Below are 110,812 nucleotides of genomic sequence, written 5' to 3'. Positions count from 1 at the left end.
TGCCAGCACCGCTCAGGGACCGGTACCGCATCGTCAAGGTTCCCTCTCCTCGCCTGGTCGACCTGCCGGTGTTGGCCGGCAACGTGATGCGCGAGATGGCTTCCGAGTCCGGGGAGGAAGCCTTCGCTCAGGCACTGGCTGCCGATGAGCTCGACGTCATCGCGCGCGCGTGGACCAAGGTGGGGTTCAGCATACGGAAGCTGCAGGCCATCGTGTCCGCAACGCTTGAGACCCGCAATCAAATGGCAGTGAGGCATTGATGTGGAGCGACGAAGCGAGAGCGCTGAAGCTAAAGCACGACGTCGAACTTTATCTGCGCGGTAGGATGCCGGAAGCGACTGACCTGAAACAAGCCCCCTTGATCGACGAGTGGCTTGTTCACATCGACGACCGATCGGCCGGGATCGTTGGTCTCGTTGAGGAAAAACGGCATCGGACCACCAGGCTAATCTGGTTGGATCGCAACTACAAATGGGCCCGCACCGAAGACGCACTCTACTGCCTTGCCACGCCAACAAACAAGTTTCCCGAGGATACGCGAGACCTTTTGGATGATCTCTAATCCTGTTCCACCCGAAGTCCTGGAGCGATTGCTCGGGGGCTTCAGTCTGGCGCGCAACCTCGCGAAACGAGATCGATATGCGCCTGCCGCAGTTCGAGTTCGCCCACTGGACCTTCCTGCCGAACCCAACCGGCCGAACCATGCGACTGTCCGGCCGCTTGGTGGGATCCGACCTCGAAGTTTGGACGACACTGCAGGTGCGATGGATCGATCCGGATCTGCGTTGGGCGCTCTGTTCCGATGCGTTTTATTGGCTGTGAGCCCGCTTTGCTGCTCAAGAAACAGGGCTTGCCGGCAGCCGCTTGTCGCAATCTGCCAACATCTGTTCGGTCAGCAGTCCTAAAACATGAGTCACATCAACTACATAGGCTTCGAATGTTGGCAGCTCGCGACAGGATGTTCATCGCTCGAAAACGGACGTCTATTACTCGCACTACTGCTCACGGGCTGAGCAGTAGACGCTGCTTCAGTCGTCGAAAGTCGAGCTCCAAACTTTTTTATCGAGGTCGACCATTCGCCTTGCAGGTCGAGGTGCGCATCCTTGCGACTGCCAGTGCCGAGGCGAACAGGGATAGCGATCGGCCAGGGTTCGCGCCTTTCGCTCTGTGGGTTACTGGTCCCTGGTATTTTTGGATGACGCAAGTTCATGCGACGATCGGATTTCTACATCGAACGCGCCCGCGAGCTCTGCCTCGCTGCCCGCATTGATCCAGACTCGCGCGTCGGCGAGGGACGCGGCAAACCCGCTTGGTGCTTGTACAGGGACGCCGCGCGCAAGAAGCATCTCGCCCGCGTGGCCAATTCCGCCGCAAGCGAAATCGCAAGCCTGCGTCCGCAGGACGCCTTCTTTCGAAATGCGCCGATGAAGTTTTTCGGCCCGCACGAGGAGGCGACCGTGGCGCAGATGCGCAACTGCAGCCCACGCGCGAACTTACAGTTCATTCGGCATCGTGACCAAAGCATGCAGATCTCGGCGAGCCAAGAACGCTGGCGACAATCCGGGAGGTACAGATGCCTAACAGGGTTCCCGGCCGCCATCCCCGTTTTCAACAGTCGGGCACCGGAAGTCTTCGGACGAGCCAGATGGTCCGCAGTTGCCGTTATCCAAGGCAGCATTCAATGTTGGCGCACCAAGCAGAGCTTACTGGCGCAACCGCCAGAAGTCATCGAAAGGCCGAGTGTTTGTTAACACGTGGCGTAGGTAGCCCCAGCATGGTGAAATGAAGATGAAGATCAGAGTCGGAAATGATGAGACGAAAGCGGAGCTCACTCGCGCGCTGGAAGCGGTGAACGGAAAAGCAGTCAGCTTTACCGTCACCAGCGAGATGGTCATTGCGGAGCTGGTTCTTCGGGCCGAGAAGTACCCGGATAAACACGAAATTCCCAGCCGTGATCGCCCGGGTGCGAAGCTGATCTTCCGGCCGGCAGGCCCGGCGGTGAACGCCTATCGCTTCAAAGCGATTTCGACTGAGATCGAGCTCACTCGTGGTGGCTCAGGCTGGTACTTGACTGGTGCCAGGCGCGCTCCAGTATATCCGCGAGCCGGCGAGCGCTTCCGGATTTCGATCACCGATAGGGCCTTGTATAACGCCATCAGGCGTATACTGGTCGCATTCGGCACTTATACTTTGTCGCCTGCCACCCTGGCGGAGGCCGCCAAGCAGCGCACCCTCAAGAATGATGTCTGAGCTTCAATCAACGGAACAGCCACAGCGTGCGGCTGCGAAAGACGCGCGTACGCGGGATGGTCGAGCGACGCTCGCGACTACCGCTCGACCGGCTTCGACGGATCTTGGTTGCTCTATCTCAACACCAACAGGTGCTCAAGCTGTTGCCGGAAGACCGCTTCCGGCAGCTGCTACAGTCTCGGCGCCGGATCAAGCTTCTCAGTCCGTTTTCGGTGTCAAGGGGAGACCAGACGCGAGGCGTCTTTCTCGTACCATACGGCCATGGTTGCGACCTGCACCGTCGCAATTGCACCCTTTCCGATAATATTTGGACAACTTCATCGAGCATGCCAGACATTGATAAGCGTCGCTCAATCCGCTTAAGCGGCCAGGGCCGGTGCGAGTTCTCTCGGAAGTCCAAACCAGGCCCATGGGCAAAAGACAGGACCGAGCAGACGCACCGCAATTGCGTCCACCTAGGACCATGCGGAGTGGAAAAGCTACTTCCCCGTCCACGCTGGCTTGCGCTTCTCGCCGAACGCCTTCAGCCCTTCCTTGGCATCCTCGGTCATCGCGAGCAGCGCGATCTGGCTTTCGGTGTAGGCGATGCTCTCGTCGAACGACATCGAGGCGATGGCGCGCATGGCATATTTGCCGCGACGAATTGCGGTCGGGGACTTGTCGACGATGCGGCCGATCAGCCAGTCGACCTTGGCATCGAGCTCGGCGGTGGGCACCACATAGTTGAGCAGGCCCGCAGCCTGCGCCGCTTTCGCGTCGAACGGCTCGCCGGTGAGCGCCCATTCGTTGACGAGGCGCGGCGGCGCGATGCCCCCCAAAAGGCTCAGCACCTGCATCGGGAACACGCCGACCTTGACCTCCGGCAGGCCGAAGATGACGTGATCGGCCGCGATCGCCATGTCGGTCATGCACAACAGGCCCATGCCGCCGGCCAGGCAGACGCCACCGACCCGCGCAATCGCCGGCTTCGTCGCGTTCTGCGACAACCGCAGCAGATCCGCATAGTCGACATTCGGCTTGGAATGATCCATCGCAAACGCGGCGCCGGAATTCTGCAAGTCGGCGCCGGCGCAGAACGCCTTATCGCCTGCGCCCGTCAGCACGATGACGCGGACGTCCTTGTCGTCATGCGCATCGCGATAGCCTTTGGTGATGCCGGCAATGACCTCGCCATTGAGCGCATTGCGCTTCTCCGGCCGGTTGATGGTGATCCAGAACGCCTGCCCACGCTTTTCGGTGATGACGCTTGTGGTGTCGGTCATGACGTCGCTTCCTTGCTCCCGTTTGCTGCCATTTGCGGCAGCCCGGGCGGCAGGTGCAAGGGCAATTTGCGGCGAGGCCTCGCTTTAGCGTCTCGACACAAATTGGCAGGCAATCAAAGCGCGAGCGCGCCTCAGACAGCGACCGCTTTCCTGATCCAGACCTTGTTGTCGTGGAATGCAGCGCCGCCGATCGGCGCGATCGTATCCGCACCCGTCAACATGTTGATGCCGCGGCCGCCGATATGATTCTTGTTGGGATGAACGGACTCCGCAATCAGCACGCCGCGCCGTACGCCCTCGAACAGCATGGCAGTCAGCGTGGTCTCGCCGCGGCTGTTGCCGAGCGTCACGGCATTGCCGTCGGCGATGTCGAGCGCGGCCGCATCCAGCGGATGGATCATTACGCTCGCCCTGCCTTCGCGCGCCTGCGAGGACGGCGTCTCGTTGAAGGTGGTGTTGAGGAAGCTGCGCGAGGGACTGGTCGCGAGCCGAAATGGATGGGCTTGATCGGTATGCTCGATCACCGCCCAATGGTCCGGCAACGACGGCATCTTGTCGAAATCGCCCATCGTCTGGCCGAACGGCGGATGCGCCCAATCGGCTTTGAAGTGGAATTTCCTGTCCGCATGGGCAAAGCCGTCGAGATAATGCGAGGTGCGGAAGTCCGGCTGCAGGTCGCGCCAGATATCGGCTTCGAGGCCGCCGATGTCGCCGTGGTTGCTGAGCTTCAGCGTCGCGTCGATCAATTCGCGCGGCGTCATCTCGAAGCCCGGATGCTTCGCGCCAAGCCGCGGCGCCAGCGCCTGCAACACCTGGTGGTTGGAACGGCATTCGCCGGGCGGGTCGATCAGCTTCGGCCCGACCGAAATGTGTTGGTGGCCGCCGCCGTAATAGAGATCGTCATGCTCCATGAACATGGTCGCCGGCAGGACGATGTCGGCCATCTCGGCCGTCTCGGTCATGAACTGCTCGTGCACCGCCACGAACAGATCCTCGCGCGCAAACCCCTGACGCACCAGCGCCTGCTCCGGCGCCACCGTCATCGGGTTGGTGTTCTGGATCAGCATCGCCTTGACCGGTCCCTTGCCGAGCAGGGCCTCGGCATCGCCGGTGAGGATGCGGCCGACCTGCGACTGGTCGAGCGCCCGTGTGGTCTTATCGATCGCGTCGTGGCCCTCGATGAGGGATTCATTGAAGTGCCACAGCGCGTAATTGTTGAAGAAGGCGCCACCGCCTTCATACTGCCAGGCGCCGGTCACCGCGGGAACGCAGAGCGCCGCGTGCATTTGCGTGGCGCCGTTGCGCGAGCGGGTGAAGCCGTAGCCGAGCCGGAAGAAGGTCCGCTTGGTCTCGCCCACCAGTTTCGCAAAGGCCTCGATCTCCGACACCGGCACGCCGCAGATCGCGGACGCCCACTCCGGCGTGCGCGTCTTCAGATGCGCCTCGAGCTCATCGGGGCAGTCCGTGTACTTGTCCATATAGGCGCGGTCGGCGTAGCCATCGCGGAACAGGACATGCATCACGCCGCAGGCAAAGGCGCCATCGGTGCCGGGCCGCAGGATGATCTTGATGTCAGCCTGCTTCATGGTCTCGTTGTCGTAGATGTCGACGGCGGCAATCTTGGCGCCGCGCTCCTTGCGCGCACGGGCAGCATGCGTCATCACGTTGACCTGCGTGTTGACCGGGTTGGTGCCCCAGATCACCACGAGGTCGGAGAGCGCCATCTCGCGCGGATCGACGCCGGCAATCCTGCCGGTGCCGATCGCGAACCCGATGCGCCCGACATTAGCGCAGATGGTCTGATAGAAGCGCGAATATTTCTTCACATGCGTGAGGCGATTGAGGCCGTCGCGCATCACCAGCCCCATCGTGCCGGCGTAGTAATAGGGCCAGATCGATTCCGCGCCGTACTCGCGCTCAGCCTGATTGAAGCGATCCGCGATCTCGTCCAGCGCCTCGTCCCAGGAGATCCGCGCGAACTGCCCGGAGCCCTTCGGCCCAATGCGGCGCATCGGATACATCAGCCGCTCGGGGTGATGGATGCGCTCGGCATAACGGGCGACCTTGGCGCAGACGACGCCAGCCGTATAAGTCTGCTTTTTCGAACCGCGGACGCGGCCGATGCTGCGGCCCTCGACCACCTCGATATCGAGCGCGCAGGCCGACGGGCAGTCATGCGGGCAGGTCGAGTGGCGGATTTCGATCTTGGCGTGCTGGTTCATGTCGAAATTCGTAACACCAAAATACCGGGCAGCCGAGGGCATTTATCCGGCAATGCCCATGCGATTTGCTCAAATCGCGCGCCCGCGGTTCCTGCCGCGCCTGCGAAATGAGGTGCGGCCACACCGAAAACGGCCAGATATTCCGCGCCCAATCGGCTTTGTGAGGCGTCGACAGTCCGCATCTCCTGCCGCTAGAGTGCCGGCCAACAAAAACGACATCAGGGAGGTGGGCGTGATGGCCCGAAGATTGATGCTGCCACTCGCCGGCCTGCTGGCCGCCTTCTCCGCAGCCCCCTCCCTCGCACAAGATTATCCCAACCATGCGGTCCGGATCGTGGTGCCCTTCGGCGCCGGCGGGCCAGCGGACGTCGCGGCCCGGCTGATCGGCAACGTGTTCCAGGAGAGCTTTGGCCAGCCTTTCGTGGTCGAGAACCGCACCGGCGCGGGCGGCGTCATCGGCACGGTCGAAGCGGCGAAGTCGCCGGCTGACGGCTACACGCTGCTGATGATGTCCAACACCCAGACCGCGAACGAATCGCTACTGACACCGGACAAGCGCAAATACGAGCTGATGCGCGACCTCGCGCCGATCGCGCCGGTGAACTATTCCGATCTCGTCATCGTGGTGAACCCGCAAGTTCCGGCGAAGACGCTGCAAGAATTCATCGCGCTCGCCAAGTCGCAGCCAGGCAAGCTGAACTACGCCTCCTCCGGCCAGGGCACGCCCTATCACATGGCGGGCGAGCTGTTCAAAGCCATGGCCGGCATCGACGTCGTCCACGTCCCCTACCGCAACAGCGGCGAGGCGCGCAGCGGCGTGATCGGCGGACAGGTGCAGATGATGATCGACGCCGTGCCGGCGATGGCGCCGAATATCGGCGAGAACCAGGTCCGCGCGCTCGCGACCACCGGCAAGCAACGCTCTGCGGTGCTGCCGAACGTGCCGACCGCGATCGAGGCCGGCGTAGCAGGCTATGAGGCAACGATCTGGCTCGGCCTGATGGCACCGGCCGGTACGCCGAAGCCTGTTATCGACAAGCTCAATGCCGCCGTGAACGCAATGGTGAAGCGGCCTGATATCGTCAAACTCTGGTCCGAGCAGGGCGCCGTACCCATGTCAATGACACCGCAGGAGTTCGACAAGTTCCTGCGCGGCGACATCGAGAAATGGGCCGACGTCGTCAAGAAGTTCGACAAGTCCTGAGGTCGCAGAGCAGTAATGCCCACCATTCAATTCCAGCTCAACGGCGCGGCGGCGGCCGTGGATGCCGACCCGGATCAGACGCTGCTCGACGTGCTGCGCGGCCGGCTCGGCGTCACCGGTCCGCATTTCGGCTGCGGGGCCGGTGAATGCGGCGCCTGTTACGTCATGGTCGGCGACCGCGCGATGGCCTCCTGCGACATGCCGATGTGGTCGGTTGCCGACAAGGACGTCATCACGGTGGAAGGCCTCGGTACGGCGGAGCAACCGCATCCGCTGCAACGCGCCTTCATCTCCGAGCAGGCGATGCAATGCGGCTACTGCGTCTCGGGGATCCTGATCAGCGCGGCGGCACTGCTGAAGCGCAATCCGTCGCCGACTGAGGCCGAGGTCAGAGCTGCGCTCGATCGCAATCTGTGCCGCTGCGGATCGCATAACCGCATGGTGCGCGCGGTCCTGCGCGCGGCAGCGGAGACGGCGACGTCATGAGTGCGCCGTCCCCTGTCCCGAAACTGCCGGTTAGCCTGGCGGCCAATCCAAAGCTGTCGTCCTGGGTGCGGTTCAGCGGCGAAGGCGGTGTCGCAATTTCGCCCGGAAAGGTCGAGATCGGCCAGGGCATCGTCACGGCGCTGGCGCAGATCGCCGCGGACGAGCTCGACGTCGATATCGGCAGGATCGAGCTGATCCGCGCCTCGACGGCGGCCAGCCCGAACGAGGGTGTCACCTCGGGCAGCCTCTCGGTCCAGCAATCCGGCCGCGCGCTGCGACACGTCTGCGCCGAGGTGCGCCAGCGCTTCCTCGCAGCCGCATCAGAGCGTCTCGGCGTCGATGCGTCGCTGCTCGGTGTCGATGACGGCACGATCTCGGGGCCCGGCAATGTCAGGACCAGCTATTGGGAGCTGGCTGGTGACGTCTCGCTCGACCAAGACGCCACCGCGGGCGCGGTGGCGAAGCCCGCCGCCACACGCGGTGTCGCCGGACATTCGGTCCAACGGGTCGACATTCCCGACAAGGTGTTTGCGCGATCGCGCTTCATTCACGATTGTGCACTGCCGGGCCTGGCGCACGGTCGCATGCTGCGGCCGGACATCTCGGGCGCCAGACTGATCGCGCTCGACGAGAGGGCTGCGCGCGCCGTTCCCGGCCTCGTCGCGATCGTCCGCGACGGCGGCTTTGCCGGCGTGGTTGCCGATAGCGAGGCTGCGGCGGAAGCCGCACTGAAAGCCTTGCGCAAGGGCGCAACATGGTCGGCCGGCGAGCTGTTGCCCGACGAAGACGATCTCGCAGGCTTTCTGAAGAGACAGCCGGTCGAAACCACCGTCATCGACACCAGAGCAGCGGCAACGACGAAGAGAGCTGCGCGCACCCTTCGCCAGCAGTACACCCGTCCCTACATCGCACACGCCTCGATCGCGCCATCTTGCGCCATGGCGCGATGGGACGGCGATCGTATCCGTGTCTGGACACACAGCCAGGGCGTCTATCTGCTGCGCGCCGATCTTGCGATCGTGCTCGAGCTGCCGGCCGAAAACATCGTCGTCGAGCATATGGAGGGGGCCGGCTGCTATGGGCACAATGCGGCCGACGACGTCGCACTCGATGCAGCGCTGCTGGCGAAAGCAACCGGCGGCCTTCCGGTCCGGGTGCAGTGGTCGCGGCATGACGAGATGTCTCACGCGCCGTTCGGTGCGGCGATGGCCGTCGAGATCGAGGCCGATCTCGATGCGGACAACGAGATCATCGGCTGGCGCCATGCGATCTGGAGCAACGGGCATGCGGCGCGGCCAGGTCGCGCAGCGCAACCCGCGCTGCTTGCCGCGAGCGAGATCGCGAACCCCTACCCGCGCATGATCTCGACGAATCCGCCGGCCGCCAATGGCGGCGGCGGCGACCGCAACTCCGTTCCGCTCTATGATCTCCCGGCGTGGACCATCACGAGCCACCGGCTGCTGACGATGCCGGTGCGCACGTCGGCGTTGCGGACCCTGGGCGCGCAAGGCAACGTGTTCGCGATCGAGTCCTTGCTCGATGAGATCGCCGCCTTGCGCGGCGAGGACCCGATCGCGTTTCGCCTTCGACATCTCCGCGATGAACGTGCCAGCGACGTCATCCGCGCCGCGGCACGACGCGCGCAGTGGAAACCTCAGAAACAGTCCGGCACCGGCCACGGCGTCGGCTTCGCCCGCTACAAGAACACGGGCGCCTATTGCGCCGCGATCGCCGAGATCGAAGGCACCGACGATATTCGCGTCCGGCGGTTGACGCTTGCAGTCGACGTCGGCGAGGCCATCAATCCGGACGGCGTCATCAACCAGATCGAAGGCGGTGCGATCCAGGCCACGAGCTGGGTGCTGAAGGAACGCGTCCGCTTCGACCGGACGCGCATCACCTCAACGTCATGGACGGACTATCCGATCCTGACTTTCAACGAGGTGCCGGCGGTGGATGTCGAAGTGATCCAGCGGCCGGAGATCGAGCCGGTCGGCGCCGGCGAAGCGGCGCACGGCCCAGTGACGGCGGCAATCGGGAACGCGCTGTTCGATTGCCTCGGCGTGCGCGTGCGCAACCTGCCGATCACGCGCGACAAGATCATCGCAGCCATGGAGCTTGCATCGTGACGACAGTGACCATTTTGAGCGGCGGTGCGGCGCAAGGCCTGGTGCGCGGCCTCGGCGAGCCCTTCAAGACGCGGACCGGATTCGGCATCGACGGCGAGTTCGGCGCGGTCGGTTTCATGGCCGACAAGCTGCGCGCCAGCACGCCGGCGGATCTCGTGATCCTGACGCAGGCGCTCCTTGCGAAGCTCGCCGCGGAGAAGCTCGTCGTCCCCTCCTCGATCGCAGATATCGGCCGGGTCGAGACCGCTCTGGCGGTCCGTAACCGCGATCCGAAAGTCACGGTGAAGACTGAGGCCGATCTCCGCGAGGTGCTGCGATCCGCGGATGCCATCTACGTTCCGGACACCAAGGCCTCGACCGCGGGACAGCATGTCGCAAGAGTGCTGGATCAGCTTGGCATCGCCTATGAGGTCGCATCGCGTCTCAAGATCTTTCCGAACGGAACGACCGCGATGCGGGAACTGGCGTCGTCCACCGCCGCACGGCCGATCGGATGCACGCAGGCGACCGAGATCATCGCGACCGACGGCATCGCGCTGTCAGGATCGCTGCCGCCGGGCTGCGAGCTCGTGACGATGTACACGGCCGGCGTGACCGCGCGGGCCGCACATCCGACAGAAGCGGCCGCGCTGATCGCTCTGCTGACCGGCGCAGACCGGAAGGAGCTGCGCCGGAGCATGGGCTTTACCGGCTAGGTGCCGACGGCCGCCCTATTTGTGCAACTGGGTGAGACCGGTCGGCGGACCATCGACCGCGGTCCAGCCGCCGTCGACGAACAGCGTGCTGCCGCTGACATAGCTCGCGGCATCCGAAGCGAGATAGGCGACGGCGGTAGCGACCTCGTCGGCACTGCTCCAGCGGTTGAACACGGTATGGCCGGCGTAGAGATTGTAGATGTCGGGCCGCTGCTTGAACGGGCCGGTCAGCGCGGTCTCCGCAATGCTCGGCGCGATCGCGTTGACGCGGACGCCAGCGTGGCCGACCTCTGAAGCAAAGCCCTTCACCAGGAGGCCGATGGCCGCCTTGGTCGAGCCGTAGACGCCAAGGCCCGGCTCGATGGTCACCGCGCGCACCGAGGAGCAAGCGATGATGCTGCCGCCCTTCTGCTTGACCATGATGCGGCCGAAGGCCTGGAAGAACCAGACCGTGCCCTTGACGTTGAGGTTAAGGACGCGGTCGAGATCCTCCTCGGTGTAGTCGAGGATGGGCTTGCGGATGTTGAGCCCGGGCGTCGTCACGGCGATGTCGAGCCGCGAGAACTTCTGCATGACGATCCTGGCGAGCGCATTGACGTCCGCAGCGCTCGCGGCGTCGCAGCTGGCTGCTTCCGCCCAGCCGCCCTTGTCGCGAATGCCGGCTGCCGTCGCTTCCGCTGCATCAAGCACGCGATCGGCGCAGACGACACGGGCGCCAAGCCCGGCCAGCGCCTCGGCCGACGATTTGCCGATACCCGATGCGGCGCCGAGCACCACGGCCGTCTTGCCGCTGAGATCGAAGAGCTTGCGATAGTCAGTCACGGGCAGATTCTCCTGTTGCTGCTATCCCTTGTAGCCCATCAGCAGGCGGGGCAGCCACAGCGAGAACGCGGGGACATAGGTCACGAACATCAGAGCTGCAATCAGCGCGGCGTAGAAAGGCAGGATGGTGCGCATCACCGCGCCCACCGAGATGCCGCCAATGGCGCAGCCCACGAACTGCGTCGTTCCGACCGGCGGCGTATTCAGCCCCAGCGCGCAGTTGATCAGCATCAGCATGCCGAACTGCACCGGGTCCATGCCCGCCTTCATCGCGATCGGCAGGAAGATCGGGGTGCAGATCAGGATGGTCGCCGCCATGTCCATGAACGTGCCGAGCACGAACAGGATGACGTTGATGAGCAGGAAGATGACCCAGGGTTGCGAGGACACCTTGCTCATCAAGTCGCCGGCAAAGTCGGCCACCTCGTAGAGTCCCATCAAATACTGGAACATGGTGGAGACGCCGATCAGCAGCAGCACCACGCCCGTCGTCTTCACGGCCTTGGCGGCAGCCCGCAGGAAGTTCGGCAAGGTCATGGTGCGGTAGATGAAGAAGGTCAGCAGGATCGTGTAGGTGACCGCGACGGCTGCGGATTCAGTTGCCGTGAAGACGCCGGACAGGATGCCCGCCAGGATGATGCCGACGATCAGCAGGCCGGGCAGCGCGGCCGCGAACGAGCGGAACACCTCGGCCCAGCCCGGGAACTTGCCGGCCGGATAGCCGCGCTTCACCGCGACCGCGTAGGCGGCAACCAGCATGCACACCATCAGCACGAGCGCCGGCAGGAGGCCGGCCGCGATCAGCGCGCCGATCGAGACCTTGCCGCCAGCGGCGAGGGCATAGATGATCATGTTGTGGCTGGTCGGCATGAGCGCGCCCACCAGTGAAGCGTGGGTGGTGACGTTGACGGCGTAGTCGGTGTCGAACCCTTCCTTCTTCATCATCGGGATCATCACCGCGCCCATCGCCGACACGTCGGCCACGGGCGAGCCGGAGACGCCGCCGAACAGCGTGCAGGCGACCACGTTCGACATGCCGAGCCCGCCGCGGATGTGTCCGACGAGGTTCTTGGCAAGCTGCACGATCTTGTCGGCGACCCCGCCATGCAGCATCAGCTCACCGCTGAAGACGAAGAACGGGATGGCGAGGAAGGAGAAGATGTTCATCCCCGACATCATCTGCTGAAAGATGACGGCGACCGGCAGGCCTTCGTAGAGGATGGTGCAAATCGCCGAGAGGCCGATCGCAAAGGCGACGGGTACGCCGAGGATCAGGAAGCCGAAGAAGGTTGCGCCGAGAATGATCAGTTCCATGAGGGGACGACCTCTTCGCCGCGCAGGAGCGCAATGATGTGCTCGATTGAAAAGGAGACGATCAGGACGCCGGAGGTGATCAGCGGGACGTAGCGGATAACCTCGGGGAGCCCGAGATTGGGGATCTTCACGGTTCCGACCGACGCTCCGAGAATCCAACCGTTGTAGGCCATCGCAATGCCGAACACGGCCACCAGAACGTGGATCACGAGCTCGATCTTCTCTCGCAGATGATCCGGAAGCATCACCAGCAAACTGTCCATGCCGATGTGTCCGGCGTCGCGAACGCCGACGGCGGCGCCGATCAGCGTGACATAGAGGATGAGGACCAGCGCAAGGTTCTCCGTCCAGGTCGGGCTGGAATTGAGCACGTAACGTCCGAACACCTGGTAGAACACGATGGTGACGATGATGAGCAGGCCGGTCACGGACAGATACATGCCGAGGCGAGCAACGACGGCATTGATCCGCGACAGCAAGCCGGTCGACGGTCGGCCGGTTACCTCCTGCTCGTGGCTTGCGACATGTGGGTCTGTCATCGGCGTCTCCTTGCGCGTCCCCTTCGCGAGGGTCCGGCGCCCGCCTCGCGGCGACGCCGGACCCGACGCGGTGGTCTTACTTCGTGTCCTGGATCCGCTTGACGAGGCCCTTCAGCTTTTCGTCACCTGCGAACTTGTCGTACACCGGCTTCATCGCGTCGACGAATTCCGCCTTGTTGGCGATCGTGACGACCTGAACGCCGGCGGCCTCGACGGTCTTGCGCGAGGCCTGCTCACGCTCGTCCCAGAGCTTGCGCATGACGGGCACCGATTCCTTGGCCGCCTTGCGGACCATCGCCTGATCCTCCTTGCTCAAGGTGTCCCAGACCGTCTTGGACATCACGAGAACTTCGGGCGCCAGCGAGTGCTCGGTGACGTTGTAGAACTTGGCGGCCTCGAAGTGACGCGAAGACTCGTAGGACGGCCAGTTGTTCTCGGCGGCGTCCACGAGGCCCGTCTTGAGCGCGGTGTAGACTTCGCCATAAGGCATCGGCGTCGGATTGGCACCGAGGCTCTGGATCATGCCGACCCAGAGGTCGGACTGCTGGACACGGATCTTCAGGCCCTTGAGGTCGGCGAGCGACTTGACCGGCGCCTTGACGGTGTAGATGGACCGGGCGCCGCTGTCGTAATAGGCAAGGCCGATGAGGCCCGCGGGCGCCATAGACGCTAGGATTTCATCGCCGATCGGTCCGTCAAGGACGGTGCGCATGTGCTGGGTGTCGCGGAAGACGAAGGGCAGGCACAACGCGATGGTTTCAGGCACGAAGTTGTTCAACGGCGATGCGTTGATCCGCATCATGTCGAGGGCGCCGATCTTCAGCTGCTCGATGGTGTCCTTTTCGGAGCCCAGGGCTCCATTGGGAAACACCTTCACGCCGAGCTTGCCGCCGCTCGCCGTCGCGAGCTGCTTGCCCATGAATTTGACGGCCTCAACGGTCGGATAATCGGCGGGGTGGATGTCGGCCGAACGGAAATCGCGTGCGGTCGCCAGCGGCGCTGAGACTGCCAGTACGGCGGCTGCGATGATACCGGTGAGTGTCTTCATCTGGGGCTTCCTCCTGAGTTGATTATGTTGTCGTTGGGCCGATGCTGCAGGCCGCCTTGGGTCGCTCCACTTCAGGTGTAAAGTCAAGCGTTACAAACGCACCACCTTGGTAGGATTGCGCGGCGGAGTCGAGCGGATTTGACTGGTGGATGATCACGGCGAGGGAAGGTGCGAGCTTCATCGCGCCCCCTCCGGCGGGGACTTGCGCGGCAGGTGCCGGCTTCCCTTTAAATCCCGCCTCGCCGTCGGCCAATGCCGGACGCGAGGTGACGATGCTCGTCATATCCATAGACGTTCCTCTGGTCCTAGAATCGACCGCTATTGGTTGCGGCTTGGAGGTGCAGACGTGACGGTCGCCCCATCCTTGTGCGGTGCGCGCTGATCAGCGCGATGTCGCCAACGTCGTCCCTAGGGCGGGCGGCATTCTGAGTCCAAGCCAAATCCAGCATCGATCAATGCTGGAGTTGCATCGATCGATCATGCATCACTTCGAGCGCGCGATCGGCGAGTGGCCTCGTTTTTCCGAAATCGCCTGCACCGGGCCGTTACTTGACGCCACAGGTAGAGCCCGCCCAAGATGCGCCGAAACGGAACATCGCGAGGAAATGCCCATGCCGCGGAAACTGATCGATATTTCCGTACCGCTCGGAAACGACGTGACGGCCGATCCGCCGGGCAATCACCCGACGATCCAGTATATTGATCACGAGCAGGGCCTGCCGCGCATGCTGCAGTTCTTCGACGGCCTCAAGGCGGAGGATTTGCCGGATGGCCAGGGCTGGGCGGTCGAGCAGGTCTCGCTGTCCACCCACAACGGCACGCATCTCGACGCGCCCTGGCACTTCCACCCGACCATGAATCGCGGCGAGCGGTCATGGACCATCGACGAGGTGCCGCTCGAATGGTGCCTTCAGCCCGGCGTGAAGCTCGACTTCCGGCACCTGCCCGACGGCTACGTGGTGACCGCCGACGATGTCGAGAAGGAGCTGAACCGGATCGGGCACACGCTGTCGCCGCTGGAGATCGTGGTCGTCAACACCAGCGCCGGCGCCAAATTCGGCCAGGCCGACTACGTCAACTCCGGCTGCGGCATGGGCTATGAGGCCACCATGTACCTGCTCGAACGCGGCGTGCGGCTGACCGGCACCGACGGCTGGAGCTGGGACGCACCGTTCGTCTACACCGCGAAGAAATATGCAGAAACAAAAGATGCCGGCCTGATCTGGGAAGGTCACAAGGCGGGACGGCACATCGGCTATTGCCATCTCGAGAAGCTGCACAATCTCGACAAGCTGCCTTCGACCGGATTCACGGTCTCATGCTTCCCGGTGAAGATCGAGCGAGCGTCCGCGGGCTGGACCCGCGCGGTCGCCATCGTCGACAATCAGGCCTGAGGCCTCACTCACCGTCGAGGCCGCTCTCGGCGAGGTCGCGTAGCGCATCGATGTCCAGCACGACGATGGCGCCGTGCTCGAGGCGAACCCAGTTGCGGCCGGCCCAGGCGCGCAATTGCTTGTTGATGCTCTCGCGCGTCATCCCCACCATCTCGCTGATCTCCTGCTGCGTGATGGCGAGCGTGCCGCTGCCGGAGTCGAGCTTGCGCTCTTCGGTGAGACCGAGCAGCGCGCTTGCAAGCCGGCCCGGCAGATTTTGCAGAATCACCTGCTCGACCTGCTGGCTGGTCCAGCGCAGGCGCGCGCAGAGCAGTTCGATGAACTTCATCGCCAGCGCCGGCTGGCTCTTCACGAACGGCAGGAAGTCGCGGCGGTCGATGATGTAGAGCTCGCAATTGGTGTTGGCGGTCGCGTCGGCCGAGCGCGGTGCACCGTCGAGAACCGCGATCTCGCCAAAGATTTCTCCGGGACCGATCAGATTGAGAATCGCGTTCCGGCCGTCGGGCGACGAAGAGGAAATCTTCACTGTTCCCGTGATCACCGCGAACAAATTGTTGCCGGGATCGCCCTTGGCGGCGATCGTCGCACCGCGCTTCACCGTGGTGTGCTTGGCGTAACGGCAGAGCTGATCGAGCGCCTCTGGCTCCAGATCAGCAAAGATCGGGTGCTTGCGCAGGACCGATAATTTGTTGCCCGCAGCTTGTCGGGGGTCGCCGGTCTTGTCCTGAGGCACGCCGCTGGGCTCCTAAGACTGCGAGGCACTGGAGTTCCTGCGTAGTCAACGTTAGCCGGCTTTTCAACCGGAAAGCATGCGGGCGGTTTGAGCCAATGCGGCGAAAATGCCGCGGTCGGGCACGGGGGCGGCATCCGAAGGATGAGCCAATGCGTCCCGGTCGATGCAGAGTTGCAGCTCTGGCCCGCCGCATTGCGTTGAGGCGCTGCCGAACAGGCCACGAACTGGCCGTAGAAGCCTCCGCGGCAAGCGCGATAAAACGCGATTGTGATCTCAGAACCGTCAGTGCCTGGCGTCCGAATCGGGCCGACCTGCGCTGGTTTGCCGGTCTGCCCATGCCAAAGCCCCGGCGAATGTGACAAAAACGACCACGACAGCCATCGTCACCAGCAGTGCGTCAGTCGGCATGATGCCCTCCCCTGTTGTTTGGGGCATTATTGACGGCGCACGACCGCCGTCATTGATTGGGATCAAAATTGGCGAGCGCCGGATCAGGCCGCAGCTAAGGCCTCGACTTTCGCCGGATCGAGCAGGCTGATGCCGCCTTGAACGATCTCGATCACCCCATGTCGCTCCAGCTTGGTGAAGGTGCGACTGACGGTTTCGATGGTCAGGCCGAGATAGTCGGCGATGTCCTGACGACTCATTGGCAGCTGAACTGTGTCCGACGCCCCCTTAAGCGAAAATAGCCGCTCGCGCCAGCCGAGCAGAAACGTCGCGACTTTCTCGTCCGCCGAGCGGCGGCCAAGCAGGACCATGTGGTCGCGCGCCTGGCTCAACTCGCGAATCGCCAGCTCGTTGATCCGCCTGAGGAGATGCGGCCGGCTCTCGATGAAACGGCCGAAGGGCGCCTTCGCGAACTGGCACACTGTGGCGCCACCGATCGCGTCGGCCGAAAAATTGTGGCGGCCGGAAATATTCATCCCCAGGAAATCGCCCGGCAGCGCGAACCCCACGATCTGCCGCCTGCCGTCGGGCAGCAGCTTGTAGAGCCGCATGACGCCGTCGAGGAGATTGTAGAACGAGGTCGTGATGTCCTCCTCGGAAAACACGGTCTCCCCCGAGCCGAATTGGACGCGACGCCCAAGGTGCTCGAATTCCCGCAGCTCCGCCGGGTCCAGCGACGAACACGCCGCGAAGTCGCGGACCGCACAATCGCTACAGAAATGCCCGTTCGGCTCGATCGTCACCACGGAAGCCTTCATCCATCGCTCCAAGCGCCGGCCGCCCCCGCATCAGGCCGGGTCCGCCGCGCCGGCTGCATTTTACTGCACTGCGCCAAAGCCAGTTGACCCAGATCAATTTTGGCGGACATCCCCGTCTTATTCTGCCTCCAGAGTTCGACGGGATCGCTTTCCATGCTGCTGCAAACCGCGCTGCGTCACAGCCTGATTGGGCTGCTCCTGATCACGCCAGCGCTGTCAGCCCCGTCCGCCGAACAGCGCGGCAAGGCCTTCGCGCGGGCCAATTGCGCGCGATGCCATGCGATCGATCGGGTCTCCAGGAGCCCGCTGAAGATCGCGCCGCCGTTGCGTATGCTGCACTATCACTATCCAATCGAAGCCCTCGCGGAGGCGTTGGCCGAAGGCATCTCGACCGGCCATCCCGGCATGCCCGCCTTCGAGCTCAATCCGGACCAGATCCACGATCTCCTGGCCTACCTGAAGACGCTGGAATAGACGCCATCACACCGCCTGCACCGTCCAGCCGATCAGCTCCCTGGCAATCCGGTAGAAGGCCGCATCGAACGCCGCGACCGCTGCGGCCGGTTCGACCTTGTCGAGCTTCTCGCTGGCCTCGATGAGCCGCGAAGCAACCACCTTGCCGTTCTTGTCGACGATCCGCGCCGACAGCCCGATCTCGACCCGCGTCTCGCCCTCGGTGGCGATCCGGAAGCGCCTGATGTCGATCAGAAGCTGGTAGTCCGCCTGCCCGAGATCGCTCGTGCGCAGCGGCGCGTGGGCGATGTCGTAATTCTCAAAACTGTCGATCAGCCGCGCCTGGACCAGCTTCGGAATGCTGTCCGCCCAGAGGAATTCCGCAAAGCCCGGATTGTCGCCGCTGGGCGCAAACAGCATGCGCTGGGTCTGGAGCATCGCAACCGCGGTCGGCTCGGGAATCGCCAGTGACGCCGTAAGCGTCTTGCCGGCCGGCCCAAGATTCTGCGGCGAGCGCAGGTCGTAGGTGATCTTCTGGGCCGGCGTCCCGCCGCCGGTCATCTTTTCCAGGCCTGCCAGAATACCGTCGATCTTGCCGGTGTTGCGTGCGAGCCCATCGGAGAACGTCTTCAAGTTAGCGATGGTATCTTTCAGCGGCCTGGAATTGTCCTCCAGCACGGTATCGACCCGTCGCAGCGCATCGCGCGCAGCCTGCGTCATGCTCTGGCCTGCACCGGCCTCTGCGATCAGGGTCACGGGCTCGCCGGCCTTGGCAACGATCACGCCGCCCTCCAGCGTCACCACGGGCACGCCCGTCAGCCCCTGGAAATCGAGCCCGACCTTGGTGTCGGTACGCACGGGTGTCGTCGAGGTAACCGAGATCGTCGCATTGACGAAACGCGGATTGTCCGGCGCGAGCCCAAGCTGGGTCACCTCACCGACCCGGATGCCATTGAACAACACGCCGGCGCCGACAAGGAGCCCCGGCACCGGTCCCTGGAATTGCACATGATAGTTCGCGCGCGGCCCGATGCCGCCCGTGTTGTTCAGCCAATAGACGAAGCCGAACACCGCGACGATCGCGGCCAGCACGAAACTGCCGATCAGCACGTAGGGAGCGCGGGTTTCCATGTCTCATCTCATCTCGTGTTGCAGCATCTGCGAGCGCTTGCCGTGGAAATAGGCGCGCACCCAGGGATGCTCGGATTGCAGCAATTCGCGCATCGGGCCGATCGCCACGATCTTGCCGTCGGCGAGCGCGGCGACGCGGTCGCAGACCGTGGTGAGGCTCGCGAGGTCATGGGTGACCATGAACACGGTGAGGCCCAGGGTCTTCTGTAGCGTCCCGATCAGGGCGTCGAAATCGCCGGCGGCGATCGGGTCGAGACCGGAGGTCGGCTCATCCAGGAACAGGATCGGCGGATCGAGCGCGAGTGCGCGCGCCAGCGCCACGCGCTTGGTCATGCCGCCCGAGAGCTCCGATGGATATTTGTCGGCGTCCTGCGCCCGGAGCCCGACCATCTCGAGCTTGGCAATCGCGATCTCGTCCATCAGCTCCTGCGACAGCACCAGATTTTCGCGGAGCGGAAACTGCACGTTCTGACGGACCGTCAGCGAGGAGAACAGCGCACCTTGCTGGAACAGGATGCCCCACGTCGTGGCCGCGCCTTCGCTGCGACCACCGATCGGCTGTCCCATGACATCGATGCTCCCGCTCTGGCGCGGGATGAGGCCGATGATGGTGCGCATCAGCACCGACTTGCCGCCGCCAGACGCACCCACCAGCCCGAGGATCTCGCCCCGACGGACGTCGAGCGACAAATGGTCGAGCACGGTCTGGCGGCCGAAGCCGACCACGAGGTCGCGAACGCGGATCGCGAACTCCTCTTGCGATTGCTCCATCGTCACATTCCGATCGAAGCGAAGAAGATCGCGAACAGGCCGTCGAGCACAATCACCAGGAAGATCGACTTCACCACCGACGTCGTGGTCTGCCGTCCCAGCGACTCGGCACTGCCCTTCACGCGCAGCCCCTCGCTACAGGCGACAATCCCGATCACCAGCGCCATGAAGGGCGCCTTCAGGATGCCGACCTCGAAATGGGTGACGGAGATGGCCTCATGCAGCCGCGCGATGTAGATCGCCGGCGCCATGTCGCCATAGAATTGCGCGACCAGTCCTCCGCCATAGAGCGCCGCGATCGATCCGATGAACGCCAGGATCGGCAGGGCAATGACCAGGGCCGCAACGCGCGGCAGTATCAGGACATGGACGGGATCAAGCCCCATGGTCGAGAGCGCATCGATCTCCTCGCGCATCTTCATCGAGCCGAGCTCGGCGGTGTACGCGCTCCCCGAACGTCCCGCGACCATGATCGCGACGATCAGCACACCCAGCTCGCGCAGCACCAGGATGCCGACCATGTCGACAGTGTAGGACTCCGCACCGAACCTGCGAAAATGAAAGAACCCCTGCTGGGCGATGATTGCACCGATCAGGAAGGTAATGAGAACGACAATCGGAATGGCCTGCCAGCCGATCCGATAGAGCTGATAGACAAGCGATGTCAGCCGCAGCGAGCGCGGCCGGCGCAGCACGCCGATTATGGCGATGAACAATGCGCCCAGCATTTGAAGAAAGATCGTGACGTCTTCGCGCGCGCCAACCGTGGATTTGCCGAGATCGCCGAGCCTGAGCAGAACCGGGTTTGGCACGGCTGCAGGCGCCGGGCTGTGGCGGTTGACCTGACGTACCTCCTCCATCAGTCCACTGAAGTGATCGGCGACACCGACGAATTCTGCCGATCTGCCCGAAGATGCGGCCCTGCGCGACAACTTCTCCAGGACCCAGGCTCCGAGCGTGTCGAGCGCGCTGACGCCGGACATGTCCAGCGTCACGGCGCTGGATCGATCGACATCCGCTCCAACCGATCGGGACAGCGTTTCGAGCGCCGACACGTTGGCTGCCGTCCACGGCCCTTCCGGGCGCAATTCCAGTACATCGCCGGAGGGCGTTGCCAGCAGCAGCGGTTCGGAGTTCACGCTTTCACCTCGTCGGAACAACCGGTCCCCATTCAGCCGGCATTTTTAGGCCAGCATGTGGCGGCCGGTTTGACCTGTCTCAAGACCAGGACCGCGCGCCATCCCTTGACGCAAATCAAGCGCGCCGGGTCGGCGGGCCCTAGGGTCGTTTCCATTCAAGGGAGTCTCAAATCCATGTTCAACAGCGACAGGATGAGCGAAGAACTGCGAGCGCTGAAGGTTGACGTCACGCGTCTGCTGAGCACCGCAGGCGAAGAGATGTTCGACAGCTCGAGAGACCGGGCCGACGCGCTGGCTGATCAGATCAAGACTGCGCTTGCCGAACTCGGCGAGACCGTCAGTGACGAGCAGGAACAGCTTCAGGATCTCATTGCGGATCGCCCGATCACGTCGCTCGCCTCGGCCTTCGCGCTCGGCGTGGTCGTCGGCTTCATGCTGAGGAGACACTAGGTGAATACGGAAAATATCGTTAGACATCTGCGCGTGCTGTGGCGTACCGACAGGATCATCGCGGACATCAGGCTGCGCCATCTGCTGATGGGTCTCGGCCTGCGTGCCTTTGCGGCTCTGATCGCGGCATTCGGGCTGCTGATGCTGGAGCTGTCCGCCTATTTCGCGCTGGTCCAGATCTGGAGCGCCATCGCGGCGGCTGCCATTCTCGGTGCCGTCAATTTCCTCATCGCGGGAGTTCTCTTTGTCATCGCCGGCCGCCCGCCGTCCGGCCGGGACATTGAGCTCGCCAATGAAATTCACGACGCATCCATCGAAGCCTTACAGCTCGAGGCGCGGGCGCTCCAGGCCCAGGTGTCAGGCGCAGTCCATCATCCGCTCAGCACGGTCGCGCCGGTGCTGGTACCGCTGATCGCGATCATTGTGAAGAACCTTCGGAAGACGGCCAAAGAGACGGCAGCTTCGTCCGAAGCACCCGCGTAATAGCGGCGCTCAGAGCTTGAGCCGGACGTCGCAGATGTCAGGCTCGGCCGGATCCGGCTTCACCTCGAAGCCAAGCTGCCGGCACATCTCGAGCATCACGGTGTTCTCCTGGAGCACGTCGCCCGATATGGTCTTCAGCCCTTCCGACCTCGCATAGTCGATGATCAATTGCATCAAGGTCCAACCGAGGCCCCTGCCCTTGAGATCAGACCGCAGCAGGATCGCATATTCGCCGCTCTCATAGACCGAATCCGAATGGAGCCGGACCACGCCGACCATCTCGTTGGTGGCTTCGTCGAATGCAATGAAGGCCATCGCGCGCGCATAGTCGAGCTGAGTCAGGCGCGCGATGAACTCGTGGGTGAACTCCTTCATCGGCGCGAAGAAGCGCAGGCGAAGGTCGTGCGCCGTGACGTGACGCAGAAAGTCGTGGATGGTTGGCTCGTCCTCGGGGCGTAGGGGCCTCACGAAGATGCGCCAATCGTCCTTGAGCGCCAGGCGGCGCTCCCATTGCGAGGGATAGGCGCGAACGGCGAAATTGGCCGGGCCGGAGCCGGCGAATTTGCGCTGCGGCGGCCCCACCGCGACACGGGCATCGACCGCGGTCACGCCGGTCTCGTCCGCGAGCAAAGGGTTGATGTCGAACTCACGGATCTCGGGAATGTCGGCGGCCATCTGGGCGAGCTTGACCAACACCATCGCGACGGCGTCCTGCTCGACCGCGGGTACGTCCCGATAGGCATTCAGCAGCCGTGACACGCGCGTGCGGCCGATCAGGTCGCGGGCGAGCTGCAGATCGAGCGGCGGAAGCGCCAGTGCCTTGTCGTTGATGATCTCGACCGCCGTCCCACCCCGGCCGAAGACGACGACGGTGCCAAAGGTGGGATCGCCGGCAAGTCCCAGGATCAGCTCGCGCGCCTTCGCCTTCACGACCATCGCCTGCACGATAACGCCCTCGATGCGGGCTTCGGGCCGCAGCTGCCTCGCCCGCGCGAGAATGTCGGAGGCGGCCGCGCGCACGGCCTCCGGCGTGGTCAGGTTGAGGACGACGCCGCCGACGTCCGATTTGTGGGTGATGTCGCGGGACAAGATCTTCAGCACGACGGTGGCGCCTTGCGCGAATATCTCCGTCGCGCAAGCCACCGCCTGCACGACATCCGCCGCGGCATAGGTCGGCACCATCGCGATGTCGTAGGCTTCGAGCAACCGCTTGATCTCGACAGGCTCGAGCCATTTGCGGCCATCTGCGATCGCAGCGGCGACAATCTGCCGGGCTGCCCTGGCATCGGGCACGAACGTTTCGGGCATCGCGGGGGGAACCTGGCTCAGCTCCTCCACCACTTCGCGATGCCTCACGAGATGCATGAAGCCGCGCACCGCATCGTCTTCGGTCGGGTAGTTTGGGATACCGGCGTCGGAAAGCGCCTGAATGATGCTCTGATCGGCTCCGACCCAGGCGGCCAGCACGGGCTTTGCCCATCGGCCGAGCTCCTTGCGATATCTTCCAACACGCTCCGTCACGGTCGCCGCGATGTCGGCCGCGGGTGCGATCGCGGTCTGCACGTTGAGAACCAGGACGGCATCGTTATCAGGATCGGCGAGCAGCACCTCCAGCGCCGCCGCGTAGCGGGATGCATCGGCATCACCGACGATGTCGACGGGGTTTGCACCGGACCAGGTCGGCGGCAGCACTGCATCGAGGTTCTTGCGCGTCTCAGCCGAGATGGACGCCGGGATTCCACCAAGCTCCGCCAAGCGATCCACGGCCAGGACGCCGATGCCGCCGCCATTGGTGAGGATGGCGAGACGCTTTCCTGTCGGCGATTCGACGCGACCGAGCGTCTCGGCACAATCGAACAGCTCGCGCAGATCGGAGACCCGCAGGACGCCCGCACGGCGGAACGCGGCGTCATAGACGGCGTCGGCGCCGGCGAGTGCGCCCGTATGGGTCGCAGCCGCTTTGGCACCCTGCGCCATGCGGCCGGACTTCACCACGACGACCGGCTTCACGCGCGCCGCGGCCCGCGCCGCCGACATGAACTTGCGCGCGTCCTTGATGGCCTCGATATAGAGCAGGATCGCGCGGGTCTTGTGATCCATCGCGAAATAATCGAGCAGGTCGGCAATATCGACGTCCATCTGATCGCCGATCGTGACAATGCCGGAGAAGCCGACGCCACGCTGCGCAGCCCAATCCACCATGCCGGCGGCGATCGCGCCGGATTGCGAGATCAGCGCGAGGTTGCCCGCCCCCGGCATGTGCGCGGCGAAACTGGCATTGAGGCTGACGCCGGGCATCATGATGCCCAGGCAATTCGGCCCGATCAGCCGCATGCTGTATTTGCGGGCCGCGGAGATTGCAGCCTCGTGCAGGGATCCAGGTCCGTGACCGAGGCCCGCCGAGACGATCAGCGCGCCGGCCGAGCCGCGACGTCCGGCCTGATCAATGATGCCGGGAACCTCTCGCGCCGGCGCGGTGATGACCACGAGCTCGGGCACGAAGTCCAGCCTGTCCAGAGTGCCTACCGCAGCGATGCCGCCGATCTCCGCATGGCGCCGATTGACGAGGCCGAACCGACCCTTGAATTCGGCCTTGTGAATGTTCTCGAGAACGGCGCGGCCGACGGAGACCGGGCGGGCGCTCGCGCCGACAAGCGCGACCGAACGGGGCGACAGCAGATTCTTCAAGCGATAGGTTGACATGAAATCAAATGCGCCCGGTCGGTGGCGGTTCCGATGATTGACAATTAGGCCGATAAACTGGCGATGCGCCTAAAGCGCGACGAGATTGGGATGAATCGTCATCGCGCTTTAGGTTGTTGTTTGAGCATGACTTTTTCGGAAAACCGCCACGCACTTTTCCGGATCATGCTTTAGTGCGAGATCATAACCCAGCACGGTGGCTGGCCAATGACGGTCTTTGTCACACCACCCCAGACGGTCTCGTTCAGGCGCGAATGATGGTAGGCACCCATCACGATCGCATCCATGGAATGGGAATTCGCCCAGCTTCCGAGCACCTTACCGATCGAGCTGCCGCCGCCCTTCGCCGTTTCGAACGAGGCGTAGACCCCGTGTTCCCTCAGATGGTCGACGAGCGCGGTTCCGGATTGCACGATCGCATCGGTCTTGTCGTCCGCCACCGTGAGCACACGGACGGATGCCGCAGCCTGAAGAATGGGCAGCGCGTCGCCGACCGCCCGCGCGGCGCGGGCGGAGTGATCCCAGGCGATCATGACGTTCTCGAATTCCGGTCGGAGCTCGTCCACATGCTGTTCCGGACACAGCAGCAACGGCCGGCCGGATTCGAACAGGAACGTCTCGATGATGTGCTCCGTTCGGCTGTCATGCGGTTTCACGGGGACCAGCGCCAGATCGCTGAAACGCGCATGCTCGGCCAGGATCGACGCGATCTGGTCCGCCGGCGCCGTACCCGATCGGCTTCGGGCGCGAATGTTGGCGCGGGAGGCTGCATTGGTGAAGGCGTTGAGGAGTTGCTGTGCGGCGCTCATTTCACGCGACCCGCTCGCCTCCGCGGAATCCGGTTCGCCCGGAGGAATGACCTTCGGCCGCACGAAAATATCTTCCTCAAGCGCGAGAGCGGTGATCCTGGCGCCGAGGTCGGCGGCCACAGCCACGCATGTCTCGATCGCAGCAAGGGCCGGCTCGCGCGGCTGGCTGACAAGCGGCAGAAAGACGTCCTTGATAGGCATCGGGATTCTCCTTGCCAGTCAGGATAAGCCGTCTTTCGCCGCGGACGCTTGATCCTGCTCAAGGCGGGAACACCGGGCGGCCAGCCGACGCCAGGCTTTGATGGATGTCAAGGACTGGCCGTGATCCGGTTCTAAGGGTTAGCCTGCGGCCTCACCGCTGACGCATCTGGAAGTGCCTGCTGAGATGACGGACGATTCTGCAATCCAGGAACGGGTCTTCGAAGCTCTCAACACGCGCCCCGGCGTGAAGCGGATCGACACTCACGCAGCGTCGGTGTTTCTCGACGGAACGCGCGCGCTGAAGATCAAACGCGCCGTCAAGTTTCCATTCCTGGACTATTCGACGCTCGAAAAGCGCAAGGCTGCGTGCGAGGAGGAGATCAGGATCAACCGGCCGCTCGCGCCGCAAATCTATCACCGCGTCGTGGCGATCACGGAGGAGCCGGATGGATCGATGACAGTCGACGGTCGCGGCCGGCCGGTCGAATACGCGGTCGACATGCTCCGCTTTGACGAAAGCCGGACGCTCGACCATCTTGCAAAGGCCGGCCCGCTGGACGCAGAGCTGGCCACTGCAATCGCCGATGCAATCGCAGCATCGCACACGAATGCGACAGTCGCGGACGGCGCCGCGTGGATTATTTCTATTCCCGCCTTGATCGATGGCAACAGCAACGGCTTGCGCAACGGTGGCCATTTCGAAACGGCAGCGGTCGAGCAGCTTGGCAAAGCCTCACATCAGGCATTCTTGCGCGCCCGCGCTACGCTCGTGGAGCGCGCCCGCGAAGGTTTCGTGCGTCGCTGTCACGGCGACCTGCATCTTGCCAATATCGTGGTGATCGACAGCCAGCCGGTCCTGTTCGACGCGATCGAGTTCGACGCGCAGATGGCGACTGTGGACGTGCTCTACGATCTTGCATTCACGCTGATGGACCTGCTGCGCCATGACCAGTTGGTCGCGGCCAATGCGGTCCTGAACCAGTATCTGATCACGGCGCCCGTCGAGACCCTCGACGGGCTTTCCGCCCTCCCCTTGCTCATGTCCATTCGCGCGGCGATCCGTGCGCAGGTGGCGCTGGCGCGGCTGAAACGGCCCGATGCCGACCGCCCCGGCATTCTCGACGAGGCGCATCGCTATTTCGATCTCGCCCGGGCGCTGATCCATCCGCCCGCTCCTCGTTTGATTGCGGTCGGCGGCCTGTCAGGTACCGGCAAGTCCGCGCTCGCCCGCGCCATGGCGCCCACTGTGGCGCCGCAACCGGGCGCCGTCGTGCTGCGCAGCGACGTCATTCGCAAGCAGTTGTTTCAGGTGGGGCATACCGACCGACTGCCCTCGTCCACGTATCGGCCTGAGGTCACGGCACGCGTCTACGAGGCGCTGATGCACCGGGCCCGGCAGGTGCTGGCGCAAGGCCATTCCGCAATCGTCGACGCCGTTTTTGCACGCGAGTCGGAACGGGATGATTTGGCCGCCCTGGCTCGCGCATGCGGCGTGGCACTCAACGGCCTATTCCTCGTTGCAGACCTCGCGACCCGGCAGGCGCGAATCGGCAGCCGCCGGGGAGACGCATCCGACGCCACGCAAGAGGTTGCCGCGTTGCAAGAGCACTATAATATCGGCCGTGTCGGTTGGGCGACTATCGATGCATCCGGGACACCAGAGCAGACGCTCCAGCGCTGCCAGGACGCGATCGCCGAGGGGAAATAAGGCAAATCTGATTGGCGCGGGCTAGGATGGCGCGACCCACAACGAGTTCGACGGCGACCGCTCGCGCCAAGCCTGCGGCGCGGCGCAATGCCCTGCCCGGCCGGCTCAGCCCCGGCATGGCCTGCGACACGGCGTTCCGGATCATCGCGCGCCGTCATCTCGCTGCCGTTCTCGCCCAGCACGACGGCACCTGCAGCGGCGACCCGGAGGCGCTGCATCAGATCCGGATAGCACTGACGCATCTGCGCACCGCCATCCGCTTCTTCTCGCCCATGGTCGATGACGGACTGCGACCAGAGGTCTGGACCGAACTGAAATGGCTGAACAGCCAGCTCGGCATGGTCAGGGACCTGGACGTCGCGATCGAGCGGGTCATCGCCGAGAGTGGCGGCGAGCTTGACGTGATTGCCGAGCTTCAGCACTGGGACGAAAAACGCGCCGAAAGCCACCGCTTGCTGGCGCGCGCGCTGCAATCCGCACGGTATCGCCGTCTGGTCGAGCAGACCTCGGCCTGGATCGAGAGCGGCCCATGGTCCACAAGGCGCAGCAAGGAGGCCATCAGGCTGCGCCGCTGCTCGCTCGCCGACCATGCGACGGCGCAGCTCACCGAATGGGAAACGACGCTGCTCAAGAAGGCACGAAAACTTCGCAAGCTCGACGTCGAAAAGCGCCACAAGCTGCGGCTTCTCAACAAGCGGATGACCTACTCGGTCGAATCGCTCGAAGACCTGTTCGCCGATGAATCGCTGACGAAGCAGAAGTCGATCCTCAAGCAATTGCGCAAGGCGCAAAAGTCGCTCGGACAGTTGAACGACGATGCGCGAGGCCAGACCCTCGCCGCATCACTGAACGAAGCCGTCCCCGAGGCGGGCATTCGCTTCCTCAACCGGAAGCGGGAAAAGAAGCTGTTGCGGACCGCCTCGAAAGCCTACCGGAAACTGGACAAGGCCAAGCCGTTCCGCTCCTCCGATCTCGCGCCGAATGCGGAACCCGAGGATTAGGTGCGGACTAGCCCTGCTTGACTTGGGTCAAGTCGGCTTCCTGCCGGTAATCTAAGCTCCACACATCGATATTTGTGTGAACTTGCGGAGCTTCCCCATGCGCGCCCACCAGATCATGACCCGCTCGGTCATCTCGGTTACCCCTCACACCAGCATCGTCGAGGCGGCAAACATCATGCTGAAGCGGCATGTCAGCGGCCTCACGGTGGTCGACGATGCCGGCAAGCTGGTCGGCGTGGTCTCTGAGGGGGATTTCATCCGCCGCAGCGAAATCGGCACCGGGCGCAAGCGCGATCGCTGGCTGCGGTTCATCCTCGGGTCCGGGCAGTCCGCCAGCGACTTCGTGCATGAGCACGGCCGCAAGGTCTCGGAAGTCATGACCGCCTCACCCGTGACCATCACCGAGGATACGGCGCTCGCCGAGATCGTCGATCTCATGGAACGGAACAACGTAAAGCGACTGCCGGTGGTGCGCGGCGACAAGGTCGTCGGCATCGTCTCGCGCGCCAATCTGTTGCAGGCGGTGGCGGGCCTCGCCCGCGAGGTACCGGATCCGACGGCGGACGACGATCACATTCGCGGCCGCATCATCGACACCATGGAGAAGAACGACTGGTGCCCGTTCGGGCTCAACGTCATCGTCCGCGGCGGCATCGTTCATCTCAGCGGCGTCATTACTGAGGAACGCGCGCGGCAGGCCGCCGTCGTCGCGGCGGAGAACGTCGAGGGCGTCAAGAAGGTGCACGACCATCTGTGCTGGGTCGACACCATGACCGGCGTCTATCTCAACTCGCCCGAGGACGACGATCTCGCCAAGGCCAGCTAGGCGCAAACCTAAGGCGGTTCAGCGGGGAATGACGGCGGTGGCCTCGATCTCAACGCGTGCCGCCTTCTCGACGAGCCGGACGACCTGAACCAGCGCCATCGCCGGATAGTGCGCGCCGAAGATGGTGCGGTAGATTCTGCCGAGCTCTTTCAAGTTCGTCAGGTACTCGTCCATGTCGACGACGTACCAGGTCAAGCGCACCAGATCCTCAGGCCGCGCACCGGCCTCCGCCAGGATCGCGGCGATATTGCTCAGGGTTTGGCGCACCTGCGCAACAAAGCCGTCAGCGAGACGCTCCTCAGCGTCCCAGCCGATCACCCCGCCAGTGACGACGATACGGCCCTCGGCGGCCATGCCGTTGGCATAACCTTTCGGCATCGGCCATCCCGACGGCTGAAGCACCTGCGCCTTCGGGCGGGTGTCATCCCCGGTTGCGGTCGGCAGCACCGCGAGATGCGGGCCTTTCGGCGTCGTCACGGACAATTCTCCATCCTTCTCTTATTCCGCCGCGACGCCAGAGGACGTCACGGCTGCCTGCGCCAACTGCCGCAGGGCAAATCGCTTCAACTTGCCGGTCTCGGTCTTCGGCAGTTGCGCCACGAACTCGATCGCGCGCGGATATTTGTAAGGCGCAATCTCCCGTTTGACATGCTCCTGCAACTCGGCTGCGAGCTGAGCGTCCGGCGTCACACCGGGGGCGGCGATGACATAAGCCTTCACGATCATACCACGCGCCTCGTCCGGCGCACCGACGACGCCGCACTCGGCCACGGATGGATGCGTGAGCAGCGCCGCCTCCACATCCGTGCCCGCGATGTTGTACCCGGCCGACACGATCATGTCGTCGGAGCGCGACTGGTACCAGAAATAGCCGTCGCTATCCATCAGATAGGTATCGCCGGTGATGTTCCAGCCGTTCTGGACGTATTTGCGCTGCCGCTCGTCGGCGAGATAGCGGCAGCCGGTTGGCCCGCGCACGGCGAGCCGTCCCATCGTGCCCGGCGGCAAATCATTGCCCTCGTCATCGACGATTTTTGCTTCATAGCCTGGCACGGGCTTGCCGGTTGCGCCGGGACGAATCTCGTCCTCGGTCGCGCTGATGAAGATGTGCAGCATCTCGGTCGAACCGATGCCGTCCATCAGCTTGATGCCGGTGGCCTTGAGCCAGGCATCGAATGTCGGCTTGGGAAGGGTCTCGCCGGCAGAGACGCACTTTCGCAGCGAGGATATGTCTCGACCTGCGAGCTTGCCGATCATGGCGCGATAAGCGGTCGGCGCAGTGAAGCAGACCGAGGTCTTGTATTGCTCGATCGCGGTCAGCATGTCGTCCGGCGTCGTCTTCTCCAGCACGACGAAGGAAGCGCCGATATGCATCGGAAACAGCACGCCGCCGAAGCCGAAGGTAAAGGCGAGCGGCGCTGAACCGACGAAGCGATCCTTCTGCTCCGCCCTCAAGATGTTGTGCGCATAACCGTCGCAGACCGCCAGCATATCCCGATGGAAATGCATGGTGCCCTTGGGATCACCCGTCGTACCCGACGTGAAGGCAATCAGGCAGATGTCATCGGAGGCGGTATCGACCGCCCTAAACTCCGGGCTCGCATCCGCAATCAGCGCCTCGAGCGAGTCCAACACGCCGTTGCCCCAATAGACCACGTGCCTGAGGCCGGGCGCCGCCGCTTTCGCCTTCTCCATCTCCTCGGAGAGCTTTCCGTCGCAAAGCGCGAGTGTAATCTCCGCCTTCTGGATCGGATAGGATAGTTCCTTGGCGCGCAGCAGAGGCATGGTCGCCACGACGATGCCGCCGGCCTTGATCACCGCGAGATAGGTCGCGACCATCATCGGATTGTTCGCGGAGCGCAGCAGCACACGTTCGCCGGTTACGAGACCAAGCTTGCGAACCAGCACGTTGGCGATGCGATTCACGAGCGCTTGCAGCTCGCGATAGGTGTAGCTGACGGCCGGACTGATGACACAGGGTGCGTCGCCGTGGCCCTGCTCGACCCAGCGGTCGAGAAAATAGCTGACGCAGTTCAATCGCGGCGGATAGTGCAACTCCGGCCGCGTGAAGATGAATTCGGGCCAGAACTCTCGCGGCGGCAGATGCTGCCACGCGAATGTATCGACATGGGCCGTCGCCGCGTTGCCGTCATGCGAGCCCGATACTTGAATCTTGGCAGCGTTGGCCATCTCACGCTCCTTTCAGCATGGAAAGCACCCGGCAGCACTATCTGGGAAACATTTTAGGCTTAAAACAATTTGGCGCAATAGCGGATTTTGGGCATCCCATGCATTTTCCTGCGGCAAGGTGGGACTGGCGGGGCGTCCCGCCGGCGGACTATGGCCGGCGACGACCGGCCGATTTCTGCGCCGACGTCTTTGTCTTGGCGAGGAGCCGCATCAATTCGCGGACATCCTTGGGGGTCAGGTCGGCGAAGAGATCGGCGATCCAGGTCTCGTGCTCCGCAGCCATCCTGCGAAACTCGGCGCGACCCAGCTTTGTGAGGCGGATCACCTGGACGCGGCGGTCGGTCTCCGAGGTGCGCCGGTCGAGATGGCCCGATTCCACCAGCCGTTCAACAAGGCCGGTGACGTTGCCGTTGGACACCATCATTCGCTTGGAGACGTCGGACAGCGTCATGCCGTCGGGCGCCTTGTCGAGCTGCGCCATCAGGTCGAACCGGGGCAGCGTGACGTCGAAGCGCTGTCGCAGGCGGCCGCGAACTTCGCCTTCGATCAGCGTCGTGCAGGTGAGCAGACGCAGCCACAGCCGAAGCTCTTCGGCATGGTCCTCCGGCGTCTCGACGGCCTTGGTCTCGGAATCGAGCATCTCGATGCAGTCACTCACGGCCGGCATTGGCGCTGGCACGGATTCCCCAACATTTTGAGCTTCAAATAAATCGGCCCCGGCCGCAAGCCTAAAGCTAAAACAATCGACCGCACCGTATTTCTTTAGGCTTCAAATAACTGGCGCGCCGCTTGCATGCGCCACTGCCCGCAGGATGGCCACGCCTTGAGCTTGCTTGCCGCAGCCGCCATCATCGGCATAAGCTTGGATCGGAGTACGCGGCTTGCTGTGCAAGCCCGGTCGTCACGGGGGACACATCATGAAGACGCAAATGATCTTGGCCGCTACCGCCCTGCTGCTCGGCGCCGCGGTGAGCCCTTCCCTCGCCCAGGAGAAGATCAAGCTGGGCGTGATCGTGACCCTGTCGGGCCCCGCCGCCGCGCTTGGCCAGCAGGTCCGCGACGGCTTTGCGCTCGCCGTGAAGGACCTCGGCGGCAAGATGGGCGGCCGAGATGTCGAGGTGATCGTCGCCGATGACGAGTTGAAGCCGGACGCAGCGGTCACGAAGGTCAAGGGCCTTCTGGAGCGCGACAAGGTCGACTTCGTGGTCGGCCCGATCTTTTCCAACATCCTCCAGGCGATTCACCGCCCCATTACGGAGTCCAAGACGTTCCTGATCAGCCCCAACGCTGGTCCATCGACGTTCGCCGGCAAGGACTGCAATCCGTTCTTCTATGTGACGTCCTATCAGAACGACCAGGTCCATGAGATCCTCGGCAAGGTCGCGCAGGATCGCGGCTACAAGCGCATGTACCTGATGGTGCCGAACTATCAGGCCGGTAAGGATTCGGTGGCGGGCTTCAAGCTCGACTACAAGGGCGAGATCGTCGAAGAATCCTACATGCCGCTGAACACGCTGGATTTCCAGCCTGAGCTGTCGAAGATTTCGTCGCAGAAGCCCGATGCGCTGTTCACGTTCATGCCGGGCGGCCTCGGCGTCAATCTCGTCAAGCAATACCGGCAAGCCGGCCTCGCCGACACCATTCCAGTACTCTCGGCTTTCACGGTGGATGAATCGACCCTGCCGGCGCAGCAGGATGCGGCAGTCGGCATGTTTGGCGGCGCGAACTGGGCGCCCAATCTCGACAATCCCCAAAACAAGAAGTTCGTCGCCGCCTACGAGGCTGCCTATAACGTCGTGCCCGGCACCTACGCTTTCCAGGCGTACGATGCTGCAATGCTGGTCGACAGCGCGATCAAAGGCGTGAAGGGCGACCTCTCGAACAAGGACGCGGTTGGCGCCGCACTGAAGAAGGCCGACTTCACCTCGCTGCGCGGCGCGTTCAAGTTCAACACCAACGGTTATCCGATCCAGGATTTTTACCTGACCAAGGTCGCCAAGCGTGCGGACGGCAAGTTCCAGACCGAGATCGTTCAGAAGGTCTTTGAGAACTATGGCGACCGCTATGCCAAGGACTGCAAGGCGGCAAACTAAGCCGCATCGCATTACGGGAGGACTGCAATGAAGAGCGAAATCACCGGCATCACGCGGGCCAATGAAGGGATCCAGGGCATTTCCTGGAACATCCTCGGCCAGACCTATGTGCCGAAGAGCAATACCGAGCACAGCTTCTCCTGGCACGCGACATTGCCGCCGGGCACGTTCGTGCCGCCGCACATCCATCCCGACCAGGACGAGTATCTCTACATGCTCGAGGGCAAGCTCGACTTCGTGCTCGGCAACTCGGAGGCGCAGGCGACCGCGGGCGATCTGATCCGCCTCGGTATGGGCGTGCCGCACGGCATCTTCAACAAGTCGGAGCAGACCGCAAAGGTGCTGTTCTGGGTGTCGCCAACCCGCAAGCTGTTCGACCTGTTCTGGGGCCTTCACAACATGAAGGAGCAGAAGCCCGATGACGTGGTGGCGATGGCCGCCGAGTTCAACATCCACTTCCTGCCGCCGCCGCCCGGCGGCTAGCAGCGGGTCTTAAGCGCGCACCGCCGCAAGACCCGGCACGGCGGCGAAGCCGGCCTTGGTGGCATAGCCGCGCACGATCGCCTCGCGCTGGGAATAGCTCAGCACATTGTCGATATGGTCGAAGCCATCGGGCGCAAGCTGCTCGACCGCATCGATGACCCCCTCGGGGCCACCGCGCCGGTTGGAGCGGACGATGTCCGCGGTCATCGGCAGACGCTTCTTCTCGTATTCAAGCAAGGCCTGGCGCGGATGCTCGGCGCACACCAGCGCGTCGGCAAGGCAGCGCGCATCGAGGATCGCCTGAGATGCGCCGTTCGAGCCGACCGGATACATGGGATGCGCGGCGTCGCCGAGCAGGGTGACGCGCCCGGACGACCAGTAAGGCAAGGGATCGCGGTCGCAGGTCGGATACTCGTAGAATTCGGGCGTTGCCGAAATCAGGCTCTTGACGTCGATATAGGGCACTGAGAAGCGCGCGACATGCGGCATCAACTCCTCGCGCCGGCCGGGCCGCGACCAGTCTTCCTTCCGCGGCGGCGGGGCATTGCCCTCGCCGACCTTCACCAGCACCGCCCAGTTGGTGAGACGGCTTGCCGGGCTCGATCCCTCTGCGATCGGATAGATCACCACCTTGGCATTGAGGCCGCCGGCTACGATCATCGACTTGCCGGTGAGGAACAGCGGCCAATCGCGTGCACCGCGCCACAGCATCAGACCGTTCCAGCACGGCGGTCCCTCATTCGGGAACAGCGTGTCGCGAACGCGTGAATGGATGCCGTCAGCGCCGATCAGGATATCGCCGCGCGCAGTATGGATGTGCGCGCCCGACCGGTCGAAGAAATAAGCGGTGACGCCGCCCTCGTCCTGCGTGAAGGCGCCAAGGCGGCAACCGGTGTGAATTGCCTCCTGCCCGAGCCGCTCCTCGACGGCACGATGGATGACGCCCTGAAGGCGGCCACGATGAATCGAGAATTGTGGCACGTCGTGGCCAGCGTCGATGCCGCGGGCTTCGCGCCAGACTTCCTGGCCGTGGCGATTGAGGTAATAGAGCTGGTCGGTGCGGATCGCGACGTCGTCGAGCTGCTGGAGGAGGCCGAGGCCGGCGAGCTCCCGCATCGCGTGCGGCAGCGTGTTGATGCCGACGCCGAGCTCGCGGATGGTGTCGGCTTGCTCGAAAATCTCGCACCCGATGCCGCGCGAGCGCAGCATCAATGCCGTGGTGAGACCACCGATACCACCGCCGACGACAATCGCCTTCATCGCCCTAACTCCACTCGAAATACGCCAGGCAACGGGGTTAAAGTCGCACGGGCGGTCACTCCGCCGCAAGCGGCTTTGTCGCCTCCGCCTTGAGCTCGGCGCGGGTCTTGGGCTTAGCCTTAATTCTCAGCTCATCGAGATCCTGCCGGTCGCGCACGCTGTTGCGGAAAATCTGATCTTTTCCGGGAAGATATTGCGGCGGACAGAACGCGTCGTTTGCCCCGTACCAGGCCGCCGCCTTCATGGTGAAGAACGGGTCGACAAGATGCGGACGGCCGAGCGCGACGAGATCCGCCCGGCCGGCGGCCAAAATGGTGTTGGCCTGGTCCGCGGTCGTGATGTTGCCGACGCACATCGTGGCGACGCGCGCCTCGTTGCGGACCTGGTCGGAAAACGGCGTCTGGAACATTCGCCCGTAGACCGGCTGCGCATCGCGCACGGTCTGTCCGGTCGAGACGTCGATGAGATCGACGCCGGCCTCCGCGAAGGCGCGCGCAACAGCCACTGCATCGTCACCGGTGATGCCGCCGTCGGCCCAGTCGGTCGCGGAGATTCGCACCGACATCGGCTTGTGTGACGGCCAGACCGCGCGCAGTGCCTCGAAGATCTCCAGCGGGAAGCGCAGGCGGTTTTCCAGCGAGCCGCCATATTCGTCCGCGCGGGTGTTCGTCAGCGGCGAGATGAAGCTCGCGAGCAGATAGCCGTGGGCGCAGTGCAGCTCCAGCATGTCGAAACCACAGCGCTCGCCACGCTCGGCCGCCGCAACGAAGGAATCCCTCACCGCGTTCATGCCGGCGCGGTCGAGTTCGCGCGGCACCTGGCTGTCCGGGAAATAAGGCAGCGGCGATGCCGAGAACACCTCCCAGCCGCCCTCTTCGAGCGGACGATCCATGCCGTCCCACATCAGCTTGGTTGCGCCCTTGCGGCCGGCGTGCCCCAGCTGCAGGCAGATCTTTGCGGCCGAGTTGCCGTGGACAAAATCCACGATGCGGCGCCACGCGGATTCCTGCTCGTCGTTCCACAGCCCCGCGCAGCCGGGCGTAATCCGCGCGTCGCGGCTGACGCAGGTCATTTCGGTAAAGATCAGGCCGGCGCCACCAATCGCCCGCGAGCCGTAATGCACCAGATGGAAATCCACCGGTACGCCTTCCTTCGCCGAGTACATGCACATTGGCGAGACCACGGCACGATTGGCGATCTCCATCTCGCGCAAGCGGAACGGCTGGAACAGCGGCACCATCGGCTTCTTGGTGTCGACGTCAAAACCGCTGTCGCGAACCTGCCTGGCAAACGACTTCTCGACCTCAGCCACGAAATCGGGTGCGCGGAGCTTCAGATTGTCATAGGTGATCGCCTTCGAGCGCGTCATCACGCCGAAGGCGAACTGCACGGGATCGAACTCCCAGAAGCGGTCGACGTGCTCGAACCAGACCAGCGAGACGTCGGCGGCGTGCTGCGTCTTCTCGACCTCCTCGCGGCGGCCATGCTCGTAGACCGCAAGCGCCGCCTTGATGCTCGGCGCCTTCTCCATGGCATCCGCCAGCGCGATCGCGTCTTCCATCGCGAGCTTGGTGCCGGAGCCGATCGAGAAATGCGCGCTCGCCTTGGCATCGCCGAGCAGGACCATATTGTCCTTGACCCACCGCTTGCTGCGGATCATCGGGAAATTGCGCCACATCGAGCGGTTGGTGAGCAGCTTGTGTCCGTCGAGGAACCAACCAAAAATCTCGGCCATCCGCGCGGCGGACTGGGTCTCACTCAGCCCCGTCAGCCCCGCCCGATCGAACGTCTCGGGATCGGTCTCGAATATCCAGGTCGAGTGTCCGGCCTCATATTGGTACGCGTGGGCGATGAACGGTCCCCACTCGGTCTCCTGGAAGATGAAGGTGAACGCGTCGAGCGGCCTGGTCGAGCCCATCCAGGCGAACTTGTTGGAGCGAACATCCACCTCGGGCTGGAAGTAATCGACATATTTCTCGCGGAAGCGGCTGTTGATACCGTCCGCGAGCAGGATGAGATCGGCATCGGCGAAGCGGGACTCGTCATCGATGTCCACTTCGAAATGCAGGGCGACACCGAGCTCACGTGCCCGCTCCTGGAGGATCAGGAGCAGTTTTTGTCGCGAGCATCCGCAAAAGCCATTGCCACCTACCCGATGCACCGTGCCGCGGAAGTGCACGGCGATGTCATCCCAATAAGCGAACTCCTGCGTGATGCGGCGGTAGCTCGGAAGATCGTGCTTTTCAAAATTGTCCAGCGTGGCATCGGAAAATACCACGCCGAAGCCGAAGGTGTCGTCGGCGCGGTTGCGCTCATACACGGTGATGTCGGCGGTCGGCCGCTGCTTCCTGAGCAGAATGGCTGCGTAGAGACCCGCAGGTCCGCCACCGATGATCGCGACTTTCATGGGAGCCTCGCCAATTGACCCGGCGGAAATTATTTTAACCCTAAAATAATTCCGCGCAAGTCCCCGTTGCGGGCCGTCACGCAGGAAAGGCCGCTCAGTCGCCCCTGAAGACCGGCTTGACCTTGTTGGCGAACGCCTCGAAAGCCCGCTCGAAATCCGCCGTCGTCATGCACAGCGCCTGGGCAACGGCCTCCGCCTCGATCGCCTCTTCCACCGACATCGCCCATTCCATCGCCAGCATGCGCTTGGTCATGGTGTTGCCAAAGGTCGGTCCGTCCGCGACCTGCTTGGCCAGCAGCTGCGCCTGGGGCAGCACCTGCTCTGGCGTGACGATGCGGCTGAAGAAGCCCCAGCGCTCACCCTCCTCGGCGGTCATGAACCGACCGGTGTAGAGCAGCTCGGAGGCGCGGGACTGTCCGATGATCCGCGGCAGGATCGCGCAGGCGCCCATGTCGCAGCCGCCAAGTCCGACCTTGTTGAACAGGAACGCGACCTTGGCGCCGCTCGCCGCGAGGCGCATGTCCGATGCCATCGCGATGATCGCGCCGGCGCCGGCGCAGATGCCCTCAACCGCGGCGACAATGGGTTGAGGGCAGCCCCGCATCGCTTTGACGAGGTCGCCGGTCATCCGCGTGAAGGCGGTCAGCCCCTTGGTGTCCATCTTCACGAGCGGGCCGATGATCTCGAAAACGTCGCCGCCGGACGAGAAATTGCCCCCAGCGCCGGTGACGACGATCGCCTTCACCGCATCATCGAAAGCGCAGGCGCGGAAGAAATCCGTCAGTTCCCGATAGCTCTCGAAGGTCAGGGGATTCTTCCGCTCGGGACGATTGAGCGTCACGGTGGCAACACCGTCGACAACAGCTAGCAGAAAGTGCTGCGGCGAATATTCCGCGAGCGGCACCGTCACGGGATTGGCTGGTCTGCTCATGCGATCTCCTTAAGCTCGTTGTTCCGCGCTTGCGCCAAGCACGTTAGATCTCGCCGCCGGCAACGGCGATCGCCTGACCCGTGATCGCACCAGCGCCCTCACCGCACAGCCAAAGTACGGCATCCGCCACTTCTTGAGGCGTGATCAGTCGTCCCTGCGGATTGTGCTTCGCGAGCTCGCCGATCGCCTGCTCGCGGCTCCTGCCGGTCTTCTTCATGATATTCTCGATGCTGCCGGCGACGAGATCGGTATCGGTGAAACCCGGACAGACCGCGTTCACGGTCACATTGCTTCCGGCCATCTCGAGCGCGAGCGAACGGACGAGACCAACCACGGCGTGCTTGGCGGCCGTGTACGCGCTGACATAAGCATAACCCTTGAGCCCGGCGGTCGATGCAATCGCGACGATGCGGCCATAGGGACGATCCTTCATCCCCGGCAGCACGCCGCGGACAGCATGGACCACCCCCATGAAATTGACGTCCATCATGCGCGCGAACAGAGCACTGTCCGATTTCGAAAACGGCGCGGATTCGGCGCTGCCCGCATTGGCGATCAGGATATCGATCGGCTTTCGCGCGTGCGCCTCAGTAATGGCGGCTTTCAACGACACCTCGTCCGAGACATCGGCAACGGCCACAAAGTGCGCGGCCCCCGCGCTGACCGCCTCTTCGAGAGTAGCGGCGTTCCGGCCGAGCACCGTCACGGTCGCACCTGCCCCGACAAGAGAGGCTGCGATGGCGCGGCCGATGCCCCGGCCGCCGCCGGTCACGAGCGCGTGCGGCGAGTGCGGCAATCCGGACATGCGCTGACTCCTTGGCTCTGCTGATCGTTCCTCGATATATTTTAACCTTCAAGTTTTTGCAACGAAAGTGCCGATCAGCCCGCGAACGCCATCGCACGAGACACCGGCCCGAAAATTGCTTTAAGTATAAAATTATCGCTTCCCATCCCCCACAGGCCTGTTAGCATCAAAGAGCCAAGCCAAAGGATGTCGCGTGTCGCAGCCTTCGCCAATGATAACAAACGACGGACGCTTCGCCTATGAAGCCGCGGGCGATCCGGGCGCGACACCCCTGATTTTCCTGCATGGCATTGGCGGCGCGGCACGGGCCTGGCGGCAGCAGGTAGCCAGATTCAGCAACCAATTCCGCGCGATTGCATGGGACATGCCGGGCTACGGCGGATCGGCGCCGCTCGCCAGCGTCAGCATCGCGGCCCTGGCCGATGCGCTCCAGCAATTCATCGAGCAGCTTGGTGCGACCAGGCCAATTCTGGTCGGCCATTCGATCGGCGGCATGATCGTCCAAAAGTGGCTTGCGCAATCTTCGAAACTGGCGCGCGCCGTCGTCCTCGCGCAGACCAGCCCCGCCTTCGGCAAGGCCGATGGCGACTGGCAGAAATCGTTCATCGCGGCGCGGCTTGGGCCGCTCGATCGCGGCGAGACGATGAAATCGCTGGCGCCTTCGCTCGTGAGGGAACTCGTCGGCGACGATCCTGATCCTAAGGGAATGGAGCTTGCGCGCGAGTGCATGGGCAGCGTGCCCGAGGCAAGTTATCGCGCCATGATGCTTGCTTTGATCGGGTTCGATCAGCGCAACTCACTCAAGGACATTTCCATCCCGACGCTGTTGCTGTCCGGTTCGAAGGACAACAATGCGCCTGCGCCTATGATGGCGAAGACAGCAACATTCATTCCCTCGGCCGAATATGTCGAGCTGACCGGCGCCGGCCACCTCGCCAACCTTGAACGCCCTGATGCCTTTGACGAGGCCCTCGGCCGGTTCCTGAACTCCGTTGCGACCAAATAGGGTGACTGCGCAATGACCATGCAAGTCAGCAAGAACATCGGCGCAACCGATAAGGTCGCGCTGGATGCTCCGATCTTCGATCCCGTCGCATTCCGCCTGAGCGACGAGCAGGCCGGCATCATCGCGCGCGCCCGCGAGATCGGCCAGAGCGTGTTCGCCGGTCGCGCCGCGACTTACGATCGCGAGGCGATCTTCCCGACCGAGAATTATCGCGACCTGCATCGCGTCGGCCTGCTCGGCATCGCGGTCCCCAAGAAGCATGGCGGGCTCGGCGCGACCTATCAAACTTACGCGCTGGCGGCAGCCGAAATTGGCCGCTATTGCGGCGCGACCGCGCTCACCTGGAACATGCACGTCTGCTCGACCCTGTGGTCGGGGCCGCTCGCCGACGATCTCGACATGGACGCGAAGACACGCGCGGAGCACGAACGGCGGCGCGCGGTCCATTACAAGCGCATCGTCGAGGACGGCGCGATCTACTCGCAGCCCTTCTCCGAGGGGGGTGCGGCTGCGGCCGGCGGCGTCGCCTTCGGCACGGAGGCAAAACCCGTGGAGGGCGGCTGGATCGTCAACGGCAAGAAGATCTTTGCGTCGCTTTCCGGTCACGCCGACTATTACGGCGTGCTCTGCACGGAGATCGAGAGCGGTGAGAAGGCCTCGCGCCGCAACACCCTTTATCTCGCCATCCCCGCGAAATCGGAAGGCGTCTCGGTCGTCGGCGACTGGGATCCGCTCGGCATGCGCGGGACGATCTCGCGGACGCTGCTATTCAAGGACGTGTTCGTGCCGGAAGATTCGGCGCTGATGCCGCGCGGCGTCTACTTCCAGGCCGCGATGCGCTGGCCGCACATGTTCCTGACGCTGTCGCCGACCTATATGGGCCTGGCGCAAGCCGCCTATGATTTCACCGTGCGCTATCTTCGCGGCGAGGTGCCGGGCATGCCGCCGGTGAAGCGCCGGATGTACCCGACCAAGCAGATCGCGGTCGCGCAGATGCAAATCAAACTTGAGCAGATCAAGGCGATCTGGTTCCAGGCCGTCACCGAGGCCCGCGCCAATCCAAGCAAGGAGCAGGCGCTGCGCGCCTATGCCGCACAATATTCGGTGATGGAGGGCGCCAATGAGCTCGCGGCCCTCGCGATCCGCACCTGCGGGGGGCAGGCCATGCTCCGCTCGCTGCCGCTGGAGCGCATCTATCGCGACAGCCGCTGCGGCTCGCTGATGCTGCCCTGGACCGCCGAGCTCTGCCTCGACCGCATCGGACGCGAGGCGCTGTACGAGGCCGGTGAAACGGACGACTGACGGTGGACCTCTGCAGTCTGATCGATCGCAACGCGGCGTTCGCGCCAGACAAGACGGCCATTGCCTTCGAAGGGGCGCGGTTGAGCTATTCGGCGTTCGCCGCCCGTATCGAGCGGACAGCCACGGCGTTGAAGCAGGAGCTCGGAGTTGGTCGGGGCGACCGCGTCGCGATCCTGAGCCTGAACCGGCCGGATTATCTGGTTCTGCTCTACGCCTGCGCGCGACTCGGCGCGATGCTGGTGCCGCTGAACTGGCGATTGGCCGTCGCCGAGCAGCTCTTCATTCTGACCGATGCGGGCGCCAAGGTGCTGGTGCTTGAGCAGGCGTTTGAAGGAGTTCTTCCCGAGACTGCGCCAGGGACTGCTGTCGTCGGCCTCGATTTCGAGCCGCCGCACGGCAAGACATTCGAAAACCTGCTGACGCGCAGCACGGGCACCGGCCCGAACCCGCACACCGATCTGTCCTGCCCGCTCCTCATTGTCTACACGTCAGGAACGACCGGACGGCCCAAAGGCGCAGTGCTGCGGCAGGAAGCGTTGTTCTGGAACGGCGTCATGAGCCAGCACATGCACAACATGACGTCAGACGATCACGTGCTGACGGTGCTGCCGTTCTTCCATGTCGGCGGCCTCAACATCCAGACCACGCCTGCACTTCAGCTTGGCGCGACCGTCACGATCCACGCTCGCTTTACGCCGGAGACGGCACTTGCCGCCATCGAACGGGAACGGCCGACACTGACGGTGATGGTGCCGGCGATCATCCAGGCTGTCAGCGAGCATCCCTCCTGGGCCACGACCAATCTTTCTTCGCTCAAAGCCGTCGCGACCGGCTCGACCATCGTTCCACCGCACCTGGTCGACCGCTTCGTGGCGCGCGATGTTCCGGTGCTTCAGGTCTATGGTTCGACGGAAACCTGTCCCATCGCGATCTACACCCGGCTTGGCGGCGATCTCTCGCGCGCGGGATCGACCGGACTTGCCGGCCTGTGCTGCGAAGCGAAGGTGATCGATCAGGCCGGCAACGAGGTCCCTGCGGGTACGCCGGGCGAAATCGCCGTGCGCGGGCCCAACGTGTTCTTCGAATATTGGGGAAATGCGGATGCCACACGCGATGCGTTGCACGACGGTTGGTATCGCACCGGCGATATCGGCTTGTGCGACGCCGACGGCTATTTCTGGGTTCGCGACCGCAAGAAGAACATGATCATTTCCGGCGGCGAGAACATCTATCCGGCTGAGGTCGAACGCGTCCTGCTCGAACATCCCGATGTCAGCGAATGCGCCGTGATCGGCCGGCCGGACCCGCGCTGGGACGAGGTGCCGATCGCCTATGTCATCGGGCGGTCCGGCTGCCGGCTCGAAGCGGAGGAGCTGAGAGCGCATCTTCAGACGCAGCTCGCCCGTTACAAGGTTCCGCGCGACATCGTCTTCGTCACGGACCTGCCACGCACGGCGCTGGGCAAGGTCCAGCATTTCCTGCTGAAGCAGCTTGATGCGCAATCACGCGCGCAAGGAGAAGCATCTTGAAGATTGCAGTTCTGGGAGGGGGAAACGGCTCTTTCGCGGCCGCAGGCGATTTTGGGCTCTCAGGCCATGAAGTCCGGCTCTGGCGCCGCGACGCGGATCAGGTGGCAGCGCACCGCACCGCCGGTTCGCGCATCCTGGTGAAGGATCATAATGGCCGTCACGACGTGAAGCTGGGGCTCGTCACGACCGACATCGCCGCAGCCATCGACGGCACAGAGCTGATCGTGTGCCCTGCCCCTGCCTTTGCACAGCCGGACATTGCTCGACTGCTGGCCCCGCATTTGCGGGACGGACAAGTCGTATTTCTGCCGCCAGCGACATTCGGCTCGATGATCTTCGCCCAGGCTGCGAGGGATGCTGGCAACCATGCGAAAGCGAGCTTTGCCGAAACCGGCACACTGCCTTGGCTCACCCGCAAGCACGGTCCGTTCGAGGTCGCGATCACCATCCGCGCCAAGCGACTGCCGGTCGGTGTTTTCCCGCTCGCCCAAGCATCGCATGCGCTCGCAGTGATCGGGCGCGCTTTCCCCGATGCAATTGAGCCCTGCGGAGACGCACTGTCCGGCGCACTGATGAATGCAGGCCCGATCATCCATCCACCGCTGATCGTAATGAACGCGGGCCCGATCGAACATTTCGAGCGGTGGGACATCCACAAGGAAGGAACGCAGGCCGCGATCCGGCGGGTCACCGACGCCCTCGACGCCGAACGAATCGCCGTGCGCGAGGCGCTTGGATACGGCGCGCCACATTTTCCGCTCGCTCACCATTACGCCAAGGACGGCGAGATCTGGATGTACGGCCGCGGCTCGCATGACCGGCTAACTGATTCCGGCGACTGGCGCGAGCGAATCGTGCTGAACGACCACCGTTACATGCGTGAGGACCTGCGGCTTGGGCTATCGCTGCTGGTCTCCGTCGCAGGTCTGGCGGGTGTCCGCACTCCACTCGCCAAAGCTTTCCTGGCCATCGGCGGCGCTATCTGCGGCGAGGATTTCGCACAAGGCGACCGAACGCTCGAGACCCTGGGGCTCAGCAATCTCGCCAAGGCCGAACTGCAGATACTTCTTCGCGAAGGATTTTGACCGATGACCAGCCGAGCCAACATTGCCTGTCTCGGCGCCGGCCGCATGGGCCGCGGCATCGCCGTCGCGTTCGCCTACGCGGGGCATATGGTCACGATGATCGACATCAAGGCCCGTTCAGCGGAGGACTTCGCCAAGCTGGAGGCGGACGCGCTCGGCGAAGTCAGGAAGACCTTTGCCAGTCTGTCGAAGCTGGGGCTGTTGACCGAAGCGGACGTCGACCCGCTCATCGCACGGGTCTCGGTGGTACCCGCGAGCCAGAGCGGCGCAGCGCTTTCCGAAGCCGGAATGGTCTTCGAGGGCGTTCCCGAAGTCGTTGAGCTCAAGCGCGAGGTGCTGGGAGCGGCCTCAAAACAAGTCGGCCTCGATACGATCATCGCTTCGACGACGTCGACCATTCTCGTCGACGATCTCTCCGGCGCGATCGAAAATCCTCGCCGCTTCCTCAACGTGCACTGGCTCAATCCGGCCTATCTGATCCCGCTGGTCGAAGTTTCACCCGGCAAAGCCACCGATCCCGCTATCATCGACGAGGTCAAGGCGCTGCTCGAAGGCATTGGCAAGGTACCCGTGGTCTGCGCGGCGACGCCCGGCTTCATCGTCCCGCGCATCCAGGCGCTCGCAATGAACGAGGCCGCGCGCATGGTCCAGGAAGGCGTCGCAAGCGCCGAGGAGATCGACAAGGCGATCCGCTACGGCTTCGGCTTCCGCTATGCCGTGCTCGGACTGCTCGAGTTCATCGACTGGGGAGGCGGCGACATTTTGTACTATGCAAGCCGGTATCTCGAAGGCGCACTTGGCAGCGACCGCTATCGCGCGCCCGACGTCATTTCCCGCAATATGCATGAAGGCCGGATCGGCTTGCGAACGGGCGCCGGCTTCCTCGATTATTCCGGCATGGACGTGGATGCCTATCGCGTGAAGCGGCTTCAGGCCATGGTCGACCTCCTCCGGCATTTCGACCTGGCGCGCCCGCCGATCCTCGATCGCAGCTAGCCGAAGACGTCCTGCAGCACGCCTTCGCGAACGACCGCGACGCCATCGAGTTCGATCGTCGTTCCCATCATCGGCAGATCGAAATGGCCTGCGGTGTAGCGGCCGGCAAATTCGTTCGCGCCGGTCGAAAACAGGAAATTGCCGGACACAGCGCGAATTTCCGTCCCGTTGGTGTCGCGCTGGTCATACATCGAAAGGGCTTCGTAGCGGGCTCCCGGATTCATGCCGAAACCAACATGCGAGACCGCATAGGCCTCGCGATCGCCCCACGCCGCGAGATAGGCGCGCATCATCGCGGCATCCGTGCCCTCGCCTTCCAGCGCCACGACGTAATCGTCCTTCAACGTCATCTTCACGGGGGATGTCAGGTAACGCTTGAAAGTCAGATTGATGTCGCCCGGCGCCATCACCAGTGTGCCGTTGATCGTCCCGCTCTTGGGGAAGCTGACGACGATGCCGCCCGGCCAGTGCGCCAGCGTGCCGGGCTTGTCGGTCCAGCCCCAGACGCCGACCGTGGACGCACCGGCCATGTCCACGTCGAGTGCTGTGCCGGCCTTCGAGGTAACCCGCATCTGCTTGGTCCCACGCAGCATCTTGGCAGCCGCGCGAACGCGCTTCTCAAGCGCCGAATCCGGCACCATCCGCTCCAGTGCCTCCGGATGCTCGTTGGAGATCACCAGAATCCGTGCGCCGGCCTTGAGGATCTCGGGCGTCTCCACGGCATGCATCAGACCTTCGATGGTGCAATCCACCACAAAGCCGGCCTGCTGGAGTGCAGTGATAACCGGACCAAGCTTTTGGATCGCCTCGCTCGCTCCCGTTGAGCGAACCGGCACGATATTCCGGTTACGCGGCGTCGGCATCACCACATGGAACGGCCGCGCTCCCATGCGCAGCAGCGCGAGCTCTGCCAGATGCACATTCAGCGCGCGCGACTGGGTTTCCGAGAGGATCGCTGCGGTATCGCCGGCCTTGACGGCGCAACGCTCAAAGATTTCGCAAAACGCGTCGATCCATTTTGCCTCGATGCGATCAGCCAGCATGGTTCACTCCCGGTCTGGTTTCTCGTTCAGTCAGATCACGCTTCGGGGAAGCCCCGCAAAAGATACGATCGCAGGGCGCCCAGCAAGCCGTTCAGGATCAACCCCAGCAGCGAGATCGTGATCAGCGGTACGAACATGTCAACGGCCTGAAAGGTTCGGGCCGCCGTCACCAGCACATGCCCCAACCCGTCCGTCGACGTGATCATCTCGGCCAGAAACACCACGATGCAGGAAATGACAAGGCCGATCCGGCAGCCGGTCAGGATCGAGGGCATCGCCGCCGGCAAGACCACCTTGAACAAGATTTCATAGCGCGGCGTTCCCGCCGCCATTGCCGACCAGATCAACTTCTGCTCGACGACCGATGCGCCGTAATAGGTGGACAGCAGAATGGGAAAGAGAGCGTCCGCCGCCACCAGCGTGATCTTCGATCCGTGACCGAAGCCGAGCAGAAGCAGCAGCGCCGGATAGAGTGCGACTTTGGGCAACGGCGCCAACACGCGCACGATCGGCCGAACCACTGCATTGATCGCGGGACTGGCGGCAGCGGCGATGCCGATGCTGACGCCGAGCACGACCGCAATCGCGAAGCCGGCAAACAGCCGGATCAGGGTCGCCGCGATCTCCTGCTGAAACGTCCACGTCACGAGTTGCTGGAGCAACCTGCTGAAGACATATCCCGGCGGCGGCAACAAGACCGCAGGCGCGAAGCCGAATGACACGAGGCCCTGCCACAGAGCGATCACCAGCGCAATTGGCGCGAGCCCAAGAACGACGTTTGCTGAGAGAGGACGCGATGTCATGAGAAGCTCAGCGGCATGTCGAACTGAGGTTCGGACCAGCGCACCAGCCGTGCGCGGACCCGCTCGAAAATCGCATCGAGACAAATTCCCATCGCCCCCACGATGATGATCATTGCGAAGACGGTGTCGTATTGGCCCATGTCCAGCGCATTGAACAGGATATTCCCGGCGCCGGACTGGCGGGCGATCATCTCGCTGGTGATCATCGTGATCAGCGCCAGCACCAGACCTGTGCGACATCCAGTCAGGATCTCCGGCAGCGCCGCCGGCAGCACGATCCGCAGCAGCCGTTGCAGCGGCGAAAGTCCCATCGCGGCGCCCGACCACAGCATCTTCTCTTCGACGGCTTGGGCTCCCTCAAAGCTGTGATAGATCACGGGGAGGCTGACGCCGAGGAAGATCACCAGCGTCTTCGTGATGTCGCCGACGCCCAGCCAAAGCATGATGATCGGCATCAGCGCCGCTTTCGGCACCGGATAGATCACCATCAGAAGCGGGTTGAAGAAGGCCGCGACGGCGCGACTACGCCCCATCAACAGACCCAGCGGAATCGAAACGATCACGGCTACGCCGAACCCGATCGCCATGCGACGAAGCGAGGCCAGGATATTGATCAGGGACTCCTTGTCGCCAAGAATGTCCGGGATCGCGCGGATCGCTTCGATCGCAGTTGGAAAGCTGTCATTCTTCAGCACGAGCGACGCAACCTGCCACACTGCCAGTAATCCGATGCAGGCCAACACCGGGGCAGCCCGTCTGGTCAAGGCAGCCGGCGATATCATGAAGCAGGCCCGGCTTCGTCGCTCTCGTCGAACATGCGCTCGATATCGACGACGTATTTTTGGTAGCGCGGATCGAGCAACAGTTCGTTCCGGCGGCGCGGCCGCGGAAGATCGATGTCGATGACCTGTCGAATGCGACCGGGTGAGTTCGACATCATCACGACCTTGTCCGACAGGAAGACGGCCTCGTCGACCGCGTGGGTGACGAACAACACCGTCTTGCGGTCACGCTCCCAGATATTCAACAGGTCGTTCTGCAGACGTGTCCGGGTATGGGCGTCCAACGCGCCGAACGGCTCGTCCATCAGCAGGACCTCGGGATGATAGGCTAGCGTCCGGGCGAGCGCCACGCGCTGCTTCATACCGCCCGATAGCTCCTTGGGATAGAAGTTCTCGTAGCCTTTGAGGCCGACCATCTCGATCAAGGCCCGGCTCTGCGCTTCTGCCTCAACCGCCCGCACCGCTTGCTGTCGGGGGCCGTACATCACATTGCCCAGCACGGTCTTCCACGGAAACAGTGCGAATTCCTGAAACACCGGTCCGCGATCCGGCCCCGGTCCCGTGATTGCCTGCCCCTTTATCTTCGCCGCGCCACTGGTCGGGCTGACAAAACCGCCAACGATGTAAAGCAGGGTCGACTTACCGCAGCCGGACGGGCCAAGGATGGAGACGAAGGCTCCCTCATCGATCGTCAGCGAGATGTCGGATAGCGCCAAATGATCCTTGCGCGCCGAAGTCTGAAAGACCTGCGAGACGCGGTCGATCTCGATGATCGCAGAAGCCGGCTTTTGTGACGTCAGCGGTCTCACCCATTCGTTCGATCTCGAAGGCATTACCTTCATCACGTCTCTCGTCTCACTCGCGCGCGAACATTGGTCAAGGAACCTGCTGAACGTCTTCCATCAGCGGCACGAGCTTAGCAAGAAACCTGCCAGACAGGGTACGGCGCGTCATTCGAACCAGGGCCATTCCGCCGGGCCTTCATGCGTGACGGCTCCGCCCGGCGCCTGGCCAACCAGTCGCGCGTACTTTGCGAGCGCACCCGCGCGGTGACGCGGCGGGCGTTGCTTCCAATCGCGCCGTCGCGCCGTGAGTTCCTGCTCGTCGACCAGCATATCCATCCGCCTGTTTGCGGCATCGATCCGGATCCTGTCGCCGTCGCGAACAAGCGCCAGCGGGCCGCCCACAAATGCTTCAGGCGACACGTAGCCGATACACATGCCGCGGGTCGCGCCGGAGAACCGGCCATCGGTGATCAGGGCGACCTTTTCGCCCATGCCCTGCCCATAGATCAGCGCGGTGACGCCGAGCATCTCGCGCATGCCGGGACCGCCCACCGGCCCCTCATTGCGGATCACGAGAACCTCGCCTGCCTTGTAGCTGCGGTCACGAACTGCTTTGACACACGCTTCCTCATCTTCGAAGACGCGTGCAACGCCCTCGAAGGACTGGCTCTTCAAACCCGCGACCTTGATCACCGCACCGTCCGGACAAAGATTGCCCTTCAGAACTGCCACGCCACCGTCGGGCATGATCGGCGCACGAGACGCGTAAACAACCTCGCCGTCGGGCGCGTTAGCCGCGCCATATTCTTCAGCAAGCGCGCGGCCCGTGATGGTGATGCAGCTGCCATCGATGTGGCCACTTTGAATCAGCTCACGGATCACGACGGCAGCACCGCCGACATCGTAGACGTCCTTTGCGGTATATTTGCCGCCCGGCCGCAGGTTCCCGATCAGCGGCGTCCTGGCAAAAACCTCGCCGACGTCATCGATCGTGAACGCAATGCCGGCCTCGTTCGCGATTGCCGGCAGATGCAGCGCGGCGTTGGTCGAGCCGCCGGTCGCGGCAACGATCGCCGCGCCGTTCTCCAGGGATTTCCGCGTCACGATGTCGCGCGGCAGCGGTCCGCCACGTTCCAGCATCTCCATTACCAGCCGCCCGGCGCGGCGCGAGATCTGCGCACGTTCGGCATAGACACCGGGCACCATCGAGACGTTGGGAATGGTGAGACCCATCGCCTCCGACACCATCCCCATCGTGTTCGCGGTGAACTGGCCGGCGCAGGCGCCAATGGTCGGTAGGCAGGCGCGCTCGATCCGCTCGAGCGTGGCGCCGTCGATCTCACCGGTCATGAAGCTGCCGACAGCTTCATAGGAGTCAAGCACCGTGAGAGTCCGTCCGTCCACTCGGCCCGGCAGCGAACTGCCGCCGTAGATGAAAATGGACGGCACGTTGCAACGAACCATGCCCATCATCACGCCGGGAAGCGTCTTGTCGCATCCGCCGTACCCGATCAACGCGTCATAGGCGAGACCATGAACGACGGCTTCGATCGAATCGGCAATCAGCTCGCGCGAAAAGAGAGAAAACTTCATCCCCTCGTGATTCATGCTGATGCCGTCGGAGACCGAAACAGTCGAGAATTCGCGCGGCGTGCCGCCAGCCTCCTCGATTCCCGTCTTGGCCGCGGCCACCTGGAAGTCGTGGGTCATATTACAGGGCGTCTGCTCGCCCTTCATGCTGACGACGCCCACCATCGGCTTGGCGATCGCAGCGTCGTCGAGCCCCATTGCGCGCATGAAAGCGCGGTGCGGGGCCCGGTCGAGGCCGTCAGTCGTGACCCGTGATCGCAACTTCTTCATACGCGCATCTTCTTCATGCAACGTCCCGGATGATCCGGGACGCCGCGATCTCCTCGGTCGATAGTTCGCCCCGCGCCTATTCCAGCGGCGCGACGATCGTCGCGTGCTTGAACTGCGTGGCATCCAGCTTCGGCAGCATTCCGGTCTCCGCGTAGATGTCCAGCATCTTCTGGATCGCGGGGAAGTTCGGCGCGGCGCCTGGATCCCGGCCGAAATCGTTGTCCTTGAGCAGATAAGTCTCGAGCACCGGAATAGGCGCCTTCAGAACCTCATTAACGACCTTTAGCGTCTCTTCGCGGTTGGCCAGCGCTTTCTTCATACCCGAGGTAATGTCACGCACGTAGGCCTTCACCAAGTCGGGGTTCTTGTCGACGAAATCCGCACGGCAGGCTTCCAAGATGTGCACGATGTTCGGCATCGCCTGCGACAACGAGAACAGCTTTCTTGTGCCACCCTTCGCCTCCGCACGTGCCGCAAACGGCTGGTTCATGTTGACCGCGTCGACACGGCCCTGGCGTAGCGCGTCTTCGGAGACGGCAAAGCCGACCTCGACCAGCTTGATGTCCTTGGCCGGATCGACGCCATTCTGCTTGAGCAGCAGGTTGAAGGGACCTTGCGTACCGCCGCCGATCACGGAAATGCCGACCGTCTTGCCCTTGAGATCGGCGATCGTCTTGATCGGCGAGTCATCCATCACCGCCCAATAGACCGAGAAACCGCCGGGCTTCTCGAAGACGTGCTGCGCCACGATGTAGGCCTTGAGATTGCCGCCGACCACACCGTTGGCCAGCGACAGCGGCGCCTGCGTCGCGCAATCCAAGGCGCCGGCCGCGAGTGCCTGCGTCATCGGCGCTGTGCCCTGAAATTGGGTCCATTCGATGTTGTAGGCCTTGCCGATATTGGGAAACTCAGCCGGCCTGCGCATCATCCAGTACTTGGATTCCTCGGCCGGGATCGTCCAGCCGACACGGATGGTCTGCTGTGCCCATGACGGGCCTGCCCCGGCGCTCGCGACCGCCGCCGCCCCCAAAGCCAGGATCCACTTCGAAACGGTTCGCATCGTGCCCACTCCGCTGCTCCGGCGCCGACCGGCGCCGCCCAACCCGACCACCTCAAATGTTTCATGGTTCAAACAATCAGGCAAGCCATGCGAGCCGGACGGTTTCGCTGTCGGACCTGCAATGTATGGTAAGGCGGCATTTGCGCTGCGACAGAAGGAGGCAACCTATGGCTGATGCGAGCAAGACAATCGCGCAGGGCGTCGAGAGGCTGGGCTATATCGGCCTTGGACTGATGGGAACGCCGATGACCCGGCGCCTGCTCAAGGCCGGCCATCAGGTATCTGTCTGGAATCGTTCGGAGGGCAAGGTAGCTCCGCTCGTCGCGGCCGGCGCCAAGCACGCAGCCACGCCTCGTGACCTGTTGGCGAACGCGGATATCGTCTTCATGTGCGTGACGGATGCCGCTGCCGTCGAAGAGGTGATCTTCGGGCTCGAGGGTCTTGCAGCGGCTCCCGGCGCAGGCAAGCTCGTAGTCGACTTCTCGTCGATCCATCCCGACGCCGCGCGCGATCTTGCAGCGCGGCTGAAACTCGCGAATGGCGCGGGTTGGATAGATGCGCCGGTGTCCGGCGGCACCAAGGGCGCAGAGGACGGCACGCTTGCCATCATGGCCGGCGGAGACGCTGCTGAGATCGAGCGGGCACGGCCCTATGTGCTGCCCATGGCACGCAGGTTCACCCACATGGGCCCTACCGGTGCGGGCCAAACCACAAAACTCTGCAACCAGGTGATCGTCGGATGCGCGATGGCTGTTCTGGCGGAAGCAACGCGCCTTGCCTCGAATGCAGGGATTGACGCAGGTCGGCTTCCCGAGGCGCTTGCTGGCGGCTTTGCGGATTCGATCCCGCTTCAGCTCTTCGTGCCGCGCATGGTCCAGGGCATCCACTCGCCGCCGCTCGGCCACATCGCGACGATGCTCAAGGATCTCGACACGGTCGCCGATGTCGCCCAGGCGACGTCAACGCCGGTGCCGATGGCGAGCCTCGCGGGACAGATTTTCAGGCTGGCCAAGGCTGCACGCGGCGCGGACGCGGACGCTTTGGAAATCTACAAGCTCTCGGCCACGGACCGCTGAGCCCGACGAGCGTCCTTGAATCGCCTTATGGCGACTTCTTGCGCTCATCATCAGCCAGGAACCGGCCATACGCCCCGCGCGCAAACAGCAGCGGCTCCTTGGCACTGTAGGCATAGGCCTCGACCGCGCCGAGAAAGATCACGTGGTCACCGCCATAATAGCGATTGACCGATCGGCATTGAAAGTTGGCGACACTCTCGGCAAGTACCGGGGCGTCCCCGAGGCCTGGGGTCCAGTCGACCCCGGCGAACTTGTCCTCGGACGATTTTGCAAACTTGTTCGCAAGCGCCTGCTGTGAAGTGCCGAGTATGTGAACGGCGAAATGGCTGGCGTTCTGAAACACGGGGAGGCTTGAGGAATAGATACCGAGGCTCCAGAGGACCAGGGGAGGATTCAGGGAGACCGATGCAAACGAATTGCAGGTGATGCCATAGGGCTTTCCGTCAGGGGCCATGGCGGTGATGATCGTTACGCCGGTTCCATATGTACCGAGCGCATTGCGAAAATCGCGGGGATCGATCGGCGAGCTGTCGCTCGCGAGCTCATTGGCGGGATCGGGAGCAGCCGGCTGCTTCGGCAGATCATTCATCGACCGGCCTCACAGCGTGAGATTTTCGGACGGCAGGCCAAGCGCCACGCGCCCATAATTGGTTCCGGCCGCATCAAAATTGAATGCGAGGTGCGAGTTGATCGCGTGCGCATCGCGGAATTGCCGCTGCAGCACGCCCGTCGTGAACAAGCCGCGCGCGCCGCTCGCGGCAAACAACATCGAGACAGCTTCGGTGCACAGATTGACTGAGAAAGCCCCGTCGCGCCGGTACCTGGTCTTGCTGGCCATGTTTGGAACATGACCACGTCGCGCGTCGTCCATGGCGTCAATGCAGGCCGAACGCATGATAAGGCGCGCAGCATCGATCTTGGCCGAAGCCTCCGCGATCTTGATCTGCGTGCTTTGAAAATCGCTGAGCTTGGCACGGTTGTAAGTCGATAGGCGATGACGCGCGACTTCCGCATAGTCGTCGAGGCACGCTTGCGCATTACCGAGCGCAACGCCGGACAGGACGTAGGGAAACAGCGAAAACACGGGTAGCGTATACGACGGATTGGGATTGACCCTGCTTCCGGGCGTCGGGCCGCCGGCAAGCTCGCCGACGGCGACCGTCATATAGTCGGGCACAAAGGCATCCCTGACCTCGACGTCGCAGGAGCCCGTGCCGCGCAGCCCCGCGACATTCCAGGTGTCCAGCACCTTGTAGTCGCCTTTCGGCAGCAGAAAGATGCGATACTCGATCCCGTCTGCTTCGTCGTCAGAATAGACTACGCTTGCGAGCATGTTCCATTCGGAGGAGGCAACGCCCGAGGAGAACGGCCAGCTCCCGTGCAACCTGTAACCGCCCCCGACCTTCCTGGCGCGACCGGCCGGAAAAATGAACGAGGACGCAATCAGTGCATCCGGATCGCGGCCCCAGACAAGATCCTGCGCCTTCTGCTCGAACATGCCGAGCATCCAGTGATGGCTCGCCAGATTGGCGAAATTCCACGCCACTGATGCGTCGGCCCGCCCAAGCAGCTCAGCGCAGTCGACAAGGGCGACGTAGTCGAGCTCGGCGCCGCCAACGCGTTTCGGCTGGAGCATCCGGAATAGGCCCGCGTCGTGGAGATCCTTCTCGGTTTCCGGGGGCAGATGCCGCAGTTCTTCGGTCCGCGCGGCACGCTCTCGGAGCCGCGGCACGAGCGCCCCGGCCTTCGCGGTCATTGCCGCGTAGGCGCTCTCGCCGGCTTCCGGCCCTCTGGGCTGGTCCATGCTCGGCTCTTGACCAGACGCCATTCGTGTCCCTCGCTTCGACATAGTTATGCGGCGGGAACTTCGCCAAATCAAGCCGAGGCAATGTCGACGGGCGGCGGCCGCCCCGAATCTTGGTTGCTCGAAAGGATTCGATGTCGCGAACGCCGGCGCCGCAACGGAGTGCCTGCAAGTCAGGCGATGCCTCGTCCTATGAAATCACCTGGCTCAAGCCGGCGGCGAAGGCTTGTCGGATCCAAAGACGCCCTTTTGCGTGAACTCCGAGATCCGGCGCTCGTCGTAACCAAGGATATCACGCAGAACGTCCTCGGTATGCTCGCCTAACAGGGGGGCGGCAACGGGATCGACCGGGCCGGTCAAGCTCATGGCAATCGGCGGCTCGATGTTGGGGACCCATTCCGCCGTAGGATGTGGAATCTGGCTCAAGCGATGGCGCTCCCGAGCCTCGGGTGCGTTAAACCCCTCTTCAACGGTCCGGAGGTAGCCGACAGGGATCTTCGCCAGCTTCATCTTTGCCATCCAGTTCTCGAGGGTATCGCTCGCGAAGACCTCGGCGATGGCTGCCCGCAAGAGCTCCTTGTTTTCGGAACGCGCTTTGCGCGACGCGAACTGCGGATCGGTGATCAGAGCGGGCCGGTTCAGCACCTCGACCACCAGCCGGCGATACAGTCTGTCGTTCGCACAAGCCATGTAAAGCGGCCCATCGGAGGCTTCATAGACACCGACAGTGGGGGAACCGCTCGGCGAATTGCCGAACCGGCCGGGGTTCTCACCGTTGATCAGATAGGCCATGCCGTAAAATCCGGTCATGCCCATAGCGACGTCGAACAGGGCGACCTCGACATGCTGCCCGCGGCCGAGCCGGTCTCGCGCCAATAGCGCCAGCAGAATGGCGTTGCAGGCGGACATGCCCGTCGCCATGTCCACGATCGGCGGGCCGGTACGAACCGCCGGCCCATCGGCGAACCCATTGAGCGACATGAAGCCGCTTTCCGCCTGCGTGATGGGATCGAAGCCGGGACGCGAAGCGAACGGTCCGGTGCGTCCGTAAGCGGAAATCGAGCAATAGACCAGCCGCGGGTTGATCGGCGCGACGGCCTCATAATCGAGGCCGAATTTCTTCATGACTCCGCCTGAAAAATTCTCCACGACCACATCAGCCCTGCGGATCAGATCCAGCGCGATCTGGCGGGCCTCCGGCACCGTCAGGTCGAGTGCGATACCTCGCTTGTTGCGGTTCAGGCTCAGATAAGCGGCGCTTTCGCCGCCGATTTCGGCGTGCTCATAGGCGCGCGTGTCGTCGCCGCCGTCCGGATTCTCGATCTTGATGACGCGCGCGCCGAAATCGGCAAGCGTCTGAGTGCAGGCCGGCCCCGCCACCACGCGCGTGAAATCAACGACCAGAAGGCCATCGAGCGCAGTAGGCGCGCCTGTCGTCCGCGACGGGCGTTCCGGCAATTGAGGCTTGGTGGGCATCGACGGCGCTCCCTTACATCGGCTTATGGTCGCCGAATTTCCTGCAAGACCAAACTTAAAGCCCGGCGCCTCCGACTTCGCAAGTGCCTCAGCCGCATCGCGTCAATACGCAAAAAGGGCCCCGCAGCCGTCAAGCTGCCGGGCCGTCGGACATTCCGGATGTACAAGGTCGCGCGACGTCCAGCGCTGGCCTTTTGACGTTGTAAAAGCTCGTTCCGCACGACGGGAAACCCTGCTCAGCGGAGCCCCTGTCGCCAATAAAGCGTATGCGCCCAGGCCCAGGGCGCCTCAGGCTCGAAGAGACGGTAATCCGCCTGGATGAAGTTATTCGCACTGGACTGTCCGTCGTGTCAGAGACGACGCTGTCCTAATGTGTCGGCGATGTCGTCGTCGGACGCGCGATGTCGTCGCCGTGGCGGCTCACTTTCCCAACACGGCCTTGACACCAAGCCAGACGGCCACAATCAGGCCGGAGACGATCACCGTAATCACGGCCTTGAAGGTGTAGCTCTGCGCCTGCTCCACGCTCTTTCGCCACCTCCGCAGTTGCTGGAAATCGGCCCTCAGTTCCTTCCGGTCATCATCTTCAATTCCAAAAGAAGCCAGCATCGACGCGACCGTCTTCAATACGATCGCGTCGATGCTGCCCTGCTGAAGTCTGTGCTGCTCGGCCAGCGTCTGGGACACAATCGCTCTGATTTCATCAACTGGCATCTTCATCGCTTGATGATCCTTGCAACATTCTCGAATCCACGCTTGGCGAAGTAAAAGCAGACGACGAGATTGGCCATGATTACCGCGAATCCCGCCAGAGGGTCCGTCATTCCGAGGCCGAAAATTTTGTCGAAGATCAGGAGTACCCAGCCGCGATCGAGGATCGCGTTGGCGGACGAGACGCGGGCGGCCGGCGTCGCGTCATCGCTGCGCATGACGCCGACGAGGACATTGATGGCTGTCCTGGTATGGCTGCGCGCGACCGAGCGGATCTCGGTCAGCGTCCGCGCCCTGACGTCTTCCGTCGCGCGAGCTCGCTTTCGATCTGCCCGCTCACGAAAACGTCTTCCACAGCACGATTGCAACCAGGCCCGCGAGCGCGAGCGATATCAGATAGGCTGTCATCATCTCTCCACGGAAGGAAAATACGCGGCAGATCGCGTGACGAAGCGCGATCGTTTCGGGCGCGAACCCTATCTCCGTGTCCGGAGACCGCAGCGGCGCGAGCAACGGACCCAGCGCCGCGGGCCGGCACGTTCGCGCGTGCACGGCCAGCAATGGTTCGGACGGCAGTGCGCCGATCGGCGCTCCCTTAACGTGGTCTAGCGAGTGCGTGGCCGGATGCGGGCACCGTCCGATCTCGAAATCGAGACGAAAAAACCCGCGGCGGGTGCTTCCGGCGCGGGTAAACCAAACTCGTCTCGATGATGTCATTCTTCCGGTCTTGCCCGACGTGTCAAACGAACGAATTCGCGTAGCGTGCGTTAGGCGATCAGGAGGACCGGTCATGACACAAAAGACGTCGCGAAATCTTCCGCGCCCAAAGCCGCGCATCGACAAGGAGCGCGACACGCAAGAGGCGATCATCGAAGACGCCAGCGAGACCGATGATAGGGACCGCGATCTCGTTCATGGCGATGGCGGCACCATCGACCTTCCTACGAAGCCCGGCGATTTGTCTAAGGACGATTAGACCGACCGTCGGACGACGCGCAGCTCGACGTTGCCATTCTGCCGGTGCTTTGCCCGACGCGTCGAACATCCCTCGTTCGACCACGCCGTCGCGGAACTTACGCGAAGAGCGGCGCGTTTTATTCCTTCGGTCGGAGGAACGTGCGTGCGATGAGCCATACTGTACTGGTTGTTGACGACGATCCCGGCGTCCTCGACGTCATCGTGGGCATGTTGGAAGATCTCGGCTGCGAGGTGATAAGCGTCCAAAGCGGCCCGGATGCGCTCGATCGGCTCAGGCAGAACGAGAGCATCTCCATCCTCGTCACGGACATCAATATGCCAGGCATGGATGGTCACGAACTGGCCGAACTGGCGAAGCGGCTACGCCCGGAATTGAAGATCCTGCAATTATCGGGGCGCGAACCGCGGCGCGGGGGCCTGCCAATGATCAGGAAACCGTTTTCGTTCGAGGAACTCGCCGACACCATGCAGCGAACCATCGGCGTTTGCTGAACGCAAGATGCCCAGAAGAAAACCCGCAGCGGGGGCCCGCGCGGGTCGAACCAAACTCATCTCGATGTTGCCATTCTGCCGGTGTTTTGCCCGACGTGTCAACGCAACGAACGCGGACGGAGGAGCCCTTTCCTCCCAGCTTGATATGTGGTGCGCAAGGGGCTTGCTTCAAGTCCCCCGCCCAGTCCTAGAACCCCCAACCCGAAGACCATCCAAAGCAGCAACTCGAGGGGGTCCACATGCCTGTATTGCTTCCGACGTCCCGGCCGCGCGGCCGCTCCGAGCAGGCCGGCGTCAGCCGCGCGAGCCACCATGCAGTGGTGATCGCCGGCGGCGGCCCAACCGGGTTGATGCTGGCCGCCGAGCTGGCGCTCGCGGATGTCGACGTCGCCGTGGTCGAGCGGCGCGCGGATCAGGGGCTCGTCGGCACGCGGGCCGGCGGATTGCACGCGCGTACCATCGAGATCCTCGATCAGCGCGGCGTCGCCGAGCGCTTCCTGCGCGAGGGGCAAGTCACCCAGCTCGCAGGCTTCGCCTGGACCAGGCTCGACATCGGCGATCTCCCCACCCGGCACGCTTATGGCCTCGCGCTGCGGCAGAGCCACATCGAGCGCATCCTGGCCGACTGGGTCGAGGAGCTCGCGGTGCCGATCTATCGAAACGCCGAGGTGACGGGCTTGGTTCAGGACGCGACCGGCATCGACGTTGCGCTCTCCGGCGGCAAGGCATTGCGCGCAAGCTATCTCGTCGGCTGCGACGGCGGTCGTAGCCTTGTGCGCAAGAGGGCCGGCATCGATTTCGTAGGCTCCGATCCGACGCTCAGCAATCTCATGGCCGAAGTCGAGATGCGCGACGAGCCGGCATGGGGCCTCCGCCACGACGCGATCGGCTTTCATGGCCTCAGCAAAACGGAGAGCGGACGCGTGCTGGTCGTCGTGACTGAAGCGACGCTCGACCGCGCCGGCGAACCCGGCTTGCGCGATCTCAGCGATGCGCTCGTCGCCGTATACGGCACCGACTTCGGGCTCCACAACCCGTCCTTCATCTCCCGTTTCACCGATGCTGCGCGGCAGGCCGTGTCCTATCGCCGAGAGCGCGTGCTCCTCGCCGGCGATGCCGCGCATGTCCATCACTCCGTCGGCGGACAAGGCCTCAACACCGGCGTGCAGGACGCCTTCAATCTCGGCTGGAAGCTGGCGCAAGTCGTCAAGGGCATTTCGCCCGACAGCCTGCTCGACACCTATCATGCCGAGCGACATCCCGTCGCCGCGCGCGTCCTGCGCAATTCCTTGGCGCAAATCGCCCTGCTCCGCCGCGGCGAAGCCGGCCTTAAGGCCGCGCGCGATGTCGTATCCGACCTGCTCGCCATGGACGAGCCGCGCAAACGGTTTGGCGCGATGATGAGCGGGCTCGATATCCGCTATGATCTCGGCGAAGGACACGAACTGCTCGGGCGCCGCATGCCCGATCTCGACCTTATGGTCGATGGCCGCCCGCGAAAACTCTTCGCGCTGCTGCACAGCGCACAGGCTGTGTTGCTCAATTTTGGCAAATCCGGCAGCGTCGACAGCGCGCCCTGGGCACATCGCGTCGGAACAGTCGACGCCGACTCCAATGGTGCATGGGAGCTTCCGGCCATCGGACAGGTCACCGCGCCAAAAGCCGTGCTGGTGCGACCCGACGGACATGTGGCGTGGGTAGGAGATGAGAGCCAACGCGGACTTGCGGACGCCCTGACGACTTGGTTTGGACCGCCGGCTGCGGCGTAGCGCACGAACGTCAGATGCGCCAAACAAACAGGCCCGCGGCATTCCGCGGGCTTGATCCGAACTCATCACGATGATGCCATTCTGCCGGTGTGTTGCCCGACGTGTCAAACGACGCGCTCGCGAGCCGGCGCTGGCGCTGTACCGCAAGCATGGCTTCGCGAGTGGCGAGGCTTTCGGTGACTACGGGCCGAGCGCCTTCAATCAATTCCTGCACCTCAACCTGTCGGATTGATCGTGTCGCGCCGCCGTCGCCAACGTCGCGCTTCGGCAAAGAATGAGTAAGCGGCTCAAGGGACTAAAACCTCGCCTCGACCTACGCTCGAAATGTCCGGAGGAGTGTATCAAATGATGCAGACGCCTGCCGAAGCCAGGCATACGGTTGGCCGTCACCGCAAGGCCCTTGGCATTCATCGGTGATGAGAACGCCAGTTGCGCTCCCGCCCCACTTTAACGAGGGAGCAGCGCCATGCTGAGGCGGCGTCGTTTCAAACAACCCAAAACGCTTCGCGAGCGGCTCGCAGACGAGGCCGCACGCCTTCGCACGGAGGCCCGCGCGCTGGCGCCCGGATACCGCCGCGAGATGCTGCTGCGCCGGGCGCGGCAGGACGAGATGGCCATACAGATCGACTCCTGGCTGCGTTCGCCGGGCCTGAGGCCGCCGACATGACCCGGCAATACCGCGCCTATCTGGTCGGCGCGAACGGCGTGTTCTGCTCCGCCGAAGCGTTCGAGGCTGACTCCGATGCGTCCGCGCTTCGGATCGCGCAAAAGTTCACGCGCCGAAGCGACGTCGAGGTCTGGCAGCTCGACCGGAAGATCGCTCTGTTGGTGCGAGCCACACCACCCGTCACGGCCTGACCGGCAGCCACGCGCCTCAAGCCGCCGCGCCGGAAGCTGTCACTCCTCCGCAAGCTTGCGCTCGATATAGGCGTCCACCGTCTCGGCGAAGGAGCGCTGCACCCCAACCGCAGCACCATGCTGGTCGAGCGCGTCGCGCTGGAGCACGCGCAGGCCGCGTCCGCGGAGGCTGGCCGGAGCGGTGTTCAGATATTGATCGATCGCGCCTTTGGCGAGCGGGATGGCTCTCGGATCGCCCCTTGCGATCATGAGACGCAGGAGGCTCTGGCATTCGGCCAAACCGGGCATGGCACGGCCTTCAGCGTTGCTGCGATTTCGGCTTCGGCCGCTGGACCGGCTGGGTGTGCGTGCCGAACAGCGCCAGCAGAAACGCGACTTCTTCCTTCGAACCGACCTGGATCATGACTTCTCTCCTGTTCGCTCCGTTGGTCGGGGCGAGCGGGCGCAGCGTTCAGGACAATCTGGTTTCGGCAATGTTTCAGGCGTGCTTCGTCGGGGATCGAAAACGCCCGACCCAACGCGTGAAAACGGCTCCGGCGCAGGACGGGGGGCTGGAGCGCCGGAGCCGTCATTCCAGGCCGGCAATCGGCGGTGGGCCGGCCACAGAACCAATTCCAGTATGGAACAAGAAGTTCCTAAAAGGGAGCTGGCGACCCCGCAGCCGCTTCGACGTCATTTGTGCGCCCGCGCGCCACCCGAGCGCGAACTGGACCGCCGAAAGAGAGCTGCTTAGGTAAGTCATACTTTCGTTCCGGTCGAAGGAACCGGCTCGCTCCGATCCGGTTGAGGGGGAAATTGCAACAGCCAGGGAGCACACAATGACAAAGCGCCGCCTCCGAGTGAAGCAAACCCGCTCGCTCGAAGAACGATTGGCCGAGACCGCCGCCAGGCTCAAGGAGCGCGCCGACCAATTGCCGGCGGGCGCGGAACGGGACGCCCTTCTTAAGAGGGCCCGCCTCGCCGAAACTGGTGCAGAGCTCAGCGATTGGCTCATCACCCGCACTACAACCTCGTGATTGATTTAGGAACGTTCTCGGCCGGCCCCAAGTTGGCGCCATGCTCGCGACGCGGTGCCATCATGGCCAGGTACTATTTCGACATTCGAGACGACGGCAATATTTATCCCGACGAACAGGGATTGGAGTTTGCGACGCAACGCGAGGCTGAGGTAGAGGCGGCGCAAACGTTGACGGGCCTGGCGCGGGACCTGGCCGTTCAGGACGACCGACCGGACGTTGCCGTCGAGGTTCGCACCGAGAACGGGCGCGTCTTTCAAGCTGCCCTCATTTTCGATCAGAATGCGAAGCGGCATTGAGCGCGGTTCGATCAGAACAATGCAAGGACCAGCCAGTTATCCCGTCATGCATCGCATCTGGTACTTGACCGCCTTCCTCGCCGTCACCGTGGCCGTGTTCTGGCTGCTGGTCGGGTTTGACAAATTTCTCGACGGGTGAGCAAAGCGAACACCTCAATATGAGGACGCTTCAACAGCTCCGGCAATCGCGAGATCCTTCGCCCCGCGAATGCAGGTCTTCGCGATGATAAACGCATCAGATCGTGAAGCCGCTTGCGTCCTTGACGCGGAAGCACCCCTCCTCCGCGACCATGGCCCGCGGCGCCGGAAACCGCCCGAGATTGTCCATCCCCGTTCACGGTCGTGCGAGGCCGCGTCGCGGTTCAATTCGGTGCGATACGAGGTGGCGCTCGGCAGGATGGGTCCGCGGCTGGCGCGGAACGAAGAGGCTGTGCACGAGAATAGGCTCGCTGTCGCCGAGCCGTGTCCGCTCCTGAGCCAGGCCGCTCATCACGACGCGCATCTTCATGATCTCCTCCGCAACGAAGGTGCAGTCCTCGTCGCGTTTGATCTGCTCATGCATGATGGCCTCGGCTTCCCGCATGCTGACGCGTAACGCTCTGACGATGTTGCGGATTTCGTTGATGCGATTGTCCACGGCCCCATCTCCACTCGGCGATGCCATCAAAAGAACAGATCATGAACTAAGAGTCAATACGGGAGGTCTTCACCTCGAGTTCATGATGCCAGCCCTAAAGCTGCGGCCAACAACGGCACGTAGGTAGGAACATGTCCTTTGACCCGATGGCCGCTGCGGTTGACTGGCTTGATGCTTACCGCGCCGGCGAGATCGAAACCATCTTGGCAATGTTTGCCGATGATGCGATCGTCCATTGCGCCTGCGGCGGCATGAAGACGATTTCGACCCGGCAAGGCCTGCGCGCCTATTGGGTCGACCGTCTCAGGGATTATCCCGCCTCGCATCTGGACGATCTCAGGCCGTCCGGGGCTGGAGCAGCCATCTCCTATATCGCGCGCGATGGCGCCGTGAGCGCGATACTCACCTTCAATGCGTCCGGCAAGATTGCTTCGTTGACGTGCGGGCCTTTGAACCAGGGCGTGTAACTCATAAGGAGCTGACGTCGGCTTTTGGGGTCCAAGCAGAAATTCTTTCCTCAATCAGAGAATTGCCGGTTTAGACCCTGACCGGACATTGGGGCTGATCAATATCTGAGGCCGGCCCCAAGGCGCGGCCAATCGGCGGGACAGACGGCGAGACGCACCCGCAGCTCAGCTGGATAGAGCATTACTGGCGAGCTCGACGACGGCACCTCGCGTTGTTGCCGGCTTTCCGGCAGCGAGGATGGCGGCCATTGCCGGGTTGCCCTCTGCTTCCAGCGCCACGATAGCTTGTCGGGCCCAAAGGTAAGACGCCTGAAAAATCTCCGTATGTCGGTCGAAGTCCGTCACATCGATCCCTAGCGGACAGGGCGGGCGCATTACCAGATCGAGTGGTCCCGTCGGCAACGTATCGTAACGCTGATGCGCCACGAGGCTTCGCCACAGCACGTTGACGGCACTCGGCGCGGCGGGAAGCAGCTTCTTACGAAACGGCATCAGCATTGCCGCGATCAGCTCGAGCCGTCCGGGCAACGCATCATACGCGACATCAAACAGCTCAGCCGCCGGCTCGCCGAAATGCACAACCAGATTGGGGCCACTCTTTAGTTGATGCATCGGTGCCAGCGGCACATTATCGATCAGGCATCCATCAACAAGCATCGCACCTTCTGGCGTGTAGAACGGCGGCAATAATCCAGGAATTGCGCTTGAGGCACGCACCGCCTGCCACAGCGATCCCGAGCGGATCAATTCCAGATTATGGGTCGAAAGATTGGTTGCGACTGCCGCGAGAGGTCGCCAGCAATCCTCGATCCGGCAGTCGTGGCCGAATTGACGGGCGAGCGCCCGATCGAACGCCTTATGATCCAGCAAGGCGTAACGCGGCCAGGTTGGCCGCCGGAAGCTGCGACTCCTGACGAAAATATCGTCCGTGCCGCGCTCAAGATCCTCGGCTTTGAGGTTCTTTGCGAATCCGGCCGCCATGGCAGAGCCGACACTGGTGCCGATAAAGATATCGAATATCACGCCAAGCTCGCAGAAGGCCTTGTAGACCCCCACATGCGCCGACCCAAGGCTTCCGCCGCCGCCGGCGACGTATCCAATCGCGCGACCCGACAGGAATCGGACTAGACTGTCGAAATCAACTTGATCCCCCAACGCGACATGGTGATGCATGAAGGAGGGCAGCCGAGCAAGCCAGGCCGCGGTTCCACTGACGTGACTGCTCCGTCGATCATGGACGCGAACGAGGCGTCGCGCCGACCTTGGGTGAACCTCGCAGGCAAAAGTCTCGACATCCGTCAAGGGTCCCACCGGCGCATCGCCACGGCACCCGAACACAACCATGTCGGCCTGGCGGATAGCCTTGCGTGTCCAGGCATCGGCATCGCGATCTCCGAGGTAAACGACCAGCGGCGCGGCGTGTTCTAGTCTGTTGAGCCATTCAGCGACATCGGGCGCATCCGGGGCTCGCCCGGGAAACCTGGAATTGACGCGGGCGACATCGACGATCTCCGCATCGGTGGCGGCGAGCGCATCGCGCATTCGACGATCAAAGGCGCCAGGCAACAGCTCGCGTCCACCTTCGATGAGGGCCACCGTTCTGGCCCTTGGCGACGCGCGAAGCGGCGTGAGACGCGCCGTCTCCTTGCCAAAACGGAGCGCGAGCGCCGCAAGCACTGCCTCAACAATGGCGGGGGCGTCCCGGGCAAGCTTCTGGTAGGCTGCACGTGTCAACACGAGCACGCTGGTGTCGCGGATGGCAATTACATTGGCAGTGCGCGGGACATTTGCAAAGAAGCCGATTTCGCCAACCAATTCGCCGGCACGGAGCTCGGCGAGAGGTTCGAGCTCGCCATTTCGGCACACAGCTAGCGCACCGTGCAGCACCAAAAACAGTGAGTCCGAGGGGGCCCCTTGGGCAACGAGCCGTTCTCCCCGCACCAGATCGAGGCGAACCATTGCGTTCAGAGCCGTCATCCGCTGTTCCGGACTGAGCGTTCTGAACAAAGCGAAGTCCTCAGACACGTTCCCCCACGCAAATGTCGCGCTCGCTTCATTCATTGGCGACATCCAGTTCGACTGCCCGGCCCTGATGTTAATGCCGGGTCGCCTCGTCTGCCAGAATGAATATGGGGGTCTGCGCGCCAGCTCTTTGCGATGCATCATAGAAGCACCGCAACATAGATCGTGACGCTATCCTGCCGCTACGACGCTGCAGCCTCGGGGCCGCTTTCGACATTCACGGACCGCCTCCGTTCGCTGCGGCGCTTGAGTGTGCTTGTGGCCCCTCCCGGACCTCATCGAAGTCCGCTTCTGCACCGCTCTTGGGGGCTAAGCGGACATCGCGGATTTATAAGCACACGCTCTAGCCGCGTTCATTTTTTGCGTCACGGCATCGTTTGCCCAAAGGGTCAAACTTTATCTAAATGCGGCGAAGCGGATTCGGCGGAATGAAATCTTCCCGCGCCATGCTGGGACATGTCCCCTGCGAGGACGCGCGGGCAAGCTGGAGATTCCGTCGATGTATTACGTCGCCGCCGCATTACTGGTGCTGTCGGGACTGTTCTACTCCGCGGGCCATCACGAGCTCGGCCAGTTCGGCGCGAACGTCTGCAGCTATGGCAGCACGTTCTGCGACAACCCGGTGGTCGTCTTCACCGGCGGCGCACTGGCCGCCGCCTGGGGCATGTTCGTCAGCATCAAGTAGCAGGACGCGTTTCGGGCTTACGTCTCGTTGTTCTCATAGCGCTTGCGTACGATGCTCTCGGCAACATGACGCTCGGTGCGGCTGGGGGAGCGGTTGCGCAGCACGCCGTAGATCAGCGCCACGAGCAGGATGAAGGCGCCGACAAAGAACACTGCTTCCAGGCCGATGATACCCTCCGTCAAATCCTTGCGTTGAACGCGCTACCTCGCCAGCTCTTTGCGGACGGCGGCGGCCGAATTGCCGACCTTGTCGACGGCCTTTTGCAGCTCCTCCCTCGATACGCCGAGCGCGTGCGTCCAGTACTTGACCTCGAAGGCCTCGTGCATGTTGATCTTGCTGCGGTCCGGCTGCGCGCGCTTCGTGAGATTGTCCATTTGCGTTTCCTCCCTAAGACGGGAAAAACGCCACCATGGACCGGCCGTTCCAAACGGCGGGGCGCGGCTTACAAGGCGAGGCTCACACGTCGAGGCTCACACGTTGAGCCACAGCATGGAAGCCAGCACGGCTGAAAACACAAACAGCCCGACGATTGCAATTCTGAAAACCAGGTCGGCGGCCAAGCGAGCCCCCTTTGTGCTTGCAAATTCTTTGCCTGCATGGCGCGCAGTCTCTGCCCTGAGCAAGGCTGGGACTGCACCGTGACTGTGCTGCCGGGCCGGATTGGGAAACTGCCCTCGCGCGGCAGCGCAACGCGCGAATCTACCTTTGGTTCCAAGGCTTCAGCGGGCACGCGAATTTGACGAATGTCAAGCCGAGCGACATCCGGGCGGAGTGCTGGCTTGCCGCTACCCGACCGTGGACTATGACCTCGCTGCGCTGTCCAATTGCACGCTCGCCTTCGTCGGCGAGACGACCCTGGGAAGCGCTACGCTGGTGACCGTTTGAACATGGGGCAAACGAAACATGGGGCAAACGAAAAGCCCGCAACCGGTGACGGTGCGGGCTCGACGAACTCTGCGATGGTATAACTCTACAAGTGTTTTGCCCGACGTGTCAAAGGAATGACAGAGCATCGGCATCGGCCGACGGCGCGGCGATGGCCGACGAAGGAACTTTGCGGCTAGGATTGCGCTTAAAGCACACTTCGCAATTCCGGAAGGTCAGCCCTGTCAAACAGATCGAAACAGCACGCCGCCAGGCACGACAGCGCCGAAGGTTCGGCGAAGTCCGGGCCGGGGCTGCTGCAACGGCTGGGGCCCGGGCTCATCACCGGCGCAGCCGACGACGACCCGTCTGGCATCGCCACCTATTCGCAGGCGGGTGCGCAATTCGGCTACGGGCTGCTCTGGACGGTGTTTCTGACCCTGCCGTTCATGATCGCGATTCAGCTCGTCAGCGCTCGCATCGGCCGGGTCACCGGCAAGGGGCTCGCCGCCAACGTCCTGCAGCTCGCACCGCGCTGGATCGTGCTGGGGCTCGTCTCGCTGCTCGTCATCGCCAACACCTTCAACATCGCCGCCGACATCGCCGCGATGGCGGAGGCGCTCTCGCTGGTCGTCGGCGGGCTCAATCACGAGCACGCGTTGATCTTCGCGGCTGGCTCGACCTTGCTCCAGGTGTTCGTGCCCTATCGCCGCTATTCGCCGGTGCTCAAATTCCTGACGCTGACGCTGTTCGCCTATGTCGCCACCGCCTTCACCGTGGAAATCCCGTGGAGCACCGCGTTGCTCGCCGCGGTATGGCCGAAGGTGAATGTCAGCGCCGACTATTTCCTGATGGTCGTCGCCGTGCTCGGCACCACCATCAGCCCCTATCTCTTCTTCTGGCAGGCCTCGCAAGAGGTCGAGGAGATGAACCAGGGCAAGCGCGACAAGCCGCTGCGCGACCTTCCAAACGGGGGCGACCCCGAGATCGCGCGCATCAGGGCCGACACCATCGTCGGCATGCTGCTCTCCAACAGCATCGCCTTCTTCATCATCCTGACCACGGCGTCCGTGCTGAACGCCAACGGCGTCACCAAGATCAACTCGGCGACCGAAGCGGCCGAAGCTCTGCGCCCGCTCGCCGGCGACTTCACCTTCGCGCTGTTCGCGCTCGGCATCATCGGCACCGGCCTCCTGGCGATCCCGGTGCTGGCGGGCTCGGCGGCTTACGCCGTTGCGGAGATTTTCGGCTGGCGCGCCACGCTGGAGGCGAAGCCGGAGAAAGCCGTCGGCTTCTATACCATCATCGCGGCCGCAACCATCATCGGCTTCGGCCTCGGCTTCACCGGCATCGACTCCATCCACATGCTGGTATGGAGCGCGGTGCTCAACGGCATCGTTGCCGTGCCCGTCATGGCCATGATGATGCTGATCGTCTCGAGCCGTGCGATCATGGGCCGCTTCAAGGCCCGCTCGTGGCTGGTCGCGCTGGGCTGGCTCGGCACCGCGATCATGGCGCTGGCAGTCCTTGCTCTGCTCGGCTCGTCCGCGATCGGCTGACGAGACCGGCGACAGTGCCGCCGATATCTGCGACGCGATGACGAAGGCCGCGAGTATGGCCGGCGCGCAGATGAACCGTATTACGGCGTCACAGGATTGACCGTCGGGGACGTCTTCGGCCCCGGCCGCTCCGGCTCGACCGGCGACTTCGGTTCGGTGGGAAGCACCTTGGCGCCGGCGGCGTGCGCAGCCTCGCCCGTCGTTGCATACATCGCGACATGTGCCGGCTGCGTCTTGGCGCGATTCCATGGCCCGTGATCGACGATCAACATCGCAGCGATCGTCAAGCCGGCCACGATCAGCGCAATCACGCCGGGATGGCGAAGCGCCGAGGACATGGAGTTTGCGAAGCGACCAGTTGCCATCGAAGGGACCCGTGCTTTTTCCTCTCGCGGATTAACTCAAACGCATCCTGCGAGTTCCATCTTTCGCTTAAGCAAGTTCCGAGCCACTGCGCGGAACTGATCGTTCCGATACGATCACTTTTTGACATCGGGGCGCGCATCGCCGACGAAGCTGTCGCGGTTCGTCATTTTGACGGCCGCAAGCGATTTGGCATCGAGTGTCGCATCGGCTCCCACCAGTCCGTTCAGGTTCAGGATATAGGCGGACACCGCATAGACTTCCTCGTCACTCAGCGACTGCGGCGCGTTCTGCGGCATGGCGCGGCGGATATAATCGAACAGTGTCGGCGCATAAGGCCAATAGCTGCCGACGGTGCGGATCGGCTTGGCCGTCCCGATCGTGCCCTGCCCTCCGGCGAGCCGATCGCCCAGGCCGCCTTCGCCCTTCTCGCCGTGGCACGAGGCACATTGCTGGGCGTACACCTCGCGGCCATGGCTGACCGAACCGCCTCCCTTCGGCAGATTGCTGCCGTCACGTCCGACATCGATATTCCAGCCCGCGATCTCCGCAGCCGTCGCCGGGCGACCGATACCATAAGGGCTCTGCGCCCGCGCTTCGCTCGCGAAGGCACCCAGCGCGATTGCGGCGGCAACGCCGCAAGTCTCACGCCAACGCATTGGTCACCTCGCCATCGGCCGCGATGCGCCAGGGCCAGATCGCGTTGTTGTGGTAGAAATAGTTCTCGCCGCGCACCGCGAGCAGCTCGGCCAGCGTTGGCTGCACATAGCCGGTCTCGTCGACGGCACGGCTCTGGATCACGGCTGGCTTGCCGTCCCATTGCCAAGGCAGGCGGAAGCGCGTGAACGCGCGCGTCAACACCGGCTCCTGCAATCGCGCGTCTTGCCAGCTCTTGCCGTCATCGACCGACACCTCGACACGCTTGATCTTGCCATGTCCGCTCCAGGCGATGCCGGTGATCTCATGGAAGCCAGGCGCGCTCAGGCGCTGACCGCCCGAGGGGCGCGTAATGATCGACTTGGCTTCCATGTAGAAGGAAAACTCGCGCGCGGTGCCGTCGGGCAAGAGATCGGTGTATTTCGAGGTCTCTTCGCGCGAGTAAGTGGGCTCCGCAGTCACGTGCAGCCGGCGCAGCCACTTCACGCTCATATTGCCTTCAAAGCCCGGCAGGAACAGCCGCAAGGGATAGCCCTGCTGCGGACGTAACCGCTCGCCGTTCTGGCTGTAGACCAGAAGGGCATCCTCGAGGCATTTCTCGATCGGAATGCTGCGGGTCAGCGCAGCGGCGTCAGCGCCTTCGGCGACGACCCATTTGGCGTCCGGTTTCAATCCGGCCTCCTGGAGCACCAGCTTCAGGCTCACGCCGGTCCATTCGGCGCAACTTACCAGACCCACGAGGTCCGATGCCGTCTTGCCATAGGGCTTGATGTAACCGGGATTGCCGGAGCATTCGAGGAAGTGGATGCGCGATTCCGACGGGAAGCGCCTGAGATCGTCCATCGTGAAGATCAGCGGCCGTTCGACAAGGCCGTGCAGCATCAACCGATGCTGCGCCGGATCGATGGTCGGAACACCGCCATGATGCCGCTCATAGAACAATCCATTCGGCGTGATGATGCCGTCGAGCTCCTGCAATGGCGTCCGGCCGGAGGCAGAAACGTACTGCTTGAGAGTCTTCGAGATGTTCTTGACGACGCCCTTCTCGAACGGTGACGGCGTGCCATAGGGCTGGCCTCCCATCGGTTCGCCCGGCGCCTTCATCCATTCGGGAATGCTGGGCGGAAGATTATCGGTGTCCGCTGCCGCCGACGCACCGGCACCCAGAACGGCGCCGCCCGCCACCGCAGTGCCGCCTTGCAGGAAGCGACGGCGTGTTGCTCTTCGGGATTTTCCCTCGGCGTCGATCGTGCTGCTCATTGCGGATCCTCGGCTGAAGCTCGACCCGCATCAAACCTTCCGCGAAGTGCGTTTGCAATCGGCACGTATTTCAAAAACAGGCGATTTCGACCAGGACTGGTCTAGATCAGCCAGCTGCAACAGCAGTTCCGTTCTTCGCAATGCAAAACAGCTCTCAGCGTCACTCGCCTGGTGCGATCGCGTTACTCGGCGTCGGGCGGTCGGTGATTTGCTGTCCGAACAGGCTGCCGATCAGCTCGACCGCGGTGCGTGCGGTGCGACCGCGCTCGTCCAGGAACGGATTGAGCTCGACGATGTCGACCGATCCCACCACGCCGGAATCATGTAGCAGCTCCATGATCAGATGCGCCTCGCGATAGGTCGCTCCGCCCGGCACCGTGGTGCCGACTCCCGGCGCCACACACGGATCGAGGAAATCGACATCGAAGCTGACATGGAGCACACCATCGCTCGCCTTGACGCGCTCGATGACGCTCCGGATCAGCACAGCGACGCCGAACTCGTCAATCTGGCGCATGTCGACAACTCTGATCCGGCGTGTGCGCATCAACTCCTTTTCGAGCTTGTCGATCGAACGTGCGCCGAACAGGTCCAGCCTGTCAGGATCAATCGAGGCGCGCGGATCATCGCCGAGCAATCCGTCGAGGCCGGGCTCGCCGCACAAGAACGCCGCCGACATGCCGTGCATGTTGGCGGTGATCGTCGTCTCGGGCGTATTGTAATCGGCATGGGCGTCGAGCCAGAGCACGAACAGCTCGCGTCCGCGCTCCTGCCAGTGGCGCGCCATGGCATTCACCGAGCCCATCGACAATGTGTGATCGCCGCCGAGGAAGATCGGTAACGCGCCGGTTTGTGCGATCTCATGGCCTCTGCGGCTCAGTATGCGCGTCCAGCGCTGGATTTCGCGATAGTGATTGGCTTTTTCGGGCGGCCTGTCAGCGAGGTCCCTGACCTCTGCCACGGAGAGATCGCCGTAATCGACAACTTCGAAATCAAGGCTTTCGAGCAGTGCCGCGAGGCCGGCGGTGCGCAGCGCCGCAGGGCCCATCAAGGTCCCGCGCTGCGAAGCCCCCATGTCGATGGGCGCGCCGAGCAAGGCGATGCGCCGGGCTCGATCCGTCATGATCCGATCGGTCACGGTAATCTCCTGAGATCAGCAAGGCGCCGCCAGCCTAACAGAGATTCGTGCCCGTCGTTTCACGGGTATTTCCCGGTGAAAAGACGCCGCGCGAGAAGCCGTCCCGGAACAAAATCCCGCGCGCCGCATTTCCCTTGCAAGGCCGGCACCCGCCGTACATTACGGCGCCTGTCGCGGATAGCCAAAGGTCTTCGGACCCGCTGTTCAAAACGAGCGCTCGCGCGGATAGCCAAAGGTGCCGGCCTCATTCACTTCGTCAGAAGCGGAGTTTACGAATTTGAGCACCGAAATTCCGCAGCCCCCGTCCCAGCCCGGCATGGCCGAGCGCGCCATCGACGCGGCGGCCGACGTCTCCCATACGATCGGTGAGGTCGCGGGAGGCTTGCGCGCTGCTGTCGACCGCTTGACGCATGTCATCGACGAAGCTCGAAAGCCTGGTAAACCGCTCTCGACGGTCGCCGCAATCACACGTGAAGCGCCGCTCGCGAGCCTGTTTGTCGCCTTTCTGTTCGGGGTTGCCATCGCCCGCCGGCGTTAGCAATGAAGCCCGCGTGAGGTGAGTCAGCTAGGCCGCGGGGTGACGGATCGGGGCTGCGGCAGGAATTGCCGTTCGAATGCCTCGGCAGGCATCGGGCGGCCGAAGAAATATCCCTGTCCTTCCTCGCATCCCATGCTGACCAGGAAGTCGGCCGTGGCACGGTTCTCGATACCCTCCGCCACGACAGTGAGCCCGAGCTGCTTGCCGAGACCGATGGTCGAGCCGACGATCGCGGCGTCGTCGGAATCGGCGAGCAAGTCAAGCACGAACGACCGGTCGATCTTGAGCCCGTCGAGCGGAAACTTCTTCAGATAGCTCAGGCATGCATAGCCCGTTCCGAAATCGTCGAACAGAACGCGGACGCCGAGCTGCTGGATCCGCTTGAACATGTCGAGCACGCGGCTTTCGTCATAGAGCAGGATATCCTCTGTGACTTCGAGCTCGAGCAGCGACGGCGCCGAGCAGTTTGGCGTGAGGCCGATGCTGGGGCCGGTTCTCTCCGAGCAGCCGTCGCGCCTGGCGACGCTCGAGCGCCAGCTCTTCCTCATCAACGGCAGGCCGGGCGTCCGGATCACCGACACCGCGCTCGAGGAGATCGGCGGTCCCACCGGCCGCTTTCGCCTCGTCGTCTATTTGAAAACCTGGCACCTCTTCTCGTCGTTCGGCCTGGATAATCTGGGTTCGTCGTCGGTCGGCCCGTGGCAGACCTATGCGACCGGCGCGTTCAACTCCTATCTCACGCCCGGCGATACGCTGGCGGTCAACCTGTCGACCATTGCCAACGACCCGCGTGAGCTTGGCTTTGCGCGCTTATCCTATGACGCGCCCGTCGGCGTCGACGGCCTGCGCCTCGGCGCTTCCGTCCTGTATAGCGCGGTCCGGCCGGATGACGCCCGCCGCCTCGACAGCGACATCACCACGACGGAGGCGTTCGAACTGCGGGCAAGCACCGTGCCCTTCATGTCGCAATCGTCGGGGCTGACGCTCACCGTGGCCGGGACCTTCAGCAACGTGTCCGAACACGACCTTTACGGCCCTTGGTACAACGACCACATCAGGACCGCGAGCCTGACCGCCGATTACCGGCTCCAGGATCGCTTCGGCGGCACCAATTTCGCGACGCTGACCTACCGCCAGGGCCTCGACATCTTCGGTGCCTCGCATTTCGACGACGATCTGTTGTCGCGCGACGGCGCCGCGTCGAACTTCTCGGTGCTGAACCTCTGGTTCACGCGCGACCGGACGCTCAACGACGCCTGGTCGCTCAAGCTCTCCGCAGCGAGCCAGACGGCATCGCGGCCGCTGTTCACCTCGCAGCAATTCTATCTCGGCGGCGCGGCTTTTGGCCGGGGCTATGGCGCAGCCGAGATCAGCGGCGACAACGGCCTTGCCGGCTCGCTCGAAGTACCCTTCGACCAGACGCTGAATTTCCGCTACTGGACCGGCTATCAGCTCTACGCCTTTGGCGATGCCGGCGCAGTCTGGAACGACGGCTACCGCCTGAGCGACGGCCTGGCGCTGACATCCGCCGGAGCCGGCGTGCGGTTCTTTCTGCCGGACGATCTTCAAGCCGATCTCGGCGTGGCCTTCCCCCTGAGCTGCCGGGCGCCAGACAACGAGCGACGCAACCCGCGCTTCCTGTTCACCCTGTCGAGCGCGTTCCGGCTTTGCCCCGAACGCGGCCGGGGCGGCTGCCTCTAGCCGCGTAGCCCTCGGCTGAAGCGTGCCTTGATGCGGCCCTTTTGCGGCGCTCCTCACAGACTTGCCTAAATTTAATCCCGTAACCTGCTCACGATCGCTCGATCCGGGAGTTCCCGATAACCATGTTCAGCCGAAACTGATTTGAGACCGATCCATGAAAAGGGTGTTTGCAATCCTGGCTTTTCTCTGCGTCCTCGGCGTAGGCCAGTATTTCGTCGTCAGCCGGTTCGCGATCCGCCATGAGGTTTTGACCCTGTTCGATGCCTCGCGCCAACGGCCGATCTCGGTCGAAATCGCGGTGCGGCGCGACTACGAGACCAAGGCCAATCTCGGACTCTGGAAGCTCCCGCTCGCCATCATCAGCAACGGCAACACCGTCAAGGCAACCGAATATTCCTTCCTCGCCAACGTGCTCGCGGCGCGCGGTTATCTCGTTGCCAGCATCCAGCAGGACCTGCCGAGCGATCCGCCGTTGATGACGCATGTCGGTCAGCAATATGTCGGGCGGCGCGAGGTCTACATCCGCTGCGAGGCCAACATCCTTTTCACCCTGGCCGAACTGAAGCGCCGGCAGGAAAACACCGACTACGACCACATCACCCTCGTCGGCCATTCCAACGGTGGCGACGTCTCGATGTACGTCGCCCATCAGCACCCGGAGATCGTGTCGAAGGTGATCACGCTCGACAATTTGCGGGTACCCTTCGTGCTCAGCGACAACCTGAAGATCTTGTCGTTCCGCTCCAAGGATCCGCATTTCCAGACCGACCCGGGCGTGCTGCCGACGCCTGAAGAGGCCAAAGCGCGCGGCATCGACATCGTCCATACCGGCGCTCAGCACACCGAGATGAGCGATCGCGGTCCCGATGCGGTCAAGGAGAAGATCCAGGCGACACTCGATCGCTTCCTGCGTGACAGTGCCAGCAGCGCGCTCGCGCCGGCTGACACCAGAAGCCCGATGATCATGAACCCCGGCGACTATTAGCCGGGATCCCTTTGCGGCAGATCAAGGCAGCTCCAGGCCGGCTACGATAGAAAGAGCCTCACCACCCCGGAGAGGCACGTGTCGCACTCCATCGAAAGCCCTGATACGAAGAGTCTCGTTACGGCAAGCTTTGGCCTGCCAGCTGCGAGGACACCGGCATTCGCGCGGCATCTCTATCGTGCGACCCGCAAGCTGCTGCGGTCGATCATCGCCCGCATCGATCTCTCGCAATTTCCAGGATCGTGCTGCGGCTGAGCGCGGCGCCCCGCAAAGCAAAATGCATGAGAGGCGCCGGATCCTGCTCCAGCATCGACGTGACGATATCCACACTGCGCAGGATCAATTTGCGGGCACGCAGCGCACGCCGGAAATCAGGACTTCCCCTTGCCGGGCTGCATGAAACTGCCGGTCATCTGGCGCATGTGGTCTCCTGCGCTGGTAAACTGGCTGCGCAGAAAGTCGGACTGGATCCGCATCGCTTCCTGAAGGTCGGTGGCATGCACGAGCTTGCGCGCGTGCTCGAACGCCGACTTCATGTTCTGCTCGGTGAACGCGAGCGCCTGCTTGGACACTTCGGTACCGGTTCCGGGAACCGACGTCATCGATTTGGTGGCAGCCTCGAAAAACATGCCGAATGCCTTTTCCGCCTGGTCGATCGTCTTTTCGGCCAGGTCGCGCAGTTCGGCTGGAACCTCAAGCTTCGGTTCGATCATGGTCGTACTCCTCCCTTTTTCCCAACTGAATACCACACTTGCCGGATCGCATTCCAGCGGCAGCCTAGGGACAAGCGTCGCCCGGCGGTCCGGCTCCGGCAGGAAAACGAAGGACGAGGCGTAGGGCCGGCGCGCGGCCGGGCTCAGGACAGGGGGTGCTCGGGAAGGGTTTCTTCGGTGCCGAGATCTTCGACCAGCTTGATGACCTCGAAACGCTGTCGAGGCGCGAGCTTCAGGAATGCGCGAAGCAGGCGCAGACTTTCAACGGTGCTGCTTGCCGGCGCGCCGAGCTTAAGGTGCAGTTCAGCCGCGAAATTGAGGTTTTTCATCTCGCACCTATGACAAGCATCGGCCTTCGTGATCAGACGTTGAGGTCTCGCTCGAGAACCGGACACCATGACCGGACGCCATGGTGCCCCTGAGATCTCGGCCGGGGCACCCGGTAGGTTAGCACGCCGAACCACATATCACACGGACCGGCTCAGCCGAACAGGTTGCAATTATGTCAAGAAACAACCCTTCCGGCAAGCCCAACCGTCGCAGCAGCGATGCTTCGTCTGCATCGCACCACGGCAATTCCGGATAACAGGAATATGGACCGTCGTCACCCACCTGCGTCAAGAAGCGGCATCACTCACGCACACGACCTCGATCGGTGTCAATCGGTGCGGCGTTTCGCCGTGTTTCCGGTGTGAACGGCGATTGGCGAGGTCAGATTAAAGTTTCTTCAGGGTATACACGTAATTGTTGAGCCCGACTTCGGCGGTTGTATCGTCGACGAAATGAACCTGCAGAAGGGATCGGCGGCCGCCGCCGAGCCTGCCGTGCCCAGGGACACGAGAAGGCAGGCCGTGCCGGCGAAATTCATCTGACTCCCCCTTGAGCTGTTCGACTTGGACGCGGCTCCTCGCAGCAGGGTTCATCGTTTCGAAGATATTTCCGCCAATGAACCGTCGTTCAAGGTTGAACGACCAAGCGGTTGCGAAGCGGCCACGCAGACAACGGGCGCCATGGCCGACGGACTTATCGATTCGGGCGCACCTCAGCACCAAAGGACGACAGCATGCTTTCTCGCTGCGATCTCATCAAGGGCGCCGCGGTCGCGCTTCTCACCCTCTCGATACAAGGCGCATGGGCGGAGACCAGGATGAATCTGTTCAAGATCGTCACCATCAAGGACGAAATCGTCGTCGGATTGTCGGCGGACGAGCTCCAAGCGCTCGGCGGTAACGATGCGAGCGCGGTTGCGCACGCGCTGGCGCAGAAGGGCGATCTCACGGTCTGGCAGTACAACGTGCATCGCGGCCCGAACGGCGAGTTGCAACAGGCGCCGACCGCGAAGATCGGGCTCTTGGCCAACGCATCTCTCCGTGTCGAGCCCTATACGACGCCTTACCAGATCGTGCCGCATCCGTAGCGAGCCGGTGCGCCTGCGGCCGAGCCGCAGGCGCACCGCCGTCATCGGCACCGCATTGCCCGCCGAGCCTTGCCTTCCGTTGCAAAACCGTAGACCAGCGCGAGCCGGTCCAGGCACTCGCGAAAGCGCCGCGCGAAATAGTCGTTCCAGCGCTGGGTACGGACGGCGCGCCGCTCCCCGATCTGATCCATGGTCAGTCCCAGCACCAGTACGTCGTGCACCAGCGCGGCGCCGTCGGTACCGAGTTCGCGCTCGACCCGGTTCAGGCGCAGCACAGCCTGGCGCTGGCCTTCGGTGACGGGCTCGCGCGAGCCCGCGCCATCGACATATTCGCGCGTCGGGTCCACCGCCTGGGGCCCGCGCTCCGCCCTCTCCCAGTCGCTCTGGAAGGCGCGCCCGCCGCGATATTGCGCCTCGTCGATCTGGTGATGCGCGTGCAACCGGCCGAGCGGATCGCCGCGAACCGACCGGACGGCCGCGATCTTCTCGCCGGCATCAAGCGCCAGCGGATTGTCGACCTCGACCTCCGCCACCTCGGCATTGAACGGCACCTCGCGTGATCGCCGATCGTAGATTCCAGTCAATCTGTAGAACTTGTTGCGTCGTGCATGTGCCACTCGGATACTCCTCGCAAAATTGAACGGATAGCGGTCGCGTCAGGCGGCAGAGATCAGCCTCAATACGACGGGACCGGCGGCGCGGGCGGACGCAGCTTCAGACCTTCGCGTCAGGCGGGCATGCGGCGTGCAGTAGCTGGAGCCCGGCTGGCGCGGATGGCCGCAGAAGGCGATCACCTCCCCTTCCTTGTCGCCGCCATAGGGATAGCGACAGTCTTCGCGCCCGAGTTCGACCAGCGGGATCAGACGCGGCTGGACACCGACACAGCGCAACTTGGCCCGCGCGGGCATCATTGCGGATTTCGGTGGCAAGTTCAGGTTCGGTAACGTCGGACGGGGCGGCCCGATAAGACAGGCTCCTGACGGCAAGGACGGCACGATCGATGGGCTCGTCATCCGCGCCGGGGCCGCGAGTCCCAGCCGCTTGGCACGGCCTGCCACTGCGTTGCGTGTGTAAGCCGTTCCAAATCTCCCGTTAATCTGTCTTCCGATCTCCGCATAAGACATTCCCTTGAGAAAATAGTCGCGAAGCGCGTCGGAGTGCTCCGACGGCCAATGACCCGGTTCCATGCTGCTGTCCTGTGATGCGCCTCCCCGATCGCTCGATCGCGAGGCGAAGCTCACATTCCGGTATTCCGAAGCAAGAGTCAAGCGACAATTCTGATATTCATAATTGCATCAATTCCGAATTTCGGATTACAAGAGGCGGGACGATGGGCAATCGAGGGAATCACCATGTTGGACGTTGCTATGATCGAGCGGGGCCTGGAGAAGACGGGCAAGAGCAAGGGCGGCCTGGCGGCGGCCATGGGCGTGCGGCCCGGCGCGGTGTCCGAGATCCTGGGCGGCGAGCGCCTGGTGAAGGCGTCCGAAATCATTCCGATCATGGAATATCTCGAGCTCAATCTCGCGCCGATCATGGGCCGCGTCGGGGCCGGCGCGGTGATCGAGCCCGATTATGAACAGGTTCCCCCGGAAGGCCTCGGTGATATCGCGCTGCCGTTCCCGATCATGGAAGAGACCGTCGCCTTCGAGATCGTCGGCGATTCGATGCTGCCCAAATACGAGAGCGGCGACGTGATCGTGGTCTACAAGGACCAGCGCCATCCGCTGTCGAGCTTCTACGGCGAAGAGGCCGTGGTCCGGCTCAAGACCGGCGAGCGTTATTTGAAGACCATCGAGCGGGGCAAGTCGCCCTCCGTCGTCAACCTCACCAGCTTCAACGCCAAGCCGATCGTCGGCGTCAAGCTCGAGTGGGTCGGCGAGATCTGCCTGTCCATGCCCAAGGGCCAGCTCGAGCGGCTGCGCGCCAAGTCGGCACGCCCGCGCAAGAAGAGCAAATAGGCGAGGGTTTCCGATTTTCGGAAATATCTCTTGACTTAATTCTGGTTTTCGGAAATATTCTGTCGCAGTCCCGGCTACGGGGCGCGGCAGGATCGTTTCATGCAGTATTTCGTCGTGATGATCGACTATGGGCGGCGCGGACGCGAGGCGGTCGTCGATCCCGAAATCACAAGGCGCGAGATCATCTCCCGCGTCGCTTCGGGTGAATACCGAAACATCTCGTTCATCCACGAAATCGCGGAGAATGCGGTCGAGGACGTGACCGAGGCGCTCCTGACCGAGGCCGCCCTCCCCCAGGTTCCGCCTGAAGAAGTCGACCTCCAGGCCATCCGCCTCGATCACGCCCGCGACCAGCGCAAGCACGAGAAAACGTGACGCAGGCCCAAACGGCCTGCGTCACTGCCCGGCCGGCGATCACACCGTGAGGACGGTCGAGCCCGTGGTCTTGCGTGCGGCGAGATCGGCATGCGCCTTGGCGGCGTCCTTCAACGGATAGGTCTGGTGCACCTCGATCTTGACTGCGCCGGACTTCACAACGTCGAACAACTCGTTCGCCATCGCGACCAGGGCCTCGCGCTTGGCAGCGTAGGTGAACAGCGTCGGACGGGTGACGTAGAGCGAGCCCTTCTGCGCGAGCAGGCCGAGGTTGAGCGGCTCGACAGCGCCGGAGGACGCACCGAACAGCGCGGCAACACCGAGCGGCGCAAGACAATCCAGCGACTTCAGGAACGTATCCTTGCCGACGGAATCATAGACCACCGGCACCTTCTTGCCGCCCGTGATCTCGTCCACGCGCTTCACGAAATCCTCGCGCGTGTAGATGATGACATGATCGCAACCATGAGCCTTGGCGAGTTTTGCTTTCTCATCACTGCTGACGGTGCCGATCACCGTCGCGCCGAGGTGTTTTGCCCACTGGCTCAAGATCAATCCGACGCCGCCGGCCGCCGCATGCAACAGGATCGTATCGCCGGCCTTCACCCGGTAGGTCTGCCGGATCAGATATTGGGTGGTGAGCCCCTTCAGCATCATAGCCGCCGCGGTCTTGTCGTCGACGCCGTCGGGCAGCTTCAACAGCCGGTCGGCCGGGATCAGCCGCGCCTCGGAATAGGCACCGAGCGGTGAGGCGCCATAGGCGACGCGATCGCCCGGCTTCAGATCGGTGACACCCGCGCCGACTTCCTCGACGATTCCGGCCGCCTCGCTGCCAAGACCACTCGGCAATTGCGCGGGATACACGCCGGAGCGATTGTAGATGTCGACGAAGTTGAGACCGACGGCAGTATGGCGGATGCGCGCCTCGCCAGGTCCGGGCTTGCCGACGCCAACCTCCTCCCAGACCAGGACTTCAGGACCGCCGGTCTTGTGAAAGCGAATGGCATGCGTCATGGGCGTTGCTCCCTTATTGTTGCAGCGAAGGTCCGTGGATAACGGATCGGCCTGTGAAATAGGTATTTGGTCCGCCCGTTACAGTACAGAGACGTAACAAGAATGTCACAGCGAACGACAAAGGTCCGCCGTTCCGCCTCTGTTCGAAAGAGTTGATGACGGGTCCGGGGCAACCGGCAGTAGCTTTTGCGCGGGGTTTTGGTGGTCGCCAGCGAAGGAGAGCCGAGATGCCAGCTTATGTACAGCATCATCAGGATATCGAGATCGCGCCTGTGAATTGCCCGACATGCATGGGGTTCCTGCCGATGTACGTTCGCGAGGTCGAGCCGCATTGGAGCCTTGCCAAGATCGACTTCGTCTATGAATGCGCCGATTGCGGCGCCGAGCTCAGACAGACCATCCGCAAGCCAGAGCTGCTGCGGCACTGATCGCGAAACGGCGAACCGCTCAAGTATTTGCGTTAAACGGAAAAAACGCCGGTCGCGCGGGTCTGATGCCTCCCAAACGAGGCTTGTTCTTTGCCGGGAACGCAGGCAGAACAAGCCTCAAGCAAGACCTTTGGGAGCGCCCATTCGTGGCTGAACAGAAGGCCTCGACCTCGATCGAGGCAGTGGAGAGCGGCCTCGCCGCGCAAGGGTATATCGCGAGCCGGCAGATCGCGACGGCCGTCTATTTGTCGCAACAGATCGAGAAGCCGATCCTGGTCGAGGGCCCCGCGGGCGTCGGCAAGACCGAGCTTGCCAAGGCCATTGCCGCCTGGCGCGGCATGAAGATGATCCGCCTGCAATGCTACGAGGGCCTCGACGAGGCCAAGGCGCTGTACGAGTGGAAATACGCCAAGCAGCTTCTCTATACCCAGATCCTCAAGGACAAGCTCGGCGAAGTCCTCGGCGGCGCGCAGACGCTACATGCCGCGCTCGCCCAGCTCCACGATTTCGGCGACGTCTTCTTCTCCAAGGAGTTCGTCGAGCCGCGTCCTCTGCTCCAGGCGCTGGAGCAACCGGGCGGCTGCGTGCTCTTGATCGACGAGATCGACAAGTCGGATGCCGAATTCGAATCGCTGCTGCTGGAAATCCTCTCCGATTTCCAGGTCACGATCCCCGAGCTCGGCACGGTCTCGGCGATCACGCCCCCGACGGTGATCCTCACCTCCAACAGCGAGCGCGACCTCGGCGACGCCCTGAAGCGGCGCTGCCTGCATCTGCATATCGGCTTCCCCGAGCAGCGGCTGGAGGAGCGCATCGTCGAGAGTCGCGTCCCCGGCATCTCGCAGGCGCTGCGCCGTCAGATGGTCGGCTTCATCCACGAGATCCGCTCGCTCGACCTGAAGAAGCTGCCCTCGGTCAGTGAGACCATCGACTGGGCGCGCGTTCTGGTTCTACTTCAGGCTACGGAGCTCGATACGGAAATCGTCAAGGACACGCTCAATGTGCTCCTGAAATACGAGGCCGACATCGAGGCAGCAACGCCGCAAGTTACGACCTTCATTGCCAAGGCGGCACGGTCCAACGTCTTCGGTTGACGCCGATGCGCGAGAACCTCCATCGTTTCTTTCGGGCGGCGCGCGGTGCCGGCGTCCATGTCTCGCCCGCCGAAAGCATCGATGCGATGCGCGCGGTCAAGCAAGTCGGCTTTTCCGACCGCGCCATCCTGCGCGATGCGCTGCTCCTGACGCTCGCCAAGTCGCAGGACGAGAAGCTCGCCCTCGGCGACTGCTTCGATCTCTTCTTCAGCCAGCCCGAGCCGCGGCAGGATCAGCCCGAGGCCGACAACGACGACGACGCCTCGCAGGACGCGGATCAGTCCGCCTCATCCGGTTCGGCCGGCGAAGCGGGCGAAGGCCAGCCTCCCGAAGGATTGGGCCCGCTGGCGCAGATGCTGCTGTCGCAGGATCGCACCGCGATCGCAGCCGCCATCGCCAGCGCTTCCGGTTCGGCTTCCCTGTCCGATATCCGCTATTCAACTCAGCGCGGCATCTTTTCCAGCCGCATCCTCGACGCCATGGGCCTTCAGCGCTTGCGCGACGATCTCGACGCGCTCACCGCGACCAATCCGTCGCTGGCCGAGCGTCTGCGCGGCGCGCTGGACGCTTTGCGAGAAGCAGTCCGCGACACCGTCTCGCAAGGCCTTGCGCTCTATGCGCGCGAGGAGGCCGAAAACCTCCGCAACGAGATCCTGCGCAACGCGCCGCTTGCCCGCATCGAGCGGCGCCAGGTCGCCGAGATGCGCGTTCTCATCCGCCAGATCGCGCGCCGCCTGCGCGAGCGCTATTCGAAGCCGCGCAAGCGCCAGCGACGCGGCCATCTCGATGTCCGCCGCACGCTCCGCCGCAACGCCGCCTGGGGCGGCGTGCCCTTCCTCACCGCGTGGAAGCGCAAGCATCGCGACCGGCCCAAGATCGTCGCCATCTGCGACGTCTCCGGCTCGGTCGCGCAGGTCTCCGATTTCTTCCTGCTCCTGATCCACTCGCTGCACGAGGTGGTCGACGACGTCCACTCCTTCGCCTTCTCCTCGCATCTGATCGAGGTCAGCGAGATCCTGGAAAAGAAGTCGCCGGAAGAGGCGATGGCCGATATCATGTCCAAGGTCGGCTTCGGCTCATCCGACTACGGCTCCTCGCTCGTCGATTTCGAGAAGGAGTTCATGAGCACGCTGACGCCGCAGACCACGGTGATCGTGCTCGGCGACGCCCGCAGCAACAATCTCGACCCGCGCGCCGACATCCTGCGCCGCATCTCCGAACGCTCGAAGCGAGTGGTCTGGCTCAATCCCGAAGGACGGCTCGCCTGGGGCTTCGGTGATTCCGAGATGCCGCGCTACGCGACCTTTTGCAGTGTCGTGCGCCAATGCGCCACCGCGCAGCAACTCGAGCGCGCGGTGTCCGATATCGTGGCGACTTATCAGTAAAGAATGATCAGCTCCGGCGTCAGGCGGCGTTCAGCTCAGCCTGGGCTCGATTGCACTCACGAAAGTGATACGCGATTTCGTCGAGCGCGCGCTGTTCCCATTCCTGGGCCTGCGCGAGCCAGAATAACCGACGCTGCGAATCCAGCGCGGCGCGCTCACGGCAGAGGAATTCCTGACTGCGAATTTCGACAAGCCTCTTCATGCACTCACACTCCTGTCGTGTGAAAGCTAATCCCCTGAGAATCAGCGTAACAGAGTCCCAACCCCTTTGCCTCACCATTGCTGTGCATATCGCGACGCAGAATGGGACAGTGATGCTTCCCGTGCACTGCGGTAGTTCGCGACGCACGATCAAGGACAAATCATCAATAAGTGATCGGAGATCGGGACGATATTCGCCCGAGAACGATCCTAACTCTTGTGACGCAACGATCTGCGGCAATTTGTGAAGAGACGTTCTAAACAGCTCACCGAATTCCCGACTCATTGTCGTCGCATGGTCTTCATGCAGCGCCGCTAACAGGGGCGCGAACGTGACTATCGCTTGAGGCAACATGAACGACGATTTCGACTTCGACCTTTCGCCGGATCAATGGGCAGCCCTGCGCACACTTCGCAACCCCGTAGCGAACCATCGCCTCTCGAAGGCCTATCTCGTCGACAGCCTCGTCAAGCTTGGTCTCGTCGTCATCGATGACGGCGTACCCGCGATGACTCCCATCGGACGCAAGGTGCTGGTGCGCGGATCGTGCCGGCTGCTGGATCTCGTGGCGTAACCGCGCTGCCGGTGTGCGGCGCATGCACGATCGACTGAAGAATAGTTCTTTGCTCTTCGCTTAAGGCGCGTCGCGAGACCCTAACCGGGCAATGTAAGGACCAAAGGTCCGTTTCGGGTTGCGATCACGGTGTGTTCATACTGCACCGTCGGCGCCTCGGGGCTGCTGTAGAGCGTCCATGGATCGTCGTCGCCATCCTCGGCCCACTCGGCGCCAAAGGACAGGAACGGCTCGACGGTGAACACCAGGCCATCGCTTATGATGCGACGCTCGGAAGCGTCGGGCCACGTCGCGATCTCTGTCGGCTCCTCATGCAGCGACAAGCCGACACCATGGCTGGCGAGGTTCTTGACGAGCGTATAGCCATTTTTCCGCGCAAAAGCCCCGATGGCTTGACCGATGCCGGCAATCGGTTTGCCGGCTCCAACCTGCCGCAGGCCCGTCCACATCGCCCGCCGACCATCCCTGCAAAGACGTTCGATCGAACGGGGCACGGGCGGAACGGCGAACGACGCTCCCGTATCGGCAAAGAACCCGCTCTTCTCGGCTGAGACGTCGATGTTGACGAGGTCGCCACGCTCGATCCGTCGGGCACCCGGGATGCCATGAGCGATCTCTTCGTTCACGCTGATGCAGGTTGCGCCAGGAAAGGCATAGGCCAGTTCCGGCGCGGAACGCGCCCCGGCGGTCTCAAGGAGCCTTCGTCCGATCTGGTCGAGTTCAGAGGTGGTCATGCCGGGCTCGAGGGCCTTCCCCATCGCCTCAAGGGCATTGGCGACGATACGCCCGACCTCTTTCAGGCAGATCAGATCGTTCTCATTCGAGATGGTCATATCAAGCTCTCCGAAAGCCGCGGACATAGCTGTTGGGATGCCGACTTGCAAACGGGAGAGCGCACGCAAGACTCCTGGATCTTGCGGCGCCCTGGATGACACCCGGAACAAAACCGCGACAATCTGGCACGGTAGTTGCTCCCCTTCGACGGCCAAGACGCGTCAAATCGGGGGAGCCCACCCATGTCAACCATTGCTGCGGCGCCAGTCGCTGAGTCCAAGCCGCTCTATACCTCGCTATTCGTCCAGGTCCTCGCCGCGCTGATCCTCGGCATCATCCTCGGCATGGCTGTCCCCGACTTTGCCGTCGGCCTCAAGATCCTCAGCGACGCCTTCCTCAAGCTAATCTCGATGATCGTGGCCCCGATCGTGTTCTGCGTCGTCGTGCACGGCATCGCCGGCGCCGGCGACCTCAAGAAGGTCGGCCGGGTCGGCGTCAAGGCGCTGGTCTATTTCGAGGTGATGACGACGGTGGCCCTCGTCGTCGGCCTGCTGCTCGCCTACCTCTTCGGCCCCGGCCATGGCATGAACATCGATCCCTCGACGCTCGATGCCAAGGCGCTCAATACCTATGCTGACAACGCCCACAAGCTGTCCGGCGGCGGCATCGGCGCCTTCCTGATGAACGTGATTCCCAGCACATCCTTCGATGCGCTGTCGCGCAACGACGTGCTCCAGGTGCTGTTCTTCGCGGTCCTGTTCGGTGTAGGCCTTGCGCTCGTCGGCGGCGAGAAGGGTGCGCTTGTCACATCGATGATCGACGCGGCTTCCACCGTGCTGTTTCGGGTCATGGGGCTCATCGTTCGCGTCGCCCCACTTGGCGTGCTCGGTGCGGTCGCCTATACCGTCGGCAAATACGGCGTCGGCTCACTGAAGCAGCTCGTCTCGCTGGTGATGCTGTTCTACGTCTCGGTCGGCATCTTCGTGCTGGGCGTGCTCGGCGGCGTGATGGCGCTCGCCGGAATCAACATCCTCAAATTCCTCGCCTACTTGCGCGAAGAGCTGACCATCGTGCTCGCGACCGCGTCCTCCGATGCCGTGCTGCCGCAGATCATGAAGAAACTGGAGCGGATGGGCGTGAAGGACTCCGTGGTCGGCCTCGTCATCCCGACCGGCTATTCCTTCAACCTCGACGCTTTCTCGATCTACCTGACGCTTGCCGTCGTCTTCATCGCGCAGGCGACCAACACGCCGCTGTCCTTCGGCGACCTCCTGCTGGTGCTCGGCGTCTCGCTGATCACGTCGAAGGGCGCGCACGGCGTGCCGGGTTCGGCGATCGTGATCCTGGCCGCGACGCTCAACGCGGTGCCGAGCATTCCTGCCATCGGCCTCGTGCTGGTGTTGTCGGTCGACTGGTTTATCGGCATGGCCCGCGCGGTCGGCAACCTCGTCGGCAATTGCGTGGCGACGGTGGTGGTGGCTGCCTGGGAAGGCGACCTCGACCGCGCCAAGGCGGCCAAGGTGCTGGAGGGCGGCGAGCTGGTGGACGTGACGGCGGGGTAGCGCCCGCGGATCAGTCATCCCACTGGAGGAGCGGCGTTCCAAACGCCCTCCTCCAGACCGACAGGAAGCGCGGAAACCAGGAGTGCGCCACGGCGCCCTTATAGGCCCAAGTGCGATATTTAAGACCCTGTTCCGAGATCAGTTCCTGATAGCCGCCGTGAACCTCGGTCGCGGTCCGAATGTCCTTCAATATTCCCTGGGCGCAGGCGCGGTAGGTGTCGCTCCCAGAGAATTCATCATAGTCCAGCATGCGATCCGCGAACTCGACGTTGAATGTCGGCCAGGAGGAACGTCCCTGGTAGGCTGGCGCCGCGATCTTGTGGATCATCTTGTTCCGCGGATTGTCCGCGGAGACCAGGAAGTGGAACGTGCTGGGTATGCGAAAGCGCGGTTCGGCGATGATCAGATCGGCTGTCGTCGCAAACAGCGCGCGCTCGCTGGCATCATTCAGGTCCCAGAATCCGCGGTGCACGCTGACGAAATCCAGGGCCACCAAGGACACCGGCGAGCCCGCCGGGCCGTCAAGCGAATGCCTGATATAGCCGTCCTTGCCGAACAAACGGAGCAGATCTCGCTTGTACTGTGCAAGGTCGCGGCCGAGCAGCCGTTTCAGTTCGTTCTCGCCGACGATCCCGAGCTGCATGCCCCACACGAACGTCGTGTAGACGCAGGCGTTGGTGACGAAGCGCCTGCGCTCGGCCCGCGTATCCGTTGCCGCAGATCGAGGTCCGCCGGCATCGCACAGCAAATACCTGGTACCGTCAGCGTCGAACGGCTCAAGCTCACTCGCGAGCTGAAGGATCGCGCGCTTCAGGTCGACGCCATATTCGGCCAGCAGCAGGCGGCCGGCATGTGCGCATTGCGACATCGCCAGATAGGAAGACGCTCTCTCGTCGGCACCTATCATCTGCTGGAGACCGGCGAGAATGCCGAGCAGCGTGTCAGAGGGCCGCGAGAAATAATTCACGCCGAGGTACCGCCCGCGTCCCGCAGGAACGATGGTCGTCGTGACCACGTCGGCGCGAACCGCCTCCAGCAGCAGACGAACGCTCTTTTCGAGCAGGCGCGCCCGGCGGACCGCGTCCTGCGCATCCATGATGGTCTCAGGGTCCAGAACATCGGGGTAAAACCAGGCGAAGTCGCGCGGGTAATAGGCGGAGGCGTGCGGCGCTCCCGTGACGAGGAAGGCCTCGGTCACCGAAAAGGCACTGTCCATCGAGTACCGGTAGAGATCCTCGATGTCCGACAACGCATGATGCGATTGTCTCAGGAAGCGATCACCGAGAAAATTGACCGCCTGAAGCGCGTTGGCGACGAAGGTCGCAGCCATCCCCTGGTAGAACCGGTTCTCACGCTGTGATGGAAAAGAGATGTCGCTGTTCATGTCCGTCAATCGGCTGATGTCTCGTGACCCCGTGATGGCGGCCACCATTTTGAACATGACTGATTCGTATCTCTACCCGGTGACTTGCGGGTTCGTGACGCTCGCCTAGGCCGCCCGCGGCTTGAAATTCTCGATCACCCGCAGCAGCACCCGCGCACCGGCGTCGGCGTCTGCGAGCTCGACATGCTCGTCCGGATGATGGCTGATGCCGCCGCGGCAGCGGACGAAGATCATGCCGACATCGGCGATGTCGATCATCGCCATGCCGTCATGCCCTGCCCCGCTCGGCAGCTCGAACACTGACGAGCCTTCGGCAGCGATCGCCTGTGCGACCTGCTCCTTCAGCCAGGGCGCGCAGGGCGCGGTGCGGTTCTCGTGGGTGACGTCGAGCTGAAGCGCCAATTGCCGGCGCTTGGCGATGGTCTCGATCTGCCGGACGACATCGGCGACCGCGCGCTTTCGATGCATGTCGGTCGGTGCCCGCATGTCGATGGTGAACGACACTTCGCCCGGAATAACATTGGTCGCGCCGGGCCGCGCCTGGATATAGCCGACGGTGCCGACCAGCCCGCCCTCGTCGGTGCGGCAAAACCGCTCGATCGCGCCGATGCATTCGGCCGCGCCGGCGAGCGCATCACGGCGTAGCGCCATCGGCACTGTGCCGGCGTGACCGGCCATGCCGGTCAGCCGCGCAGCGAGCCGTGTCGCGCCCGCAATCGCAGTGACGACACCGACGGGCAGGTTCTGTGCTTCCAGCACCGGGCCCTGTTCGATGTGCAATTCGAGATAGGCGAGCAGTTCGCGCCGCGCCCGCGCGGCCGCGCCGATATGATCGGGGTCAAGGCCGAACGCGACGAGCGCATCGCGCATCGACACGCCGTCGTGGTCGCGCGTGTTCAGGACGCTCTCGTCGAAGGTGCCGGCCACCGCACGGCTTCCGAGCAGCGTCGAGGCGAAACGCACCCCCTCTTCATCGGCAAAGCCGATCACCTCGATCGCGAACGGCAGGCGCTTGCCGCGGCGGTTGAGATCCGCGACGCAGGCAATTGCGGTGATCACGCCCAGCGGCCCGTCCCATTTGCCGGCATCGCGCACGGTGTCGTAGTGCGAGCCGAGCATCAGGCAGGGCGCACTCGGCCGCTCCCCTTCATAGCGCCCGCAGACATTGCCGATCGCATCGAAATGCGCGCTCATGCCGGCTTCGCGCATCCAGCTCAGGATGAGGTCAGCGGCCTTGCGCAGCTCGTTGGTGAGATAGATGCGGGTGAGCTTGTCGCCTTCTTCCGAGATCGCACCGAGCTCGTCGATGCGGCGAACGATCTCCTTGCCGAGCGATGCATCGTGAACGGCGTTACCAGCACCCATCTCGGCGAGCTTTCCATCTGCTAGGGACCACAGCGGCGGCGGTCCGGGCACAATCGATACAAGTTCGGTGCCAGCAAAGTCATGCCACCGACGCCGCCCAATCTGCGCGTGGTTAGCATGAATGCGTCGTAGGGGCAGACCATCCGACGCCGGTCATACACACGCCCGAGGCGGGTTAATGCTGCTTAACTCAATTGCATACAATTATGAGTAATTGCCTATAAATTGATCTGCCGATTTTCTCGTCAGGATCCTCGCGCGATATAAATTCCATATATTTCAAACGCTTATTTTGAAATGACTGCATCCTGACCTCTGGCACAAAGCTTGCGACAACTCATCCGAGGCTTCGCCAAGCCGGCGCAGCCGCGAGATTGGGGCGGTGCATCCGCCAAGGGGAGCAAGCAATGGATTTTGGCAGGATTTCACGACGTCATTTGTTGCAGGGCGGCGCGGCCCTCACCCTCGGTGCGGCAGCGGGCCTCCGCCCGGCCTTCGCGGCCGAGACCACCATCGGCTTCATCTATGTCGGCTCGCGCGATGACTACGGCTACAACCAGGCGCATGCACAAGGCGCGGCGGCGCTGAAGAAGATTCCCGGCCTGAAGGTCGTTGAGGAAGAGAAGGTGCCGGAGACTGACGCGGTCGAGAAGACGATCGAGTCCATGATCAATCTCGACGGCGCCACCCTGCTCTTCCCGACCTCGTTCGGCTACTACAACCCGCACATGATCAAGATGGCCAACAAGTTCCCGAAGCTGCGCTTCGAGCACTGCGGCGGCCTCTGGAGCGACAAGGATCCGAAGAACGCCGGCAGCTATTTCGGCTATATCGACGAAGCCCAGTACATCTCGGGCATCGTTGCCGGCTACACCTCGAAGACCGGCAAGCTCGGTTTCGTTGCGGCGAAGCCGATCCCGCAGGTGCTGCGCAACATCAACGCCTTTGCCCTCGGCGCCAGGCTCGCCAATCCCAAGGCCACCACGCAGGTGATCTTCACCGGCGACTGGTCGATGCCGGTCAAGGAGGCCGAAGCCACCAACAGCCTGATCGACCAGGGCGTCGACGTGCTCACCTGCCACGTCGACGGCCCCAAGACCATGGTCGAGAACGCCGCACGCCGCGGCGCCTTCGTCTGCGGCTATCACACCAACCAGTCGCCGCTCGCGCCGAAGGCCTATCTCACCGGCGCCGAGTGGAACTGGGAAGCGCTCTATCCGAAGTTCGTCAAGATGATCGCGGCCGGCGAAAGCATCCCGAATTTCTATCGCGGCGGCCTCAAGGAGGAGATCGTCAAGACCTCGCCCTATGGAGAGGCGGTTTCGGCCGAGGCGCGCAAGCACGCCGACGAGGTCAAGGCCAAATTCCTGTCGGCCGAGGGCTACGCCATCTTCAGGGGCGGGCAGGTCGATAACAAGGGCAAGACGGTGATCGCAGCCGGCACCGACCGCGGTCAGAAGGATCCTGAACTCGAGAAGATGGACTATCTCGTCGAAGGCGTAATCGGAGCGACTTCGTGACCACGGAAGCCGCGGATTCCACTGAAGCGGTCGGGACAATTGCCCCGGCCGCCGAGCCCGGCTTTCTCCAGCGCCACGGCGCAACGATCGAATACATCCTGATTCCGGGCGCGGCGCTGGCCGGCGCGCTCGTGGCCTTCGGCATCTTCGTCGCGATGTTCGGCAAGAACCCGCTCGATCTCTACTTTTATATGTATTACGGCGCCTTCGGCACCTGGTTCTCCTGGCAGAACACGTTGACGCGTGCTGCCCCCCTGATCCTCACCGCACTCTGCACGGCTCTGCCCGCGCAGCTCGGCATGGTCATCATCGGCGGCGAAGGCGCGCTCGTGATCGGCGCGCTGTCGGCGACCAGCGCCGCGCTGGCGCTTCAGGGCATGCCGCCGCTCGTCGTGCAGATTGCCATGGTCATCGCCGGCGTGATCGGCGGTGGCTTGTGGATCATGTTGTCGGGCGCGCTGCGCCAGTATCGCGGCGTCAACGAGACCATCTCGAGCTTGCTGCTCGTCTACATCGCGCTTGCCATCCTCAATCATCTCGTCGAAGGCGTGATGCGCGATCCCGCCAGCCTCAACAAGCCATCCACGCGCGAGATCGGCGCCGCCAACATGATCGGCACCATCCCAGGCACCGACGTGCATTGGGGCCTCGTCTTCGGACTGATCGCCGCGATCGCCGCCTACATCCTGATCTATCGCACCGTGTTCGGCTTCGCTGCACGGGTCGCCGGCGGCAACATCCGCGCTGCGAAGATCGTCGGTCTCAACGTCAGCAAGCTGATCCTGGCCATCTGCTTCCTCGCTGGCGGCGCCGCGGGTCTTGCCGGCATGGTCGAGGTTGCCGCCGTGCAGGGACGCACCAATGCCAACCTTGCGGCGGGCTACGGCTTCACCGGCATTCTCGTTGCCTTCCTCGCCCGGCAGAATCCGCTGGCGATCATTCCCGTCGCGATCCTGCTCGGCGGCATCAGCGCCAGCGGCGGCCTGCTCCAGCGCCGCCTTGGATTGCCGGATGCATCCGTCCTGGTGCTCCAGGGCATCATCTTCGTCTTCGTGCTGGCCAGCGATGCGCTCTACGGCCGCATCGGATTTTTGAAGGGAAGATCCTGAGATGGCAGACGGATCGATCGGACTGTGGACCGTCCCGCTCGCCGTGCTTGGCGGCGCCATTCGCGTCTCGACGCCGTTCCTGTTCGTGAGCCTCGGGGAATGCATCACCGAACGCTCCGGCCGCATCAATCTCGGCCTCGAAGGCACGCTGGTGATGGGCGCGATGAGCGCCTACGGCATCTCCTACCTTACCGGCTCGCCCTGGCTTGGCGTGCTCGCCGCCGGCATCACAGGTGCACTGCTGGGTGCATTGCATGCCGGCATCTGCTCGCTGCCGCGCGTCAATGATATCGCGGTCGGCATCGCGCTGATGCTGTTCGGCACCGGGCTCGCATTCTATCTCGGCAAGCCGCTGATCGAGCCGACCGCGCCGCGGCTGCCCGCGATCGATTTCGGTTGGTGGAGCGACGTTCCGCAGGTGCGCGCCGCGTTGCGGGTCAACGTGCTCTTCCTGATCGGCGTCGCGCTCGCGCCAATCCTCTACTGGGCGTTCCGCACCACGCGCTGGGGCCTTCTCATCCGCACTGCCGGCGAGAGCTCGGACGCCGCGCGCGCCATGGGCCATTCCGTGCTGCTGATCCGTCTGCGCGCAACCATGGTCGGCGGTTTCCTCGCCGGCATCGGTGGCTCGTTCCTGTCGTTGTTCTATCCAGGAAGCTGGAACGAGGGCCTGTCCTCCGGCCAGGGCATCACGGCCGTGGCCCTCGTGATCTTCGCGCGCTGGGATCCGCTGCTCTGCCTGTGGGCCTCGCTCGCCTTCGGCGGTGCCGCGGCTTTGGGCCCTGCACTGCAATCTGTCGGCGTCACCTCCGGCTATCACCTCTTCAACGCCGCCCCCTACATCCTGACGCTGGCGATCATGATCATCACCTGCTCGCCGAAACGCACGCTGACCGGAGCCCCGGCCGAATTGTCGATCACCCGCTAGAGAGCGAAATCATGTCCGAGCGCACCATCAAGTCCGAGCCCTACGCCTGGCCCTACAATGGCGATCTCCGCCCCGAAAACACCGCGCTCATCATCATCGACATGCAGACCGATTTCTGCGGCGTCGGCGGCTATGTCGACAAGATGGGCTATGACCTTTCGCTGACACGGGCGCCGATCGAGCCGATCAAGAGGCTGCTCGCGGCGATGCGCGCCCAAGGCTTTCACATCATTCATACCCGCGAGGGCCACCGCCCCGATCTCTCCGATCTTCCCGCCAACAAGCAGTGGCGCTCGCGGCAGATCGGTGCCGGCATCGGCGATCCCGGCCCCTGCGGCCGCATCCTGGTGCGCGGCGAGCCGGGCTGGGACATCATCCCGGAGTTGGCCCCGTTGCCGGGCGAGCCGATCATCGACAAGCCCGGCAAGGGCTCGTTCTGCGCCACCGATCTCGAACTGATCCTGCGCGTGCGCGGCATCGAGAACATCGTGCTGACGGGCATCACGACCGACGTCTGCGTCCACACCACGATGCGCGAGGCCAACGATCGCGGCTTCGAATGCGTCCTGCTGCACGATTGCTGCGGCGCGACCGACAAGAGCAACCACGAGCATGCACTGAAGATGATCAAGATGCAGGGCGGCGTATTCGGCGCGGTCTCGACGTCGGACTCCTTTATCGGAGCGATTTCGTGATCATCGGCGAGCCGCCTCCGCCGGCGGGCGCTTTCGGCGTCGACGCGATCGCCATGACCATGCGCTTCGGCGACTTCCTGGCGCTGGACGATGTCGAGCTGAAGGTCAGGCCGGGCTCGTTCCACGCGCTGCTCGGCGAAAACGGCGCCGGCAAGTCGACGCTCGTCAAATGCATCATGGGCTACTACCGCGCGACCGAAGGCGACATCATCGTCGGCGGCCGCGAGCAGGCCATCTCCAACCCGAAGGACGCCCACGCGCTCGGCCTCGGCATGGTCTACCAGCATTTTACCCTGGTGCCGGCCATGACGGTCGCGGAAAATCTCGTGCTGGCGCGCGACGATGTGCCGGCCGTGGTGAATTGGCCGAAGGAGATGAAGGAGCTCGAGGCTTTTCTGGCGCGGATGCCGTTCAAGGTGCCGCTCGGCGCCAAGGTCTCCGACATCTCGGCCGGCGAGCGGCAAAAATGCGAAATCATCAAGCAGCTCTATCTGAAGCGCCGCTTCCTGATCCTGGACGAGCCGACCTCGGTATTGACGCCCGCGGAAGCCGACGAAGTGCTCGGCATGCTCCGCGACATGGTCGTCAAGGGCGAGCTGACCATCCTGATGATCACACACAAATTCCGCGAGGTCATGGCTTTCGCCGACGACGTCACCATCCTGCGCCGCGGCAAGCTCGCAGGTGCCGGCAAGGTCGCCGAGCTCACGCCAGACGCGATGGCGCGCACCATGATCGGCGCCGAGGAGCTGACGGTCCAGCCGCCGCGGACCGGCGAAGCCGGAAAGACGCGTCTTGAGCTGGAAAAAGTCCGTGCACTCGACGATGCCGGCGCCATCGCCGTGCACGATGTCTCCCTCATGGTCCGCGCAGGCGAGATCGTCGGCATTGCCGGCGTCTCCGGCAATGGCCAGCGCCAGCTGGTCGAGGTGTTGGCCGGCCAGCGCGAGGCGGAGAGCGGGGAAGTCCGCGTCGCCGGCGAACCCTATCACGCCGGCCGCGAAGAAATGCGCCGCCACAAGATGTCGCTCCTGCCCGAGGAACCGCTGAAGAACGCCTGCGTCGGCGGCATGAGCGTCGCCGACAACATCGCCTTCCGCGAATTCGACCGCGCGCCCTTCGCAAGCCTCGGCTGGTGGCTCAACCGCGGCGCCTTTCGCGACGATGCGAACAGGAAGATCGGCCAATACAAGATCAAGACCCGCACGCCCGATACGCCGATCGCGGCGCTGTCGGGCGGCAACGTCCAGCGCGCCGTGCTGGCGCGCGAGCTTGGCGGCAACGTCGAGGTGCTGATCGCGGCCAATCCCTGCTTCGGCCTCGACTTCGCGGCGGTGGCGCAGATCCACGCCGAGATCATGGCCGCCCGCAACCGTGGCGCCGCCGTGTTGCTCGTCAGCGAGGATCTCGACGAGTTGCTCGAACTCTCCGATCGCCTGGTGGTGATGTTCCACGGCGAATTCGTGTATGAAGCACGAACCAGCGAAGCCGATCTCACCGTGGTCGGCCGGCATATGGCGGGGCATTAACCAGGGAAGAGCGATGAACGACGGATCCGAGCGCGACGAGCACTTCCTCCGCCTGTCCTTTTCGGTCGCCCGACGCTCGCTGACCCATGGTAACCATCCTTTTGGCTGCATCGTCGTCGATGCCGACGGCAAGGTGCTGATCGAGACCGAGAACGGCTACATGCCGGATCATGACGGCACCGCGCATGCCGAGCGCCTCGCGGCCACGCAGACCTGCCGCACGCTCGACCGCGAGGTGCTGGCGAAGGCGACGCTCTATTCTTCGGCAGAGCCCTGCGCGATGTGCGCCGGCGCGATCTACTGGGCCGGCATCGGCCGCGTCGTCTACGGCCTCAGCGAGAACCGCCTGCGCGGTGTCACCGGCAACCACCCGGAGAACCCCACGCTCGATTTGCCCTGCCGCGAGGTCTTTGCCAGCGGCCAGCGGCCAACGGAGGTTGTGGGGCCGCTGCTCGAGGACGAGGCCGAAGCGCTGCACGACGGCGTGTGGACAAAGTAGGCGCCGCCACACACTCGGCTTCGTAGGATGGGCAAAGCGAAGCGTGCCCACCAATCCCAACCGCTCGGAGATGGTGGGCACGGCGCGTTGCGCCTCCGCCCACCCTACACTCTCACAAACGCCGATGGCGCCGCGCATCTCTGCGCAACGCCATCCTAACCTGAAGACCCCCAGCCGATCAGAACTTCACAGTGATGCCGCCGTAAACCGTGGATTCGGTGCAGCTCTTTGTGCTCTGGCCTGTCGCGGCGACGGTGCAGACGCCGGGCATGGCGTTGTGGTCGAGGCCGAACTTGTTCTGCCAGTAGCGGTAGGCGACCCATAGGTCGACAAAGTGCGAGTACTTGTCACCCCAGACCGCCTTCGAGGCATCGAAGGTCAGGCGGATCGGCTCGCTGTTCAGCTCGGTTTTGGATGCGGTCGAGAACCGGCCGGGGCCCGAGAGCGCAGGCAGGCCGTTCGAGTCGCCCTTCGGTCCGTACCAGCCGGCACGGCCGCTGATCGACCAGAACTGCATGTTCGGCGGCAGGAAGCCGAGGTCCATGTAGTAGTTGATCTCGACGGCCCAAGTCGGGTTGTAGCTGACATTGCCATCGGAGTTACAGCTCACACCCGGGAGGGGGCCAGCAAAACCGCTGCCGCACTGAGTGAAGGCGTTGTGGTTGGAGAACTCCCAGTACATCAAGGGCGCGACGTTGATGTAGCCCTTGTAAGGAAGATCGAAGGCGAACTGGAGACCGGCAACGACGTCCCGCTTCGCGGGCGCCAAGAAGGTGTTCTCGGAATTGCCATCCATACCGACTTCAAACGAAATGTTCTGCAACGGCCCCGTGGTGAAGGCCTGGGTGTTGAAGAGCTGGTTCCAGCCGAAGGTCGAGCGGAACAGGCCGTAGATCTCGGTCGCGCCGGCGCAGTCGGCTGCACCGAAGGAGGAAGATAGACCAGGTGCGATACAGGGCGATGCAGGGTCGTTATGGCCCGACTTGAACATCGAGATGGTGAAGAAGTTGGTGCCATAGGCCCAGAGGTCGAAGTGGGTGAACGAATAGACCTGCTTGGCGGTCGTACCGTTGATGCTGCCGTTCGGATTGACGCTCCACATGCCGGGGTCAGTGCCTTTAGGCATCCAGGAGAACGTGACGCGGTTGTCGATCACCAGGAAAAACGGGACGTCCGAGGCTTTCTTGGCAGCCTTGACCGGCAGGTCCGCTGCCTGAGCCAGGCCACTGGTAGTGAGTGTAGCAATCGACAGCACCGCGGCTGCGATTGCCTTGAAACGAAACGACATCCTGAATACCCCCAAGTTTGGACACGTAAAAATGAACGCCCCTTGGGTGCGACACTTGCGCCGATCTCCCGGAGTGAGAAGCCTCAACTTCTTTCAAGGCATGCCGCTTGTTTCGGCAGGAAGCGGCCTTTCAACCCGGGAATTCGAGGATTTTTTCCGTTTCGCTGTTGCGTGCGCGCAGTGACACGATGCCGAACATTCCCGTTTGATTTCATTTGTCTTTTGTGGCGGCGCTAGAATGCAGACGCAATTGTCGACCACCTGTTGGGCCGGTGGGGAATTGCATACGCGCGCCGGCGCGACTTTGCTCAACTTCAGGTCAGGCCTGCACAGCGGGTTCCGATTTGGTTTGAGCCGTCACAAATTTGCAACAGGCGTCTCTCGCAGGAGGCCGCCGCAATGGCTCTCCCGAATGTCGGACGATCATCGACTGACAAGGTCGCGACTCGCGACACAGACCGCCTGCCGAGGCGTTGAGCAAGGGATGACGCTTTTTCACATCTTACGCGACGGTTCAAACTAGCCCACAATTGAGGCACGTCACCCCGTGCCAGCGCATCAGCGAATGTTAGACCAGACGTCCAACGACCTGCATTCCGGCGAGCCCCCTCTGCTTCAGACGATCGGGCTCACCAAGCGCTATGGTGATTTCCTCGCCAACGACTCCATCAGCATCGACATCCAGCCGAAACAGATCCATGCCCTGCTCGGCGAGAACGGCGCCGGCAAGTCGACGCTGGTCAAGGCGATCTACGGGCTGATCCAGCCCAGCGCCGGCGAGATCCGCTGGCAGGGCCACCCCATCGTGCTGTCGGGTCCCTCAGAGGCGCGCAGGCGCGGCATCGGCATGGTGTTCCAGCATTTCTCGCTGTTCGACAATCTCACCGTTGCCGAGAACGTCGCGCTCGGCCTCGACGGCAGGGAATCCTTCAAGGACATGTCGGCGCGGCTGGAGCAGGTGTCGAAGACCTATGGACTGCCGCTCGATCCCAGGCGCGAGGTCTGGCAACTCTCCGTCGGCGAGCGCCAGCGCATCGAGATCGTCCGCGCGCTGATGCAGGATCCGAAATTCCTGATCCTGGACGAGCCCACCGCGGTCCTGACGCCGCAGGAAGCCGACCAGCTCTTCACCGTGCTGGAGCGGCTCAAGGCCGAAGGCCGCGCCATCCTCTACATCAGCCACAAGTTGGAGGAGGTGAAGCGGCTCTGTGACACCGCGACGATCCTGCGCGGCGGCAAGAAGGTCGCAACCTGCAATCCCGGGCTCGAGACCGCCGCCTCGCTCGCGCGGATGATGGTCGGAAGCGAGATCAGGGAAGTGAAGGCGCCCGCCGACCGGAAGACTACCGTACCGCGGCTCGTCGTCAACGATCTCTCGCTGGCGCCGGGCGAGGCGCATGGCGTGCGGCTCGAGCACATCTCGTTCGAGCTGAAGGGCGGCGAAATCCTCGGCATTGCCGGCGTCGCTGGCAACGGCCAGGACGAGTTGTTCGCTGCGTTGTCCGGCGAGCGACTCTCCAAAGACCCCGGCACCGTCGTGATCGAAGGCATCGCCGCCGGCCATCTCTCGATCACGCAGCGGCGCAAGCTCGGCGCCGCCTTCGTGCCGGAAGAGCGGCTCGGCCACGGCACCGCGCCGCGCATGAAGCTGTCGGAGAACGCGCTGCTGACGGGGCATGCAGCCAGCGGCATGGTCCATCACGGCTTCATCGACACCGCGGCCGCGCTGAACACCGTCGACCGCGCGACCGAAACGTTCGACGTGCGCAAGGCCAAGCGCGATCCGGAAGCAGCATCCCTGTCCGGCGGCAATCTGCAGAAGTTCATCGTCGGCCGTGAGATCCTGCGCAACCCCGCGGTGCTGGTGGTGAGCCAGCCGACCTGGGGCGTCGACGCCGGCGCCGCGGCCGTGATCCGTCAGGCGCTGCTTGATCTCGCAACCGCAGGCGCCGCCGTGCTGGTGACCAGCCAGGATCTCGACGAGCTCGCCGAAATCGCCGATCGGATCGCCGTGATGTTCCACGGCCGGCTCTCGGCGCCGCTTGCCACGAGCGAAGCCACGCGCGAAAAACTCGGCCTGTTGATGGGGGGCAGCAGCCTGGAGCCGAAGGAGGCCGCGCATGCAGTTGGTGCTTGAGAAGCGCGCCGAGCGCTCGAAAACGATCGCGCTGGTTTCTCCGCTGATCGCGATCGGCCTCACGATCATCACCATGGTCATCCTGTTCGCGATCCTCGGCAAGAATCCGATGCTCGCACTGCACGCCTACTTCATCGCGCCATTGACCGACGGCTATTCGCTGCAGGAGATCGCGGTCAAGGCCACGCCTCTGGTGATGATCGCGATCGGGTTGTCGCTCTGCTACCTCGCCAATGCCTGGAACATCGGCGCCGAGGGCCAATTCCTGATCGGCGCTGTCGCCGGAAGCTGGATCGCGGTGAAGACGCAGGGCACCGATGCCGGCGCCTGGGTGCTTCCGGTCATGCTCGTGCTCGCCGCCGCGGCAGGCGCGCTCTATGCGCTGATCCCGGCGATCTGCAAGGTGAAGTTCGGCGCCAGCGAAATCCTGACCAGCCTGATGCTGGTCTATGTCGCCGACCTCTTCCTCGACTACCTCGTGCGCGGACCCTGGCGCGATCCGCATGGCTTCAATTTCCCGACCACGGCCGAGTTCGATCCTGTAGCGACGGTGCCGCTCCTGATAGAAGGCGGCCGGCTGCATCTCGGCTCGATCATCGCCCTGCTCGTCGTCGCGGCAGCCGCGATCCTGCTCGGACGCACCATCAAAGGCTTCGAGATCCGCGTGGTCGGCGCGGCGCCGCGCGCCGCACGGTTCGGCGGCTTCAACGCCAACCAGTTGGTCATCCTGACTTTCGCTGTGTCGGGCGCGCTCGCAGGCCTTGCCGGCATCATCGAGGTCGCGGGCCCCGTCGGGCATCTCCAGCCCGGCATCTCGCCCGGCTACGGCTTCACCGCGATCATCGTCGCCTTCCTCGGCCGGCTGAACCCGCTTGGAATATTAATTGCAGGCCTTTTCCTCGCACTGACCTTTATCGGCGGCGAGCAGGCGCAGATCGCGATGAAGATCCCGTTGGACGTCACCAAGGTCTTCCAGGGCATCCTGCTGTTCTACGTGCTCGCCTGTGACTCCCTCATTCTCTATCGCTTCAAGCTGGTGTTCCCGAACCGACAGGTGGCCCGTGGAATTGGTTGAAGCCATCATCCTCGCGGTGCTCGCCGCATCGACGCCGCTCCTGATCGCGGGGACCGGTGAGCTCGTGACCGAGCGCTCCGGCGTGCTCAATCTCGGCGTCGAGGGCATGATGATCGTCGGCGCGGCCTGCGGCTTTGCGGGTGCGTGGCTCACCGGCTCGATCTTCATCGGCGCACTGTTCGGCATCGTCGCGGGCACGCTGATGTCGCTGATCTTCGCGCTGATGGCGCTCGGACTCGCCGTCAACCAGGTTGCAACGGGTCTCGCGCTGACCATCCTCGGAGTCGGCCTGTCCGGCCTGATCGGCGCGGGCTTCGTCGGCGAGCGCATCACGCCCGCGATACACCTCGCCATTCCCGGCCTCACGGACATGCCGCTGATTGGCCGGGTGCTGTTCGGCGAGGACGCCTTCGTCTATTTCTCCATCGCACTCGTTATCGGCGTCTGGTGGTTCCTGTACCGCACGCGAGCGGGATTGATCCTGCGTGCCTGCGGCGACAATCATGTCTCCGCGCATGCACTCGGCTACCCCGTGCTGCGCATCCGCACCTTCGCCGTGATGTTCGGCGGAGCCTGCGCAGGACTTGCCGGCGCCTACCTGCCGCTCGCCTACACGCCGTTCTTCATTCCCGGCATGACCGCGGGCCGCGGCTGGATCGCGCTGGCGTTGGTCGTGTTTTCGTCCTGGCGGCCCGGCCGGCTCGTGGTCGGCGCCTATCTGTTCGGCGCGGTGACGATCCTGCAACTGCACGCGCAAGGCTGGGGCGTGGGCATTCCCTCGCAGTTCATGTCGGCGCTGCCTTACCTCGCAACCGTCATCGTCCTGGTCCTGCTCTCACGCGCGCGCACCGGCGGCTCGACCGCGCCGGCCGCGCTCGGCACCGTGTTCGTGCCGGACCGCTGAATTTCGTTTCCGCGGCGTGCGCGATGGGGCGCGCACGTTGCGGATCGTGGCTGTCCCCTGATGTTTGGAGATTGATGATGAGGAAATCGCTTCTTGCGCTGGCTGCCGGGCTTTTGCTTGCCGGAAGCGTCAGTGCAGCCTCCGCCGCCGACAAGTTGAAGGTCGGTTTCATCTATCTGGGTCCGATCGGAGACTTGGGCTGGACCTACCAGCACGACCTCGCGCGCCAGGCCCTGGTGAAGGAGCTGGGCGACAAGATCGAGACCACCTATCTCGAGAACGTGCCCGAAGGTCCCGACGCCGAGCGCTCTATCGAGCAGCTCGTCCGCGCCGGCAACAAGCTGATCTTCACGACCTCGTTCGGCTACATGGACCCGACGCTGAAGGTCGCCAAGAAATATCCGAACGTGCATTTCGAGCACGCCACCGGCTACAAGCGCAACCCGAACATGTCGACCTACTCGGCCAAATGGTGGCAGGGCCGCTATATCCAGGGCCTGATCGCGGCCAAGATGTCGAAGTCGGGTGTGCTCGGCTATATCGGCTCGTTCCCGATTCCGGAGGTCGTCTCCGGCATCAACGCGACGATCCTGGCAGCGCAGACCATCAACCCGAACATCAAGGTCAAGATCATCTGGGCCAATACCTGGTTCGACCCGGGCAAGGAGGCCGACGCCGCCAAGGCGCTGATCGACCAGGGCGCCGACGTGATCATGCAGCACACGGATTCGCCAGCGGCGATGCAGATCGCCAGCGAACGCGGCAAGCTCGCTTTCGGCCAGGATTCCGAGATGATCAAATTCGGGCCCAAGACCCAGCTCACCTCGATCCTGGACACCTGGGGCCCTTACTACATCGAGCGCGTCAAGGCCGAGCTCGCCGGCACCTGGAAGTCCGAGGACAGCTGGGGCGGCCTCGACAGCCACATGTTCGCGATGGCGCCCTACACCAACATGCCTGATGACGTGAAGAAGATCGCCGAAGATGCCCAGGCCGCGATCACGGCGGGCAAGCTGCATCCGTTCAAATGCCCGATCGTTGGGCAGGACGGCAAGCCGGTCGAGTGCAAAGGTGGCGATCACCTCGATGACGGCCAGATCCTCGGCATGAATTTCTACGTCAAGGGGATCGACGACAAGCTGCCGGGCAAGTAGCACGCTTCTTGCATTGCCTAGATCACCTGCTCCTCCCGGAGGAGGTTCGGAGGGGGTGGCCAGAAGCACCCGGCACTTGTGGTCGCCCCCTCTTTCTATCTTCGCCTGGATTATCCCGCCTGCATCGCCCGCGCCGCGGAACTGTGGCGCCGGATGAGATCGGCGACATCCAGTCCCGGGATCGCGCCGTCAATCACGGCCCATTTCCCCGCCACCATCACGCGGTCGGCCCGATGCGCCCCGCACAGCACCAGTGCGGCCAAGGGATCGCCGTGGCCGGAGAAACGCAATTCGTCGAGCTTGAACAGCGCAAGATCGGCGGCCTTGCCGATAGCGATCTCGCCGAGCTCCGGCCGGCCGACACAAGCCGCCGAACCCTTGGTGGCCCAGCGCAGCGCGTCCTTGTGGCTGACCTTCGTCACGCCATAACGGGCTCGTTGCAGCAGGAATGCGGCCCGCACCTCCTGCATCAAATTCGATCCGTCGTTCGAGGCCGAGCCGTCGACGCCGATGCCGATGCCGACACCGGCCTCCTCCATCTCGCAGACGGGGCAGCAGCCGGACGCGAGGAGTTGGTTGCTGCATGCGCAATGGCTGATGGTCGTCCTCGCTCTGCCGAGCCGCTTCATCTCCTCCGCATTGAAGAAGATGCCGTGAGCGAGCCAGGTCCGCGCATTGAGCCAGCCGCATTGCTCGAGATAGTCGAGCGGACGGCAGCCATACATCTGCTGGCAGAATTTATTCTCGTCCTCGGACTCGGCGAGATGGGTGTGCAGGCGCACATCGAGCTTGTCGGCGAGATCGGCGGTGGCGCGCATCAGCGAGGTCGTCACCGAGAAGGGTGAGCAGGGAGCGAGCGCAATCTGCACCATCGCATCCACGCCGCGCTGGTGATGCTTTGCGACTACGCGTGCGCTGTCGGCCAGGATCGTATCCTCGTCCTGCACGACGCTGTCAGGCGGCAGCCCGCCGTCGCGCTGCGACAGGTTCATCGAGCCGCGCGTCAGCAGCACCCGGACACCGAGCCGTTTTGCGACCGCGACCTCGATATCGACGGACTCCTCGAGCCCCGCCGGGAACACATAGTGGTGATCCGTTGTGGTGGTGCAGCCCGAGAGCAGGAGCTCTGACATCGCCACGGTGACGCCAAGCTCGAGCGATTCCGGCGTCAGCTTCGCCCAGACCGGATAGAGCGCCTGGAGCCAGGGAAACAGCTCGCGGTCCATCGCCGCCGGCAGCGCCCGCGTCAGCGTCTGGTAGAAATGATGATGCGTGTTGATCAGGCCCGGCAGCACGACATGCTCGCCCGCATCGAACACCGCGACGTCCGCCGTCGCGGGCCTGCCGCCGGCCGGCACGAGCTCGACAATCCGGCCATCCCTCACCACGATGCCGCACTCGGCGCCGTCGGCGAGGATGGCGAGGGGATCCCTGATCCAGATCGGCTTTGCGTCGCTCATGATCCTGGTTCTCCTCACATCCGCTCATGACGGGCCGGCACGGCGGCCGCAGGCCCGATCACCTTCATGCTACGACTTGCTTGTTGCGACTTCGCTCCGGTCTTGCAAGACTCATCTGTACGATTCACCGGGCGAAAGCTTTGGCGCAGCCATGGATTTGAATACCATCACGACGGTGGCCCATCCGCAAACGCGCGCACAGCTGCCCGCCTGGGCGGCAGGTGATGCTTGGCTCGCGGGCGGCACCTGGCTGTTCTCCGAGCCCCAGGTCCACCTGAAGCGGCTGATCGATCTCACTGATCTGAAATGGCCGGCGCTGACGATCACCGACACCCATCTCACGATCTCCGCCACCTGCACCATCACGCAGCTCGATGGTTTCGCCTGCCCGCCCGACTGGCTCGCGGCACCGCTGATCGGCCAGTGCTGCCGGGCCTTCCTCGCCTCATTCAAGATCTGGAAGACCGCAACCGTCGGCGGCAATCTCTGCATGTCGCTGCCGGCGGGACCGATGATCTCGCTCACATCCGCGCTGGACGGCGTCTGCACGATCTGGAAGGCCGGCGGCGGTGAAGAGAAGATACCCGTCGTCGACTTCGTTACCGGCAACCAGCGCAACCGCCTGACGCCAGGCGACCTGCTCCGGCAGATCGATATCCCGATTGCCGCGTTGAAGCGCCGCACGGCCTTTCGCCAGATCTCGCTGGCACCGGTCGGCCGCTCGGCGGCGCTTCTGATCGGCGGCCTGGATAGCGATGGCTCGCTGACGCTGTCGGTGACCGCATCGACGGTGCGACCGATCCAGCTATCCTTTCGCAAGGCCCCGGACGCGAACGCGCTTCGCGACGCGATCGCACGACAGATCCCGGATGACCTGTACCACACCGACATCCACGGCAAGCCGCTCTGGCGCAAGCATATGACGCTAAGGCTCGCCGAGGAGATTCGCGGTGAGCTCCTGGGGGCGATGTCGTCATGAGTTTCGACGTCAACGGCAAGACGTTTCCACAAGAGCCGCGCGCAGGGCAATGCCTGCGCACGTTCCTGCGCGAGCTCGGCCATTTTGGTGTGAAGAAGGGCTGCGATGCCGGCGACTGCGGCGCCTGCACCGTGCTGCTCGACGGTGAGCCCGTGCATAGCTGCCTGATCCCGGCGTTCCGCGCCGAGGGGCGCGCCGTCACCACGATCGAAGGGCTTGGCGGAGAGACCGGCGCGCATCCGATGCAGCAGGCTTTCCTCGACGCGCAAGGCTTTCAATGCGGCTTCTGCACCGCCGGCATGGTCCTGACCTGCGCCTCGCTGAACCAGGCGCAGCGCACCGATCTCGGATCGGCGCTGAAGGGAAACATCTGCCGCTGCACCGGCTATCGCGCGATCGAGGACGCGCTGCTCGGCAAGACCAATGTCGAGGCGAGCGTGGAGGCCGGCGCCGCATTCGGCCGCAGCCTGCCGGCGCCCGCAGGTCCCGACGTCGTGCGCGGCAAGGCGCGATACACGTTCGACACCGCAATCGACGGTCTGCTCCACATCAAGCTGCTTCGTTCGCCGCACGCCCACGCGAAGATCGTCGCGATCGACAGGTCGGACGCGCTGCGCGTTCCCGGCGTGCATGCCGTGCTGACGCATGAGGATGCGCCATCGGTCCTGATTTCGACCGCGCGGCACGAGAAGGACTGGATGGACCCGGAGGACACCCGCATCCTCGATGACGTCGTCCGCTTCATCGGACAGAAGGTCGCCGCCGTCGTCGCCGACAGCGAGGCCGCCGCCGAGGAGGCGTGCCGCCGGCTTAAGGTCGATTACGAGATCCTCCCTGCGCTGATCGATCCGGAGCAGGCGATGGCGCCGGGAGCGCCTATTCTGCATCCTGACCGCACCACCGCGAACCGCATCGCCGATCCCCAGCGCAACCTCGCAGCGGAGACGCATGGCGAGTTCGGCGATGTCGCGGCTGCACTCGCCAAATCCGCCGTCACCTACGAGGCCACGTTCCACAGTCATCGCGTGCAGCATGCCGCGCTGGAGACCCATGGCGGCCTCGCCTGGCTCGATCAGGCCGGCGTACTCAACGTCCGCACCTCGACGCAGGTGCCGTTCCTGACCCGCCGTGCGCTGTCGGACATATTCAAGCTCCCCATGGACAAGGTCCGCGTGTTCTGCGAACGCGTCGGCGGCGGCTTTGGCGGCAAGCAGGAGATGTTCGTCGAAGACATCCTGGCCCTCGCCACGATGAAGACCGGACGTCCGGTGAAGCTGGAGCTCACGCGCGAGGAGCAGTTCATCGCGACCTCGACGCGGCACCCGATGCGGGTCCACATCAAGGCCGGCGCCGATGCCGACGGCAAGCTCACCGCCCTCCAGCTCGACGTACTCTCCAACACCGGCGCCTACGGCAATCATGCCGGCCCCGTGATGTTCCACTCACTGTCCGAATCCATCGCCGTCTACAATTGCCCGAACAAGAAGGTCGACGGCTTCGCCGTCTACACCAACACGGTGCCATCGGGCGCGTTTCGCGGCTATGGCCTGCCCCAGACGCAGATCGCGATCGAAGCCGCGATCGACGAGTTGGCAAGGCAGCTCGGCATCAGCCCCTACGACATGCGCCGACGCAACGTCGTCAGGCACGGCGACCCCATGCTGTCGCCGCCGCCGTCGGAATTTCACGACGTGCTCTACGGCTCCTACGGGCTCGACCAGTGCATCGACCTCGTCGAGCGCGCGATGCAGGCAGATAGGCCGCAGCCGGAGCTGTCGCCGGAATGGCTGATCGGCGACGGCGTCGCGCTGACCATGATCGACACGGTGCCGCCGGCCGGCCATCTCGCGGATGCGATGATCGCGCTCAACGACGACGGCGCCTTCGATCTCACCGTCGGCACCGCCGAATTCGGCAATGGCACCAGCACCGTGCACCGGCAGATCGCGGCGACGACGCTCGCAACCACCGTCGACAGGGTCCACCTGCGACAGTCCGACACCGCCCATGGCGGCCACGACACCGGCGCCTATGGCAGCGCCGGCACCTTCGTCGCGGGCAAGGCAACGCACGAAGCCGCCATGCAGCTCGCCACCGAGCTGAAGGTCGCGGCGGCCAGCGCGTGGCTGTGCGACGCCTCGAGTTGCGCGCTCGATGACGAAGCTGTTGTCAGCGGCGTACGGCGCATGTCGTTTGCAGAGCTCGCGAAGCTTTCTCGCGAACGCGGGCAACCGTTCTCAGCCAGCGGCAATTCCGGCGGCACGCCGCGCTCGGTCGGCTTCAACGTCCAGGGCTTTCGCGTCGCCGTCAATAAAGCCACCGGCGAGCTCAAGATTCTTCGCAGCGTGCAGGCGGCGGACGCGGGCGTCGTCGCCAATCCGATGCAGTGTCGCGGCCAGGTCGAAGGTGGTGTCGCGCAGGCGCTTGGTGCTGCACTCTACGAGGAGATGGTGATCGACGCGACGGGCCGCGTCACCAACCCGAAGTTTCGCGACTACCACCTGCCCTCCTTCGCAGACGTTCCGCGCACGGAGGTCTTCTTCGCCGAGACATCCGATACGATCGGGCCGCTGGGCGCCAAGTCGATGAGCGAGAGCCCGTACAATCCAGTTGCCGCTGCGCTCGGCAACGCGATCGCGGATGCAACCGGCATCCGCTTCACCGCGCCGCCCTTCAAGCCGGACCGGCTGTTTCCGGCGCTGCACGACAAATTCGGTAGTTAGCTGCCGCGATAGGTAGAGTAGCTCCACGGCGTGACCAGCAGCGGCACGTGATAATGCCCCTCCGGCTCGCTGATCGCAAAGCGCAGCGGGATCTCGTCAAGGAACGGTGGATCTGACAGCGGCACGTTGCGTTCCGCGTAGTATTTGGCAACGCTGAATTTGAGCTCGTAGCGGCCGATCGGCAGCGGGCGGCCGCCGATCAGCGGCTGGTCGGTGCGGCCGTCCGCGTTGGTGACGGCGCGCGCAATGACGCGATTTTCGCCGAGATTCGCAAGCTCGACCAGCTCGACCGCAATACCGGACGCAGGCTTGCCGGCGTGATTGTCCAGCACATGGGTTGAGAGCAGGCCGTGCACCTTCAGCTTGTCGTCGGCGACGACGAGGTGGTCGAGCCGCAGCGCGGAAATGCGTCCGATCTCCTCGATCGCGCGCCGCGTCTCGGTCTTGGCGATATTGCGCAACCGCGTCTCGAAGTCGCGCAGCACGGAATCCCTGCTGTGACGGCGCACGCAGACGATATAGGGGAAGCCGAACTTGTCGCGATAGGCGTTGTTGACGCGTTCGAATGCGGCATATTCGGCATCCGACAGCCGGTCGAGGCCGGCGCTGTTCTGCTCGTCGGTCGACTCCGCCGTGAGGCCCGCCGCGCGCTGGGTCTTGTTGGCGAGGTTGGGATGCGCCCGGATCAGCGCGAGCTGCACGTCGGGCTCGGCGCTCTGGATCGCTGCCATCAGTGCTGAGTGCAACTGGTTGATACCGGCGAACGGCCGCTGCCCGGCAAGTTTCTCCGCAATCCACGGTGAATATTCGACGACGTTGGCAAGGACCGCGACAAAGCCGGCCTGATCAGCAGCATTGAGATCGGCGAGCGAGATTTGCGCCATCGTTCTCACCCGATCTCGAATGCGTCGGCGGCGAGATGCGCATGCTTGTCGTGCCAGTGCTGCGCGATCTGGAGCCGCGTCGGCACCCAGACGCGATCGTGCTTGCCGATATAATCGAGGAAGCGGATCAGTCCCGCGGCGCGACCGGGCCGGCCGGCAAGACGGCAGTGCAGCCCCACCGACATCATCTTCGGCGCGGTCTCACCCTCGGCATAGAGCACGTCGAAGGCGTCCTTCAGATAGGTGAAGAACTGCTCGCCTTCGGCAAACCCCTGCGGGTTGATGAAGCGCATGTCGTTGGCGTCTAACGTATAGGGAATGATGAGCTGCTTCCCGCTCACGCCCTTGACCCAATAGGGCAGATCGTCGGCATAGGAATCGCAGAGATAGAGGAAGCCGCCCTCCTCCATCAGCAGACGATTGGTGTTGATCGAGGAGCGGCCGGTGTACCAGCCGAGCGGCCGCGAACCGGTCGCCTCGGTATGGACGCGAATGGACTCGGCGATCTCGGCACGCTCCTGCGCCTCGGTCATGTCCTTGTGCTCGATCCATTTCAGGCTGTGGCTCGCGATATCCCAGCCCGCCTCCTTCATCGCCGCGACGATCTCGGGATTGCGCTTCAACGCCGTGGCAACGCCGAACACGGTGGTCGGCCACTTCCGCTCGTTGAACATCCGCCATAGCCGCCAGAAGCCGGCGCGCGAGCCATATTCGAACATCGACTCGATATTGGCGTGGCGCTGGCCCGGCCAGGGCTGCGCACCGAGGACGTCGGACAGAAACGCTTCCGAGGCGCGATCGCCGTGCAAGATGTTGTTCTCGCCGCCTTCCTCGAAGTTGACGACGAACTGCACCGCGACCCGCGCGTTATCCGGCCATTGCGGATGCGGCGGGTTGCGGCCGTAGCCGCGGAGATCGCGCGGGTAGCGGGTATCACTCACTCAGACTTCCTCGAAGCGGATCGGGAGGGCGCCCTTCCAGAGCACGCTCTTGCCGAGCGTCGCCAGATTCTCCAGGCCCGAGGTCAGCGTGATAAAATGGTTGCCGGCGAGCTGGCCCATTTTGCTGGCGAAGTGCACGCCGCCATAGGCAAGCAGGATCTCGGTTTCGCTGATGCCGCCGGGATAGAGGATGATCTGGCCGGGCGCCGGATAGCTCGTGTGGTTCTCGTAGCCGACGCCGAAATCGAGATCGCCGAGGGGCATCCACACGCCCTCGCCGCTCCAGCGCACATGGATGATGTGGCTTTCGAACGGCAGCGCCTTGCGGAACGCAGCGACGGTCTTGGGCGCGAGCTGCTCCTCGAAGCGGGCATCGAAGGTGAAATCACCGGCGCGGATAACGAGTTTGCTCATCTCATCTCTCTGGATCGAAAGGGCGGCGGGCCCCCATGGGAATTTTCAAGCAAAGAGCATTCCAGAGGGCTTCGCGCAAGTGGCGCGGCCCGTCATCTGCGGTCGTAGGACCAGCCGAAGATACCGCTGCGCCGCACCTCCGGCTCAGGCTCGGCGGCAGGCTGCGGCGCCTCCTTCAGTTCCGCCTGGGGCGGAGAAGGCGGCGCCGGCAGATTCTCGCATTTCATGGAGTAGACCAGCTTTCCGTCCGCGGTCCGCCCGATCGGGGCGCACGGGTCTGGATGCGCAGCCGAGGCCTTTGGCGTGAGCTTAACCTGCGCGGCCGCCGGCGAGGCGATCAGGAGAAGGACCAGCAGATATTTCGACATCGTTGTCGCCTGGAAACTCAATTCGCCTCATTGAACCGGATTGCCAGGGTCAAGTCCACCGGCGGTGCGGGCACGATTGCCGAATATTTGGCCGGGGCTAGAAAATTTGCTCGCCCCAACGTGATGGCTACGCTTCGGATCGTGAAACCGGCCGGCTGATATTCGGCAGGACACATCGCCATGTCAGCCACGACCGCGAACACTGGCGACCTTTTTCTCACAGCTTGAGTCGCCACCACGGGAGAAACAACCATGCGAAAGACCTTTGCCATTCTCGGCATCACCCTGATTTCCGCCGCCACCATCCAGACCGTCGCCGCGAGCGACCGCCACCACAGAAGCAAGGCACACGCCGCCCCTATCCCCAGTCGGTCCGCGACTCCAACGCGTTCTGGCCGTCGCAGTCGACCACACCCGACTGGCAGCGCTACGCCAACGGCGCACTGTCTGCACCAGCGGGACGGTGATGCGGGCGTAGAACGCGGTTGCTGCGACATCTCTCGTGTCTCGGACGCGCTGCAACGCGCAAGCGTTGCTGCGCAGAGCCGGAACAATGTGGAGACATCGGCCCCGGCTCTGCAGCGCACCGCAAGAGCGCTGCGCTTCGTCCGGGGCACGAGAGGGAGTTGTGGCGCTCGCCGCCTCCACATCGTCATTGCGAGCGCAGCGACTTGGGCGCCGAAGCTTCACCGAATGACCCTGGCTGTGTAAAAACGGCGGTCTGCTGTTATGATTCTCCTGTGATTCTTTTGGGGGAATCGATGAGGCGCTTCGTTGAAGAGGCGGATCGTGGGCAGCGGACGCTGTTGCCCGAATGCCTCGATGACTTCATTGACGAGAGTAACCCAGTTCGCGTGATCGACGTATTTGTCGATGCGCTCGGTTTGGCTGAGATGGGCTTTGAGGGTGCGGAGCCGGCGGCCACCGGTCGGCCGTCGTACCATCCCTCGGTGCTCCTTAAGCTTTACATTTACGGCTATCTGAACCGAGTGCAGTCGAGCCGGCGGCTGGAACGAGAGGCCGGGCGCAATATCGAGGTGATGTGGCTGCTGGGTCGGCTCGCTCCCGATCACAAGACGATTGCGGACTTCCGCAAGGACAACGGCCTGGCACTGCGCAAGGTATGTGCGCGCTTCGTCGAACTTTGCCGCGAGATGGGCCTGCTCGCGACAGCGAGCGTCGCCATCGATGGCAGCAAGTTCAA

The 110,812-nt window shown here is 63.5% G+C and carries 116 protein-coding genes and 5 pseudogenes (1 of these 121 cut by a window edge); 59 read left to right on the top strand and 62 right to left on the bottom strand.

Going from position 1 to position 110,812, the window contains the following annotated elements; translation table 11 throughout:
* The 5 genes from JQ627_RS39230 to JQ627_RS31115 form a co-directional block, all read left to right on the top strand.
* A protein-coding gene (locus JQ627_RS39230; protein WP_249143523.1) for an AAA family ATPase crosses the window boundary here: on the top strand, positions 1–260 show its 3' end. It extends 1,219 nt beyond the left edge of the window; 260 of the gene's 1,479 nt are visible here — the last part of the coding sequence; the start codon falls outside the window, past its left edge; its stop codon occupies positions 258–260.
* Positions 260–562, top strand: a complete 303-nt coding sequence (locus JQ627_RS31130) for a hypothetical protein (protein WP_212488178.1) — start codon at positions 260–262, stop codon at positions 560–562. Before JQ627_RS39230 ends, JQ627_RS31130 begins: the two co-directional genes overlap by 1 nt.
* Before the next feature lie 77 nt (positions 563–639).
* On the top strand, positions 640–822 hold the full coding sequence (locus JQ627_RS31125) for a hypothetical protein (RefSeq protein ID WP_212488177.1): 183 nt from the start codon (positions 640–642) through the stop codon (positions 820–822).
* 386 nt (positions 823–1,208) lie between these two features.
* Positions 1,209–1,751: a hypothetical protein gene (locus tag JQ627_RS39225; RefSeq protein ID WP_249143522.1), complete on the top strand. Its 543-nt coding sequence runs from the start codon at positions 1,209–1,211 to the stop codon at positions 1,749–1,751.
* A 31-nt stretch (positions 1,752–1,782) separates the two neighbouring features.
* Positions 1,783–2,250 carry a hypothetical protein gene (locus tag JQ627_RS31115; RefSeq protein WP_212488176.1) on the top strand — a complete coding sequence of 156 codons (468 nt, stop codon included), beginning with the start codon at positions 1,783–1,785 and terminating at the stop codon, positions 2,248–2,250.
* Between the two features lie 479 nt (positions 2,251–2,729).
* Here JQ627_RS31115 and JQ627_RS31110 read toward each other — a convergent pair whose 3' ends face one another.
* Together JQ627_RS31110 and JQ627_RS31105 are read right to left on the bottom strand one after the other, a co-directional pair.
* Positions 2,730–3,512 (bottom strand): enoyl-CoA hydratase/isomerase family protein, encoded by a 783-nt coding sequence (locus JQ627_RS31110; protein WP_212488175.1) that lies wholly within the window; start codon positions 3,510–3,512, stop codon positions 2,730–2,732.
* 131 nt (positions 3,513–3,643) lie between these two features.
* Entirely contained in the window at positions 3,644–5,734 is a 2,091-nt protein-coding gene (locus JQ627_RS31105) for a molybdopterin-dependent oxidoreductase (RefSeq protein WP_212488174.1), read from the bottom strand.
* Positions 5,735–5,969: 235 nt separating this feature from the next.
* Between JQ627_RS31105 and JQ627_RS31100 the strand changes: the two genes are divergently transcribed.
* The 4 genes from JQ627_RS31100 to JQ627_RS31085 are packed head-to-tail and all read left to right on the top strand — an operon-like array spanning position 5,970 to position 10,248.
* The gene (locus JQ627_RS31100) at positions 5,970–6,938 is read left to right on the top strand and encodes a tripartite tricarboxylate transporter substrate binding protein (RefSeq protein ID WP_249143521.1); all 969 of its coding nucleotides are present in this window, start codon (positions 5,970–5,972) and stop codon (positions 6,936–6,938) included.
* A 15-nt stretch (positions 6,939–6,953) separates the two neighbouring features.
* Entirely contained in the window at positions 6,954–7,424 is a 471-nt protein-coding gene (locus tag JQ627_RS31095; protein WP_212488173.1) for a (2Fe-2S)-binding protein, read from the top strand.
* Positions 7,421–9,553, top strand: a complete 2,133-nt coding sequence (locus tag JQ627_RS31090) for a molybdopterin cofactor-binding domain-containing protein (protein WP_212488172.1) — start codon at positions 7,421–7,423, stop codon at positions 9,551–9,553. The genes JQ627_RS31095 and JQ627_RS31090 overlap by 4 nt, the downstream gene beginning before the upstream one ends.
* Positions 9,550–10,248: a substrate-binding domain-containing protein gene (locus JQ627_RS31085; protein ID WP_212488171.1), complete on the top strand. Its 699-nt coding sequence runs from the start codon at positions 9,550–9,552 to the stop codon at positions 10,246–10,248. The genes JQ627_RS31090 and JQ627_RS31085 overlap by 4 nt, the downstream gene beginning before the upstream one ends.
* Positions 10,249–10,263: 15 nt before the next feature.
* Here the strand turns inward: JQ627_RS31085 and JQ627_RS31080 are convergent, their stop codons facing one another.
* From JQ627_RS31080 to JQ627_RS31060, 5 genes are all read right to left on the bottom strand, one after another.
* On the bottom strand, positions 10,264–11,070 hold the full coding sequence (locus JQ627_RS31080; RefSeq protein WP_212488170.1) for an SDR family oxidoreductase: 807 nt from the start codon (positions 11,068–11,070) through the stop codon (positions 10,264–10,266).
* 21 nt (positions 11,071–11,091) lie between these two features.
* Positions 11,092–12,384: a TRAP transporter large permease gene (locus JQ627_RS31075; RefSeq protein ID WP_014493780.1), complete on the bottom strand. Its 1,293-nt coding sequence runs from the start codon at positions 12,382–12,384 to the stop codon at positions 11,092–11,094.
* Positions 12,375–12,923 (bottom strand): TRAP transporter small permease, encoded by a 549-nt coding sequence (locus JQ627_RS31070; protein ID WP_212488169.1) that lies wholly within the window; start codon positions 12,921–12,923, stop codon positions 12,375–12,377. Before JQ627_RS31070 ends, JQ627_RS31075 begins: the two co-directional genes overlap by 10 nt.
* A 76-nt stretch (positions 12,924–12,999) precedes the next feature.
* Positions 13,000–13,971 carry a TRAP transporter substrate-binding protein gene (locus tag JQ627_RS31065; protein ID WP_028149681.1) on the bottom strand — a complete coding sequence of 324 codons (972 nt, stop codon included), beginning with the start codon at positions 13,969–13,971 and terminating at the stop codon, positions 13,000–13,002.
* A 22-nt stretch (positions 13,972–13,993) separates the two neighbouring features.
* Positions 13,994–14,254, bottom strand: coding sequence for a hypothetical protein (locus tag JQ627_RS31060; RefSeq protein WP_249143520.1), 261 nt, complete (start codon positions 14,252–14,254; stop codon positions 13,994–13,996).
* 328 nt (positions 14,255–14,582) lie between these two features.
* On the opposite strand from JQ627_RS31060, the gene JQ627_RS31055 reads away from it, so the two are divergent.
* On the top strand, positions 14,583–15,365 hold the full coding sequence (locus JQ627_RS31055) for a cyclase family protein (protein ID WP_212488167.1): 783 nt from the start codon (positions 14,583–14,585) through the stop codon (positions 15,363–15,365).
* Positions 15,366–15,369: 4 nt separating this feature from the next.
* On the opposite strand, the gene JQ627_RS31050 is transcribed toward JQ627_RS31055, so the two are convergent.
* A complete protein-coding gene (locus tag JQ627_RS31050; protein ID WP_212488166.1) occupies positions 15,370–16,098 on the bottom strand; it encodes a Crp/Fnr family transcriptional regulator in 729 nt (242 codons plus the stop codon).
* A gap of 491 nt (positions 16,099–16,589) precedes the next feature.
* Positions 16,590–17,303 carry a helix-turn-helix domain-containing protein gene (locus JQ627_RS31045; RefSeq protein ID WP_212488165.1) on the bottom strand — a complete coding sequence of 238 codons (714 nt, stop codon included), beginning with the start codon at positions 17,301–17,303 and terminating at the stop codon, positions 16,590–16,592.
* Between the two features lie 156 nt (positions 17,304–17,459).
* Between JQ627_RS31045 and JQ627_RS31040 the strand changes: the two genes are divergently transcribed.
* Positions 17,460–17,777, top strand: a complete 318-nt coding sequence (locus JQ627_RS31040) for a cytochrome c (RefSeq protein ID WP_212488208.1) — start codon at positions 17,460–17,462, stop codon at positions 17,775–17,777.
* Positions 17,778–17,783: 6 nt separating this feature from the next.
* On the opposite strand, the gene JQ627_RS31035 is transcribed toward JQ627_RS31040, so the two are convergent.
* The 3 genes from JQ627_RS31035 to JQ627_RS31025 are packed head-to-tail and all read right to left on the bottom strand — an operon-like array spanning position 17,784 to position 20,797.
* Complete coding sequence (locus tag JQ627_RS31035; RefSeq protein ID WP_212488164.1) at positions 17,784–18,887, bottom strand: ABC-type transport auxiliary lipoprotein family protein; 1,104 nt, start codon at positions 18,885–18,887, stop codon at positions 17,784–17,786.
* A 3-nt stretch (positions 18,888–18,890) separates the two neighbouring features.
* On the bottom strand, positions 18,891–19,658 hold the full coding sequence (locus JQ627_RS31030) for an ABC transporter ATP-binding protein (protein WP_212488163.1): 768 nt from the start codon (positions 19,656–19,658) through the stop codon (positions 18,891–18,893).
* Positions 19,659–19,660: 2 nt separating this feature from the next.
* A complete protein-coding gene (locus JQ627_RS31025) occupies positions 19,661–20,797 on the bottom strand; it encodes an ABC transporter permease (RefSeq protein WP_212488162.1) in 1,137 nt (378 codons plus the stop codon).
* Positions 20,798–20,902: 105 nt separating this feature from the next.
* On the opposite strand from JQ627_RS31025, the gene JQ627_RS31020 reads away from it, so the two are divergent.
* Positions 20,903–21,247 (top strand): hypothetical protein, encoded by a 345-nt coding sequence (locus JQ627_RS31020; protein ID WP_249143518.1) that lies wholly within the window; start codon positions 20,903–20,905, stop codon positions 21,245–21,247.
* Positions 21,248–21,730 (top strand): phage holin family protein, encoded by a 483-nt coding sequence (locus JQ627_RS31015; protein WP_212488161.1) that lies wholly within the window; start codon positions 21,248–21,250, stop codon positions 21,728–21,730.
* Between the two features lie 9 nt (positions 21,731–21,739).
* On the opposite strand, the gene JQ627_RS31010 is transcribed toward JQ627_RS31015, so the two are convergent.
* Positions 21,740–24,433, bottom strand: coding sequence for a bifunctional acetate--CoA ligase family protein/GNAT family N-acetyltransferase (locus JQ627_RS31010; RefSeq protein WP_212488160.1), 2,694 nt, complete (start codon positions 24,431–24,433; stop codon positions 21,740–21,742).
* A gap of 170 nt (positions 24,434–24,603) precedes the next feature.
* A complete protein-coding gene (locus JQ627_RS31005) occupies positions 24,604–25,443 on the bottom strand; it encodes a universal stress protein (protein ID WP_212488159.1) in 840 nt (279 codons plus the stop codon).
* A gap of 184 nt (positions 25,444–25,627) precedes the next feature.
* Here JQ627_RS31005 and JQ627_RS31000 point away from each other — a divergent pair, with 184 nt between their 5' ends.
* The 3 genes from JQ627_RS31000 (at position 25,628) to JQ627_RS30990 (ending at position 28,978) form a co-directional block, all read left to right on the top strand.
* On the top strand, positions 25,628–27,151 hold the full coding sequence (locus JQ627_RS31000) for a bifunctional aminoglycoside phosphotransferase/ATP-binding protein (protein ID WP_212488158.1): 1,524 nt from the start codon (positions 25,628–25,630) through the stop codon (positions 27,149–27,151).
* A gap of 26 nt (positions 27,152–27,177) precedes the next feature.
* Positions 27,178–28,152, top strand: a complete 975-nt coding sequence (locus JQ627_RS30995; RefSeq protein WP_212488157.1) for a CHAD domain-containing protein — start codon at positions 27,178–27,180, stop codon at positions 28,150–28,152.
* 97 nt (positions 28,153–28,249) lie between these two features.
* Positions 28,250–28,978 carry a CBS domain-containing protein gene (locus tag JQ627_RS30990; RefSeq protein ID WP_212488156.1) on the top strand — a complete coding sequence of 243 codons (729 nt, stop codon included), beginning with the start codon at positions 28,250–28,252 and terminating at the stop codon, positions 28,976–28,978.
* Between the two features lie 18 nt (positions 28,979–28,996).
* On the opposite strand, the gene JQ627_RS30985 is transcribed toward JQ627_RS30990, so the two are convergent.
* From JQ627_RS30985 to JQ627_RS30975, 3 genes are all read right to left on the bottom strand, one after another.
* Complete coding sequence (locus JQ627_RS30985) at positions 28,997–29,455, bottom strand: RidA family protein (RefSeq protein WP_409363827.1); 459 nt, start codon at positions 29,453–29,455, stop codon at positions 28,997–28,999.
* A 21-nt stretch (positions 29,456–29,476) separates the two neighbouring features.
* A complete protein-coding gene (locus tag JQ627_RS30980; protein WP_212488154.1) occupies positions 29,477–31,168 on the bottom strand; it encodes a benzoate-CoA ligase family protein in 1,692 nt (563 codons plus the stop codon).
* A 148-nt stretch (positions 31,169–31,316) separates the two neighbouring features.
* Positions 31,317–31,835 (bottom strand): MarR family winged helix-turn-helix transcriptional regulator, encoded by a 519-nt coding sequence (locus tag JQ627_RS30975; RefSeq protein ID WP_212488153.1) that lies wholly within the window; start codon positions 31,833–31,835, stop codon positions 31,317–31,319.
* A 250-nt stretch (positions 31,836–32,085) separates the two neighbouring features.
* On the opposite strand from JQ627_RS30975, the gene JQ627_RS30970 reads away from it, so the two are divergent.
* Positions 32,086–33,261 carry an ABC transporter substrate-binding protein gene (locus JQ627_RS30970; protein WP_212488152.1) on the top strand — a complete coding sequence of 392 codons (1,176 nt, stop codon included), beginning with the start codon at positions 32,086–32,088 and terminating at the stop codon, positions 33,259–33,261.
* 27 nt (positions 33,262–33,288) lie between these two features.
* A complete protein-coding gene (locus JQ627_RS30965; protein WP_212488151.1) occupies positions 33,289–33,744 on the top strand; it encodes a cupin domain-containing protein in 456 nt (151 codons plus the stop codon).
* Positions 33,745–33,753: 9 nt separating this feature from the next.
* Here the strand turns inward: JQ627_RS30965 and JQ627_RS30960 are convergent, their stop codons facing one another.
* The 4 genes from JQ627_RS30960 to JQ627_RS30945 form a co-directional block, all read right to left on the bottom strand.
* Entirely contained in the window at positions 33,754–35,004 is a 1,251-nt protein-coding gene (locus JQ627_RS30960; RefSeq protein WP_212488150.1) for a flavin-dependent oxidoreductase, read from the bottom strand.
* 55 nt (positions 35,005–35,059) lie between these two features.
* Positions 35,060–37,411 (bottom strand): bifunctional salicylyl-CoA 5-hydroxylase/oxidoreductase, encoded by a 2,352-nt coding sequence (locus tag JQ627_RS30955; protein WP_212488149.1) that lies wholly within the window; start codon positions 37,409–37,411, stop codon positions 35,060–35,062.
* 94 nt (positions 37,412–37,505) lie between these two features.
* Positions 37,506–38,342, bottom strand: coding sequence for an enoyl-CoA hydratase family protein (locus JQ627_RS30950; protein ID WP_212488148.1), 837 nt, complete (start codon positions 38,340–38,342; stop codon positions 37,506–37,508).
* Positions 38,343–38,385: 43 nt separating this feature from the next.
* The gene (locus tag JQ627_RS30945) at positions 38,386–39,147 is read right to left on the bottom strand and encodes an SDR family NAD(P)-dependent oxidoreductase (RefSeq protein ID WP_212488147.1); all 762 of its coding nucleotides are present in this window, start codon (positions 39,145–39,147) and stop codon (positions 38,386–38,388) included.
* 211 nt (positions 39,148–39,358) lie between these two features.
* Here JQ627_RS30945 and JQ627_RS30940 point away from each other — a divergent pair, with 211 nt between their 5' ends.
* Genes JQ627_RS30940 through JQ627_RS30920 form a run of 5 tightly spaced genes read left to right on the top strand, consistent with a single transcriptional unit; the run spans position 39,359 to position 45,065 of the window.
* Positions 39,359–40,153 carry an alpha/beta fold hydrolase gene (locus JQ627_RS30940; protein ID WP_249143517.1) on the top strand — a complete coding sequence of 265 codons (795 nt, stop codon included), beginning with the start codon at positions 39,359–39,361 and terminating at the stop codon, positions 40,151–40,153.
* Between the two features lie 12 nt (positions 40,154–40,165).
* On the top strand, positions 40,166–41,455 hold the full coding sequence (locus tag JQ627_RS30935; protein ID WP_212488145.1) for an acyl-CoA dehydrogenase family protein: 1,290 nt from the start codon (positions 40,166–40,168) through the stop codon (positions 41,453–41,455).
* A gap of 2 nt (positions 41,456–41,457) precedes the next feature.
* Positions 41,458–42,984: a class I adenylate-forming enzyme family protein gene (locus JQ627_RS30930; RefSeq protein WP_212488144.1), complete on the top strand. Its 1,527-nt coding sequence runs from the start codon at positions 41,458–41,460 to the stop codon at positions 42,982–42,984.
* Positions 42,981–44,069, top strand: coding sequence for an NAD/NADP-dependent octopine/nopaline dehydrogenase family protein (locus tag JQ627_RS30925; protein ID WP_212488143.1), 1,089 nt, complete (start codon positions 42,981–42,983; stop codon positions 44,067–44,069). The genes JQ627_RS30930 and JQ627_RS30925 overlap by 4 nt, the downstream gene beginning before the upstream one ends.
* Before the next feature lie 3 nt (positions 44,070–44,072).
* Positions 44,073–45,065 carry a 3-hydroxybutyryl-CoA dehydrogenase gene (locus tag JQ627_RS30920; protein ID WP_212488142.1) on the top strand — a complete coding sequence of 331 codons (993 nt, stop codon included), beginning with the start codon at positions 44,073–44,075 and terminating at the stop codon, positions 45,063–45,065.
* Here JQ627_RS30920 and JQ627_RS30915 read toward each other — a convergent pair.
* The 6 genes from JQ627_RS30915 to JQ627_RS30890 form a co-directional block, all read right to left on the bottom strand.
* Positions 45,062–46,108: a peptidase M29 gene (locus JQ627_RS30915; RefSeq protein WP_212488141.1), complete on the bottom strand. Its 1,047-nt coding sequence runs from the start codon at positions 46,106–46,108 to the stop codon at positions 45,062–45,064. The genes JQ627_RS30920 and JQ627_RS30915 overlap by 4 nt on opposite strands.
* A 35-nt stretch (positions 46,109–46,143) precedes the next feature.
* The gene (locus JQ627_RS30910; RefSeq protein ID WP_212488140.1) at positions 46,144–46,911 is read right to left on the bottom strand and encodes an ABC transporter permease; all 768 of its coding nucleotides are present in this window, start codon (positions 46,909–46,911) and stop codon (positions 46,144–46,146) included.
* Positions 46,908–47,693, bottom strand: a complete 786-nt coding sequence (locus tag JQ627_RS30905) for an ABC transporter permease (protein WP_212488139.1) — start codon at positions 47,691–47,693, stop codon at positions 46,908–46,910. The genes JQ627_RS30910 and JQ627_RS30905 overlap by 4 nt, the downstream gene beginning before the upstream one ends.
* Positions 47,690–48,535, bottom strand: a complete 846-nt coding sequence (locus JQ627_RS30900) for an ABC transporter ATP-binding protein (RefSeq protein WP_212488138.1) — start codon at positions 48,533–48,535, stop codon at positions 47,690–47,692. Before JQ627_RS30900 ends, JQ627_RS30905 begins: the two co-directional genes overlap by 4 nt.
* 108 nt (positions 48,536–48,643) lie before the next feature.
* Complete coding sequence (ilvD, locus tag JQ627_RS30895) at positions 48,644–50,338, bottom strand: dihydroxy-acid dehydratase (protein WP_212488137.1); 1,695 nt, start codon at positions 50,336–50,338, stop codon at positions 48,644–48,646.
* 76 nt (positions 50,339–50,414) lie between these two features.
* Entirely contained in the window at positions 50,415–51,398 is a 984-nt protein-coding gene (locus JQ627_RS30890; RefSeq protein WP_212488136.1) for an ABC transporter substrate-binding protein, read from the bottom strand.
* Positions 51,399–51,565: 167 nt separating this feature from the next.
* On the opposite strand from JQ627_RS30890, the gene JQ627_RS30885 reads away from it, so the two are divergent.
* A complete protein-coding gene (locus tag JQ627_RS30885) occupies positions 51,566–52,474 on the top strand; it encodes an NAD(P)-dependent oxidoreductase (protein ID WP_212488135.1) in 909 nt (302 codons plus the stop codon).
* 25 nt (positions 52,475–52,499) lie between these two features.
* Here JQ627_RS30885 and JQ627_RS30880 read toward each other — a convergent pair whose 3' ends face one another.
* The 7 genes and pseudogenes from JQ627_RS30880 to JQ627_RS30855 form a co-directional block, all read right to left on the bottom strand.
* Positions 52,500–53,063 carry a flavin reductase family protein gene (locus JQ627_RS30880; protein WP_212488134.1) on the bottom strand — a complete coding sequence of 188 codons (564 nt, stop codon included), beginning with the start codon at positions 53,061–53,063 and terminating at the stop codon, positions 52,500–52,502.
* Between the two features lie 9 nt (positions 53,064–53,072).
* Positions 53,073–54,302: an acyl-CoA dehydrogenase family protein gene (locus tag JQ627_RS30875; protein ID WP_212488133.1), complete on the bottom strand. Its 1,230-nt coding sequence runs from the start codon at positions 54,300–54,302 to the stop codon at positions 53,073–53,075.
* A 183-nt stretch (positions 54,303–54,485) separates the two neighbouring features.
* Positions 54,486–55,754, bottom strand: a complete 1,269-nt coding sequence (locus JQ627_RS30870) for a CaiB/BaiF CoA-transferase family protein (protein WP_212488132.1) — start codon at positions 55,752–55,754, stop codon at positions 54,486–54,488.
* A 236-nt stretch (positions 55,755–55,990) separates the two neighbouring features.
* Positions 55,991–56,121: pseudogene (locus JQ627_RS39220) on the bottom strand (GNAT family N-acetyltransferase); the annotation flags it as partial.
* 53 nt (positions 56,122–56,174) lie between these two features.
* Positions 56,175–56,474 carry a hypothetical protein gene (locus tag JQ627_RS30865; protein WP_212488131.1) on the bottom strand — a complete coding sequence of 100 codons (300 nt, stop codon included), beginning with the start codon at positions 56,472–56,474 and terminating at the stop codon, positions 56,175–56,177.
* 140 nt (positions 56,475–56,614) lie between these two features.
* A pseudogene (locus JQ627_RS39825) lies at positions 56,615–56,805 on the bottom strand (hypothetical protein); the annotation flags it as partial.
* Positions 56,802–57,182, bottom strand: a complete 381-nt coding sequence (locus JQ627_RS30855) for a hypothetical protein (RefSeq protein ID WP_212488211.1) — start codon at positions 57,180–57,182, stop codon at positions 56,802–56,804. The pseudogene JQ627_RS39825 and the gene JQ627_RS30855, both read right to left, overlap by 4 nt.
* A 73-nt stretch (positions 57,183–57,255) precedes the next feature.
* Here JQ627_RS30855 and JQ627_RS30850 point away from each other — a divergent pair, with 73 nt between their 5' ends.
* The 3 genes from JQ627_RS30850 (at position 57,256) to JQ627_RS30840 (ending at position 59,704) form a co-directional block, all read left to right on the top strand.
* Positions 57,256–57,441 (top strand): hypothetical protein, encoded by a 186-nt coding sequence (locus JQ627_RS30850; protein ID WP_212488130.1) that lies wholly within the window; start codon positions 57,256–57,258, stop codon positions 57,439–57,441.
* Between the two features lie 149 nt (positions 57,442–57,590).
* Positions 57,591–57,935 carry a response regulator gene (locus JQ627_RS30845; RefSeq protein ID WP_212488129.1) on the top strand — a complete coding sequence of 115 codons (345 nt, stop codon included), beginning with the start codon at positions 57,591–57,593 and terminating at the stop codon, positions 57,933–57,935.
* 239 nt (positions 57,936–58,174) lie between these two features.
* Complete coding sequence (locus JQ627_RS30840; protein WP_212488128.1) at positions 58,175–59,704, top strand: FAD-dependent monooxygenase; 1,530 nt, start codon at positions 58,175–58,177, stop codon at positions 59,702–59,704.
* Positions 59,705–59,714: 10 nt separating this feature from the next.
* On the opposite strand, the gene JQ627_RS30835 is transcribed toward JQ627_RS30840, so the two are convergent.
* Positions 59,715–59,975, bottom strand: a complete 261-nt coding sequence (locus JQ627_RS30835) for a hypothetical protein (protein WP_212488127.1) — start codon at positions 59,973–59,975, stop codon at positions 59,715–59,717.
* Between the two features lie 195 nt (positions 59,976–60,170).
* On the opposite strand from JQ627_RS30835, the gene JQ627_RS30830 reads away from it, so the two are divergent.
* Both JQ627_RS30830 and JQ627_RS30825 read left to right on the top strand, forming a co-directional pair.
* The gene (locus tag JQ627_RS30830; RefSeq protein ID WP_212488126.1) at positions 60,171–60,371 is read left to right on the top strand and encodes a hypothetical protein; all 201 of its coding nucleotides are present in this window, start codon (positions 60,171–60,173) and stop codon (positions 60,369–60,371) included.
* Positions 60,368–60,562, top strand: a complete 195-nt coding sequence (locus JQ627_RS30825; RefSeq protein ID WP_212488125.1) for a hypothetical protein — start codon at positions 60,368–60,370, stop codon at positions 60,560–60,562. The genes JQ627_RS30830 and JQ627_RS30825 overlap by 4 nt, the downstream gene beginning before the upstream one ends.
* A 39-nt stretch (positions 60,563–60,601) precedes the next feature.
* Here the strand turns inward: JQ627_RS30825 and JQ627_RS30820 are convergent, their stop codons facing one another.
* Positions 60,602–60,850 (bottom strand): hypothetical protein, encoded by a 249-nt coding sequence (locus JQ627_RS30820; RefSeq protein WP_212488124.1) that lies wholly within the window; start codon positions 60,848–60,850, stop codon positions 60,602–60,604.
* Between the two features lie 530 nt (positions 60,851–61,380).
* Here JQ627_RS30820 and JQ627_RS30815 point away from each other — a divergent pair.
* Both JQ627_RS30815 and JQ627_RS30810 read left to right on the top strand, forming a co-directional pair.
* A complete protein-coding gene (locus JQ627_RS30815) occupies positions 61,381–61,578 on the top strand; it encodes a hypothetical protein (protein ID WP_212488123.1) in 198 nt (65 codons plus the stop codon).
* Between the two features lie 62 nt (positions 61,579–61,640).
* On the top strand, positions 61,641–61,877 hold the full coding sequence (locus JQ627_RS30810) for a DUF6894 family protein (protein ID WP_212488122.1): 237 nt from the start codon (positions 61,641–61,643) through the stop codon (positions 61,875–61,877).
* Between the two features lie 334 nt (positions 61,878–62,211).
* Here JQ627_RS30810 and JQ627_RS30805 read toward each other — a convergent pair whose 3' ends face one another.
* Complete coding sequence (locus tag JQ627_RS30805) at positions 62,212–62,514, bottom strand: hypothetical protein (protein ID WP_212488121.1); 303 nt, start codon at positions 62,512–62,514, stop codon at positions 62,212–62,214.
* A gap of 131 nt (positions 62,515–62,645) precedes the next feature.
* On the opposite strand from JQ627_RS30805, the gene JQ627_RS30800 reads away from it, so the two are divergent.
* A complete protein-coding gene (locus JQ627_RS30800; protein ID WP_212488120.1) occupies positions 62,646–62,981 on the top strand; it encodes a nuclear transport factor 2 family protein in 336 nt (111 codons plus the stop codon).
* 165 nt (positions 62,982–63,146) lie between these two features.
* Here the strand turns inward: JQ627_RS30800 and JQ627_RS30795 are convergent, their stop codons facing one another.
* Positions 63,147–65,042 carry a patatin-like phospholipase family protein gene (locus tag JQ627_RS30795; protein ID WP_212488119.1) on the bottom strand — a complete coding sequence of 632 codons (1,896 nt, stop codon included), beginning with the start codon at positions 65,040–65,042 and terminating at the stop codon, positions 63,147–63,149.
* Positions 65,043–65,502: 460 nt separating this feature from the next.
* On the opposite strand from JQ627_RS30795, the gene JQ627_RS30790 reads away from it, so the two are divergent.
* Positions 65,503–65,688 (top strand): hypothetical protein, encoded by a 186-nt coding sequence (locus JQ627_RS30790; protein WP_212488118.1) that lies wholly within the window; start codon positions 65,503–65,505, stop codon positions 65,686–65,688.
* 17 nt (positions 65,689–65,705) lie between these two features.
* On the opposite strand, the gene JQ627_RS30785 is transcribed toward JQ627_RS30790, so the two are convergent.
* A complete protein-coding gene (locus JQ627_RS30785; protein WP_212488117.1) occupies positions 65,706–65,870 on the bottom strand; it encodes a hypothetical protein in 165 nt (54 codons plus the stop codon).
* An 18-nt stretch (positions 65,871–65,888) separates the two neighbouring features.
* Positions 65,889–66,062, bottom strand: coding sequence for a DUF3606 domain-containing protein (locus tag JQ627_RS30780; protein WP_212488116.1), 174 nt, complete (start codon positions 66,060–66,062; stop codon positions 65,889–65,891).
* 804 nt (positions 66,063–66,866) lie between these two features.
* On the opposite strand from JQ627_RS30780, the gene JQ627_RS30775 reads away from it, so the two are divergent.
* A complete protein-coding gene (locus JQ627_RS30775) occupies positions 66,867–68,111 on the top strand; it encodes an NRAMP family divalent metal transporter (RefSeq protein ID WP_249143529.1) in 1,245 nt (414 codons plus the stop codon).
* A gap of 80 nt (positions 68,112–68,191) precedes the next feature.
* Here JQ627_RS30775 and JQ627_RS30770 read toward each other — a convergent pair whose 3' ends face one another.
* From JQ627_RS30770 to rocF, 4 genes are all read right to left on the bottom strand, one after another.
* Entirely contained in the window at positions 68,192–68,476 is a 285-nt protein-coding gene (locus tag JQ627_RS30770; protein ID WP_212488115.1) for a hypothetical protein, read from the bottom strand.
* Positions 68,477–68,590: 114 nt separating this feature from the next.
* Positions 68,591–69,133, bottom strand: a complete 543-nt coding sequence (locus tag JQ627_RS30765; RefSeq protein WP_212488114.1) for a c-type cytochrome — start codon at positions 69,131–69,133, stop codon at positions 68,591–68,593.
* Positions 69,120–70,391: a sulfite dehydrogenase gene (gene soxC / locus JQ627_RS30760; RefSeq protein ID WP_212488113.1), complete on the bottom strand. Its 1,272-nt coding sequence runs from the start codon at positions 70,389–70,391 to the stop codon at positions 69,120–69,122. Before soxC ends, JQ627_RS30765 begins: the two co-directional genes overlap by 14 nt.
* A gap of 160 nt (positions 70,392–70,551) precedes the next feature.
* The gene (gene rocF / locus JQ627_RS30755) at positions 70,552–71,529 is read right to left on the bottom strand and encodes an arginase (RefSeq protein ID WP_212488112.1); all 978 of its coding nucleotides are present in this window, start codon (positions 71,527–71,529) and stop codon (positions 70,552–70,554) included.
* Between the two features lie 277 nt (positions 71,530–71,806).
* On the opposite strand from rocF, the gene JQ627_RS30750 reads away from it, so the two are divergent.
* On the top strand, positions 71,807–72,067 hold the full coding sequence (locus tag JQ627_RS30750) for a hypothetical protein (protein ID WP_028156652.1): 261 nt from the start codon (positions 71,807–71,809) through the stop codon (positions 72,065–72,067).
* A gap of 23 nt (positions 72,068–72,090) precedes the next feature.
* Here JQ627_RS30750 and JQ627_RS30745 read toward each other — a convergent pair.
* Positions 72,091–72,522, bottom strand: a pseudogene (locus tag JQ627_RS30745) (EAL domain-containing protein); the annotation flags it as partial.
* Here JQ627_RS30745 and JQ627_RS30740 point away from each other — a divergent pair.
* A pseudogene (locus tag JQ627_RS30740) lies at positions 72,515–73,768 on the top strand (ShlB/FhaC/HecB family hemolysin secretion/activation protein); the annotation flags it as partial. The pseudogenes JQ627_RS30745 and JQ627_RS30740 overlap by 8 nt on opposite strands.
* Positions 73,769–73,922: 154 nt before the next feature.
* Positions 73,923–74,483, top strand: a pseudogene (locus JQ627_RS30735) (alpha/beta fold hydrolase); the annotation flags it as partial.
* Between the two features lie 119 nt (positions 74,484–74,602).
* On the opposite strand, the gene JQ627_RS39820 reads toward JQ627_RS30735, so the two are convergent.
* Complete coding sequence (locus JQ627_RS39820; RefSeq protein WP_409363828.1) at positions 74,603–74,734, bottom strand: hypothetical protein; 132 nt, start codon at positions 74,732–74,734, stop codon at positions 74,603–74,605.
* Positions 74,735–74,831: 97 nt separating this feature from the next.
* Between JQ627_RS39820 and JQ627_RS30730 the strand changes: the two genes are divergently transcribed.
* Positions 74,832–75,008: a hypothetical protein gene (locus tag JQ627_RS30730; protein WP_212488110.1), complete on the top strand. Its 177-nt coding sequence runs from the start codon at positions 74,832–74,834 to the stop codon at positions 75,006–75,008.
* Between the two features lie 116 nt (positions 75,009–75,124).
* Here JQ627_RS30730 and JQ627_RS30725 read toward each other — a convergent pair whose 3' ends face one another.
* Together JQ627_RS30725 and JQ627_RS30720 are read right to left on the bottom strand one after the other, a co-directional pair.
* Complete coding sequence (locus JQ627_RS30725) at positions 75,125–75,466, bottom strand: phasin (protein ID WP_212488109.1); 342 nt, start codon at positions 75,464–75,466, stop codon at positions 75,125–75,127.
* A 143-nt stretch (positions 75,467–75,609) separates the two neighbouring features.
* A complete protein-coding gene (locus tag JQ627_RS30720) occupies positions 75,610–75,795 on the bottom strand; it encodes a hypothetical protein (RefSeq protein WP_014493704.1) in 186 nt (61 codons plus the stop codon).
* Between the two features lie 734 nt (positions 75,796–76,529).
* On the opposite strand from JQ627_RS30720, the gene JQ627_RS30715 reads away from it, so the two are divergent.
* Entirely contained in the window at positions 76,530–76,883 is a 354-nt protein-coding gene (locus JQ627_RS30715; protein ID WP_212488108.1) for a hypothetical protein, read from the top strand.
* Positions 76,884–76,924: 41 nt separating this feature from the next.
* Here the strand turns inward: JQ627_RS30715 and JQ627_RS30710 are convergent, their stop codons facing one another.
* Together JQ627_RS30710 and JQ627_RS30705 are read right to left on the bottom strand one after the other, a co-directional pair.
* Complete coding sequence (locus JQ627_RS30710) at positions 76,925–77,500, bottom strand: hypothetical protein (RefSeq protein WP_212488107.1); 576 nt, start codon at positions 77,498–77,500, stop codon at positions 76,925–76,927.
* A 39-nt stretch (positions 77,501–77,539) separates the two neighbouring features.
* Positions 77,540–78,070, bottom strand: coding sequence for a GcrA family cell cycle regulator (locus JQ627_RS30705; protein ID WP_212488106.1), 531 nt, complete (start codon positions 78,068–78,070; stop codon positions 77,540–77,542).
* A gap of 165 nt (positions 78,071–78,235) precedes the next feature.
* Between JQ627_RS30705 and JQ627_RS30700 the strand changes: the two genes are divergently transcribed.
* Entirely contained in the window at positions 78,236–78,844 is a 609-nt protein-coding gene (locus JQ627_RS30700; RefSeq protein ID WP_028156659.1) for a S24 family peptidase, read from the top strand.
* A 99-nt stretch (positions 78,845–78,943) separates the two neighbouring features.
* Complete coding sequence (locus tag JQ627_RS30695; RefSeq protein ID WP_212488105.1) at positions 78,944–79,219, top strand: hypothetical protein; 276 nt, start codon at positions 78,944–78,946, stop codon at positions 79,217–79,219.
* A 39-nt stretch (positions 79,220–79,258) separates the two neighbouring features.
* Here the strand turns inward: JQ627_RS30695 and JQ627_RS30690 are convergent, their stop codons facing one another.
* Positions 79,259–80,233 (bottom strand): quinone oxidoreductase, encoded by a 975-nt coding sequence (locus tag JQ627_RS30690; RefSeq protein ID WP_212488104.1) that lies wholly within the window; start codon positions 80,231–80,233, stop codon positions 79,259–79,261.
* A gap of 227 nt (positions 80,234–80,460) precedes the next feature.
* Between JQ627_RS30690 and JQ627_RS30685 the strand changes: the two genes are divergently transcribed.
* The 3 genes from JQ627_RS30685 to JQ627_RS30675 all read left to right on the top strand — a co-directional run bounded on the left by JQ627_RS30685 (position 80,461) and on the right by JQ627_RS30675 (position 83,140).
* On the top strand, positions 80,461–80,661 hold the full coding sequence (locus JQ627_RS30685; RefSeq protein ID WP_212375101.1) for a hypothetical protein: 201 nt from the start codon (positions 80,461–80,463) through the stop codon (positions 80,659–80,661).
* A 146-nt stretch (positions 80,662–80,807) separates the two neighbouring features.
* Positions 80,808–81,755 carry a MoxR family ATPase gene (locus JQ627_RS30680; RefSeq protein WP_212488103.1) on the top strand — a complete coding sequence of 316 codons (948 nt, stop codon included), beginning with the start codon at positions 80,808–80,810 and terminating at the stop codon, positions 81,753–81,755.
* A 5-nt stretch (positions 81,756–81,760) separates the two neighbouring features.
* Positions 81,761–83,140 (top strand): VWA domain-containing protein, encoded by a 1,380-nt coding sequence (locus JQ627_RS30675; protein WP_212488102.1) that lies wholly within the window; start codon positions 81,761–81,763, stop codon positions 83,138–83,140.
* A 19-nt stretch (positions 83,141–83,159) separates the two neighbouring features.
* On the opposite strand, the gene JQ627_RS30670 is transcribed toward JQ627_RS30675, so the two are convergent.
* Positions 83,160–83,342 carry a hypothetical protein gene (locus JQ627_RS30670; protein ID WP_212488101.1) on the bottom strand — a complete coding sequence of 61 codons (183 nt, stop codon included), beginning with the start codon at positions 83,340–83,342 and terminating at the stop codon, positions 83,160–83,162.
* Positions 83,343–83,694: 352 nt separating this feature from the next.
* Between JQ627_RS30670 and JQ627_RS30665 the strand changes: the two genes are divergently transcribed.
* A complete protein-coding gene (locus tag JQ627_RS30665; protein ID WP_212488100.1) occupies positions 83,695–83,916 on the top strand; it encodes a hypothetical protein in 222 nt (73 codons plus the stop codon).
* A gap of 80 nt (positions 83,917–83,996) precedes the next feature.
* Here JQ627_RS30665 and map read toward each other — a convergent pair whose 3' ends face one another.
* Positions 83,997–84,749, bottom strand: a complete 753-nt coding sequence (gene map / locus JQ627_RS30660; protein ID WP_212488099.1) for a type I methionyl aminopeptidase — start codon at positions 84,747–84,749, stop codon at positions 83,997–83,999.
* 183 nt (positions 84,750–84,932) lie between these two features.
* On the opposite strand from map, the gene JQ627_RS30655 reads away from it, so the two are divergent.
* On the top strand, positions 84,933–86,252 hold the full coding sequence (locus JQ627_RS30655; protein WP_212488098.1) for a dicarboxylate/amino acid:cation symporter: 1,320 nt from the start codon (positions 84,933–84,935) through the stop codon (positions 86,250–86,252).
* Positions 86,253–86,262: 10 nt separating this feature from the next.
* Here JQ627_RS30655 and JQ627_RS30650 read toward each other — a convergent pair whose 3' ends face one another.
* Together JQ627_RS30650 and JQ627_RS30645 are read right to left on the bottom strand one after the other, a co-directional pair.
* Positions 86,263–87,636, bottom strand: coding sequence for a hypothetical protein (locus tag JQ627_RS30650; protein ID WP_212488205.1), 1,374 nt, complete (start codon positions 87,634–87,636; stop codon positions 86,263–86,265).
* A 105-nt stretch (positions 87,637–87,741) separates the two neighbouring features.
* Complete coding sequence (locus JQ627_RS30645; RefSeq protein ID WP_212488097.1) at positions 87,742–89,001, bottom strand: allantoate amidohydrolase; 1,260 nt, start codon at positions 88,999–89,001, stop codon at positions 87,742–87,744.
* Between the two features lie 407 nt (positions 89,002–89,408).
* Here JQ627_RS30645 and JQ627_RS30640 point away from each other — a divergent pair, with 407 nt between their 5' ends.
* The 6 genes from JQ627_RS30640 to JQ627_RS30615 are packed head-to-tail and all read left to right on the top strand — an operon-like array spanning position 89,409 to position 95,281.
* The gene (locus tag JQ627_RS30640) at positions 89,409–90,521 is read left to right on the top strand and encodes a BMP family ABC transporter substrate-binding protein (RefSeq protein WP_212488096.1); all 1,113 of its coding nucleotides are present in this window, start codon (positions 89,409–89,411) and stop codon (positions 90,519–90,521) included.
* On the top strand, positions 90,518–91,630 hold the full coding sequence (locus tag JQ627_RS30635; RefSeq protein WP_212488095.1) for an ABC transporter permease: 1,113 nt from the start codon (positions 90,518–90,520) through the stop codon (positions 91,628–91,630). Before JQ627_RS30640 ends, JQ627_RS30635 begins: the two co-directional genes overlap by 4 nt.
* A 1-nt stretch (position 91,631) precedes the next feature.
* On the top strand, positions 91,632–92,558 hold the full coding sequence (locus JQ627_RS30630) for an ABC transporter permease (RefSeq protein WP_038957599.1): 927 nt from the start codon (positions 91,632–91,634) through the stop codon (positions 92,556–92,558).
* Between the two features lie 11 nt (positions 92,559–92,569).
* Positions 92,570–93,253: a cysteine hydrolase family protein gene (locus JQ627_RS30625; protein ID WP_212488094.1), complete on the top strand. Its 684-nt coding sequence runs from the start codon at positions 92,570–92,572 to the stop codon at positions 93,251–93,253.
* On the top strand, positions 93,250–94,782 hold the full coding sequence (locus JQ627_RS30620; protein WP_212488093.1) for an ABC transporter ATP-binding protein: 1,533 nt from the start codon (positions 93,250–93,252) through the stop codon (positions 94,780–94,782). Before JQ627_RS30625 ends, JQ627_RS30620 begins: the two co-directional genes overlap by 4 nt.
* Before the next feature lie 13 nt (positions 94,783–94,795).
* Positions 94,796–95,281: a nucleoside deaminase gene (locus JQ627_RS30615; RefSeq protein WP_212488092.1), complete on the top strand. Its 486-nt coding sequence runs from the start codon at positions 94,796–94,798 to the stop codon at positions 95,279–95,281.
* Between the two features lie 178 nt (positions 95,282–95,459).
* On the opposite strand, the gene JQ627_RS30610 is transcribed toward JQ627_RS30615, so the two are convergent.
* Positions 95,460–96,569, bottom strand: a complete 1,110-nt coding sequence (locus JQ627_RS30610; RefSeq protein WP_212488091.1) for a hypothetical protein — start codon at positions 96,567–96,569, stop codon at positions 95,460–95,462.
* Positions 96,570–97,134: 565 nt separating this feature from the next.
* Here JQ627_RS30610 and JQ627_RS30605 point away from each other — a divergent pair.
* The 4 genes from JQ627_RS30605 to JQ627_RS30590 all read left to right on the top strand — a co-directional run bounded on the left by JQ627_RS30605 (position 97,135) and on the right by JQ627_RS30590 (position 101,839).
* Positions 97,135–98,706 (top strand): ABC transporter ATP-binding protein, encoded by a 1,572-nt coding sequence (locus tag JQ627_RS30605; RefSeq protein ID WP_212488090.1) that lies wholly within the window; start codon positions 97,135–97,137, stop codon positions 98,704–98,706.
* Positions 98,690–99,781, top strand: a complete 1,092-nt coding sequence (locus JQ627_RS30600; protein WP_212488089.1) for an ABC transporter permease — start codon at positions 98,690–98,692, stop codon at positions 99,779–99,781. The genes JQ627_RS30605 and JQ627_RS30600 overlap by 17 nt, the downstream gene beginning before the upstream one ends.
* On the top strand, positions 99,768–100,685 hold the full coding sequence (locus tag JQ627_RS30595; protein WP_212488088.1) for an ABC transporter permease: 918 nt from the start codon (positions 99,768–99,770) through the stop codon (positions 100,683–100,685). The genes JQ627_RS30600 and JQ627_RS30595 overlap by 14 nt, the downstream gene beginning before the upstream one ends.
* Positions 100,686–100,762: 77 nt before the next feature.
* Positions 100,763–101,839, top strand: a complete 1,077-nt coding sequence (locus JQ627_RS30590; RefSeq protein WP_212488087.1) for a BMP family ABC transporter substrate-binding protein — start codon at positions 100,763–100,765, stop codon at positions 101,837–101,839.
* Positions 101,840–101,949: 110 nt separating this feature from the next.
* Here the strand turns inward: JQ627_RS30590 and JQ627_RS30585 are convergent, their stop codons facing one another.
* Positions 101,950–103,299, bottom strand: coding sequence for an 8-oxoguanine deaminase (locus tag JQ627_RS30585; protein ID WP_212488086.1), 1,350 nt, complete (start codon positions 103,297–103,299; stop codon positions 101,950–101,952).
* Positions 103,300–103,450: 151 nt separating this feature from the next.
* Here JQ627_RS30585 and JQ627_RS30580 point away from each other — a divergent pair, with 151 nt between their 5' ends.
* Positions 103,451–104,278 (top strand): FAD binding domain-containing protein, encoded by an 828-nt coding sequence (locus JQ627_RS30580; RefSeq protein ID WP_212488085.1) that lies wholly within the window; start codon positions 103,451–103,453, stop codon positions 104,276–104,278.
* Positions 104,275–107,001: a molybdopterin-dependent oxidoreductase gene (locus tag JQ627_RS30575; RefSeq protein ID WP_212488084.1), complete on the top strand. Its 2,727-nt coding sequence runs from the start codon at positions 104,275–104,277 to the stop codon at positions 106,999–107,001. Before JQ627_RS30580 ends, JQ627_RS30575 begins: the two co-directional genes overlap by 4 nt.
* On the opposite strand, the gene uraD is transcribed toward JQ627_RS30575, so the two are convergent.
* From uraD to JQ627_RS30550, 5 genes are all read right to left on the bottom strand, one after another.
* Positions 106,998–107,885 (bottom strand): 2-oxo-4-hydroxy-4-carboxy-5-ureidoimidazoline decarboxylase, encoded by an 888-nt coding sequence (uraD, locus tag JQ627_RS30570; RefSeq protein WP_212488083.1) that lies wholly within the window; start codon positions 107,883–107,885, stop codon positions 106,998–107,000. The genes JQ627_RS30575 and uraD overlap by 4 nt on opposite strands.
* Before the next feature lie 5 nt (positions 107,886–107,890).
* Entirely contained in the window at positions 107,891–108,826 is a 936-nt protein-coding gene (puuE, locus tag JQ627_RS30565) for an allantoinase PuuE (RefSeq protein WP_212488082.1), read from the bottom strand.
* A complete protein-coding gene (locus JQ627_RS30560; RefSeq protein WP_014493672.1) occupies positions 108,827–109,240 on the bottom strand; it encodes a DUF3830 family protein in 414 nt (137 codons plus the stop codon).
* A 92-nt stretch (positions 109,241–109,332) separates the two neighbouring features.
* Positions 109,333–109,608, bottom strand: coding sequence for a hypothetical protein (locus JQ627_RS30555; protein ID WP_212488081.1), 276 nt, complete (start codon positions 109,606–109,608; stop codon positions 109,333–109,335).
* Positions 109,609–109,625: 17 nt separating this feature from the next.
* The gene (locus tag JQ627_RS30550) at positions 109,626–109,952 is read right to left on the bottom strand and encodes a hypothetical protein (protein WP_212488080.1); all 327 of its coding nucleotides are present in this window, start codon (positions 109,950–109,952) and stop codon (positions 109,626–109,628) included.
* A gap of 417 nt (positions 109,953–110,369) precedes the next feature.
* On the opposite strand from JQ627_RS30550, the gene JQ627_RS30545 reads away from it, so the two are divergent.
* Positions 110,370–110,812, top strand: a 443-nt coding sequence (locus JQ627_RS30545) for a transposase (RefSeq protein ID WP_212488079.1), incomplete at its 3' end; no start/stop codon positions are given.

Origin of the sequence: Bradyrhizobium liaoningense (assembly GCF_018130785.1) — a bacterium.
In the GTDB taxonomy this organism is placed as follows: domain Bacteria; phylum Pseudomonadota; class Alphaproteobacteria; order Rhizobiales; family Xanthobacteraceae; genus Bradyrhizobium; species Bradyrhizobium liaoningense_A.
Note: the sequence above shows the minus strand (reverse complement) of the source record. Positions and strands in the feature narration are given on the sequence as shown.

What these genes read in the sequence shown, in the direction of transcription:
- JQ627_RS30945 (WP_212488147.1), bottom strand. Translation starts at nt 39,147, where the DNA reads ATGTCCGGATTGCCGCACTCGCCGCACGCGCTCGTGACCGGCGGCGGC.
- JQ627_RS30675 (WP_212488102.1), top strand. Translation starts at nt 81,761, where the DNA reads ATGCGCGAGAACCTCCATCGTTTCTTTCGGGCGGCGCGCGGTGCCGGC.
- JQ627_RS30695 (WP_212488105.1), top strand. Translation starts at nt 78,944, where the DNA reads ATGCAGTATTTCGTCGTGATGATCGACTATGGGCGGCGCGGACGCGAG.
- JQ627_RS31045 (WP_212488165.1), bottom strand. Translation starts at nt 17,303, where the DNA reads ATGAAGGCTTCCGTGGTGACGATCGAGCCGAACGGGCATTTCTGTAGC.
- JQ627_RS39225 (WP_249143522.1), top strand. Translation starts at nt 1,209, where the DNA reads ATGCGACGATCGGATTTCTACATCGAACGCGCCCGCGAGCTCTGCCTC.
- JQ627_RS31095 (WP_212488173.1), top strand. Translation starts at nt 6,954, where the DNA reads ATGCCCACCATTCAATTCCAGCTCAACGGCGCGGCGGCGGCCGTGGAT.
- JQ627_RS30685 (WP_212375101.1), top strand. Translation starts at nt 80,461, where the DNA reads ATGCCAGCTTATGTACAGCATCATCAGGATATCGAGATCGCGCCTGTG.
- JQ627_RS30715 (WP_212488108.1), top strand. Translation starts at nt 76,530, where the DNA reads ATGCTTTCTCGCTGCGATCTCATCAAGGGCGCCGCGGTCGCGCTTCTC.
- JQ627_RS30665 (WP_212488100.1), top strand. Translation starts at nt 83,695, where the DNA reads ATGAACGACGATTTCGACTTCGACCTTTCGCCGGATCAATGGGCAGCC.
- ilvD (WP_212488137.1), bottom strand. Translation starts at nt 50,338, where the DNA reads ATGAAGAAGTTGCGATCACGGGTCACGACTGACGGCCTCGACCGGGCC.
- JQ627_RS30850 (WP_212488130.1), top strand. Translation starts at nt 57,256, where the DNA reads ATGACACAAAAGACGTCGCGAAATCTTCCGCGCCCAAAGCCGCGCATC.
- JQ627_RS30800 (WP_212488120.1), top strand. Translation starts at nt 62,646, where the DNA reads ATGTCCTTTGACCCGATGGCCGCTGCGGTTGACTGGCTTGATGCTTAC.
- JQ627_RS30980 (WP_212488154.1), bottom strand. Translation starts at nt 31,168, where the DNA reads ATGGCCAACGCTGCCAAGATTCAAGTATCGGGCTCGCATGACGGCAAC.
- JQ627_RS30880 (WP_212488134.1), bottom strand. Translation starts at nt 53,063, where the DNA reads ATGAATGATCTGCCGAAGCAGCCGGCTGCTCCCGATCCCGCCAATGAG.
- JQ627_RS30795 (WP_212488119.1), bottom strand. Translation starts at nt 65,042, where the DNA reads ATGAATGAAGCGAGCGCGACATTTGCGTGGGGGAACGTGTCTGAGGAC.
- JQ627_RS30815 (WP_212488123.1), top strand. Translation starts at nt 61,381, where the DNA reads ATGACAAAGCGCCGCCTCCGAGTGAAGCAAACCCGCTCGCTCGAAGAA.
- JQ627_RS30840 (WP_212488128.1), top strand. Translation starts at nt 58,175, where the DNA reads ATGCCTGTATTGCTTCCGACGTCCCGGCCGCGCGGCCGCTCCGAGCAG.
- JQ627_RS30940 (WP_249143517.1), top strand. Translation starts at nt 39,359, where the DNA reads ATGATAACAAACGACGGACGCTTCGCCTATGAAGCCGCGGGCGATCCG.
- JQ627_RS30995 (WP_212488157.1), top strand. Translation starts at nt 27,178, where the DNA reads ATGGCGCGACCCACAACGAGTTCGACGGCGACCGCTCGCGCCAAGCCT.
- JQ627_RS30965 (WP_212488151.1), top strand. Translation starts at nt 33,289, where the DNA reads ATGAAGAGCGAAATCACCGGCATCACGCGGGCCAATGAAGGGATCCAG.
- JQ627_RS31125 (WP_212488177.1), top strand. Translation starts at nt 640, where the DNA reads ATGCGCCTGCCGCAGTTCGAGTTCGCCCACTGGACCTTCCTGCCGAAC.
- JQ627_RS30770 (WP_212488115.1), bottom strand. Translation starts at nt 68,476, where the DNA reads ATGGCAACTGGTCGCTTCGCAAACTCCATGTCCTCGGCGCTTCGCCAT.
- JQ627_RS31075 (WP_014493780.1), bottom strand. Translation starts at nt 12,384, where the DNA reads ATGGAACTGATCATTCTCGGCGCAACCTTCTTCGGCTTCCTGATCCTC.
- JQ627_RS30865 (WP_212488131.1), bottom strand. Translation starts at nt 56,474, where the DNA reads ATGAAGATGCCAGTTGATGAAATCAGAGCGATTGTGTCCCAGACGCTG.
- JQ627_RS39820 (WP_409363828.1), bottom strand. Translation starts at nt 74,734, where the DNA reads ATGATCATCGGGCTTCTGGTGTCAGCCGGCGCGAGCGCGCTGCTGGCA.
- JQ627_RS30690 (WP_212488104.1), bottom strand. Translation starts at nt 80,233, where the DNA reads ATGACGCATGCCATTCGCTTTCACAAGACCGGCGGTCCTGAAGTCCTG.
- JQ627_RS30640 (WP_212488096.1), top strand. Translation starts at nt 89,409, where the DNA reads ATGGATTTTGGCAGGATTTCACGACGTCATTTGTTGCAGGGCGGCGCG.
- JQ627_RS30625 (WP_212488094.1), top strand. Translation starts at nt 92,570, where the DNA reads ATGTCCGAGCGCACCATCAAGTCCGAGCCCTACGCCTGGCCCTACAAT.
- JQ627_RS30990 (WP_212488156.1), top strand. Translation starts at nt 28,250, where the DNA reads ATGCGCGCCCACCAGATCATGACCCGCTCGGTCATCTCGGTTACCCCT.
- JQ627_RS30725 (WP_212488109.1), bottom strand. Translation starts at nt 75,466, where the DNA reads ATGATCGAACCGAAGCTTGAGGTTCCAGCCGAACTGCGCGACCTGGCC.
- JQ627_RS31065 (WP_028149681.1), bottom strand. Translation starts at nt 13,971, where the DNA reads ATGAAGACACTCACCGGTATCATCGCAGCCGCCGTACTGGCAGTCTCA.
- JQ627_RS31035 (WP_212488164.1), bottom strand. Translation starts at nt 18,887, where the DNA reads ATGGAAACCCGCGCTCCCTACGTGCTGATCGGCAGTTTCGTGCTGGCC.
- JQ627_RS30700 (WP_028156659.1), top strand. Translation starts at nt 78,236, where the DNA reads ATGTTGGACGTTGCTATGATCGAGCGGGGCCTGGAGAAGACGGGCAAG.
- JQ627_RS31060 (WP_249143520.1), bottom strand. Translation starts at nt 14,254, where the DNA reads ATGACGAGCATCGTCACCTCGCGTCCGGCATTGGCCGACGGCGAGGCG.
- JQ627_RS30575 (WP_212488084.1), top strand. Translation starts at nt 104,275, where the DNA reads ATGAGTTTCGACGTCAACGGCAAGACGTTTCCACAAGAGCCGCGCGCA.
- JQ627_RS30610 (WP_212488091.1), bottom strand. Translation starts at nt 96,569, where the DNA reads ATGTCGTTTCGTTTCAAGGCAATCGCAGCCGCGGTGCTGTCGATTGCT.
- JQ627_RS30605 (WP_212488090.1), top strand. Translation starts at nt 97,135, where the DNA reads ATGTTAGACCAGACGTCCAACGACCTGCATTCCGGCGAGCCCCCTCTG.
- JQ627_RS30920 (WP_212488142.1), top strand. Translation starts at nt 44,073, where the DNA reads ATGACCAGCCGAGCCAACATTGCCTGTCTCGGCGCCGGCCGCATGGGC.
- JQ627_RS30890 (WP_212488136.1), bottom strand. Translation starts at nt 51,398, where the DNA reads ATGCGAACCGTTTCGAAGTGGATCCTGGCTTTGGGGGCGGCGGCGGTC.
- JQ627_RS31000 (WP_212488158.1), top strand. Translation starts at nt 25,628, where the DNA reads ATGACGGACGATTCTGCAATCCAGGAACGGGTCTTCGAAGCTCTCAAC.
- JQ627_RS30970 (WP_212488152.1), top strand. Translation starts at nt 32,086, where the DNA reads ATGAAGACGCAAATGATCTTGGCCGCTACCGCCCTGCTGCTCGGCGCC.
- JQ627_RS30630 (WP_038957599.1), top strand. Translation starts at nt 91,632, where the DNA reads ATGGCAGACGGATCGATCGGACTGTGGACCGTCCCGCTCGCCGTGCTT.
- JQ627_RS30870 (WP_212488132.1), bottom strand. Translation starts at nt 55,754, where the DNA reads ATGCCCACCAAGCCTCAATTGCCGGAACGCCCGTCGCGGACGACAGGC.
- JQ627_RS31130 (WP_212488178.1), top strand. Translation starts at nt 260, where the DNA reads ATGTGGAGCGACGAAGCGAGAGCGCTGAAGCTAAAGCACGACGTCGAA.
- JQ627_RS30825 (WP_212488125.1), top strand. Translation starts at nt 60,368, where the DNA reads ATGACCCGGCAATACCGCGCCTATCTGGTCGGCGCGAACGGCGTGTTC.
- uraD (WP_212488083.1), bottom strand. Translation starts at nt 107,885, where the DNA reads ATGGCGCAAATCTCGCTCGCCGATCTCAATGCTGCTGATCAGGCCGGC.
- JQ627_RS31105 (WP_212488174.1), bottom strand. Translation starts at nt 5,734, where the DNA reads ATGAACCAGCACGCCAAGATCGAAATCCGCCACTCGACCTGCCCGCAT.
- JQ627_RS30875 (WP_212488133.1), bottom strand. Translation starts at nt 54,302, where the DNA reads ATGGCGTCTGGTCAAGAGCCGAGCATGGACCAGCCCAGAGGGCCGGAA.
- JQ627_RS31010 (WP_212488160.1), bottom strand. Translation starts at nt 24,433, where the DNA reads ATGTCAACCTATCGCTTGAAGAATCTGCTGTCGCCCCGTTCGGTCGCG.
- JQ627_RS30555 (WP_212488081.1), bottom strand. Translation starts at nt 109,608, where the DNA reads ATGTCGAAATATCTGCTGGTCCTTCTCCTGATCGCCTCGCCGGCGGCC.
- JQ627_RS30650 (WP_212488205.1), bottom strand. Translation starts at nt 87,636, where the DNA reads ATGAACAGCGACATCTCTTTTCCATCACAGCGTGAGAACCGGTTCTAC.
- JQ627_RS30885 (WP_212488135.1), top strand. Translation starts at nt 51,566, where the DNA reads ATGGCTGATGCGAGCAAGACAATCGCGCAGGGCGTCGAGAGGCTGGGC.
- JQ627_RS30670 (WP_212488101.1), bottom strand. Translation starts at nt 83,342, where the DNA reads ATGAAGAGGCTTGTCGAAATTCGCAGTCAGGAATTCCTCTGCCGTGAG.
- JQ627_RS31005 (WP_212488159.1), bottom strand. Translation starts at nt 25,443, where the DNA reads ATGCCTATCAAGGACGTCTTTCTGCCGCTTGTCAGCCAGCCGCGCGAG.
- JQ627_RS31055 (WP_212488167.1), top strand. Translation starts at nt 14,583, where the DNA reads ATGCCGCGGAAACTGATCGATATTTCCGTACCGCTCGGAAACGACGTG.
- JQ627_RS30915 (WP_212488141.1), bottom strand. Translation starts at nt 46,108, where the DNA reads ATGCTGGCTGATCGCATCGAGGCAAAATGGATCGACGCGTTTTGCGAA.
- JQ627_RS30655 (WP_212488098.1), top strand. Translation starts at nt 84,933, where the DNA reads ATGTCAACCATTGCTGCGGCGCCAGTCGCTGAGTCCAAGCCGCTCTAT.
- JQ627_RS30790 (WP_212488118.1), top strand. Translation starts at nt 65,503, where the DNA reads ATGTATTACGTCGCCGCCGCATTACTGGTGCTGTCGGGACTGTTCTAC.
- JQ627_RS30580 (WP_212488085.1), top strand. Translation starts at nt 103,451, where the DNA reads ATGGATTTGAATACCATCACGACGGTGGCCCATCCGCAAACGCGCGCA.
- JQ627_RS30910 (WP_212488140.1), bottom strand. Translation starts at nt 46,911, where the DNA reads ATGACATCGCGTCCTCTCTCAGCAAACGTCGTTCTTGGGCTCGCGCCA.
- JQ627_RS30780 (WP_212488116.1), bottom strand. Translation starts at nt 66,062, where the DNA reads ATGGACAATCTCACGAAGCGCGCGCAGCCGGACCGCAGCAAGATCAAC.
- JQ627_RS30590 (WP_212488087.1), top strand. Translation starts at nt 100,763, where the DNA reads ATGAGGAAATCGCTTCTTGCGCTGGCTGCCGGGCTTTTGCTTGCCGGA.
- JQ627_RS31090 (WP_212488172.1), top strand. Translation starts at nt 7,421, where the DNA reads ATGAGTGCGCCGTCCCCTGTCCCGAAACTGCCGGTTAGCCTGGCGGCC.
- JQ627_RS30645 (WP_212488097.1), bottom strand. Translation starts at nt 89,001, where the DNA reads ATGGGTGCTGGTAACGCCGTTCACGATGCATCGCTCGGCAAGGAGATC.
- JQ627_RS30855 (WP_212488211.1), bottom strand. Translation starts at nt 57,182, where the DNA reads ATGACATCATCGAGACGAGTTTGGTTTACCCGCGCCGGAAGCACCCGC.
- JQ627_RS30705 (WP_212488106.1), bottom strand. Translation starts at nt 78,070, where the DNA reads ATGGAACCGGGTCATTGGCCGTCGGAGCACTCCGACGCGCTTCGCGAC.
- JQ627_RS30905 (WP_212488139.1), bottom strand. Translation starts at nt 47,693, where the DNA reads ATGATATCGCCGGCTGCCTTGACCAGACGGGCTGCCCCGGTGTTGGCC.
- JQ627_RS31100 (WP_249143521.1), top strand. Translation starts at nt 5,970, where the DNA reads ATGGCCCGAAGATTGATGCTGCCACTCGCCGGCCTGCTGGCCGCCTTC.
- JQ627_RS30820 (WP_212488124.1), bottom strand. Translation starts at nt 60,850, where the DNA reads ATGCCCGGTTTGGCCGAATGCCAGAGCCTCCTGCGTCTCATGATCGCA.
- JQ627_RS30845 (WP_212488129.1), top strand. Translation starts at nt 57,591, where the DNA reads ATGAGCCATACTGTACTGGTTGTTGACGACGATCCCGGCGTCCTCGAC.
- JQ627_RS30955 (WP_212488149.1), bottom strand. Translation starts at nt 37,411, where the DNA reads ATGAAAGTCGCGATCATCGGTGGCGGACCTGCGGGTCTCTACGCAGCC.
- JQ627_RS30935 (WP_212488145.1), top strand. Translation starts at nt 40,166, where the DNA reads ATGACCATGCAAGTCAGCAAGAACATCGGCGCAACCGATAAGGTCGCG.
- JQ627_RS31110 (WP_212488175.1), bottom strand. Translation starts at nt 3,512, where the DNA reads ATGACCGACACCACAAGCGTCATCACCGAAAAGCGTGGGCAGGCGTTC.
- JQ627_RS30560 (WP_014493672.1), bottom strand. Translation starts at nt 109,240, where the DNA reads ATGAGCAAACTCGTTATCCGCGCCGGTGATTTCACCTTCGATGCCCGC.
- JQ627_RS30975 (WP_212488153.1), bottom strand. Translation starts at nt 31,835, where the DNA reads ATGCCGGCCGTGAGTGACTGCATCGAGATGCTCGATTCCGAGACCAAG.
- JQ627_RS31070 (WP_212488169.1), bottom strand. Translation starts at nt 12,923, where the DNA reads ATGACAGACCCACATGTCGCAAGCCACGAGCAGGAGGTAACCGGCCGA.
- JQ627_RS30720 (WP_014493704.1), bottom strand. Translation starts at nt 75,795, where the DNA reads ATGAAAAACCTCAATTTCGCGGCTGAACTGCACCTTAAGCTCGGCGCG.
- JQ627_RS30810 (WP_212488122.1), top strand. Translation starts at nt 61,641, where the DNA reads ATGGCCAGGTACTATTTCGACATTCGAGACGACGGCAATATTTATCCC.
- JQ627_RS30830 (WP_212488126.1), top strand. Translation starts at nt 60,171, where the DNA reads ATGCTGAGGCGGCGTCGTTTCAAACAACCCAAAACGCTTCGCGAGCGG.
- JQ627_RS31115 (WP_212488176.1), top strand. Translation starts at nt 1,783, where the DNA reads ATGAAGATGAAGATCAGAGTCGGAAATGATGAGACGAAAGCGGAGCTC.
- JQ627_RS30585 (WP_212488086.1), bottom strand. Translation starts at nt 103,299, where the DNA reads ATGAGCGACGCAAAGCCGATCTGGATCAGGGATCCCCTCGCCATCCTC.
- JQ627_RS30600 (WP_212488089.1), top strand. Translation starts at nt 98,690, where the DNA reads ATGCAGTTGGTGCTTGAGAAGCGCGCCGAGCGCTCGAAAACGATCGCG.
- JQ627_RS30900 (WP_212488138.1), bottom strand. Translation starts at nt 48,535, where the DNA reads ATGAAGGTAATGCCTTCGAGATCGAACGAATGGGTGAGACCGCTGACG.
- soxC (WP_212488113.1), bottom strand. Translation starts at nt 70,391, where the DNA reads ATGAGCAGCACGATCGACGCCGAGGGAAAATCCCGAAGAGCAACACGC.
- JQ627_RS30960 (WP_212488150.1), bottom strand. Translation starts at nt 35,004, where the DNA reads ATGAAGGCGATTGTCGTCGGCGGTGGTATCGGTGGTCTCACCACGGCA.
- map (WP_212488099.1), bottom strand. Translation starts at nt 84,749, where the DNA reads ATGACCATCTCGAATGAGAACGATCTGATCTGCCTGAAAGAGGTCGGG.
- JQ627_RS30765 (WP_212488114.1), bottom strand. Translation starts at nt 69,133, where the DNA reads ATGCGTTGGCGTGAGACTTGCGGCGTTGCCGCCGCAATCGCGCTGGGT.
- JQ627_RS30950 (WP_212488148.1), bottom strand. Translation starts at nt 38,342, where the DNA reads ATGAGCAGACCAGCCAATCCCGTGACGGTGCCGCTCGCGGAATATTCG.
- JQ627_RS31030 (WP_212488163.1), bottom strand. Translation starts at nt 19,658, where the DNA reads ATGGAGCAATCGCAAGAGGAGTTCGCGATCCGCGTTCGCGACCTCGTG.
- JQ627_RS30615 (WP_212488092.1), top strand. Translation starts at nt 94,796, where the DNA reads ATGAACGACGGATCCGAGCGCGACGAGCACTTCCTCCGCCTGTCCTTT.